This window comes from Prevotella sp. LCP21S3_D2 (genome assembly GCF_052118345.1).
Lineage (GTDB): Bacteria > Bacteroidota > Bacteroidia > Bacteroidales > Bacteroidaceae > Prevotella.
In genome coordinates this window covers 1-115,343 of sequence record NZ_JBQKHJ010000008.1, presented here as the reverse complement: position 1 = coordinate 115,343, position 115,343 = coordinate 1, and the positions used below count along the sequence as shown (strand labels likewise).

General features: G+C 45.2%; 86 protein-coding genes, 1 tRNA gene, 2 pseudogenes and 1 riboswitch (1 of these 90 running past the window's edge). Of the genes and pseudogenes, 45 read left to right on the top strand and 44 right to left on the bottom strand.

Features of this window, described 5'->3' with window-relative positions:
• Together ACTQ16_RS07525 and ACTQ16_RS07520 are read right to left on the bottom strand one after the other, a co-directional pair.
• A protein-coding gene (locus ACTQ16_RS07525) for an NADH-quinone oxidoreductase subunit B (protein ID WP_006846361.1) crosses the window boundary here: on the bottom strand, positions 1-141 show its 5' portion. 585 nt of this gene lie to the left of the window's left edge; the window shows 141 of its 726 coding nt (coding positions 1-141); the start codon lies at positions 139-141; its stop codon lies beyond the left edge, outside the window.
• Positions 132-482 (bottom strand): NADH-quinone oxidoreductase subunit A, encoded by a 351-nt coding sequence (locus ACTQ16_RS07520; protein ID WP_006846362.1) that lies wholly within the window; start codon positions 480-482, stop codon positions 132-134. The genes ACTQ16_RS07525 and ACTQ16_RS07520 overlap by 10 nt, the downstream gene beginning before the upstream one ends.
• A 462-nt stretch (positions 483-944) precedes the next feature.
• Between ACTQ16_RS07520 and ACTQ16_RS07515 the strand changes: the two genes are divergently transcribed.
• On the top strand, positions 945-1,328 hold the full coding sequence (locus tag ACTQ16_RS07515) for a hypothetical protein (protein ID WP_441936821.1): 384 nt from the start codon (positions 945-947) through the stop codon (positions 1,326-1,328).
• A gap of 312 nt (positions 1,329-1,640) precedes the next feature.
• Here ACTQ16_RS07515 and ACTQ16_RS07510 read toward each other — a convergent pair whose 3' ends face one another.
• The 7 genes from ACTQ16_RS07510 to ACTQ16_RS07480 form a co-directional block, all read right to left on the bottom strand.
• Positions 1,641-2,255 carry a deoxynucleoside kinase gene (locus tag ACTQ16_RS07510; protein ID WP_441933548.1) on the bottom strand — a complete coding sequence of 205 codons (615 nt, stop codon included), beginning with the start codon at positions 2,253-2,255 and terminating at the stop codon, positions 1,641-1,643.
• A gap of 135 nt (positions 2,256-2,390) precedes the next feature.
• Positions 2,391-3,008, bottom strand: coding sequence for a deoxynucleoside kinase (locus tag ACTQ16_RS07505; protein ID WP_294970577.1), 618 nt, complete (start codon positions 3,006-3,008; stop codon positions 2,391-2,393).
• A gap of 218 nt (positions 3,009-3,226) precedes the next feature.
• On the bottom strand, positions 3,227-4,408 hold the full coding sequence (locus tag ACTQ16_RS07500) for an AGE family epimerase/isomerase (RefSeq protein WP_441933546.1): 1,182 nt from the start codon (positions 4,406-4,408) through the stop codon (positions 3,227-3,229).
• 30 nt (positions 4,409-4,438) lie between these two features.
• Positions 4,439-5,782: an MFS transporter gene (locus ACTQ16_RS07495; RefSeq protein ID WP_295346253.1), complete on the bottom strand. Its 1,344-nt coding sequence runs from the start codon at positions 5,780-5,782 to the stop codon at positions 4,439-4,441.
• A 124-nt stretch (positions 5,783-5,906) separates the two neighbouring features.
• Positions 5,907-7,079, bottom strand: coding sequence for a glycoside hydrolase family 130 protein (locus tag ACTQ16_RS07490; RefSeq protein WP_441936819.1), 1,173 nt, complete (start codon positions 7,077-7,079; stop codon positions 5,907-5,909).
• Positions 7,080-7,108: 29 nt separating this feature from the next.
• Complete coding sequence (locus ACTQ16_RS07485) at positions 7,109-8,272, bottom strand: glycoside hydrolase family 26 protein (RefSeq protein ID WP_441936818.1); 1,164 nt, start codon at positions 8,270-8,272, stop codon at positions 7,109-7,111.
• Between the two features lie 101 nt (positions 8,273-8,373).
• The gene (locus tag ACTQ16_RS07480; protein WP_441936817.1) at positions 8,374-9,726 is read right to left on the bottom strand and encodes an acetylxylan esterase; all 1,353 of its coding nucleotides are present in this window, start codon (positions 9,724-9,726) and stop codon (positions 8,374-8,376) included.
• A 722-nt stretch (positions 9,727-10,448) separates the two neighbouring features.
• Between ACTQ16_RS07480 and ACTQ16_RS07475 the strand changes: the two genes are divergently transcribed.
• The 7 genes from ACTQ16_RS07475 to ACTQ16_RS07445 all read left to right on the top strand — a co-directional run bounded on the left by ACTQ16_RS07475 (position 10,449) and on the right by ACTQ16_RS07445 (position 22,935).
• Positions 10,449-13,736 carry a SusC/RagA family TonB-linked outer membrane protein gene (locus tag ACTQ16_RS07475; RefSeq protein ID WP_441936815.1) on the top strand — a complete coding sequence of 1,096 codons (3,288 nt, stop codon included), beginning with the start codon at positions 10,449-10,451 and terminating at the stop codon, positions 13,734-13,736.
• Positions 13,737-13,754: 18 nt separating this feature from the next.
• The gene (locus ACTQ16_RS07470) at positions 13,755-15,515 is read left to right on the top strand and encodes a RagB/SusD family nutrient uptake outer membrane protein (protein ID WP_441936813.1); all 1,761 of its coding nucleotides are present in this window, start codon (positions 13,755-13,757) and stop codon (positions 15,513-15,515) included.
• A gap of 20 nt (positions 15,516-15,535) precedes the next feature.
• Positions 15,536-16,909 (top strand): glycan-binding surface protein, encoded by a 1,374-nt coding sequence (locus ACTQ16_RS07465; protein WP_441936811.1) that lies wholly within the window; start codon positions 15,536-15,538, stop codon positions 16,907-16,909.
• 19 nt (positions 16,910-16,928) lie between these two features.
• Positions 16,929-18,938, top strand: a complete 2,010-nt coding sequence (locus ACTQ16_RS07460; RefSeq protein WP_441936810.1) for an IPT/TIG domain-containing protein — start codon at positions 16,929-16,931, stop codon at positions 18,936-18,938.
• A 113-nt stretch (positions 18,939-19,051) separates the two neighbouring features.
• Positions 19,052-19,507 carry a T9SS type A sorting domain-containing protein gene (locus ACTQ16_RS07455; RefSeq protein ID WP_441936809.1) on the top strand — a complete coding sequence of 152 codons (456 nt, stop codon included), beginning with the start codon at positions 19,052-19,054 and terminating at the stop codon, positions 19,505-19,507.
• The gene (locus tag ACTQ16_RS07450; protein ID WP_441936807.1) at positions 19,504-21,861 is read left to right on the top strand and encodes a cellulase family glycosylhydrolase; all 2,358 of its coding nucleotides are present in this window, start codon (positions 19,504-19,506) and stop codon (positions 21,859-21,861) included. Before ACTQ16_RS07455 ends, ACTQ16_RS07450 begins: the two co-directional genes overlap by 4 nt.
• A gap of 9 nt (positions 21,862-21,870) precedes the next feature.
• Positions 21,871-22,935, top strand: coding sequence for a hypothetical protein (locus tag ACTQ16_RS07445; RefSeq protein ID WP_441936804.1), 1,065 nt, complete (start codon positions 21,871-21,873; stop codon positions 22,933-22,935).
• Positions 22,936-23,181: 246 nt separating this feature from the next.
• Here the strand turns inward: ACTQ16_RS07445 and ACTQ16_RS07440 are convergent, their stop codons facing one another.
• The 4 genes from ACTQ16_RS07440 to ACTQ16_RS07425 form a co-directional block, all read right to left on the bottom strand.
• On the bottom strand, positions 23,182-24,123 hold the full coding sequence (locus tag ACTQ16_RS07440) for a hypothetical protein (protein ID WP_441936803.1): 942 nt from the start codon (positions 24,121-24,123) through the stop codon (positions 23,182-23,184).
• 185 nt (positions 24,124-24,308) lie between these two features.
• On the bottom strand, positions 24,309-25,622 hold the full coding sequence (locus tag ACTQ16_RS07435; protein WP_441936801.1) for a glycoside hydrolase family 5 protein: 1,314 nt from the start codon (positions 25,620-25,622) through the stop codon (positions 24,309-24,311).
• Positions 25,623-25,949: 327 nt separating this feature from the next.
• Entirely contained in the window at positions 25,950-26,087 is a 138-nt protein-coding gene (locus tag ACTQ16_RS07430; RefSeq protein ID WP_294972014.1) for a hypothetical protein, read from the bottom strand.
• Between the two features lie 4 nt (positions 26,088-26,091).
• A complete protein-coding gene (locus ACTQ16_RS07425) occupies positions 26,092-27,045 on the bottom strand; it encodes an ATPase (protein ID WP_217760370.1) in 954 nt (317 codons plus the stop codon).
• Positions 27,046-27,266: 221 nt separating this feature from the next.
• Between ACTQ16_RS07425 and kdsA the strand changes: the two genes are divergently transcribed.
• From kdsA to ACTQ16_RS07405, 4 genes are all read left to right on the top strand, one after another.
• Complete coding sequence (gene kdsA, locus ACTQ16_RS07420; RefSeq protein WP_153125882.1) at positions 27,267-28,019, top strand: 3-deoxy-8-phosphooctulonate synthase; 753 nt, start codon at positions 27,267-27,269, stop codon at positions 28,017-28,019.
• A 223-nt stretch (positions 28,020-28,242) separates the two neighbouring features.
• Entirely contained in the window at positions 28,243-29,223 is a 981-nt protein-coding gene (locus tag ACTQ16_RS07415) for a KpsF/GutQ family sugar-phosphate isomerase (RefSeq protein WP_441936800.1), read from the top strand.
• Between the two features lie 57 nt (positions 29,224-29,280).
• Positions 29,281-30,552 (top strand): cardiolipin synthase, encoded by a 1,272-nt coding sequence (gene cls, locus ACTQ16_RS07410; protein ID WP_441936798.1) that lies wholly within the window; start codon positions 29,281-29,283, stop codon positions 30,550-30,552.
• 21 nt (positions 30,553-30,573) lie between these two features.
• A complete protein-coding gene (locus ACTQ16_RS07405) occupies positions 30,574-31,206 on the top strand; it encodes a response regulator transcription factor (RefSeq protein ID WP_294972027.1) in 633 nt (210 codons plus the stop codon).
• A 144-nt stretch (positions 31,207-31,350) separates the two neighbouring features.
• Here ACTQ16_RS07405 and ACTQ16_RS07400 read toward each other — a convergent pair whose 3' ends face one another.
• Positions 31,351-32,307, bottom strand: a complete 957-nt coding sequence (locus tag ACTQ16_RS07400) for a LuxR C-terminal-related transcriptional regulator (RefSeq protein ID WP_294972030.1) — start codon at positions 32,305-32,307, stop codon at positions 31,351-31,353.
• A gap of 362 nt (positions 32,308-32,669) precedes the next feature.
• Between ACTQ16_RS07400 and ACTQ16_RS07395 the strand changes: the two genes are divergently transcribed.
• The 4 genes and pseudogenes from ACTQ16_RS07395 to ccsA all read left to right on the top strand — a co-directional run bounded on the left by ACTQ16_RS07395 (position 32,670) and on the right by ccsA (position 36,493).
• The gene (locus tag ACTQ16_RS07395) at positions 32,670-32,825 is read left to right on the top strand and encodes a hypothetical protein (protein WP_294972032.1); all 156 of its coding nucleotides are present in this window, start codon (positions 32,670-32,672) and stop codon (positions 32,823-32,825) included.
• The gene (locus ACTQ16_RS07390) at positions 32,822-33,568 is read left to right on the top strand and encodes a hypothetical protein (RefSeq protein ID WP_441936797.1); all 747 of its coding nucleotides are present in this window, start codon (positions 32,822-32,824) and stop codon (positions 33,566-33,568) included. Before ACTQ16_RS07395 ends, ACTQ16_RS07390 begins: the two co-directional genes overlap by 4 nt.
• A gap of 187 nt (positions 33,569-33,755) precedes the next feature.
• Positions 33,756-34,067 (top strand): annotated as a pseudogene (locus tag ACTQ16_RS07385) (di-heme oxidoredictase family protein); the annotation flags it as partial.
• 161 nt (positions 34,068-34,228) lie between these two features.
• The gene (gene ccsA, locus ACTQ16_RS07380; protein WP_441936795.1) at positions 34,229-36,493 is read left to right on the top strand and encodes a cytochrome c biogenesis protein CcsA; all 2,265 of its coding nucleotides are present in this window, start codon (positions 34,229-34,231) and stop codon (positions 36,491-36,493) included.
• A gap of 111 nt (positions 36,494-36,604) precedes the next feature.
• Here ccsA and ACTQ16_RS07375 read toward each other — a convergent pair whose 3' ends face one another.
• The 5 genes from ACTQ16_RS07375 to ACTQ16_RS07355 all read right to left on the bottom strand — a co-directional run bounded on the left by ACTQ16_RS07375 (position 36,605) and on the right by ACTQ16_RS07355 (position 40,336).
• On the bottom strand, positions 36,605-37,303 hold the full coding sequence (locus ACTQ16_RS07375; protein WP_441936794.1) for a tRNA 2-thiocytidine biosynthesis TtcA family protein: 699 nt from the start codon (positions 37,301-37,303) through the stop codon (positions 36,605-36,607).
• Positions 37,304-37,413: 110 nt separating this feature from the next.
• Positions 37,414-38,949 (bottom strand): ribonuclease Y, encoded by a 1,536-nt coding sequence (gene rny / locus ACTQ16_RS07370; protein WP_441936792.1) that lies wholly within the window; start codon positions 38,947-38,949, stop codon positions 37,414-37,416.
• Between the two features lie 46 nt (positions 38,950-38,995).
• On the bottom strand, positions 38,996-39,295 hold the full coding sequence (locus ACTQ16_RS07365) for a cell division protein ZapA (protein ID WP_441936790.1): 300 nt from the start codon (positions 39,293-39,295) through the stop codon (positions 38,996-38,998).
• A gap of 8 nt (positions 39,296-39,303) precedes the next feature.
• Entirely contained in the window at positions 39,304-39,597 is a 294-nt protein-coding gene (locus tag ACTQ16_RS07360) for a hypothetical protein (RefSeq protein ID WP_153125846.1), read from the bottom strand.
• An 88-nt stretch (positions 39,598-39,685) separates the two neighbouring features.
• Positions 39,686-40,336, bottom strand: coding sequence for a hypothetical protein (locus ACTQ16_RS07355; protein WP_217760389.1), 651 nt, complete (start codon positions 40,334-40,336; stop codon positions 39,686-39,688).
• Between the two features lie 210 nt (positions 40,337-40,546).
• On the opposite strand from ACTQ16_RS07355, the gene rfbA reads away from it, so the two are divergent.
• The 3 genes from rfbA to ACTQ16_RS07340 all read left to right on the top strand — a co-directional run bounded on the left by rfbA (position 40,547) and on the right by ACTQ16_RS07340 (position 44,580).
• Positions 40,547-41,422: a glucose-1-phosphate thymidylyltransferase RfbA gene (rfbA, locus tag ACTQ16_RS07350; protein WP_153125842.1), complete on the top strand. Its 876-nt coding sequence runs from the start codon at positions 40,547-40,549 to the stop codon at positions 41,420-41,422.
• 97 nt (positions 41,423-41,519) lie between these two features.
• Positions 41,520-44,060 (top strand): GumC family protein, encoded by a 2,541-nt coding sequence (locus ACTQ16_RS07345; RefSeq protein ID WP_441936788.1) that lies wholly within the window; start codon positions 41,520-41,522, stop codon positions 44,058-44,060.
• A 91-nt stretch (positions 44,061-44,151) separates the two neighbouring features.
• Positions 44,152-44,580: a BT0820 family HAD-type phosphatase gene (locus ACTQ16_RS07340; protein ID WP_153125837.1), complete on the top strand. Its 429-nt coding sequence runs from the start codon at positions 44,152-44,154 to the stop codon at positions 44,578-44,580.
• A 412-nt stretch (positions 44,581-44,992) separates the two neighbouring features.
• Here ACTQ16_RS07340 and ACTQ16_RS07335 read toward each other — a convergent pair whose 3' ends face one another.
• From ACTQ16_RS07335 to ACTQ16_RS07320, 4 genes are all read right to left on the bottom strand, one after another.
• Positions 44,993-47,140, bottom strand: a complete 2,148-nt coding sequence (locus ACTQ16_RS07335) for a peptidylprolyl isomerase (protein ID WP_441936786.1) — start codon at positions 47,138-47,140, stop codon at positions 44,993-44,995.
• Between the two features lie 200 nt (positions 47,141-47,340).
• On the bottom strand, positions 47,341-48,609 hold the full coding sequence (locus ACTQ16_RS07330) for a hemolysin family protein (protein WP_294971474.1): 1,269 nt from the start codon (positions 48,607-48,609) through the stop codon (positions 47,341-47,343).
• A 12-nt stretch (positions 48,610-48,621) separates the two neighbouring features.
• Complete coding sequence (gene lptC, locus ACTQ16_RS07325; protein ID WP_441936785.1) at positions 48,622-49,281, bottom strand: LPS export ABC transporter periplasmic protein LptC; 660 nt, start codon at positions 49,279-49,281, stop codon at positions 48,622-48,624.
• A 62-nt stretch (positions 49,282-49,343) separates the two neighbouring features.
• Entirely contained in the window at positions 49,344-50,639 is a 1,296-nt protein-coding gene (locus ACTQ16_RS07320; RefSeq protein WP_441936783.1) for a hypothetical protein, read from the bottom strand.
• 166 nt (positions 50,640-50,805) lie between these two features.
• On the opposite strand from ACTQ16_RS07320, the gene ACTQ16_RS07315 reads away from it, so the two are divergent.
• The 5 genes from ACTQ16_RS07315 (at position 50,806) to ACTQ16_RS07295 (ending at position 61,203) form a co-directional block, all read left to right on the top strand.
• Positions 50,806-52,101, top strand: coding sequence for an Lnb N-terminal periplasmic domain-containing protein (locus ACTQ16_RS07315; protein ID WP_441936782.1), 1,296 nt, complete (start codon positions 50,806-50,808; stop codon positions 52,099-52,101).
• Positions 52,098-52,457: a hypothetical protein gene (locus ACTQ16_RS07310; RefSeq protein ID WP_295346291.1), complete on the top strand. Its 360-nt coding sequence runs from the start codon at positions 52,098-52,100 to the stop codon at positions 52,455-52,457. Before ACTQ16_RS07315 ends, ACTQ16_RS07310 begins: the two co-directional genes overlap by 4 nt.
• A 236-nt stretch (positions 52,458-52,693) precedes the next feature.
• Positions 52,694-56,038: a preprotein translocase subunit SecA gene (secA, locus tag ACTQ16_RS07305; RefSeq protein ID WP_295346293.1), complete on the top strand. Its 3,345-nt coding sequence runs from the start codon at positions 52,694-52,696 to the stop codon at positions 56,036-56,038.
• Between the two features lie 248 nt (positions 56,039-56,286).
• The gene (gene feoB / locus ACTQ16_RS07300) at positions 56,287-58,818 is read left to right on the top strand and encodes a ferrous iron transport protein B (RefSeq protein WP_441936780.1); all 2,532 of its coding nucleotides are present in this window, start codon (positions 56,287-56,289) and stop codon (positions 58,816-58,818) included.
• 225 nt (positions 58,819-59,043) lie between these two features.
• Positions 59,044-61,203, top strand: a complete 2,160-nt coding sequence (locus ACTQ16_RS07295) for a six-hairpin glycosidase (RefSeq protein ID WP_441936779.1) — start codon at positions 59,044-59,046, stop codon at positions 61,201-61,203.
• A gap of 203 nt (positions 61,204-61,406) precedes the next feature.
• Here the strand turns inward: ACTQ16_RS07295 and ACTQ16_RS07290 are convergent, their stop codons facing one another.
• Together ACTQ16_RS07290 and ACTQ16_RS07285 are read right to left on the bottom strand one after the other, a co-directional pair.
• Positions 61,407-61,952, bottom strand: coding sequence for an AAA family ATPase (locus tag ACTQ16_RS07290; protein ID WP_441931870.1), 546 nt, complete (start codon positions 61,950-61,952; stop codon positions 61,407-61,409).
• A gap of 629 nt (positions 61,953-62,581) precedes the next feature.
• Positions 62,582-63,754 carry an MFS transporter gene (locus ACTQ16_RS07285; RefSeq protein ID WP_441936777.1) on the bottom strand — a complete coding sequence of 391 codons (1,173 nt, stop codon included), beginning with the start codon at positions 63,752-63,754 and terminating at the stop codon, positions 62,582-62,584.
• A gap of 159 nt (positions 63,755-63,913) precedes the next feature.
• Between ACTQ16_RS07285 and ACTQ16_RS07280 the strand changes: the two genes are divergently transcribed.
• On the top strand, positions 63,914-64,780 hold the full coding sequence (locus ACTQ16_RS07280) for an SGNH/GDSL hydrolase family protein (RefSeq protein WP_254880947.1): 867 nt from the start codon (positions 63,914-63,916) through the stop codon (positions 64,778-64,780).
• A 1,389-nt stretch (positions 64,781-66,169) separates the two neighbouring features.
• On the opposite strand, the gene ACTQ16_RS07275 is transcribed toward ACTQ16_RS07280, so the two are convergent.
• The 7 genes from ACTQ16_RS07275 to ACTQ16_RS07245 form a co-directional block, all read right to left on the bottom strand.
• A complete protein-coding gene (locus tag ACTQ16_RS07275) occupies positions 66,170-67,090 on the bottom strand; it encodes an Rpn family recombination-promoting nuclease/putative transposase (RefSeq protein ID WP_295345862.1) in 921 nt (306 codons plus the stop codon).
• A gap of 281 nt (positions 67,091-67,371) precedes the next feature.
• On the bottom strand, positions 67,372-70,620 hold the full coding sequence (locus ACTQ16_RS07270) for a DEAD/DEAH box helicase family protein (protein ID WP_441936776.1): 3,249 nt from the start codon (positions 70,618-70,620) through the stop codon (positions 67,372-67,374).
• Positions 70,621-70,628: 8 nt separating this feature from the next.
• Positions 70,629-73,511: a DNA methyltransferase gene (locus tag ACTQ16_RS07265; protein WP_441936775.1), complete on the bottom strand. Its 2,883-nt coding sequence runs from the start codon at positions 73,509-73,511 to the stop codon at positions 70,629-70,631.
• A gap of 41 nt (positions 73,512-73,552) precedes the next feature.
• Positions 73,553-76,453, bottom strand: a complete 2,901-nt coding sequence (locus ACTQ16_RS07260; protein ID WP_441936773.1) for an SNF2-related protein — start codon at positions 76,451-76,453, stop codon at positions 73,553-73,555.
• 587 nt (positions 76,454-77,040) lie between these two features.
• Positions 77,041-77,520: a DUF3990 domain-containing protein gene (locus ACTQ16_RS07255; protein ID WP_349225428.1), complete on the bottom strand. Its 480-nt coding sequence runs from the start codon at positions 77,518-77,520 to the stop codon at positions 77,041-77,043.
• Positions 77,517-77,735, bottom strand: a complete 219-nt coding sequence (locus tag ACTQ16_RS07250; protein ID WP_117586164.1) for a DUF3791 domain-containing protein — start codon at positions 77,733-77,735, stop codon at positions 77,517-77,519. Before ACTQ16_RS07250 ends, ACTQ16_RS07255 begins: the two co-directional genes overlap by 4 nt.
• Before the next feature lie 5 nt (positions 77,736-77,740).
• Positions 77,741-77,983 (bottom strand): hypothetical protein, encoded by a 243-nt coding sequence (locus ACTQ16_RS07245; RefSeq protein WP_117586144.1) that lies wholly within the window; start codon positions 77,981-77,983, stop codon positions 77,741-77,743.
• Positions 77,984-78,138: 155 nt separating this feature from the next.
• Between ACTQ16_RS07245 and ACTQ16_RS07240 the strand changes: the two genes are divergently transcribed.
• Positions 78,139-78,993 (top strand): TIGR02452 family protein, encoded by an 855-nt coding sequence (locus tag ACTQ16_RS07240; protein ID WP_441936771.1) that lies wholly within the window; start codon positions 78,139-78,141, stop codon positions 78,991-78,993.
• A 70-nt stretch (positions 78,994-79,063) separates the two neighbouring features.
• Here ACTQ16_RS07240 and ACTQ16_RS07235 read toward each other — a convergent pair whose 3' ends face one another.
• Complete coding sequence (locus ACTQ16_RS07235; protein WP_441936769.1) at positions 79,064-79,345, bottom strand: hypothetical protein; 282 nt, start codon at positions 79,343-79,345, stop codon at positions 79,064-79,066.
• Positions 79,345-79,456: riboswitch (SAM-I-IV-variant riboswitch) on the bottom strand. Its footprint overlaps the gene before it by 1 nt.
• 294 nt (positions 79,457-79,750) lie before the next feature.
• Here ACTQ16_RS07235 and ACTQ16_RS07230 point away from each other — a divergent pair.
• Positions 79,751-80,164 (top strand): secondary thiamine-phosphate synthase enzyme YjbQ, encoded by a 414-nt coding sequence (locus tag ACTQ16_RS07230; protein ID WP_217764604.1) that lies wholly within the window; start codon positions 79,751-79,753, stop codon positions 80,162-80,164.
• Between the two features lie 29 nt (positions 80,165-80,193).
• On the opposite strand, the gene ACTQ16_RS07225 is transcribed toward ACTQ16_RS07230, so the two are convergent.
• The 5 genes from ACTQ16_RS07225 to ACTQ16_RS07205 form a co-directional block, all read right to left on the bottom strand.
• The gene (locus ACTQ16_RS07225) at positions 80,194-80,949 is read right to left on the bottom strand and encodes a hypothetical protein (protein ID WP_441936767.1); all 756 of its coding nucleotides are present in this window, start codon (positions 80,947-80,949) and stop codon (positions 80,194-80,196) included.
• Positions 80,939-81,181 (bottom strand): DNA-binding protein, encoded by a 243-nt coding sequence (locus ACTQ16_RS07220; protein WP_295345853.1) that lies wholly within the window; start codon positions 81,179-81,181, stop codon positions 80,939-80,941. The genes ACTQ16_RS07225 and ACTQ16_RS07220 overlap by 11 nt, the downstream gene beginning before the upstream one ends.
• Before the next feature lie 6 nt (positions 81,182-81,187).
• Entirely contained in the window at positions 81,188-82,156 is a 969-nt protein-coding gene (locus tag ACTQ16_RS07215; RefSeq protein WP_117662731.1) for an SPFH domain-containing protein, read from the bottom strand.
• A gap of 181 nt (positions 82,157-82,337) precedes the next feature.
• Entirely contained in the window at positions 82,338-83,663 is a 1,326-nt protein-coding gene (locus ACTQ16_RS07210; RefSeq protein WP_294969064.1) for an MFS transporter, read from the bottom strand.
• Positions 83,664-83,672: 9 nt separating this feature from the next.
• Positions 83,673-87,482, bottom strand: a complete 3,810-nt coding sequence (locus tag ACTQ16_RS07205; RefSeq protein WP_441936766.1) for a DUF4922 domain-containing protein — start codon at positions 87,480-87,482, stop codon at positions 83,673-83,675.
• A 136-nt stretch (positions 87,483-87,618) separates the two neighbouring features.
• Here ACTQ16_RS07205 and rlmN point away from each other — a divergent pair, with 136 nt between their 5' ends.
• The 8 genes from rlmN to ACTQ16_RS07165 all read left to right on the top strand — a co-directional run bounded on the left by rlmN (position 87,619) and on the right by ACTQ16_RS07165 (position 94,498).
• The gene (gene rlmN / locus ACTQ16_RS07200; protein ID WP_218415707.1) at positions 87,619-88,683 is read left to right on the top strand and encodes a 23S rRNA (adenine(2503)-C(2))-methyltransferase RlmN; all 1,065 of its coding nucleotides are present in this window, start codon (positions 87,619-87,621) and stop codon (positions 88,681-88,683) included.
• A gap of 19 nt (positions 88,684-88,702) precedes the next feature.
• Positions 88,703-89,650, top strand: a complete 948-nt coding sequence (locus ACTQ16_RS07195) for a DUF4837 family protein (RefSeq protein ID WP_441931856.1) — start codon at positions 88,703-88,705, stop codon at positions 89,648-89,650.
• Between the two features lie 9 nt (positions 89,651-89,659).
• Positions 89,660-90,868, top strand: coding sequence for a PdxA family dehydrogenase (locus ACTQ16_RS07190; protein ID WP_441936764.1), 1,209 nt, complete (start codon positions 89,660-89,662; stop codon positions 90,866-90,868).
• Positions 90,869-90,974: 106 nt separating this feature from the next.
• On the top strand, positions 90,975-92,315 hold the full coding sequence (locus ACTQ16_RS07185) for a sigma-54 interaction domain-containing protein (protein ID WP_441931855.1): 1,341 nt from the start codon (positions 90,975-90,977) through the stop codon (positions 92,313-92,315).
• Positions 92,312-92,833 (top strand): LptE family protein, encoded by a 522-nt coding sequence (gene lptE, locus ACTQ16_RS07180; protein ID WP_294969079.1) that lies wholly within the window; start codon positions 92,312-92,314, stop codon positions 92,831-92,833. The genes ACTQ16_RS07185 and lptE overlap by 4 nt, the downstream gene beginning before the upstream one ends.
• Positions 92,834-92,999: 166 nt before the next feature.
• Positions 93,000-93,806: a tetratricopeptide repeat protein gene (locus ACTQ16_RS07175; RefSeq protein ID WP_441936763.1), complete on the top strand. Its 807-nt coding sequence runs from the start codon at positions 93,000-93,002 to the stop codon at positions 93,804-93,806.
• Positions 93,807-93,834: 28 nt separating this feature from the next.
• Positions 93,835-94,239 carry a preprotein translocase subunit SecG gene (secG, locus tag ACTQ16_RS07170; protein WP_153125770.1) on the top strand — a complete coding sequence of 135 codons (405 nt, stop codon included), beginning with the start codon at positions 93,835-93,837 and terminating at the stop codon, positions 94,237-94,239.
• Positions 94,240-94,422: 183 nt separating this feature from the next.
• Positions 94,423-94,498, top strand: a tRNA-His gene (locus ACTQ16_RS07165).
• A gap of 198 nt (positions 94,499-94,696) precedes the next feature.
• On the opposite strand, the gene menB is transcribed toward ACTQ16_RS07165, so the two are convergent.
• The 4 genes from menB to ACTQ16_RS07145 all read right to left on the bottom strand — a co-directional run bounded on the left by menB (position 94,697) and on the right by ACTQ16_RS07145 (position 99,053).
• On the bottom strand, positions 94,697-95,518 hold the full coding sequence (gene menB, locus ACTQ16_RS07160) for a 1,4-dihydroxy-2-naphthoyl-CoA synthase (protein WP_441936761.1): 822 nt from the start codon (positions 95,516-95,518) through the stop codon (positions 94,697-94,699).
• A gap of 70 nt (positions 95,519-95,588) precedes the next feature.
• A complete protein-coding gene (menD, locus tag ACTQ16_RS07155; protein ID WP_441936759.1) occupies positions 95,589-97,367 on the bottom strand; it encodes a 2-succinyl-5-enolpyruvyl-6-hydroxy-3-cyclohexene-1-carboxylic-acid synthase in 1,779 nt (592 codons plus the stop codon).
• A gap of 57 nt (positions 97,368-97,424) precedes the next feature.
• A complete protein-coding gene (locus ACTQ16_RS07150) occupies positions 97,425-98,597 on the bottom strand; it encodes an isochorismate synthase (RefSeq protein ID WP_441931851.1) in 1,173 nt (390 codons plus the stop codon).
• A 3-nt stretch (positions 98,598-98,600) separates the two neighbouring features.
• Positions 98,601-99,053: a PaaI family thioesterase gene (locus ACTQ16_RS07145; protein ID WP_218415700.1), complete on the bottom strand. Its 453-nt coding sequence runs from the start codon at positions 99,051-99,053 to the stop codon at positions 98,601-98,603.
• Between the two features lie 211 nt (positions 99,054-99,264).
• On the opposite strand from ACTQ16_RS07145, the gene ACTQ16_RS07140 reads away from it, so the two are divergent.
• The 7 genes and pseudogenes from ACTQ16_RS07140 to ACTQ16_RS07110 form a co-directional block, all read left to right on the top strand.
• Positions 99,265-101,568: an alpha-N-acetylglucosaminidase gene (locus ACTQ16_RS07140; protein WP_441936758.1), complete on the top strand. Its 2,304-nt coding sequence runs from the start codon at positions 99,265-99,267 to the stop codon at positions 101,566-101,568.
• 24 nt (positions 101,569-101,592) lie between these two features.
• Positions 101,593-102,675, top strand: coding sequence for an acyltransferase family protein (locus ACTQ16_RS07135; protein ID WP_217760425.1), 1,083 nt, complete (start codon positions 101,593-101,595; stop codon positions 102,673-102,675).
• 131 nt (positions 102,676-102,806) lie between these two features.
• Positions 102,807-104,537, top strand: a complete 1,731-nt coding sequence (lysS, locus tag ACTQ16_RS07130; RefSeq protein ID WP_441936757.1) for a lysine--tRNA ligase — start codon at positions 102,807-102,809, stop codon at positions 104,535-104,537.
• A gap of 139 nt (positions 104,538-104,676) precedes the next feature.
• Entirely contained in the window at positions 104,677-105,675 is a 999-nt protein-coding gene (locus tag ACTQ16_RS07125) for an NAD(P)H-dependent glycerol-3-phosphate dehydrogenase (protein ID WP_441936755.1), read from the top strand.
• Between the two features lie 8 nt (positions 105,676-105,683).
• Positions 105,684-107,042 (top strand): glucose-6-phosphate isomerase, encoded by a 1,359-nt coding sequence (locus ACTQ16_RS07120; RefSeq protein WP_295345841.1) that lies wholly within the window; start codon positions 105,684-105,686, stop codon positions 107,040-107,042.
• A gap of 139 nt (positions 107,043-107,181) precedes the next feature.
• The gene (locus ACTQ16_RS07115; RefSeq protein WP_295345839.1) at positions 107,182-107,940 is read left to right on the top strand and encodes an HAD hydrolase-like protein; all 759 of its coding nucleotides are present in this window, start codon (positions 107,182-107,184) and stop codon (positions 107,938-107,940) included.
• Between the two features lie 144 nt (positions 107,941-108,084).
• A pseudogene (locus ACTQ16_RS07110) lies at positions 108,085-108,252 on the top strand (L-fucose:H+ symporter permease); the annotation flags it as partial.
• A 92-nt stretch (positions 108,253-108,344) separates the two neighbouring features.
• Here the strand turns inward: ACTQ16_RS07110 and mnmA are convergent.
• Positions 108,345-109,481: a tRNA 2-thiouridine(34) synthase MnmA gene (gene mnmA, locus ACTQ16_RS07105; RefSeq protein WP_441936754.1), complete on the bottom strand. Its 1,137-nt coding sequence runs from the start codon at positions 109,479-109,481 to the stop codon at positions 108,345-108,347.
• 347 nt (positions 109,482-109,828) lie between these two features.
• Between mnmA and ACTQ16_RS07100 the strand changes: the two genes are divergently transcribed.
• The 3 genes from ACTQ16_RS07100 (at position 109,829) to ACTQ16_RS07090 (ending at position 114,034) form a co-directional block, all read left to right on the top strand.
• Positions 109,829-111,517 (top strand): putative transporter, encoded by a 1,689-nt coding sequence (locus tag ACTQ16_RS07100; RefSeq protein WP_441936753.1) that lies wholly within the window; start codon positions 109,829-109,831, stop codon positions 111,515-111,517.
• Positions 111,518-111,526: 9 nt separating this feature from the next.
• Positions 111,527-112,987, top strand: a complete 1,461-nt coding sequence (locus tag ACTQ16_RS07095) for a threonine/serine exporter family protein (RefSeq protein ID WP_295345837.1) — start codon at positions 111,527-111,529, stop codon at positions 112,985-112,987.
• Positions 112,988-113,122: 135 nt separating this feature from the next.
• Complete coding sequence (locus ACTQ16_RS07090) at positions 113,123-114,034, top strand: LysR family transcriptional regulator (RefSeq protein ID WP_294969115.1); 912 nt, start codon at positions 113,123-113,125, stop codon at positions 114,032-114,034.
• A gap of 111 nt (positions 114,035-114,145) precedes the next feature.
• On the opposite strand, the gene ACTQ16_RS07085 is transcribed toward ACTQ16_RS07090, so the two are convergent.
• Positions 114,146-115,024 (bottom strand): EamA family transporter, encoded by an 879-nt coding sequence (locus tag ACTQ16_RS07085; protein ID WP_295345835.1) that lies wholly within the window; start codon positions 115,022-115,024, stop codon positions 114,146-114,148.
• Positions 115,025-115,343 lie beyond the last annotated feature (319 nt).

The window sequence follows — 115,343 nt, the reverse complement described above, 5'->3', positions numbered from 1 at the left end:
GTTGATGGCAGCATCGAGCGAACCGACTACCACGTTAGCACCACCCTCATTGAGCTCCTGCGCAATTTTTTCGAGGGTGTCATTGTCCTTAAACTCGTCGTAAGGAATACTCTTGATAGAGGCTCTTTTGTTTACTTCCATTCCAATGCTCCTTTCCGCCAAGCGTATGCAAGGCCAAATACCAATACCAACAGGAAGAACCCGATGCTCACAAGAGCCATAGGTCCAAACTGCTTAACGACAACTGCCCATGGGTAAAGCAATACTGTCTCGATGTCAAACATCAGGAAAAGGATGGCGAAGAGGTAGTAGCCGATGTGTGATGGCAACCATGAGCTGCCACGAGTCGGAATACCGCACTCAAAAGGTTCACCCTTTACCGGATTGTATGAACGAGGACCGATCAACTTCGCGATGACATAAGCAGCCACCACCAAGGTTACAGCCGTCAGCAAAACGGTGATAAATAGTGTAAAGTTCATAAAAATTGTTATAACGTTATTTATTTAATTGCTTCTAAGCGGTTGCAAAGGTAACAAATAATTCTGAAAGAAAAGAAATTAAAAGTGTTAAATGTTAAATTCAGGGCAAAATTTATACCGAAGGTATGTCTTGCAGCTTAAAAACCACGCCCAAAAGGCATTTGTCTCTTAACTTGTCTCTAACTTCCCTAACTTGTCTCTAACTTCCCTAACTTCCCTTAACTCCCTTAACTCCCCTAACTTCCCTTAACTCCCTTAACTCCCCTAACTTCCCTTAACTCCCCTAACTTCCCTTAACTCCCCTAACTTCCCTTAACTCCCCTAACTTCCCTTAACTCCCCTAACTTCCCCACATGCGAAAGTTAAGTATAATACATTTAGGCACGCACGTGTTCTATATTTTCCATACGCACACTGCATCCTGCATAGTTAAAGATTCTTAAATAAAAAAAACGATATTCTTTGAAAAGACAGCCGAAACTGCTACCAACTATATCGTGGTCTACTGGCAGGATGGTGAGGAAAGCCAAAATGTGGGATGACTTCGCCAGAAAGGTAAGCGCTCAAACCGTGAATATCGGCAAGAACAAGCAGATGTTCTGGACCTCAAAAGTATGGGTGAAAGTGCGTGAAAACAGAGTAGATTCGGAACACTGGAGAGATGCTGCCCTCTGGTGCGATATAGGCAAGAAGGGATATATCAGGAACGAACAGTTTGATAACAGGTGCGCCTTCGGACAGGGTACAACCTTCTGGTTTCCAGCAGGTACAGGAACTAAGGTTTCCCTCATGTCGTCTTTCAAGATTACCACAAGCCGGAAGAAAGGAAAGTTTATCAAGAGATAAATCAATTCTTTAGCTTATTGCTCCAATAAGCTATTGGGAAACAGACAAAGAGGGTGTGTCATAAAATTATGACACACCCTCTTTGTCTGTTGTATACTATTGATATGTTGTTGGAAAAGATAGTATATGTTTTTAAGATATATAGCTTCTCTGGCCGCACAACAGCTGTTGTGCGCTTGCATATCAGCTGTTGTGCGCTCGTACATCAGGTGATGTGCATGCGGTGGCCAACAGTTATGCACCAACTGTATCTAAGCTTATGACACGGTCTTTTTTACGACCATTGTTGAACCACCGGCTAAGGTTAAGTTCTTATTTGAAGAGCCCGAAGAGTTCAGCATCTATCAGATCGGTCACCTTACGGAAGTCTTCAGGATTCTCACCAAACTCCAGATTGTCACCATCAACGATGATGAGGCGACCCTTGTAACTCTTGATCCATTCTTCGTAACGGTTGTTCAAGCCCTGGAGATAGTCGATGCGGATACTCTTCTCGAAGTCTCTGCCTCGCTTCTCAATGTGCTTGACAAGCGTTGGAATACTACTCTTGATGTAAATCATCAGGTCTGGGAGCTTCACCAGACTAATCATCAGATCAAAGAGATCGGTATAATTATCGAAATCCCTATCGCTCATCTTACCGAGGTCATGAAGATTAGGAACGAAGATGCGGGCATCCTCGAAGATAGTACGGTCCTGTACGATGGTCTGTTCTGAACGGGCGATTTCCACGACATCATGGAATCGCTTGTTCAAGAAATAGATTTGAAGATTGAACGCCCAGCGTTCCATATCCTGATAAAAATCAGCCAGATACGGATTATTATCTACCGGTTCGAAGTTTGCCTTCCAACCATATCTTTTGGCAAGCATCTTGGTTAATGTAGTCTTGCCGCTTCCTATATTTCCTGCTATTGCTATATGCATCTTTTTTTACTTTTTTACTTTTAGTTTTGGCTTGGGGACCAGCGATGGAATCGCTGGGAATGGGGGCACAAAAGGGGGATGGCGCTTTTTACCCTTTTTACCCTTTTACTTTTTTACCCTTTTACTTTTTTACCTTTAAGAAAAGAGGCCGAAGAGCTTGGCATCAATCTTATCGATGATGTCACCAAACTGCTTGGGGTTGTGCTCGAAGTCGAGATTGTCTACTTCCACAATGAGCACATTGCCGGTATATTTGTTCATGATGAAATCTTCGTAGAGATTGTTGATACCTTCCAGATAATCCAGAGGCATCTTCTGCTCATAATCACGACCGCGCTTCTGGATATTCTTCACGAGGTGAGGAACTGAAGAACGGAGATAAATCATCAGTTCAGGCATCTCTACCACTTCCATCATCGACTCGAAAAGCTCCATATAAGTCTCGTAGTCGCGCTGGTCCATGTTGCCCATCTTCCGGTTGTTGGCTGCAAAGACATATACACCTTCGAAGATGGTACGGTCCTGGATGACCGTCTCCGTACTGTGCTGGATTTCGAGCAGATTCTTGAATCGCTGCTTGAGATAGAACACTTCCATGTTGAGTGCCCATCGGGGGATGTCCTTGTAATAGTCATCGATATAGGGGTTATCAGCCACGGGCTCCAAATACTTCTTCCAGCCATAGTGTTTGGCGAGCATCTTGGTCAACGTGGTCTTACCGCTACCGATGTTTCCTGCTATTGCTATATACATTTATTTTGAAAGAATAATTTACATTTAATATTTAATCATGGGGCTAGCGCCCTGCATTGACTGCAAAATTACAACAAATATTTGGGATAAACAAAAAAAGTCCCGCAGATTTCGCAAATTACGCCAATTATTATCCATATAGAATAAAAAACAGCAAAATCTGCAAACTGCGGGATCAACTTATAAAATCAACTATTCATTCAGATGTGTGTTTCTGTCTAATAGTCTCGTTCGATGAGTTCGAGACACATGCGGGAGTTATGGTAAGGACATTTCCAGAAACCAGCCTTATCATCCTCCTTGTTCACCGTACCATCTTCCAGTATAGCCCAGTGCCACTCACCGTTCTTGGCGTCCAGGAGATGCTTGGCTACATAGTTCCAGCAGGAGATGGCAACCAGAAGATTCTCTTCGGTGCAGAAATACTGGTAGAGGTCGATATGGCCGATGATGTTCTCGCACTGCACCCACCACTGGCGCTGGAGATCATACTTATCTCCATCTTTCCAATGCTCGTAAACCATACTGCCATCCGGACGTAAGCCTTCATCTGCAGCATCGGCTATACGACGGATGATGTGCTCTATCTTATGCAGCAATACCTTATCGCCCAGAACAAGAGCGGTTTCGTGGAGCAGCCAGGAAGCCTCGATATCATGACCATAACTCTCGATGTTGCGCTTGCCCTCCCACTCATCATTGAAGAAGAGGTCGAGATGATAAGTCTCCTTGTTCAGAAGCTTATCGGTGAAGATATCGAGCAGATTACGGATGCTCTTCTCCAGTTCCGGAGTCTTCCAAACACGATAGAGGTTGGTGTAAGGCTCGATGATATGGAGATGGGTATTCATGGTGCGGGAACCATTCTCGTCCTTATCCGAGAGACGCATGTCGGCAATCGGATTCCACTCACGGGTCAAGGCTTCGATATAACCATTGTTCTCGGCATCAAAGGCATGCTTCTCGATGTCATGATACAAGGAGATAGCGATATCCAGTGCCTCCTTGTCGCCTGTTGCACGGGCATACTCTGAGAAACCATAGATGGCAAAGCCAATGGCATAAGTCTGCTTCTTGGTATCGAGCGGATTGCCCTGATAGTCAACGCTCCAGTAGATGCCGCCATATTCCTTGTCCAGGAAATGATCACGGACATACTCCTTGGCACGGGTGGCAGCCTCCAGATACTCCGGTTTCTTCAACACACGGTAGGCAGCAGAGAACGCCCAAAGGATGCGGGCATTCATCACAGCACCTTTCTCTGCTTCAGGGTGTACCTGGTCATTACCATCTACACGACCATAAAAGCCGCCGTTTTCCTCATCTTTCACCTTGTCAATCCAATACTTGAGGATGTTGTTCTCCAGGACATCCTTCATTGTTTCTTTCAAGTTTTCCATTTTTCAAGTGATTATCAGTTGTACATCATTCTACTTCTTGATAGGGAACTTCCATGACAATACCATCAACAGGAAGGCAATGACAGCAGGGAAGAGTGAGAACAATGACCATACCATCGTGAGCACAGAGTCGGTGACACTGGCTGGGTCGATCATCGTATTACCCATATCGTCTGTAATCATGTTGGCACCTGCCCAACCCAGGAAAAGGGCGATAAGAGAACCGGAAATGGCGGTACCAAACTTCTGACTCATCGTACCGGAAGAGAAGATAAGACCCGTAGCTGATGTTCCGAAATGCTCGGTATGATAGTCGGCTACATCGGCATACATTGACCACATCAATGGAGAATAGATACCGATACCCATAGAGGTAAGGATAACGATAACTATCATCACCCAGATATACGACGGATTCATCGGGATGAAGAAGAAGACAACAGAGAGAACCAGACAGAGAGCTGCAGCCCAGAAGAATGCCATGCGCTTGCTGCCTACCAGACGGGTGAACCAAGGAGATACACCACCGAAAATCATACAGGTTACTTCACCGAATGCCATGAATACGGTATAGTTGATGATCAATCCCTCGATGGTTACATTGCCATGTAGACAGTAATCAAACATATAGCCAGCTACGGCATAGCGGAATCCGTTGAAGAAGTTGGTGCACACGGCGATGGCTGTCATATAGAGCCAAGCCTTGTTGTGAACGAGGTCGGCAAACTGCTGAAAAGAGAACTTCTCTGCACGCTTTGGCTTGAGACGTTCCTTGGTGAGGAGTCCACAAGCTAAGGTCATCACAGCAGCAATGATACCGAGTACGGCACCAATGACTGCATACTGATGAGCAGCATTTCCACCTACCATCTTCTGGAGATATGGGAAGGAAAGCAAGGTAGCAAAACCCATCGCATAAGCTCCCACCATACGGAAAGAAGAGAACTGGTTCTTCTCATCATCATCTTCGGTCATCACACCAAGCAATGAACCGTAAGGAACATTCACCATAGTATATACCGCCATCATCAGGAGATAGAGGGCATAAGCATAGATTCGCTTGCCTACAGGACCGAAGTCTGGCGTGTAGAGCAAGAGGGCGAATATCAATCCGAAAGGAATGGCACCATAGATGAGCCAAGGACGATAGGTGCCGAAACGGCTCTGGGTACGGTCAGCAAGACTACCCATCAACGGGTCGGTAACCACATCGAACATACGAGCCACAAGCATCAGCACCGCAGCATCGGCAAAAGAGAGTCCGAAGACGTTGGTAAAAAACAGAGGAAATGCAATAGACATCACCTTCCATACGATACCACCGGCAGCAGCATCACCGAGTGCATAAGCAATTTTTTCTTTTATACTAGCCATTGTTTTACTTTGAACTTTTAATTTTGAACTTTGAACTGTACGAAAAAGGGATTCGCCCCTCGTACATATTTATAATACGTACGAGGGTAAAGAATCCCTACAATCTTAATACCTATGAAAAAAATTACTTATTTAATGTTTCCTTATTCTTTGCAACCAAAGCCTTGATCTTCTCTACTGAGAACTGAGTGCGATAGTCGTCCTTTGGTGTATTCATGCAGTAATCAACCAGACGGTCGATGGTAGAAGTAGCTACATGCATACGTGTATCAGAAGAAGCATAGTAGATGAATACCTTGCCATCCTCATCTGCAATCCAACCATTGGTGAAAACAACATTCATCACATCACCGATATACTCAGGACCTTCCGGTACGAGAAGGTATCCACCTGGCTCTGCAATCACCTCTGTAGGATCCTCAAGAGATGTCATATACATATAGAGCACATAACGGAGACCGCTGGCACAGCCACGAACACCGTGAGCCAGGTGCAACCAACCCTTATCTGTCTTGATAGGATGAGGACCCTCACCGTTCTTCACCTCCTGAATGGTATGATAGTGACGGGCATTGATGATCTTCTCTTCCTTGATTTCAGCATGGGTGATATCATCAACCAATGCCCAGCCGATACCACCGCCTGAACCTGTATCGATGAAACCATCCTGTGGACGGGTGTAGAAAGCATACTTGCCATCAACGAACTCTGGGTGGAGAACCACATTGCGCTGCTGACTCTTGGTCTTCAAATCAGGAAGACGCTCCCAGTTTACCAAGTCCTTGGTACGTGCGATAGCAGCTGTTGCTGTTGCAGCACTGAGGTCACCTGGCTGGTCATCATCATGACGCTCTGCACAGAACACGCCATAGATGTAACCATCCTCATGAGCGGTGAGTCGCATATCATAGATATTGGTAGCAGGAACCACATCCTCTGGCATGGTGATAGGCTCATCCCAGAAGCGGAAATTGTCGATACCGTTAGGACTCTCGGCTACAGCAAAGAAGCTCTTGCGGTCGGCTCCTTCTACACGAACAACGAGGAGATACTTTCCGTTCCACTTGATGGCACCGGAATTGAGGGTAGCATGCATCATGATGCGCTGCATCAGATATGGGTTACTCTTCTCATCGAAGTCGTAGCGCCACTCCAATGGTGTATGTTCTGCGGTAAGGATAGGGTTCTTATACTTCTCGTAGATACCGTTTCCCCACTCTACCGGTTCATTCTTACGGCTCAGCAATTCCTCATGATGAGCACGGAGAGCCTTCACTTGTTCTTGAAATGTTGTCATAATATATCTTTTTTTACTTTTTTACCTTTTTATTTTTTTACCTTTACAATGTCTTTGACAAAAAGGACTTTCTTTTCGTTCTTGAATGCCTTGAAGTCTTTGACGATGGCTCCATCACCTACTCCAGGGAGATAAGCTTCCTCCTGAGGTTTGTCCCAAGCATTGCGCCAGAAGAGAACGTAGCTCAACTGATACTTCTGAAGTACTGGCCAAAGAGTCTGGGTGAACCAGTTCTGCTTCTGCGAAATGCCTCGGCATCCTGTCTCGGAGAGCGCAGGAATCTTGTTGATTTTCTGGGCAGCCTGCATCAGCACATCCAATGTCTCGGTAAGATTCTTCTGATAGGTGGCATCATTGTTGTCAAACTCATAGATGTCAACGCCTACCAGATCAACGAACTCATTACCCGGATAACGCTCCAAGAAAGCATCAACGTTCTTCTCGTCTCCCAAGTTTGGCGACCAAGCCCATACGATGTTGTTACACCCTGCTTCAGTAAGTCTGTGATAGGTTTTTGCGTAAAGTTGGTTGTATTGCGCAGGTGTACAACTATTGGCTCCCCACCAGAACCATCCGCCATTCATCTCATGCCACGGACGGAAGATAACGGGAACGAGTTGTCCTTTCTCATTCTTCAACGAGAGGATGAAATCTGATACTTTCTTGAGCCATGCATCAAACTTCTGCTGCTGAGCACCTCCGTCAAGAACAGCAGCTACGGCATCCCCCTTCGGATCCCATGCATTCTCTCCTGTTGCCGGATTCCATGGATGCCAACTCAAGGTTACGATACCGCCACGCTTGTGCTGTGCCAGAATCTCCTTTCTCATACGGTCGAAAGGAACGCCGTCGAGATTTTCCTTGCTGTCGAGTTCTATCTTACCGAGGTCGAATCCCATCACTGCAGGATAGTCGCCCGTAGTGAGGAGCACGTCGCTCTTTCCTTCATCCCATTTCCAGGTGGTACCATACACCGGGTCATCCTGATGACCCAACATGATACCTTTGCTTAATAATTTCTGCAACCGAGTCTTCAGCTGTCCTGCAGGTGTTTTGCTGCAATCTTTCTTGCCTTTGCAGCAGGATGTATTAGCAGCCTGGACTGATGTACCAATGACACCGTCCACCTGAGCCATTGCTCCCTGCATCGCCAGCAGACAAGCTGCACTCAATAAATATTTCTTCAATACCATATCTTTATAATATTAAGTGTTAAATGTGAAGTTATTAGCATTTGAATTGGCTTTCCCTTCTGACGCCGAACGTTGTTTCTTCACTCTTCGTTCTTCACTCTTCACTTTCGAAGCTGCGCTTCGATGAATCGCTGCCATTCATCCCACTGCTCCTGATACCAGAAATGTCCAGTCATCTGATAGAGACTCAAGGTCTTAGGAGCCTTTACGCTATTGTAAAGTCCGTAAGATGATGTAGGAGGAACCACCTCGTCATTATATCCGAAGCTATACCAACCCGGACAAGTGATGCGACGGGCGAAGTTGGCACCATCATAATAGCGGGCTCCTTCGAGGCGCGCCTTCTCCAAATCAGTCAGCTTCTGCTCTTTCCAGGCAGCACCCTGTGCCTTGTCTTCCTTATAGAAGTAGTGTGGCCAACCGCCAGCAACTCCGTGAATCTCAGCCTCATAATCGCACATAGCATCATGAACAGGAGCCAGGAAAGTGATGCGCTTATCGAGAGCTGCCACAGCGATAGAAAGGAATCCACCCTGTGAAGAACCAGTCACACCGATGGTCTTGCCATTCCATTCTGGAAGGGAAGCGATATAATCCACACCACGGACAGCACCGGTTACGACTCTCTTATAAGAGTTGCGGTTCGGATTTTCGAGATTGGTATCCCAGTAACCATTCAGTTCACCATTGGCAAGATCATCATATACCTTCTGCTCCATGGTAACAGGAACACCGTGAATACCGATTTCGAGCACGATGCACTCAGCAGGAGCTGTATAGGTATCGCCAGCATAAGGGCGGACACCGGCACCAGGAACACGGAGAAGAGCAGGATATTTACCTTCCTTGACCGGAACACTCAGGATGCCATACATCTTAGAGCCCCAGCGGTTGTTGTTATAGCTGATTTCATATACATTCTTATCCTTGGTACAACGCTCTGGAAGGAGCACCTTGGTAGGATTCAGATCATTCTGTCTTGCCTCATCCAATGCCTTCTTCCAGAAAGCATCAAAGTCTTTCGGTTCCTTGGCAAACGGCTGGATCTTTTCTGGAGAGAAACCTGCAGTACAAAGTCCCTCATAATTCTTGCCATCTACATGAGCTATCACCTTGAAGCGATAGAAGCCCGGCTGCTTGAGCGCCCCACTCCATTTCATGGTTCCGTCTTTCAGCACAGCACTCTTCTTCACTTCCGGAAACATTGCCGGACCAGCTTCGTAGTCTATCTTGACGTTATCGAGAAGCGTTCCGCTTTTTCTCACATTGACGGTGAAGTTAGCTTTCTCACCTACCTTGTAGTTCCAATTCTGATGATCAGGAGTAACCGAAACCACAATGTTGTTGCCTCTGATTTGTGCGCGAAGGTTCAAAGAACCCAGCGCACTTATCAGAACACTTATAATTATTAACTTAAAAACCTTTGCATCACTATTCTTCATTTTTATGTCCATATTGTTAGTTACACTGTCAAGTTTTACGGTTGCAAAGTTAAGGATATTTTTCGACAAACCCATGTACTATTTTGCCGAATAAACGTACTTTCATTTCAAAGAATAAAAAAAATGCAAAAAAAGCACAGGTAACTACATGAACGGTATTCTTTTGCAAATCTATTTCCTACATTTTAAAAGATATATCTACACCTATTTCCTGATATATATAATATAATGTACGCGAACCTTATAATATATAGAGATTTTATACGTTGTTACAACAAGATTGGCACAGAAAAACCTCTTTTCTTAACACAAGTCAAGCAAACCGTAAATAAAATATAAAACATACACTCTACAGCATGCAGAGACAAGAAAAAATGCATCATATCTGCCATAAAGCAGAAAAGTATCAGTAATCAGCAAAATAGGTGCAAGGTTTTCAGCAAAAAACTGTTATCTTTGCACCGGAATACGAAAGTAGCCTAAAAGATAAGAAATTACAAGAATAAACAATATAAAAACAATCACAACAATGAAACAAGAAAAGGCAACCTAGAGCAAGCCTCTTGCTTTCCTCCCCATCAAGATGTATGGGCAAAGGATGAACCAGAGAGCGATTATCCGTTTGGGATCTCCTCCAAATGACGAGAGCATCTTCGAAAAAGAAGTGTTTGAAGATGAACTGCTCGACAGTCAGAGGAAACGCCAAACTGTTTTAACCAACTAACAAAAAGTTTATGAACATCAAAAGTAGAGAAAAGTTGCTTGCTGGCGTAGCTGCCCTGAGTTTTCTCGGCATCTCTCCTCAGCAAACTTTCGCAGCCCAGATCACAACGAGCCAGGCTGTTCAACAAGCAAAGAAGATTACAGGTAATGTTACCGATGCAATGGGTCCTATCATCGGTGCTACCGTAAAAGTTAAGGGCACCAAAAATGCCGTTGTCACAGATATGGACGGTAACTACACGCTGAATGTAGCTGCCGGACAGACCGTTGAAGTATCCTACGTAGGATACATCGCCAAATCATTCAAGGTGGGCGGTCAGAACAAATACAACATTACTTTGACCGAAGACAACAACAGTCTTCAGGAAGTAGTGGTTGTAGGTTATGGTACCATGAAGAAGAGCGACCTCGCCGGTGCTTCCGCTTCTATGGACGAAAAGACATTGAAACAGACTCCTATCACCAACGTTGACCAGGCTTTCCAGGGAAAGATTTCAGGTGTGAACGCTGTCCAGACTTCCGGTCAGCCTGGTTCTGCCGTAGCCGTTAGCGTGCGTGGTATCGCTACTATCAACGCCAACTCAGAGCCATTGTACGTTGTAGATGGTGTCATCTTCAATTCTCAGAGCAACAGCGGTTCATCACTCGGTTTGGGTGACAAGCTCGGTAATGGTTCTCACTCAGCCGTATCTCCATTGTCTTTGATCAACCCTAGCGATATCGTGAGCATGGAGGTATTGAAGGATGCTTCTGCCACCGCTATCTATGGTGCCCAGGGTGCTAATGGCGTCGTTTTGATTACTACCAAGAAGGGTAAGGCTGGCGAAGCTAAGTTTACCTATACCGGTAGCGTAGCTGCAAGCCGTCAGAACAAGCGTCTGGATATCATGAACTTGCGCGAGTTTGCAGAATATTACAACGACCTCGCCAACCAGGGAGAAATCTCCAAGCCAGACCCAGTATATAGCGACCCTTCTATCCTCGGTATCGGTACCAACTGGCAGGATGCTATCTTCCAGACCGCTTGGCAGCAGTCACACCAGATTGCCGCAGAGGGTGGTACTGATAAGGTAAACTACTATATCTCAGGCAACTGGACAGACCAGGACGGTACCATCATCGGTTCTGAATTCCAGCGCTACTCTATGCGCGTAAACCTCTCTGCACAGTTGAAGAAATGGTTCAAGCTCGGACTGAATGCTACCTATTCAAAGACATCAGAGAGCTTGAAACTGGCTGACGGTGAAGAAGGTTTGATCAACTACTCATTGACTACACCTCCAGATATCCAGATTTACAATATTGATGGCGGATACTCAAGCGTATCTAAGGAAGGATTCACCAATCCTAACCCTATCGCTTTGGCAATGGAAGATGATATCCTGCTCGACCGTCAGAGCCTGAACGGTAGTGTCTTTGCAGATATCACCCTGATGAAGGGCTTGACCTGGCACAGCCAGTTAGGTTTCGACATAGGTGCATCCAAGGCTGACACCTACAGTCCTATGATAGACCTCGGAACCTGGAAGCGTCAGAGCAACCAGAGCCGTCTGCAGAAGAACAGCAATACCTTCTGGTCATTGAACAACTATCTGCAATATTCTACCAATATCGGCAAACATAGTATCACTGCCATGCTCGGTCAGGAATGCTGGGAATCAAAATATGACTATCTGGCATTTCTCAACACCCAGCTTCCTAACGATGTAGTTCACAACCCAGCATTGGGACAGGGTGACCCTAAGCCTAACGCAGGATGGGGTAGTTCATCTATGGCTTCCTTCTTCACCCGTGAGACTTACAACTACGACGACCGTTATCTCGCTACCTATACCTATCGTTATGATGGTAGCTCAAACTTCGGTCCTAACAACCGTTGGGCAGGTTTCCACTCATTGGCTTTGGGTTGGCGTTTCACCAACGAGCAGTTCATGAAGGGCATCAAGTGGTTGAGCAACGGTAAGTTGCGTCTCGGTTGGGGTCAGACAGGTAACTCCAACATCGGTGGTTACAAGTGGGGTTCTGCCATGAGTACCATGGATACAGCCCTGGGTACCAGCTTCCGTCCTGCCAACCTGAAGAACCTCGACATCAAGTGGGAGACTCAGGAGCAGTGGAACGTAGGTCTTGACCTCGGTTTCTTCAACAGCCGTGTGAACCTGACCGTAGACTGGTACAAGAAGATGAGCAAGGACATGCTGATGCAGCTCAACCTGCCTTCTATCATGGGTACCAGCGGTAATGCATCTTCAGCCCTCGCTGCACCATACGGAAACTATGGCGACATCGAGAATACCGGTCTTGAGATTGCCCTCAACACCCACCCTATAGTCACCAAGGACTTCGACTGGAGTTCAGACGTCACCATCTCTATCAACAAGAACAAGTTGAAGAGTCTTTCCGGCAGTACCGCATTGCTCGGTAAGGGACAGTGGAGCGACGTTGTTTCCCGTTCTGCACCAGGTGAATCACTCTACAACTTCTACGGTTACGTAGTAGAGGGAGTATATAAGGATTACAACGATATCATCAGTTCTCCAGTGCAGACCCTGCAGAAGAACAACCCAATCTCTGTAACACCAGATGCAGATGGCACCAAGCACTATGCATGGATTGACGATCCATCTAAGTTCAGCCGCAGCAACACCACCTATGTAGGTGACTTGAAGTACAAGGATATCAACGGCGATGGCATCATCGACGAGAATGATAAGACCAACATCGGTTCTCCACTCCCTAAGTGGACCTTCGGATGGAACAACACCTTCCGCTACAAGAACTTCGACCTGAATATCTTCATCAACGGTTCTGTAGGCGCCAAGGTAGCCAACTATCTGAACATGAAGATGACTCACATGAACTCTCCATGGAGCAACCAGTTGAAGGATGTAAACAAGCGAGTTCACCTCGTAGCCAAGGATGGTAACCAGACTGGTAACTGGTATGACAACATCTCTAATCTGACCGTTGACAATCCAAACTCGATGTACCCACGTGCATCCATCAACGACCCTAACGATAACGACGCATTCAGCGACCGTTATATCGAGGATGGTTCATACCTCCGCTTGAAGAGCATGGCTCTGGGATACACATTCGACCAGAAGCTTATCCAGAAGATTGGTCTGACCAATCTCCGACTGACTCTCACAGCGTCTAACCTCTTTACCATCACCGGTTACAGCGGTTACGACCCAGAGGTAGGTCTCTCTACTCAGAGTGCGAATGTATATGGTCTGGACTTCGGTCGCTACCCTTCTCCAACCACCGTTACATTTGGTTTGAACTTATCATTCTAATATCCAAAACGAACAGTTATGAAATTTAAGAATATTAAATATACAGCATTTGTAATGCTCCTCGGTATGGGAATGACCTCTTGCAGTGACTTCCTTGACAAGCCAGTGGAGGACAATTACAACACAGAGAACTTTTACAACGGTGATGCAGCCTGCATCTCTGGCGTAAACTATCTCTCCAACTCACCTTGGTATGATTTCCAGCGTGGTTTCATCAAGATTGGTGAGGTTATGTCGGGTAATATGTATTGGGGTTCAAGCCCTTACATGAACTTCAGTACCAATGGTACCGATGAGGACCTGGTAAACATGTCTTACTCTCTCTGGGCAGAGATTGGTCACTGCAGCACTGTTTACGAGTCATTGCAGAAGGCAATCAACACCACAGAGAAGGTGAAGAACCAGTGTATGGGCGAATGTCTTGCCTGGAAGGCGATGGCATACTTCTATCTGGTACGTACCTTCGGTGATGTGCCTATCATCCACAGCAACTCAGAGACGCTTGGCAAGGGTGACTACAACCAGTTGAGCAAGGTAGAAAAGGCTGATGTATATGAGTATATCATCATGACCCTGGAAAAGGCGATGGAGCTTCTTCCTAAGGAAAAGAGCACTTCGGGTCGCATCGACTACTACTGTGCAGAAGGTCTGCTCAGTAAGGTTTATCTGACCAAGGCTGGTGTTTCAGGCTCCTTGAATCGGGACGATTTGAAGAAGGCAGCCGAATATGCCAAGGATGTCATCGAGAACTCAGGCAGAGGACTGATGGAGCACTACGAGGACATCTTCCGTGGCTCTAACCAGTTCTGCGACGAAATTCTGATTGCATGGCGCTGGACAGTAGGTACTCAGTGGACTTCTCAGAACACCCTCCAGAGCGACTTGGCTCCAGAAGGTTTCGATGAGAATGGTGACTGCTGGGGCGGTTGGGGCGGTCCATCGGTTGATTTGATGGAAGCCTTCGGTGTATCTCCTAAGGATGATCCAGCAAGCCGTGTAGATCCAGACCACCGTCGTAAGGCAACCATCATGATGCCAGGCGATGTATATTCTTACTTCTGGAGAGACCACGATCTTCCTGCCAATGCACAGAAGGACGGTCTGAAGAAGGGATTCTCTTACCTGGATTTCTGGTATAACAAGGGTTACAATGCAGCTGCAACTGGTCAGTGCCAGGGTCCTTGCGGTGGTAGCAACGTGAAGAACCTCTATGGTGACAACTATGACCACAAGGAAGAACTGGGCATCACTCCAACCCGTATGTCTAATGCTCTCCCTACTCCACTCCTCCGTCTTTCAGACATCTATCTGATTTATGCAGAGGCACAGGTACAGATGGGTAACAATACCGATGCACTTGCCCTGGATTGCTTCAACAAGGTTCGTGGCCGTGCATACGAGTGGCAGGGATTCGTAAGAAAGACCTCTCTTACATTCGATGACATCTGGAAGGAGCGCCGCCTGGAGTTTGCAGGTGAGGGTGACCGCTGGTATGATTTCGTACGCCGTGCATACTATGATGTAGACAGCTGCATCAAGGAATTGAAGGCACAGCACCGCAATGCGATGTGGAACTGCGATGCAGTTTACAAGGCATACTACAACAGTGGTACATGGGACAACTCAGAAATGCAGTATGATGAGAATACCCCAGCACCTAATGTAACAGCCAGCAGCTTTACTTTGCCATTCCCTACAGAGGACGTAGCCCTGAACCCTAACCTGGGTAGCAATGCTACTCCAATCCATGTAGATGTACGTAACACATATAGTTATTAATCAATTAAGAGAATTTCATTATGAATATCAAGAATATAAATGGGGCTTTATTCGCCATGGCACTTGTTGCAGCCAGCGCAGGATTCACTTCTTGCGAGGACGAGCCAGACAAGTATGAAGTTGCAGGCGGAACTCCTACCATCGATTATGTTCGCCCTGTGGATGCTGCCAGCAAGGACTCACTGCTTACTGGTGCATCCCTCAACAATACCATCTGTATTGTGGGTAGAAACCTGAGAAGTGTGACCAAGATCAACTTCAACGACCAGTCAGCAGTCCTGAACACCAGTTACATGACGGACAACACCATCATCGTAACCGTGCCAAAGGCTATCCCTAACGAGGTAAGTGATAAGATCTACTTCATCACCAGCAAGCAGGACACCGTGGCATACGATTTCAAGACCATCGTGCCAGCTCCAACCATCCACAGCATGAGCAACGAGTGGGCAGCTCCAGGCGAGGAAGTAACTATCAAGGGAGACTACTTCCTGGATTACGACAACAGTCATCTGACTATCAAGGTGGGTGATAACTACACCATTCCTTACGAGGACCTGAAGATCACCCAGAACAGCATCCGCTTCAACATGCCAGAGGATATGCCTAAGCACGAGCCTATTACCATCACAACCATCAACGGTACTACCAAGGCTGGCTTCCGCTATATGGACAACCGCGGTATGCTCTTCGACTTCGATACTCCTTGGAAGGAAGGTGGAGAAGTGTTGGGCAACAATGGTTGGCACAATCGTACCATTACATCTGATGGCACATCACTTTCTGGCAACTACATGGTACTCGGTGAGACAGCCATGGGCGCAGACGGAGGCTGGAACGACGGTAACTTCTCGTTCGAGTACTGGCCAGGAAGCTGGCAGGACCCAGAGACCTACTCCAGCCGTCCACGTATGCAGGATCTTGCAGACTTCAGCGATTGGAAGAACATGAGCCTGAAGTTTGAGATGTGCATCCCTAAGGACAACGGTTGGTCGGCTGCACCTATGCAGATTTACTTTGGTAGCGTAAGCCAGGTTTCCAATGGTGGTGCAGGTGTACAGGATATCTATGGCAACGTATTGGCAGGAGCCAACAACACCTTCTTCCGCGAGCAGGGTAAGTTGGCACGTGCCCTCTACATGCCATGGCAGAATACAGACGACAAGACATATAACACCGAAGGTAAGTGGGTAACCGTAACCATTCCATTGGCAGACTTCGTCTATGACTACGATGGCAACAAGGGATTGAGCTATACAGGTGTGAACGACTTCAGTGCCTTCAACATCTTTGTTGTCAAGGGTGCATACAATGATGCCAGCGTATTGCCTACCGGTGTAGACTGTAACCCAATCATCAAGATTGACAACATCCGTGTGGTTCCAAACAAATAAACTTATAATCTGAATTGATATGAAAAAGATAAGCAAAATATTCGCCATGTTGGTGGTAGCCCTCGTAGGGCTATCGCTGACAGCGTGCAGCGACGGAGATGACCTCTCTACCGACCAGTATGGTAACGAGATTTCTCTCCAGTCATTCGGTCCATGCCCAGTGCTCCGTGGCGGTACCTTATATCTCTATGGTACCAATCTGGACCAGATTGAGTCTGTCAACCTTCCAGGTGCAGATCCTATCACCGCATACGAGACTCTCCAAAGCGGTTACAACAGCAAGATTTCCATCCAGGTTCCTGCCGAGAAATGCGAGCCGGGTCAGATTGTACTGAAGACCAAGAAGGGCGGCGAGATTACATCCGTATCTCCTATCACCTATCGTGAGGACATCGAAATCACCAAGTTCTTCGTAGGTAGCGAAGGTACTATGGTAGGTAATGTAGGCGATGTAGTAACCATCAAGGGTGATTACCTCAACCTGATGCACGGCGTTATCTTCGCAGGTAGCGATACCATCAAGGAGGCAGAGTTCGTAGGTCACGACCGCTATACCATCCAGGTGAAGATTCCGGCTGAGGCTCATACAGGTGTCATCACATTGACAGATACCATCAAGGATGGTACCTCTCTGGAGACCAAGGAAGAGTTGACCATCAATACTCCTGAGGCGACTCCTATCAAGGACCGCAACATCAAGGCTGGCGAAATTCTCAGCATCAAGGGGACTTCATTCGACCAGATTGTCAGCGTGAAGTTTGAGGGCGCTACTGTAAATGCTGCCGACTTCAAGTCACAGAGCGTAGCAGAGATTACTGTTGCTGTTCCAGCCAAGGCTACAGACGGTACCTTCTATGTAGTAACCAAGAGCGGTATCGAGGTTCCTGTAGGCAACATCATCACCGTGGTTCCTACCCAGCTCGTTGCAACACCTAACCCAGTGAAGAATGGTGCCGAACTCACCATCACCGGTAAGGATATGGATCTGATTACAGGCATTGCATTCCCTAATGCAGCAGCATCTCAGCTCAACAAGGTAGAGACAACCAAGGTAACTGCCACTGTTCCTGAGGATGCACAGGAAGGCGATATCACATTGAGTCTCGCCAACGGCAAGACTGTAACAGTAGCCTATACTTTGGTGAAGCCAACCGTAGCTTCTTGCACACCAGCAGCTATCACAGCTGGCGATAAGACCATCATCAAGGGTACAAATCTCGACCTCGTAGCAAGCATCACCTTCCCTGGCGATGTAGAGCAGACCGTTGAGAAATTTGCAGCTCAGAATGCCAATGCCATAGCAGTAACAGTTCCTGCAGCATGCGCCGGTACAGGCTTCAAGCTCAACCTGAAGAATGGTACAACCATAGAGGTGAAGGATGCATTGAGCATCAAGGCAGCTACCGATCCAGCTATCGCTTCTATCACTCCTGGAGAAGCTACAGCAGGTTCAACCATCACCATCACTGGCAAGAACTTCCAGAACATCCAGAACCTCTATATCGGTTCTTACAAGGTAAACCGCTATACCTCTCGTACCAATACTGAGATTGTATGCCAGGTTCCTGCCAATGCAGAAGTTGGTACCTACAAGATCGTGATGGAAGACCCAGACGGCAACAAGATTGAAGGTCCAGAGTTCAAGGTGGTTCCTGCAGAAAAGGATATCGCTACTATCACAACCAACATGGACAACAGCGCCATCAAGTATCCATACAACTTCACTTGGGATGACACCGGTCGTTTCCGTATCATGAAGGCAGACCTCATCAAGTTGGGTGTCAAGGTAGGTTCCAAGATGCTCTTCTATAAAGAAGCAGGAGCTACCGGTCAGGTTCAGATCAACAACGCCAACTGGGGCGGTATTGATACTGTAGCCGACTGGAATGGTGATCAGAGCTGCATTGTAAAGGTATTCGATGCAGCCATGATGGAAGCTGTGAACAGCATCTCTGACGGTTGGAGTGATACTGCATTCATCCTCCAGGGCGACCTGAAGAATGTAACCAAGATTGCTGTCCTTCCATAAGATAGAAATATTTAACATAAAAAACGCATTTATGTGAAATATAATTTGTAAATTTGTGGCGTAGTTAATTAACTGCGCCACATTTTTGATTTTAACCAAAACATTAACCCGATATGAAGAAAATAGCATTATCCTTACTGGTAGCTCTGAGCTGCATCTCAGCCAAAGCTGCCGATGGCAAGTCGCTGTTTGTTTCATTCAACGATGGAAGCAGGATAGAGTTTGCACTGAGCACTCTACCGGAAGTGACCTTCGGAAATGACAAGATGACCGTGACTTCAACTGCCACTACTGCCAGTTACGAACTGTGGAAGGTTTCTACCTTCACCTATGGAACAACCACCGGTATCAAACAAGTAGAAACGAACAACAAGTTTGCCTTCGAAGGTGACCGCATCATCGTAGACGGCACCCGCAACCAGGTGAGTGCCTTTGCTCTCGACGGAAAGGCAGTAAATCTCTCTCCGGTCATCGCAGGCGACAAGACCATCATTTCTCTTGATGGTTTAACCCACGGTGTATACATCATCAAAATAAACAACAAATCCATTAAAATAGCAAGACAATGAAAAAGATATTACTCTCACTTCTGGCAGTAATGATTTCATTCACTGCCTTGGCACAAACTGATGGTGACAAGATTACTATCAACAATTCGGAAGGAAAGCAAGCTGAATGGAATCTGACAGGCGAAAGCAATACCATCAGCAGCATGAAGCATAATGCCAACAACCAACTGGAAATTTATCTGAAAGGCCTGGAAGACTTCGGTGCTTTCGAAACCTACGACATCAACAAGATTAACAATGTTGTCTTCTCTATCTATCACGAAAGCGAAGTGAAAGATGTAAATCTCGCTGACCCCGCTGCTACAGAAAAGACCAAGCGTCTCTACAAATATCTGCAGCTGAATTATGGCAGCAAGACCATCTCTTCGGTCATCGCCAACGTCAACTGGAACACCCAGGAAGCAGACAAGATCTATAAGGCAACAGGCAAATATCCTGCCATGAACTGCTATGACTTCATCCATATCTATGTTCCTAAGCAGGGTTCCAACGGATGGATCAACTATAACGACATCACTCCTGTCACCAACTGGGCAGATCAGGGCGGACTGGTATCGCTGATGTGGCACTTCAACGTGCCTAAGACTGAAAGCACAGTTCCGGGAACAGATGGCAGTGGCGTGACCTGCACCCCATCCGAAACCACCTTCAAGGCTGCCAACGCATTGACGGCAGGCACTTGGGAGAACAAATGGTTCTATCAGGAAATGGATAAGGTGGTAGAAGTCTTACAGAAGTTGCAGGATGCAGGCGTTGTTGCCATTTGGCGTCCTTTCCATGAGGCAGCCGGCAATGCCTGTCTGAAATCAGGAGCCAGCTGGGGCAAGTCCTGGTTCTGGTGGGGATATGATGGTGCTGAAACCTACAAGAAACTTTGGCAGACCATGTTCGACTACTTCCAGAGCAAGGGAATCCACAACCTGATTTGGACTTGGACCACACAGAATTACAATGGCGATGCCAATACCTATGACAATGATGCCGACTGGTATCCAGGCAATAAGTATGTAGATATCATCGGTCGAGATCTCTATGGTTATGATGCTGCCAAGCAGGCTCAGGAGTTCAAGGAGATTCAGGCACGCTATCCTGGCAAGCTCGTAGCCCTGGCAGAATGTGGTACTGATGCCAACAGCAACACAGCTACCGCCGGCATCGATGAGGCATGGAACGCCGATGCAAAATGGAGCTTCTTCATGCCTTGGTATGGAAGCAGCATGCCATCCAACGACTGGTGGAAGGCAGCATTGAGCAGCAAGAACGTGATTACCCGTGACCAGGTAAACCTGAATGCCAACTACGTAGAGGAAAGCGCAGTAGATGCTGTGAAGAACATGGGCATCGGTACCAATTTCGGCAACTGCACAGATGTGGTTGCCATGTGGATGAACATGAACAGCAACTCGGTTACTGATTTCGAGAAAGCTTGGGGACAGGTTCCTACCACCAAACCGATGGTAGATTTTCTGAAGAAGAACGGTTTTAATTCTGTCCGCATCCCAGTTACCTGGTTCCAGCACATGAAGGAAGACGGAACCGTGGATGAAGCCTGGATGAACAGAATACAGGAAATCGTAGATTACGTCATTGATAACGGAATGTACTGCATCCTGAATGTTCACCATGATACAGGTGCAGACGATGAGGATGTGAAGCACTGGATCAAGGCTGATGAAGCCAACTATAACGAGAACAAGGAGAAGTTTGAATATCTCTGGACTCAGATTGCCACCCGTTTCAAGAACTACGACCAGCACCTGATGTTCGAAGGTTACAACGAGATGCTTGATGCCGACAACACCTGGAATGCACCAAAGAGCGCAAGCAGCTATAAGGGTTTGAACGGATATGCCCAGAGTTTCGTGAATGCAGTACGTGCTACCGGTGGCAACAACGAGACCCGCAACCTCATCATCAATACCTATGCTGCAGCTAATGGTGACGACGTATTGAACAACCTCGCCATCCCTACCGACAAGGTGGATGGCCATATCGCAGTAGAAGTTCACACCTACTCACCTTGGGACTGGTTTGCCAAAGGCAAGTGGGATGCTTCCTGCAGCAAGGAAATCGCTGATATGTTCACCCGTCTGAACAGAAAGTTCATCAGCAAGGGCATTCCTTGCATCATCGGTGAATACGGTACTCATGGAAGCAAGAGCGTCAGCAAGAACAGTTCTGCCAGCGAGATTCAGGCTGCTGCCGACCAGGCTGCTGACATCGTGAAGCAGGCAAAGGCTTACGGAGTAGCCACCTTCTACTGGATGAGCATCTTCGACGGAACAGACAGAAGTGTGCCACAGTGGACCTTGCCTACCGTGGTAGAAGCCATGAAGAAGGCTTATAACGAATAAAAAAAGAAGATGAGAATCAAATATTTATTATTGATTTTTGCAGCACTCATGGCTCTCTCATCCTGCGGTGAAAAGAAAAAGAAATCGTATGATGAGATTGCCATGAGCGGTCTTACTACCCGCACAGAGAATCTGAAAACCAACCTCAAGGCTTTCGCCAACAAGGGAACCCTCATCGGACAGATGTACGGCACCCTAAGCGGAATGGGTTGGAACAGATGGGAATGCGATAGCGACCGCTGCGACATGAAGGCACTCTGCGGTTACCGACCAGCAGCCAACGGTTATGAACTGGGCGGCATCGAAAGCGGAAAGCAGCATAATGCAGACGGAGTTCCATTCAAGGCAATCCGGGAAGATGTGCTCAATCACTTCCGCAAGGGAGGCTTGCTCATCATGAACTGGACGATGCCAAACTACAACGGAGATGAAGACAAACTGGAAGAATACACCCAGCAAGTGGCAAAATATCTTGATACCTTGAAAGATGGTTACGGCATCAAGGCTCCGGTGATTCTCAATCTCCTTCCGATAGACGGCAAAGCATGGTACTGTCAGTTGAGTGCGGAAGATTACAGTAAGCTTTATCAGAAGATACAGGACTGCTTATCAGATGAGGAAGTAACGAATGTGGTTTACGGTTATTCGGAGACCTACCAGCCAGGCAAGAAACTGATGGAACGTTATCCAGACCACAATATTGATGTCATCAACATCACTTATCTCCAGTCTAAGGATGCCATTAATCTCCCCCTATATCAGAAGAGTATCAAGGACATCGTGGCTCAGGCTTTGCCTTTTGCACAAGAGCACAACAATGCGTTTGGTATGACAACGGGCATCGAATCCATCGGTGATTCCAGCCTCTTCGCTGTTATACTCCTGCCGGAACTTAAACAGCATCATATCGCTTACCTGATGTTCGGCAGAAACGCAGGAGAACCTATCAATGAGCATTACTACACTCCTTATCCTGGAGTTTCCAATAGTAAGACCCATGGTTTCATGGAGTTGGTAAACGATGAAGTGAGTGTGTTCCGGGAAAAGCTGAACGGCTTGTATCTGGAACATTAAGACGTAAAACAACTGAAAAACAAACGCAGGCAAAGTGGATTTGCCTGCGTTTATTTTTTCCTCACGATGGGTCTGAAAATGCGTCCCGACGCAGCAGTTACTACGTCGAGGACGTAGGTTTTCCTACATCGGGACGTAAGAAGCGCTACGTCGGGACGCAATTAAAAGGGCCAGATTGCCTCACGCAACCTAGCCCCTTGTACTTAAACCAATTATAAAACTAAGAGTAAATAAAAACACTCCCTATTACTGAACAAACTTGTTTCCATTCTTAATAACAACGCCCTTATAAGAAGCGTCAACCTGCTGACCAGCAAGATTATATATCTTTGTAGACTTAGCAGGAGTAAGGATCGTAACGTTGGAAATGCCGGTAGAAGGATCCTTCTCAAGAAGAATATAGACACCCACTAACTTACACTGGTTATAGATATTGAAGGTGACACCTGCCTTGTGATACTGACCATCTACATAAGAATCAGTACCGTTCTTGGCAGCCTTCTTGAAATCACCTACTGTTACCATCACATCAAATGCCTTACCATCACCTGCACTGATACTGTATGTTGGAGTCCAATTGTCAGAATTAGCAAATCCACCAATTCCCCAACCTTTGCGAGACTCATAAGGATCAGTCTGATTTTCGAAGCTAAGCTTAATCTTTGTATCATCAGCATACTTGTCAAACTCTGTAGCCAAAATAGTATGACCTTCTACCAAAGTCAATTCTACCTCAGACTGCTCTACTGCATTCTGGAAATAAGCACTCTTAAAAGTTACAGACTTAGGAGCGCCATCAGCACACTGCAAATAAATCTGACGGACAACATTCTTATAATCTGCATTCAGAGGAACGGTAACCTGACCATCACTACCCTGAGCTGTTGAACAAATTTCCTTACCAGCTTCATCCTTAGCATCATATTCTACTACTACCTGAACGGTTACTTTATCAGGATTCTCAATTTCCAGAACGAAATCATCATAAGCAGAGCAATCCTTAGAACCCAACCACCAACCAGGACGATAGCTCCAGTTCTCAAAGAATGTGATGGTCTTTGTTGCAGCATCATACCACACATTATCACCATCCTTCACATTGTTGCTAGGTTCTCCAATTTCAAGAGTAGCAGCATTAGCACACATAGCGAACAATACGCCGAATACTAAAGTAAAAAACTTTTTCATAAGCTTAAAAATTAAATAGGTTTATAATATTATTGTTAATTGTTATCTGATGCAAAGATAGGACATTTCCGGCAAAAAGCATGATACTATCATTGCAGATGCTGATACTTTTTTACCAATGTTTCATCAGGTAAGTTTTTAGTTGCTTTCCCCCTGCCAATCCGAGGCTCTGAGAGCCCCGGATATCATGGTTTAGGATAGATTTTGTGATAGGTTTCCATACCTATCTCAGCTCCATCCATTACACCTTTAAATATATAAGAATCGGAAACTACTTCCTTGGCACGGTTGAAGAGCGTCATGTGAGGAAGAGGCTGCACGTTGATGTCCCAAACGTAGGGAATGAGACCAGCCTTCAGCATCTCGGCAGTAACGGAACTGTACCATGCCATCATACTTTCATCATGCAGTTTCTGATTACCCCCATAGAGAGAAGCATCCTTGCGGTTGGCACCATATTCACCGATGACAACAGGATAACCCTTGTCCACGAACTTCTTCTTCATCTTCATCACCAGGTTGGTAATATGCTGATAGGCATCCACATTCTTATTGTTATACGAGATGGTGTTGACGGTGCGTCCCTGATCGTCAGCAGGCGCATGTCCCTTCCAGTAGAGTGCCACCTTGCCCCAATCGGCATCCTTGTCCATCAGGGTGAAGATATATGGATCATAGAAATGTACCTCTGCCATCAACCGGTTCTTTGCCGAATCCTTGAGACGGGCAATATCATAGGTATCCTTCTCAGCCAGATCTATCTCCGTCTTCGGACTCTGCATGATGAGTACACGTTTGGCATTCTTGCCACCGGTAGAACGAACGGCATCCAGGAACACCTGCTCATATTCCAGGAGTCTGTCGGCAAACTCCTTGCTGTCGGGAGCCAGCATTTCTCCCTTTGCCTGCGGACTTGCTCCACCTACTCCAGGTTCATTCAATGCCGCAAAGAGTAGGCGCTGATCATAGTCCTTAAACTGTTTGGCAATATTGACCCACAATTTGCGATACATCTCCTTATGTTCTGAAACATTCGTCTGATTGGTAAAAGCATCATGCTCCATCCAACCACCATCCCAATGTTCGTTGATGATGACACAGAGTCCGGCATTGAGACCGTAATTCACAATCTCCTTGATACGAAGCATCCAAGCAGGGTCTATCGTCATCTTCTCCTTGTCTACAATATGACCAGCCACCCAAGAGGTGGGAATGCGAAGGCTGTTAAATCCCTGCTTCTTCAAGCTCTGGATATAACTTTCAGTTGTCTTGTCATTCTGCCATGAAGTCTCCGACTTCAAGCCGGCGTTGTTGGTAAAGATATCATTCCAATCGCAAGCTTCCATCGTATTACCAAGGTTGACGCCTGGCGCCATATAATGCGCCAACTGGGCTGCAGTAAGTCCCATCTTCGTCATACGTCTATCAGCAGGTGCCACTTGTGCACTAGCCCATGCAAACTGGGCAGCTGCCGCCAAAATCATAACTATCTTTCTCATGTTAATTATATAAATTGTTATAGTTCTATGTAGTTATGGTGCAAAGATAAAGAAAAAACGGCTACACCTATGTAGTAATTTGTTAAACAGATACGTACAGAATGATACAAGGGCATATTTTTGTCTTTTTTGGAAAAGAAATTGGTACACAAAAAGGGCGTACACCAGAAAATAACACTCTGGCATGCGCCGTAACACTTATGCTAAATCCAAAAACTTCACATAACTTTCTTTATTTAACAGGCCAAGCGGCTACCTTCACAGCCTCCTGAATACCCTCCAACATATTGGCATTGCTGACTGATGCACTGGCACGGTTGAAGATGGTCATACTTGGGAATCTACCCAGTCGGTATCAAGCAAATCGCCATTGGTATCATAGATACTCTTGTACTTACTCCAGTCGTAGGCGTTCTTACCCGAGTTGATGGCAGCACCCGTCACCAGCTTTTTCTTCACAGCCATTCTTTTACCCTTTCCGAAGAGAATGAAAGGCAATCAGCCCCTTCATTGGGGCTCTTAATATGAGAGCAATCTTCAGGTGATGTTCATCTTCCATCACGTTTCTGAGAGGCGATTCGAAATAGTGGGCAATGCTTCCCACAAACCCTACTTCCTGATTTTCGCCCAAAGAAGCATCCCAAGCTTTCACTCCCGACGTCAATCTGCTGATGTCCTCAACGCTGGCCTTCACATAATCAATATAAGGAACTAGATTGTTACGGTAAAACAAGTCAAAGCTACTTAATATCATCCGGTAGAGCGCCATGGCTTCGTTCAGCTCATCGCTACCGTTTTCATGTTTCTCTCCCTCGGCTATCTGCTGGGAAATGAAAGGACAGATAGAAGCCAGAAAGCGATTGGCTAAAGGCTCTTTATATACCTTATTAATAATAGTAGGGTAATCAAGTCCTGACCATGCCAGATATTTCTCCTTGAGAGAAGCAGGAAGTGTTCCCTTGAAGATACCATTCAGAAACAGCTTACCCAATACAGCTCCACTACCCTCATCCCCCAGGATGTAACCCAGCGGCGGAGTATTCATAACGATGTTCTTTCCATCATAAAGACAACTGTTGGCACCTGTACCCAAGATACAGGCAATACCCGGTTTATCACCAAACAGAGCACGAGCAGCACCCAACATATCACCTTCCACTTCTACCCTAGCTTCCGGGAAAGACTGCTGCAACAAGGACTGCATACGAGGTTTCATCGCCTCAGTTACACCACTGCCATAAAAGAACACTTCCTGAGGCTGCTCGTTCAACACTAGTTTATCACAGAGAATCTGCAATATATCAGCATCACTCTGATGAATCGGATTGATGCCTTGAGTATTACAAGTCATCAACACATCCCCCTGGTCACTTATCAATGCCCAATCGGTCTTGGTACTACCACTATCTGCTATCAGTTTCATCTTCGACTATTCTATTAATCAATACTATTTCTTCCTTAGAACATTCATCCAAGTAACGTCTAAGACACTGCAAATTTACAGAATTTCATTGAAATATCATCATAATAAATTGAAAAAGATACGCCCCAAAAGATAATATCTCAAAAAAGGTTCATGAATCTTTGCTTTTCTCTTCTTTTTTTAATAACTTTGCAGTCAATAACAATAAAACATGTATAATTATGGCAACATTCATAGCAGGACCATGCGTCATCGAGTCGATGGAACTACTGGACACAGTAGCTCAGGAACTCGTTCGCATCAACCAGAAGTTAGGAACCGATATTATATTCAAAGCATCATTTGACAAGGCAAACCGAACCAGCATCCACTCTTTCCGTGGTCCTGGTATGGAAAAGGGTCTACAGATGCTCAGCGATATCAAGTCAAAGTATGGACTTCGCATCACCACAGATATTCATGAAAGTTATCAGGCTGAGGCTGTAGGCAAAGTATGCGATATTCTCCAGATACCAGCCTTCCTCTGCCGACAGACCGATCTTTTGGTTTCAGCTGCTAAAACGGGTAAGATTGTCAACATCAAGAAGGCACAGTTCCTGAGCGGAAGAGATATGAAATATCCTGTAGAAAAAGCCTTGGACAGCGGTGCCAAGGAAGTATGGCTCACCGAGCGCGGCAACTGCTTCGGCTACAACAATCTCGTGGTTGATTTCCGTAATATCCCTGATATGAAGGAGATTGTTCCTAATGTCATCATGGACTGCACTCACAGTGTGCAGCGACCAAGCGCTGGCGATGGCAAAACCGTGGGCGACCGCAAGTTCGTACCAGCCATGGCCATGGCAGCAAAGGCATTCGGCGCAACCGGTTACTTCTTTGAGGTACACCCAGACCCTGATCAGGGAAAAAGTGACGCTGCCAATATGCTGGAATTAGACAAGCTGGAGGCTCTCATAGCTGATTTGCTCGCTTAACAAAGTATATTAATTAACTTGTCTAAGTATATTAGTTTACTTGTCTAAGTATATTAGTTTACTTGTCTAAGTATATTAATTAACTTGTCCAAGTATATTAGTTTACTTGTCTAAGTATATTAGTTTACTTGTCTAAGTATATTAATTAACTTGTCTAAGTATATTAGTTTGCTTGTCTAATATATTAGTTCCATTCAATAAAGAACATTTATTTTAGAAAATAATGAATCACAAGATAAACGATATTGACTACATGACAGTCCGCTCGTATGGAGAGCAAGCCCTTCGTGACGAAGCTCAAGCCATACTCGATCAAATTTCCTATATGGATAGTAATTTTGAGAAGGCAGTAGATATGATGTATCATTGCGAAGGAAAGATTATCGTAACCGGTGTAGGCAAAAGTGGACACATAGGTGCCAAGATTGCAGCTACTCTGGCATCAACAGGTACACCTGCTTTCTATATCAATCCTCTGGATGTATATCACGGTGATTTAGGCGTAATGACAGATAAAGACGTAGTTCTGGCACTGAGCAACAGTGGCCAGACCGATGAGTTGCTTCGCTTCATTCCAATGGTACTCCACATGAATGTGCCTATTATTTCGATTACGGGAAATCCCAATTCCCTGTTGGCGAAATATTCCAATCACCATATCACAGTAAAGGTAAAGAAGGAAGCTTGTCCGCTGAACCTTGCTCCAACCAGCAGTACCACTGCGGCTTTGGCGATGGGAGATGCCTTGGCAATAGCACTGATGCAGGTACGCCACTTCAAGCCGCGCGACTTTGCACAGTTCCATCCTGGTGGCGAATTAGGTAAGCGCCTCCTGACTACCGCAGAAGATGTGATGCGCAGCGACGATATGCCAATCATCCCTAAGGAGATGCACCTGGGCGAGGCTATCATCCACGTCAGCAAGGGCAAACTGGGATTGGGAATCTCGCTTGATGAAGACAATCGTGTCATCGGATTGATTACTGATGGCGATATCCGCCGTGCCATGGAGAAATGGCAGGCTGAGTTCTTCAACAAGACGGTGAACGACATCATGACCACCACTCCTAAGATGGTGACTCCGAAGACCAAGATTTCGGAAATTCAGCGCATTATGCATAAGTACAAGGTACATACAGTACTCGTAGTAGATAAGGATAATCATTTGAAAGGCATCGTTGATCACTATGCCTGCATGGTGTGATTTTAATTAATAATTTATAATTAATAATTTATAGCAAATAGATTATTAGGAGTTGACATGAGACTCAGAGAGATAATAACAACGATAACACTGATGCTTGTCTGTTCGCTGTGCAGCGCACAGACAAGCGATTCATTGATAGTTAATCAGCTTCGTGGGAAAGGTGTGAGTTTTTCTCACGATAATTCTGTTACGCTCCTGATGAGCGGACAGGAGAAATTTGATGATATGTTTCAGGCAATCCGTCAAGCCAAACACAGCATTCATCTGGAATACTTCAACTTCCGCAACGACAGCATCGCCTCCCTACTCTTCGACCTCCTGGCTGAGAAGGCAAAGGAGGGTGTAAAGGTAAGAGCCTTGTATGACGGATTCGGAAACTCATCCAACAACAAGCCATTGCGCAAACGGCATCTCAAGAGAATACGTGCCAATGGCATTGAAATATATGAATACAAGCCGGTTAAGTTTCCATGGGTACATGCCATCTTCAACCGTGATCACCGTAAAATCGTGGTCATTGATGGACAGATTGCATATACAGGAGGTATGAACGTTGCCGACTATTATATCAATGGGACAGAAGTAGTAGGCGAATGGCATGACATGCACTGCCGCATTGATGGTAGCGAGGTGAATACCCTGCAAAAGATATTCCTCAAGATGTGGAACAAGGTTAGCGGTCAGCATATTGACGGCGAAGAGTATTACCGCAAGGAGAAAAAAGATTATCTGGCAGAGAATCTCAAACCCGACACCACTGCTACCGCCTATCATAAAACGGTAGGCATCATTAACCGTGAGCCCCATATCACCAAGGATATCATCCGTTATTTCTATGTGAACGCCATCAACGACGCACAGGACAGCATCAAGCTCATCAGTCCTTACTTCACCCTAAGCCACAAACTGAAGAAAGCACTGAAGAATGCAGTAAAAAGAGGCGTAAAGGTAGAAATCATGCTCTCTACCAAGAGCGATATTCCATTGACTCCAGATTGCGGTTTCTATAATGCCCATAAGCTGATGAAGGCTGGTTGCCATGTATGGATGTACACACCAGGCTTCCATCATACCAAGATTATCATGGTAGATGGAAAGTTCTGTACGGTGGGCAGCGCCAATCTCAATGCCAGAAGCCTTAGATGGGATTACGAAGAGAATGCTGTAATTGTAGACCCTTACACTACAGACCAGCTGGTAAAGCTCTTCGATGGAGAGAAGAAAGACAGTTTCCTGCTCAACGAAAAGAACTGGAGAGAATGGCGCACGGGGTGGCAGAGATTCAAGGGATGGTTTGCAGCCACCTTCCTGACCCCTTTCCTATAAATATATAAAAAAGAAGATATAATGAATGAAGAAATGATGAAAGCAATGGCAGGGAAATCAATGCCCGAACTAGCCATTGTAGATAATAATACGCTGGCAGCATTGGGACTGAAAAGTCTGCTGGAAAGCGCTATTCCGATGGTAAGAATCAAAACCTTCGGTACATTCGGTGAATTTGAATCGAGTGTACCCGAGCGATTCATGCACTATTTTGTAGCAATGCCTATCGTATTGGCGCATCGCTACTTCTTCATTGACGAAAAGCATCGCCATCATACCATCGTACTGACTCCCAGTTTCGATCCCAACTCGCAACTGCAAGGTTTCCACTGTATCTGTACCAACGTACCAGAAACGCAACTGATCAAGGAACTGATGAGTCTGCAACATTCAGGTCACCCCCATGGTGAACATATTCCGATGATGGGCGACTCATCTCCAAAAGAAAAAGTGTTGACTGATAGAGAAATCGAAGTTCTGTCCCTGATAGCACAAGGCAAAATCAACAAAGAAATTGCCGATCAACTATGTATCGGACTCACTACCGTGATTACTCATCGCAAGAATATCCAGGAAAAATTAGGAATTAAAAACGTTTCTTCACTCACTATCTATGCCGTGATGCATGGATATGTGGACATCAACAAAATCTAAACGAGCAAAATTATCCTCTTAAATGGTGACGACAAGATTTCACATACCTAAATATAATGATAGTGCCTTCCTCACAGCTTGTGGGGAAGGCACTATCATTTTATAAAAAATAACATTTCAATGATGACTGTTCCTAAGGAAAAACTAGAGTTTCACAGTAGAAATGTCAACCAGATTGTTCACGATGGCATAAATTGTCAAGCCTGCAGGAGAATGAATCTGAAGCTTTCGGGCGATATTTCTGCGGTGAGTGATTACCGTGTTGATAGATATAAAAAGATGATCCGCAATCTCCTTATTGGTCATACCCTGAACCAAGGCTACAATCACATCTTTCTCACGATCGCTCAACTGTTCATCGCTCATCGGTGTCTGGTTAATCATGTTCGAAATCTTTGCACTCACATCATTCTGCTTCAATTTAAGTTCAGCATTTCTCACGGCAGGAATAAAGATTTCTTCCTCCACCTCAGAGTGATGCTTCAACCATACCTCATTGTTATATATATCATAGAGGGTAGCACTCAGCTGGTTGTTATGCAGTCCATCCGAAGGCAGATACTTGATGATGATGCTCTTCAACTCCTTCAACTTTAAGTCCACCTGAGCATGATGCTTCGAGAAGGTCTCTATATCGAAGTTCGCACTGGCATTACCATCGATAAGTGTCTGAACATAAGGAAATACCATCTTTTCCTCATACTTCATGTGATTGGTGATGCTATGGGCATAATCATCATAAAGCTTGAGGATAAGGCGTGCCAGATTATCCTTTTCATCCAGCGCTTCAACCAGTTCCTTACGGATCAACGGCAACTGGAAATCTATGTAATAGGCATGCGATGCTTTGAGATAATGCAAGAGGGTCGGCAGCGACAGGCGGTCGGCATTGTCATACTCCTTGTAACCATTAATCGTCAGGTTTACCACGGACAGGAAAGTATAGGTATCCACCTTCTGCTCGTCGCAAACTTCACGCACAGTCTTGTCGCCAAAGCCCAGGTTGATGCCGAAGCTACCGAGGCTCTGCAAGATATTGTAATTGTCTCTAATGATGCTGATCATCTTGTCGTCAGCTTCATACATCTTCTGATTTTTCATCTTCTTTTATCCTTAAATGAAAACATCCTTGTATCAAGAACATTCATAATGTTTCTATTTCGGCTGCAAATATACTAAAAAGTTTTGAAACTCGCAATACCTAGAAATGGGGATGCCACTGTTTACCGATTTTTAGGTATTGCAAGATTTTTTAAAACTCCGTACCTTTGCACCCGAAATCGAGAAAGAACGCAGTGATGATTGCCACTCCCGAGCGGCAGAGCTGCGTAATTCCTTATTAAGCTATAGGGCTTTAAGGAGATACTAGGCCTCTAAAGTGTCGAGACCGCAAACAGACATCTGCGCTCTTTTCTTTATTATACTAAGGATTATACGATAACAATAAATTCAAAATAATAAAGATGAACAGTTTAAGAATTGGATTGATGTCCGCTGCCCTGGTTGCCGGTTTGGCAACGGCAAGTGCACAAACTGTGGCTGCCGATAGTGTGATGCAGCATGTAAACGGCAAGCGCCTCAGCGTAGGTGGTTATGGCGAGGTTGCCATGAGCCATTGAATTTCTTCACTGTTTATCGTCCTGAAGGTGAGAATACGGTTCTTCCAAGCACCTGGCATCAGACAGGTGTCAGTTTTTGGGGACGTACCAAGGGTTGGAGATATGAATTGCAATTCCTGGCAGGCTTGAACTCAGATAACTTTACCAACACAGGTTGGATCAATAAGGGACCAGGCACTCCTACCGAAGGTGAAATTGCAATAAAATATGGTACAGCCCTCCGTATCGACAACTACTGCATCAAGGGCTTACGCATCGGTCTGAGCGGATACTATGGTCATGCCATCGGCAACTCTTATCCAAACAACAAGGATGGAGCAGAATCTAAGTACAAAGGTGTGGTAGCTATCGGAGCCATCGACTTCACATACAATAATTATAACTGGATTGTACGCGGTCAGGCAGACTATGGTTACCTGAGTGATGCAAAACAGTTGAAGTACTTTACTAATCGTCTAAATGGTCTCTCTCCATTCCATCACTCAGCATTTGTCAGCAAGAATGCTTTTGCATACGGAATCGAGGCTGGCTACAATGTTTTCTCACAAATTGAAAAACTCCGTCAGTCCAACCAGAAGATGTATCTCTTTGGCCGTTATGAGCACTATAATCCATACGCTTCCAAAACCAAAAATACATCATACGACTACACAAACGTACAGCGTATGGCAGTTGGTATCAATTACTATCCAGTAAAACAGATTGTAGTAAAGGCAGAATACCATCACAGAGGCTCCACGTAAGGGTCTTGGCCCAGCATGGGTTCGCAGCAGTTGTATCCACTGCCATCCTAACTATGGTCATGGTAAGTTCCAGAACCAGTATCAGGCAGACCAGTTCGGCAACGGCTATCTGCTCGTAATTTATCACCCTACAGCAGGTACTACCGCTGACGGAAAGGCTTACGCTAAGAGCATTGGTCAGGATCCTAACACCATGTTGCCAAAGTATCCAAACCAGACTATTTATCCATACACCGATTTGGTACAGCACCGTCTGTTCATGGCTAACGACATCCGCACAGGATGGTGCCGCACTACTCCACTCTGGGGACGTGGTTTGTCAAGCATGCTAACTGGTCGCAGCGACCGTTTGCACGACTGCCGTGCCCGCAACGTAGTAGAGTCTATCATGTGGCACTGCTATGACAAACGCAGTGATGCTTACAACTCAGCACTCAACTTCTATAATGCAACCAAGGAAGAGCGTGATGCTGTAGTGGCATTCATCAATGCTATCTGAGCCTTTACATGAAGAAACAAAAATAAGAAAAGCTGCCAGGCTATCAAAAGCATTTGGCAGCTTTTTTTATCAGAATCTACAAATATACGGATTATCTCTTGCTCGTCTCCGAATAATATCGTATTTTTGCAACGGAAATTCTATCAAGATTCCAACAAAGTATGGTTAAAAAGATTATATTCATTCTTTACATCCTTGTGCTCGTATGCATGGCAGCCGCCACCATCGTGGAGAAAAGCCAGGGCACGGATTATGCCCATGCCCACTACTATGGGGCATGGTGGTTCATTCTTATCTGGGCAGTACTTGCTGCCCTCGGTGCTTTCTACATCATCAAAAGAAAAGTGAAGTGCGCTTCTACATTGGCACTCCATCTCTCCTTCATCATCATCCTTGCCGGGGCTTTGCTCACACATATATCGGCTAAACGGGGCATGATTCATCTGCGCATCGGTCAGCCTACAGATACTTATATGGCTCAGGATGAAGAGCAGGGTATGAAGGAAGAGAAACTCCCTTTCTTGCTATGCCTGCAGAAGTTTGAAGCGAAGATGCACGATGGAAGCAACGCCGTGGCTGACTATTCTTCAAAATTCACTGTAATAGACGGAGATGAAAAGAGCGAAGGCGAAGTTTCGATGAACAACATCTATTCCCACCGGTCTTACCGTCTTTATCAGTCATCTTACGATGAAGACGGCAAGGGAAGCGTGCTCGCCATCAATGCCGATCCATACGGCATACCAGTCACCTATACTGGCTATGCGCTGCTCTTCATCTCTCTGGTATGGATGCTCATCGACCCTAAGGGCGGTTATCGCAAACTACTGAAGAGTCCTTTGCTCAAGAAGGGAGCCTTGATGACAGCACTCATCCTCAGCATGGGCAATATACAGACACTGCATGCAGAATCTGCAACAGGCAATCTCCAAAATGCTGTATTGCCAAAGGAAACTGCAGAGAAGTTTGGCGAGCTTCATATTCTCTACAACGACCGCATCTGTCCGGTACAGACCTTTGCCCTCGATTTCTGCAAGAAGATATATGGAGCCAGAAGCTATCAGGGATTGACTGCAGAACAAGTTCTCTCCGGATGGATATTCTATGGAAACGTCTGGACAAACGAGCCTTTCATCAAGATCAAGAGCGGAGAAATGAAAACGGCGATGAATCTGCCCGACTATGCTTCACTCAATACTTTCTTCAATCGTGAGATGGGGGGCTACACCATCGGACTTTATGTGCAGGAATACTACAATGGCCAGCAGGACAAATTCCACCAGCAAGCCGCTGATATCGACAGCAAAATACAAATCATCATGGAATTGCGGGAAGGTATCTCATTAAAGGTTCTTCCCTATACCTTTACCAAGAACGTGAAGGCTACCAAGGATCATCCTTTCATCAAGGCTGGTACCACCACTTGGTTCGCTCCTGTAGATAAGTTGCCACTTGCAGTAGAGTATCAACATGCACTCTATATCAAGAATGTATTCTCATTGCTTTATGGCGATGTGCAAAAAGGTAACATGGACCGTGTGAACATCTTCTTCGACAAGATGCTGCAATACCAAGAGGTAAGTAGTGGAAGTTCTTTGCCGTCAAAGATTCAATACCAGGCAGAACGAATCAACAATGACTTTCCTTTCGCTACCATTCTATTTATGGTGAACCTTACATTGGGTTTCATCGCCCTCTTCTACACCATCTATCGCATGACAAAAAATCGCCAATTAAAGGCTTTGGATATTACCTTACCGATATTGCTCTGCATATCCTTCCTTGCCTTGACATTCGGTTTGGCTTTGAGATGGATTATCAGCGGAAACGTACCATTATCCAATGGCTATGAGAGCATGCTCAGCGTGGCATGGCTTGTGTTGCTAATCTCCATCTTCATGCAGTTCCGCATCCGCATCGTGATGGTATTCGGATTCATGCTATCAGGTTTCTTCCTGCTCGTAAGCCATATCAACCAGATGGATCCTGCCATCGGACAGATGATGCCCGTACTGAACAGCCCGCTGCTCAGCATTCATGTAAGCATCATCATGATGAGCTACGCCCTTCTGTCGCTAACCTTCATCTGTGGCATTATGGGCATCTGCATGCAATCTCATGCAGAGGAACTACAGACTTTGAGTCGCATATTCCTCTACCCTGCCCTTACGGCCATGGGATTCGGCATTTTCATCGGTGCCATCTGGGCGAATGTCAGCTGGGGAAACTATTGGAGTTGGGATAGCAAGGAGACATGGGCACTCATCACCTTCATGATTTATGCTGTGGTGGTACATACACAAAGCTTGCCGGTCTTCCGCAAGCCGCTGGTGTATCACATCTATATCACCCTGGCTTTCATGAGCATTGCCATGACATACTTCGGAGTAAATTACTTCCTTACGGGTATGCACTCATATGCATAAAAAAATGCAATAGGCTTCAATGGCAAATGAAGCCTAATGCATTGTCCAATGAAAGTAGTTGCATGAGTACATGCAACTACTTTCGTTTTTGATTGCTTCTTCTACCATATTTTATTCCACAAAAACAGATCGCCAAAGACTGTAGCGGGCTTCGGGATTCAACTGCTCCAACTGCTGGAAGATGGCTTGCATATCCGAACGGCGGGTAGTCTCTTCGTAAGGACACAACGTCTTCTGCTTAGTGAAATGCAACTCTTCTGCTACCTGCCGGATATCTGCCTCATGCACCAGACAAAGGGGGCGGATGATGGTGAGCGGATAATGTTTTAAAGGAAGACTGGGCTGCATGGTGGAATGAGAACCCTCGAAGGTGATATTCATCAGCAGGGTGACGAGGATATCATCCATGTGATGGCCCAAGGCTATCTTGTTAAAACCATTATTTACAGCAAACTCGAAGAGCGTCTTGCGTCGGTTCCAGGCACAGAGGAAGCAACGGGTCTTGCGGGGATCGGTGGATTCATCGAAAGAACTGTGCAGAATATGGAGCCGGATGCCATTCTCAGCACAGAAATCCTGAAGATAAGAGCGGTAAGTCTCGTAAGGAATATTATCCATGATGATATGAGCTGCTTCCACTTCTATATGCGGTTTGAAGATACGGGCACGCTGAGCCAGCAGCCTAACCAGTTCCAGGGAATCCTTACCGCCACTCAAAGCAATGAGAATGCGATCACCATCTTCCAGAAGATGATAATCCACACAGCCCTTGTTGAAACGCTTTAATACTTTCTGTTCTGCCTTTATCATATTATTTAGAAAAAAAAGCCGTACCCTATAAAAAGAGCACGGCTTTATCAAGATACATTCCCCAACCAAAGGTAAGGAAACGACAATTTAAACTTCAATATTCTCAAAAATTACTTAGCGTAAGCTACGCTACGTGTCTCACGAATGACGGTAATCTTAACCTGACCAGGATAAGTCATCTCATTCTGAATCTTGGTAGCAATCTCGTCTGAGAGCTTGATACTCTGCTCATCAGTCATCTTGTCTGCACCAACGATAACACGAAGCTCACGACCAGCCTGGATAGCATAAGTCTTGGTTACACCAGGATAACTCATGGCAATTGCCTCCAGATCGTTCAAACGCTTGATGTAAGCCTCAACAATCTCACGACGTGCACCAGGACGGGCACCAGAGATAGCATCACATACCTGAACGATAGGAGCCAACAAGGTGTTCATCTCCATCTCATCATGGTGAGCACCAATGGCATTACAGATATCTGGCTTTTCCTTATACTTCTCAGCTATCTTGGCACCATACAATGCGTGTGGCAACTCGCTCTCCTCATCAGGTACCTTGCCAATATCGTGCAAAAGACCGGCACGCTTAGCCTTCTTAGGATTCAAGCCCAACTCAGAAGCCATGACAGCACAGAGATTAGCAGTTTCACGAGCATGCTGCAAAAGGTTCTGACCATAAGAAGAACGATACTTCATCTTACCTACGATGCGAATCAACTCAGGATGCAAGCCATGGATGCCGAGGTCAATAGCAGTACGCTTACCAGTCTCGATAATCTCATTCTCCAACTGCTTCTTCACCTTGGCAACTACCTCCTCGATACGGGCTGGGTGAATACGACCGTCAGCAACCAACTGATGGAGAGCCAGACGGCAAACCTCACGACGCACTGGATCGAAAGCAGAAATAACGATAGCCTCAGGAGTATCATCCACTACGATTTCTACACCGGTAGCAGCCTCCAATGCACGGATATTACGACCTTCACGACCGATGATACGGCCCTTCACCTCATCGTTATCAATATGGAATACACTGACAGAGTTCTCGATAGCAGTCTCCGTAGCCACGCGCTGGATAGTCTGGATAACGATTTTCTTAGCCTGCTGGTTAGCATTCAGCTTAGCATCATCAATAATTTCATTGATATAGCTGGCAGCATCAAGACGCGCCTGATCCTTCAAACTCTCCACGAGACGATTCTTAGCTTCCTCAGCGCTCAATCCGGAAAGTTCTTCTAGCTTAGCCTGCTCCTGCTTCTGCATCTTCTCAAGTTCCTGCTGCTTGACAGTGAGAAGTTTCTTTTCATTATCAACACGCTGCTGATACTGATCAACCTCCTGCTTGCGACGACCGAGATCCTCCTGACGCTGGTTGAGAGAGATTTCTCGCTGTTTAAGTTTATTCTCACTCTGCTGAATACGGGAATTGCGCTGCTGCACTTCCTTCTCCAACTCAGCTTTCTTATTGAGGAACTTCTCTTTCACTTCGAGAAGTTTTTTCTCCTTTAATACTTCTGCCTCTTTATTGGCAGTATCAATCATTTCATTATATTTTCCCTTGATAACATAACGGAAAATGAAAAAGCCCACCGCTCCACCAAGGCAGAGACCGACTAAGGCTGCTATAATTATTACCATCATTATTTATATATATATTTATTAAAATTCACTCAAAGTTAGCTGCTTATTATTTCAGAGCGTCTTCTATCTCGGCAGTCAACTTCTCAAGAATCTCATTATAAGGCTGGGTATCATTCTTACCCTCTTCCTTTTCATATCTCAGCGCCACATCAAGTAGTGACATATACAAAATCTCCTTGTCGCTCTTACGGCCTTTATAGATTTTTGTATATGAATTCACTATATCGTCAATCAATTTTGCAGATTTACGATAATACTCCTCATCCTCTCTAGGTATTCTTACCGAGAGGTCAGTATCATAGACATGTAACCTAATCTGTAACTTGTCTTGTGTTTGATCTACCATCGGTCCGATTATTTATCGCTCAGTAGCGTAATACATTTATTGACATCTCGGATAAGCTTGGCGATACGTTTCTGAGTAGTTTCAATATCTGCATCAGAAATCGTCATCATCTTCGCCATCTTCAAACTGTCGTAATCATGCTGCGCCTGAGTCAACTTATCCTCCAATTCCTTTATTTTGGCATCACGCTCATCCACCATGGCATAAAGCTCCGTATTCTCCTGCTTGACCTCGTCAAACTTGAGAATCATCTGCCTTACTCTCGTGGCAAACGTATTGATTGTTTTCTCATTTGCACTCATGCTTTTTTGTTTTTGGCTACAAATTTAAGAGAATAATTTGAAAAAAACAAATTTTCTACTATATTTTTTAAAATTTAAAGGGATTTACTTACTTTCCCATCTTTTGCTTTGCCTTTTCAACATCTTCATCAGATGGACGTGGCTCCTTCTTTGCAAGCATCAATACCTGGAAAGCAAAATCTGTCACCCACTGCTGGCTGAAAGCTAATCGCTTGTTGAATTGGCGCAACTGGAACACAGTCTTCAATGTGCTGGCATCGCTGTAATCATTCTTGTTGAAGATATCATCTACAGTCTTTGCTGTCAACTTGTATAAAGAATTTTTCATAAAGCTAGGCAAGCGCAGCTTGAACTTCATCAAGTTGCCCATCAGCATCATCAAATCCTGGGTGAAGTTCTGGAACTGGATGAGATACACATTCACATCCTGCAGTTTCTGACAGTTCTTACGGATACTAGAATCAATCTCCTTGAAGAAAGAATCATCAGTATCATAGATATTCTTCATCATTTTCTTAACCTGCGCCTTCTCGCCGATACCAAGACGATTGTTTACAGTTGGAACATGCAAACTGGTCTTGAACACTCGCAAGTCTGGCAACATTGCCAGATTAGTAATACCTAATTGAGAAGCCAATGCAGCCTGGAAGTATACACGGACCAGCGTCATGTAATCTTCCATTCCACCTACTTTCTTATCGTCATTTTTATGACTGAATAGTTTTGAAAATATTCCCATTCTTATTTCGTTTTATACTTTAATGTTTTCAATTGTTCTGCAAAAATACAATAAAATCACTAAATATCAAAATCAAAGGGGCGTTTTTTCTTCATAAATATGTTTTTTCTTGGAAAAACAACGATTTTATCGATTTTTCTATTCAAGTTTCAATTATTTTTAGTACCTTTGCCACGTTAATTAATATTTGTGTTCCAACAGAGAAGATATATGAAGGGAATAGTTTTAGCAGGCGGGTCTGGCACCAGACTTTATCCAATCACTAAAGGAATCAGCAAACAGTTGATTCCCATATTCGACAAACCGATGATATACTATCCGGTATCAGTTTTGATGCTGGCTGGAATCAAGGATATTCTTATTATTTCAACACCATTCGACTTACCTGGTTTTAAACGTCTCCTTGGAGACGGAAGCGATTTAGGAGTACATTTCGAATACGCAGAACAACCATCTCCAGATGGATTGGCACAGGCTTTTATTATCGGTGAGAAATTCATCGGCAATGATAATGTCTGCCTGGTATTAGGCGACAACATATTTTACGGTGCCGGATTTACCGGACTTCTCAAAGCCAGCGTAAAAGCTACAGAAGAAGGATTGGCAAGTGTCTTCGGCTATTATGTCAATGATCCGGAAAGATACGGTGTTGCTGAGTTTGACAAAGAAGGCAATTGCCTCAGTATTGAGGAAAAACCCAAACATCCAAAAAGCAATTATGCGGTTGTAGGACTCTACTTCTACCCAAACAGTGTGGTAGATGTTGCCAAGCATATCAAGCCAAGTGCACGTGGCGAGCTGGAGATTACTACAGTCAACCAACATTACTTGTCAGACAACACACTTAAAGTAAGAACTCTCCAAAGAGGTTTCGCCTGGTTGGACACCGGTACTCACGACAGTTTGTCAGAAGCAAGTACGTTCATTGAAGTGATCGAAAAGAGACAGGGACTGAAAGTAGCATGTCTGGAAGAAATTGCATTTAAACAAGGTTGGATTAACAAAGAACAGCTGTTGAAACTTGCAGAACCTATGCAAAAGAACGGATATGGAAAATATTTGCAGGAACTAGCTTTGGGCAAATAATAAAAATGAATCTATCAGTATTCTTGCCACTTTCATAGAAGTGGTTGGGATAATATATATAATAAGGTATAATTCAAATAACAACATTAAAAGAATAATGGAAGAGAACAAGAACTTACAATTAGAAGGCGCAGTTCAGGAACAGGAAGAGAAATCTGCCATTGACTTTCAGTTGATTTATACAAATCTGATTCTCAACTGGAAATGGTTCGTACTCTCTCTTATCGTTTGCCTGGGCTTAGGCTATCTTTACCTGAGATATGCTACTCCAGCCTATCAAGCATCTACCAAGGTACTCATTAAAGACGATGATGACAGCAAACGCAGAGGTAGTTTGGGTAGTAGCATGATTCAAAGTGCTGCCAACCTCGGCTTTATGTCAAACTCTAATGGTATTGACAATGAGATTGAGATCCTGTCGGCTCATGACTTGGCTCAACGCGCAGTTAACGACATGAAAATATACGTAAACTACTATCATGAAAGCGTTTTCAAGGACCCTCTAGTATATAAAGAACAGGAAGTAACAGTAGACCTGGATCTGCCACATCTCAAGAAGCTAAATGCTCCAATCAAACTCAGCATCGAAAAGGATGGTACAAAGTATCACGTCAAGGGTACATACAATTTACCTATTGATGCTTTCACTTTCGAAGATGAGACCAGTGAATTTGAGAAGACTTTCGACCGTCTGCCAGCAACTATCAGCACAAGAGTAGGTACGCTGACCTTTACTCCTAGCAAGATTTACAAACTGGAAGATGGAGAAGTACTGAAAGCTGTCATTGTCTCTCCGGAAATGGCTGCCAAGGAGTATACAAAGAACCTGACTATCAGTCAGACATCTAAGACTACAACGATTGCAGAACTCGTATTGAACGACGAAAACCCTCAGAGAGCTTTAGACTATCTGAATACACTTCTCAAGGTTTACAACCGTCAGGCAAACGAAGACAAGAACGAAATTGCCTACCGCACAGAGCAATTCATCAACAACCGTTTGCAAAAGATCAATGCGGAGCTGGGCAATACTGAAGGACAGCTCGAAAGCTACAAGAAGCGCAACAAGGTGGTTGAGATGAAGCTGAACGCTACAGCTACCATCGCAAACTCTGACGCTTATGCTCAAAAGCTTCAAGATGCTAATACCCAGGTAGAATTGCTGAACGAGCTTGGTAAGTACATGAACGAGCCAGGTAACAAATACCAGCCTATCCCATCCAACGTAGGTTTGTCTGATGAAAGTTCAACAGAACTCATCAACCAGTACAACAAAATAGCCCTGGATCGCAACAACGCCTTGCATGCAGCCAGCGAGACTTCTCCTACAGTAACTCCTCTGACCGCACAGTTGGATGCACTCACAACATCTATCAAACGTGCCATGAGACAAGCAAAGCTGGGCATGGAGATACAGCGCAACAGCATCGCTAAGCAGGCTGCAGAATATGCAGGACAAATCGACAACTCACCAGAGCAGGAAAGAGTTCTGACACAGATTGGCCGCCAACAGGAAGTAAAGTCTGGTCTTTACCTCATGCTGCTTGAGAAACGAGAAGAGAACTCTATCTCCCTGGCTGCAACTGCAGATAAGGGCAAGATTATCGATGCACCTTCCTTTATCGGCAAGGTGAGCCCAAAGAGCTCAATCATCATGCTCATAGCATTGGTTCTCGGCTTGGCAATTCCTGCAGGCATCCTCTTCCTTATTGAGTTCTTCAAGTACAAGATTGAAGGTCATGAAGATGTCATTAAGTTGACACAGATTCCAGTCATAGCAGACATCCCTGTTGCCAGTGATGCAGCCAAGAAGGAAGGAAAGGCTGATATTGTGGTTCACCAGAATGTCAACAACCTGATGGAGGAAATCTTCCGAAGTTTGCGTACTAATATTCAATTTATGTTGAAGAGCGGTGAAAAGGTAATGATGTTTACCTCTTCTACCTCAGGTGAAGGAAAGACATTCGTAGCTTCAAACATCGGTATCTCCCTCGCCTTATTAGGCAAGAAGGTCATCATGGTGGGTCTTGACATCCGTAAGCCGCGTCTAGCTGAGTTGTTCCAGATAGACAACCACCATAATGGTATCACCAACCTGATTATACGAGACCACAACTCTTGGGAAGACATCCAGAACCAGATTCTTTCATCTGGCGTAAACAGCAAGCTCGACCTTCTGATGGCTGGTCCTGTACCTCCTAACCCAGGTGAGTTGGTAACAAGAGCAAGTCTTGACGACATCATCAACCAGCTGAAGCAGCATTACGACTATGTCATTCTCGATACAGCTCCTGTTGGATTGGTTAATGACAGTTTGCACTTGGGACGTCTGGCAGATCTCTGTATATACGTTTGCCGTGCAGACTACACTCAAAAGGCAAGCTTCGGCATGATCAACGGTCTGAAAGCCGAAAACAAATTGCCTAACATGTGCTTAGTACTCAACGGTGTCGACCTCTCTAAGAAGAAGCACAGCTTCTATTACGGAGTTGGTAAGTACGGAAAGTACGGAAAGTATGGAAATTACGGCAACTATGGAAACTATGGCAAGTATGGTTCATACGGACAGTATGGTAGCTACGGCAACTATAGCAACAGCCATTACGGCAATGCCAACGACACAAGTATCAAGAAGTAATTGAATATTGAATCATTAAACTATTTATATAAAGAGAGTCTTTCTATATTTTTTATAGGAAGACTCTTTTAGATTAAAAGATATAAAGACTATGGCAACAATAGCAGTAGATTTTGACGGTACTATCGTAACCCATGAGTACCCAAAGATTGGTACAGAGTTACCTTTCGCAACAGAAACATTGAAGATGTTGATAAAAGACCACCACAAACTCATTCTCTGGAGCGTACGCGAAGGCAAGCTCCTGGATGAGGCTGTAGAATGGTGCAGAGAGCGTGGAGTTGAATTCTGGGCTGTCAACAAGGACTATCCGGAAGAAAGTCTCGAGAACAACAATCACTTCTCTAGAAAACTGAAGGCAGACTGGTTTATCGACGACCGTGGTATAGGTGGACTGCCAGACTGGGGAGAGATTTATCAGATTATCACCAACCATACCAGCTACCGCAGAGTATTAAAGCAGAAATACTGCGCAGAGCAGGAGACTCCTAAAAAGAAACACTGGTGGAGTCGCGGATAATCCAACAGTTCCAACCAAGTCCAAAATATGACAGCGGGTGTATCACTCTTAAAGTTGATACACCCGCTTTCTTTTTATCTCACAACAGATGGAAGACAAGCGCACATCAGCTGTCAGACGACCGCACAACAGCTGTTGTGCGGGTGCATAACAGCTGATGTGCGGACGAGAGAGCTAGCTTCTAGAAGAACTATACCTATATAAAACGACAACTTTTCCTATCTAACCGAAAGACTATCTCTGTATAAAAGGAAAGCCATTCTGAGAGAAAAGAAACTGTTACTCAGAAAGAACAAAGTCCTATACGGTATAAGGAAAGCCATCAACGTCAAAGACCAGTCAAAAGAAAAAGGGATATACCTGATGAATGGTATATCCCCTATTATTGATTTACTAAATGATTTTTTATTCTTTAGAAGAACAAGTAGCGGTTGTCCACTACGTGAGCCTTCATATAAAGCTCGTTCATGAAGTTACCAGCATACTGCATAGACTTCTGACGACACTTCTGCTCGTATGTCTTCTCATCGAACTTAACAGGACGGTTAGACTTGTTAGTAACCTGGAAGAGGTAAACACCAGCATTACCCTTAACAGCATGTGCAGAGAAAGCACCCTTCTTTGTTGCAGAAACAGCACCAGAAAGAGCAGGCTCGCTAGCACCAGTTGCTGCAATGAATGTAGGAGCAGCGAAAGTAATCTGGTTTACAGAAGAAATCTTACCACCCTTAGCCTTAGCAGCTGCGATGCTCTTTACGCCGTTTACCTTAGCCATCAACTGTTCAGCCTTCTTGTCCTTGATAACCTCAGCCTTTACCATCTCCTTTACATCAGGATCGCTCAAGTCGCGGTAACCAATGCGATGAATCTTGTTAAGTACTACAACCAAAAGGTGGTTGTTGTCGCCACACTCATAGAGAGGAGAAACTTCACCTTCCTTAGCCTCGAAGATCCACTTCAATGCCTCACGGGTTGAATGGATATTAGCTACATAATGAGAAGCTGTTGTCATATCCTTCAACTCCTGAACCTTGTAACCATTGCCAGCAGCATTCTTCAACAAATCAGCAGAAGCCTGGTTGCCGCTAACGAAGCTAGAGAACTTGTTGTAAGCTGTACGATATGTGCCCTGTGAGAAATCAATAGTCTTCTTGATGACTGCAGCAACATACTTGTTAACCATTGCCTTGCGGTCAAGAACCTGAAGAACTACGTAACCCTGACCCAACTGGAGCTGGTTAAGAGAGTTGACAGAAGCTGTATTCAATGTATTGATGAACGCCTTGTTGTCCTTGTCCATAGTCTGAGCATACTCATACTGCTTTGTTGTCATCCAAGCCTTCTCACCAGTCTGACCGTACTTCTTGGCGATAACCTCGAAATCAGCACCGCCAGCGATAGCACCCTGGATAGAGTCTGCCTTGGTCTTAGCCTCAGCTACAGAATTAGCAGCTACCTGGATTACGCGATACTGTACTGAGTCTGGCAACTGCTGCTTGCTAACCAACTTAACGATGTTCAAAGTATTATCAGCAGTATTAGCCTTTACAGCAGAAGTTGAACCTACTGCCATAGAATCCAAAACAGCTGCGATATCAGAAGGATAAGCCTCCTTGCTGACAGGAATACCAAGATAAGATACAGTAGAAGCAGCCTTACGAACAACCTCTGCAGGATCAGCTGCAGCAGCGAGCTGTGTCTGGAAACCAGCGAAATCCTTGTTGAGAGCTGCACGGTCAGCAGCAGAAGCCATCACCTCGATGTCTACATACTTGATGTCACGAGTCTCAACAGGCTGCTTGAAACGAGCCTTCAACTCATCATACTTAGCCTTCAAATCACTCTCCTCAACCTTTACCTTATCGTCCTGGATATCAGAATAAGGGAAAGCAGCCAACTGAATCTGGCTCTCCTCATTCTCCTCCTTGAAAGCCATCTTAGCCTCTACAGGATTTGAAATGAAGCAGTGAGCAAGAAGAGCCTGATACTTCTGAGCCAAAGTTTGCTGGCGAAGAGTCTTCTCGATGAATGACCAGTAGTTGTAAATCTTGGTATACTGATCCATCAACTGAGCGTTGGCTGGGTTAGCCTTCTGAGTCTTATAATCAGCCAAGAACTTCTGGAGAGCAGATACATCGAAACGACCAGTCTGCTGGTTAACGAAAGGAGTCTGCTGAAGCATTGGGTTGGTACCAGTCTTCAAGATGTCCTGAAGCTCAGCGTCAGTAACTGTCAAGCCGAGCTTGCCTGCTTCCTTAGCAATCATCTGATTCTGAACATAAGTGTTCCACACCATGTCCTTAATCTGATTCATCTGCTGCTCAGGAAGATTCTCCTGACCCTGTTGCATTTTAATAACTTCTGTGTACTCATCAACGAGCTTCTGGAATTCCTGCACGCTGATTTTCTCGCCATATACCTCACCAATCTGCTGACGCTCATTGTTCTTTGCAGAATCACATGAACGGAAAGCTTCTTCGGCAATGAAGGCGAAAAGGCCAAAACTGATAATACATACCAGAATGACGCCTCTTTTTCTAATTGTTCCTAATGCTGCCATTACGTTTTTAATTTTTATTTTATTTTTATTTTCTTATTATTAAGTTAGCATCGCCATAAGAATGATGAGGATTCTCAAATCCTTAAAACTAGCCAATTGTCTGCAAAATTACAAAAAATAAACGAGAATAGGGAATTTTTCATTAGCTTTTTTAAAACTGATAACGAAAAACATAAAAAAAACTGAGCCGAAGCTCAGTTTTAACCTAAAATATGAAGTTTAACCAACTCTATTTTACGAGAAGTAGACTTGATTATCTTAAACTCAAAGTGATTGAACTTAATGACTTCGTTCAACTTAGGAAAACTCTGATACTCATGAAGTATCAAGCCACCCACGGTCATATAGTCATCACTCTCAGGCAAATCGAGATTAAACTTCTCGTTCACCTTATCAATTTCCAGTCGAGCTGACAACAGGTAATCCCCATCATCCGTCTGCTTGGCAACATACTTTTCTGCATCATGCTCATCCTCAATATCGCCAAAGATTTCCTCTACGATATCCTCCAGACTCACCAGACCGCTGGTACCGCCGAACTCATCTACTACCACACCGAGTGACTTCTTCTGCTGAAGGAAAGTCTGCATCAGCTTCTGCGCCTGCATCGTTTCAGGAACAAAAGGCAAAGTGCGCACATGATCCTGCCATTTCACAGGATTATGGAAGAGTTCCGAGCTATGGATATAGCCGATGATATGATCTATATCCTCCTCATATACAATGATTTTCGAGTTACCGCTTTCTATGAATTTCTGACGCAATTCCTCCAAAGACGTATTCTTCTCTACTGCCTGGATTTCTGTACGTGGAACCATACAGTCACGTACTTTGGTATCGCTGAAGTCGAGCGCATTCTGAAATATCTTGACTTCATCATTAATTTCATCTTCATTGGTAGCATTATCAATGCTCGACTGAACCAAATAGTCAAGATCCACCTTGGAAAAGCCCTCATCTCCCGATTCAGTATCCATCTTCATGCCCACCAGGCGAAGCAGAACCTTACTCAAGAAGGTACTGAACTTGCTTATCGGCCACAAAACCACATAGCATAGATAGGCTATGGGACTGAAGATGGCAAGCAGGCGGTTAGGATTGGCCTTGAAAAGAGTCTTGGGCAAGAACTCGCCAGTAAACAAGACGATCAAGGTAGAAAGAATGGTATCAGCCGGCACCGTAAAGGCCGCATCCATCCCGCTGAAGATAGTATTATCAAACAGTCTGGCTATCAGAATACCATACACGACGAGGGCAATATTATTGCCCACCAGCATCGTGCTGACGAAGCCGTTAGGATGGTTATAAAATAAAGAAATCAAACGTTGCGTAAGACCGTTTTTCTCCTTATCCATTTCCGCCAACATACGGTTGGAGGAAACAAAGGCAATCTCCATACCACTGAAGAAAGCAGAGAAAACCATCGTAATGATTATACCAACGATAAGACTTAAATCAACCTGTTCCATTTATTCTATAATTTAATGCATGATAGGGATAGTCGTCGCCCTAACAGGTGTAGCCTGCTGGCGGATAGGTGCAGCAGTAGAATCACTTGGAGCAGGAGCAGCTCCAGAATCATTTCCGCCAAAGTCACCCTTTTCAAAACTACCTTTCGAATTGCTGACAAAATAGCGAGTCATCTTCTCATCACTCCAGAAATGGGTACCCTGAAGGGTACGCTCCGGTGTGATTAACTTACTGAATACATTGCTGGAAATCTCGTGTCTGTTCTCGTCCCAGGTAAGCTGTTCGCTGCTGAAGCGCAAGCCATCCTTGGTCAGAATTCTCACTCGACCATATAATTTCCAAACACGCTGCTGATCAAAATAATAGGCTGTATCACACTGGATATAGCTATTGATATGAAACTTCTCGTCAAACTGTTCGAGCAGAAGTCCCTTATTGAAAATCCAACGGGAAGGATTGCGATTGGTATTTACTTCCCATCGCTCAGTCACAATACGATATTTGATCACTCCGGAATCACTGATAAGGGTATTGACACCATACGACGTCATCATGGCAACCGAATCCTTGGCATGGATAGCAGCTGCCGTATGCTCCACCTGCTCCTGACAACCTGCCAGAATCATGGACATCAATATTCCTATCAGAAAAGAGTTTCTTAGCTTATACATTATTATATATACGTGCGAGATATGTATTATCTATATGAACGCAGAAGAGATGCAGCAAAGAATTACTGCATCTTCCACTTCTTAAACCAGCCTTCATTGAATGTCAGACCGATATTGATTCGAAAAACATTCTCCTTAATCAAGCCATCAGCTGAGTTCTTGACCCACTGACCACTGATGTTCAGGAGAGAACGACTATTATAGCTGTTCATGATAGGAATGCCGAAACCGGCACTCACTGATATTTCCTTTGGACCATCCACCCCATTCATCTTATAATAAGGAGTAGCATAGCTGGCACCCAAGCGATACTGAACACGCTTCAGGAAAGCACGGTCACGCTCATTGTAGCAATACTGAGCACCGAAATTGAACTTACTTCTATCTTTGTAAACACCGTCTTTCAGGCTATAAGTAGCTTCATTGTTCTTCATTTCGAAAGTAGGATAACCTTCTGCACCCCACTTCTGAAGCGTATAATCAAGACCTACCTTCCACTGGTTGCTATGATTCCACATCAAACCAACACCATACATGGTTGGCAGACTATGAGCCTTGCTTATAGAGAACGGAATGGTATCCGAAGTATTGGTCTGAGCATTACTAGAAATAATGTTCATATCAGCAGAACCTCCCAGATTATGTCCAGGAGTAAAGGTTGCACCCACTGTCACCCAGTCTTTCTTGGTAACCTGCTGAGTATACTGAGCACCAAAATCCAGACGGTAGCTGTTTATCTTCGAATTATAAGTTCTGGTCAAAGTCTTATAATATGCATTGCTGTAGCTATTGGTGATATACTTGGTATAATCACCCCAAAGATAGGAAATATTGGCACCAACCGAGAGTCCCTTGATTGGTTCCCAACCAGCACCGACATAAGCCTGATGCAAACCACCCTCACCATGGAAGGTATTGGTATAATAGACATCCTTATCAGATGCATTTACCCAATCAGAAGAAGAATAATCATATCCAATATTAGTGAAAGGAACCACACCGAAACTCATTCCGAGATGACGGAAAAGACGGAAACCGGCTACCACATACTCGAAATTGGAATTATTGGCATTCTTCTTCACTCCGTTCTCCTCAAAGTTAGTAATCTGACCTGAGATACCAGCATCAAAGATGAAGGTCATGGAATCGAGAGATGCATAGGAAGCAGGGTTCAGATAATTCACCTGATTATGCTCATGAAAACCAAGGCCCACACCATTCATACCACGATTGAAGCCGGAAGTCTGGTCAGACAACACGCCTAAACCATACTGGCTGTATGGAGAATTGGTACCACTCTGGGCATTTGCTAAAAGAGTCGCCCCCAACATGAGGACTGCCATAAAAATCTTTCTCATTTATATATAAAACCGTCAAATTTATATTCAGAGTGCAAAAGTATTAAAAAAAATCTAGAAAAAAGAAGGATAATTGAAAATAATAAGGTATTTTTGCATCGTGAAACGTTTTAAGCATATTTTCGGAGTCATTTTAGCCGTTATTTTAACCAATTTAACTTCTAAGATGATTGCACAGGATTTTTCAGGCAATTATACGTCTGATATTTCTGTGCAGAACTGTCGTGCCTTTGAAAACGCCACGAATTGGCTCGACTCAGTAGATATATCACTTCTTACTTGTGGCCCTGGTCAGGAAGTGTGGTCGTACTATGGACATACCGCTTTGCGCATCCAAGATAAAGTTCATGACAGCGATGTTGCCGTCAACTGGGGTATGTTCAGTTTCAAACAGCCTTTCTTTGTGCTCAGATTCGTCTTCGGACTTACCGACTACCAGATTGGCATATTCCCAATGAGCGACTTCATTGCGGAATATTCAGCAGAAGGCAGATGGGTAAGACAACAACGTCTCCAGCTCTCAAGACAGGAGAAGCTGAAGATTCTGCGTGCCATTGAAGAAAATGCCAAGCCAGAGAACCGCACGTACAGATACAATTTCTTCTATGACAACTGTACCACCCGTGCCCGAGAGATGATACTCACCAACATAGGCTACAGCAACACCAACTTCAAAGACAACAATGTCCGTACTTCATACAGAGAAGAGATACATAAGCTCAATGGGCAAGACCATTGGGCGAGATTTGGAAACGACCTTCTTTTAGGTGTATACGCAGACTCTGATTTAGAGAGAAGAAACTGGGAATTCCTGCCTGATAACCTGAGCAAGGATTTTGCAACGGAGGGAAGAAAAGACTTTGTCAACGAATCTTCGGTAGAAGACGGTGTCAGTCCTGTCACATCAAACGGTTTTATCACCTTGGTAGACAGTACCTTTTATGTAATACCACCAGTCAGTCAGGAGAATGTAGAGCAAGCTAGTGGAATCACCCCACAAGAAGTCGCAATAGGCTTTGCGCTTGTCATAGCTGTTCTTACTATCCTGGAGATTTATCGCAAGAAGAATCTATGGTGGCTAGACACCACCCTACTGGTACTCACCGGATTACCGGGTCTTATCCTCCTGGCGATGGTATTTTCCCAGCACCCTACAGTACAGCTTAATTTCCAGATACTCATCCTCAACCCATTGAACCTCATCTTCGTATGGAAAGTAACGAAAAAGATGAGAAGGGGCAAGCAGTATTGGTATTTCGAGCTTTATGGCTGGCTGCTTCTGCTGTCGCTGTTCCTGCAAATCTGGCAGACTTATGCAGAGGGCATGAGCATTTTGGCATGTACTTTGCTGATTAGAAACGGTATCAAGTCAACCATGCTAGAACTTAACAGCTACGGATTGCACAAATACGTACACAATAAATTTTATAGAAACAAAAGAAAACAAGAAACAACAAAATGATGGTAAACAGATATATCACAGCCCTTTTGGTTGTCCTTGCGGCAACTGGCATGGAGGCGCAGACTTATCAGCAGGCGCTGAAGTTTGCGCTTACGGATATATCCTACGATGAATTCATCCAACAACCGGAAGCGAAGGCATTGGAGGAGGACATCCTCTATGTCCTGAAAGCCATCAAGCAGGCTTCCGAGTATGAAAGCAGCACAGAATATCACTACCATCAGCCGGCTATCATTATAGCGGCAAATACTGACATTCTGACAGATTCACATTCACATATTTATTTTTATCCCGTTATTGCACATAAGTATATGGCACCATACGGGAGCATCGTTATTCGAGGGCCAAACTGCTGATTATTTGCTTTCTGACAGCAAAACAAGCAAGAAATGCTACCAGAAAGGGCAATAATCGGAAAAATATTGCAGATTTACAGATATTTTTTGTATTTTTGCAAGCTAGTAAACAAAGAACAGGAAAAAGCAGAAGAAGAAAAAGGACTGACAGAGCACATTTGCCAGAACTCCTTTAACTCCTTAACTTCTCCTATTCATATATCATACATCGAATAATAATAAAAAATAAATATACAATGAACTTTAACAAAATTCTTCAGTCATTGTTTGGCAACAAGTCAACTCGCGATATGAAGTTGATCCAGCCAATCGTAGAGAAAGTCAAGGCAGAATATCCTAAGATGAATGCCTTGAGCAATGACGAACTCCGTGCAAAAACAAAAGAAATCCAGAAGTACGTACAAGAGTACGCTAAGGAAGAGAAGGCTAAGATTGCCGAACTCAAAGCTAAGATTGAAGACACTCCTATCGATGAGCGTGAAGGTATCTTCAACCAGATTGACAAGTTGGAGCAGGAAGCTCTCGACAAGTATGAAATCGCCCTCAACGAGGTATTGCCTCAGGTGTTCGCTATCGTAAAGGATACCGCCCGCCGTTTCGCAGAGAACGAGGAGACAGTAGTTACTGCTACTGACTTCGACCGCGAACTGGCTTCTGATCCAAAGAACGACTTCGTTACCATCGATGGCGACAAGGCTATCTATCACAACCACTGGACAGCCGGTGGCAACGATATGAAGTGGGAAATGATCCACTACGACGTTCAGCTCTTCGGTGGTGTCGTTCTCCACCAGGGTAAGATTGCCGAGATGGCTACCGGTGAGGGTAAGACTCTCGTAGGTACAACTCCTATCTTCCTGAATGCCCTGACTGGTAATGGTGTTCACGTCGTTACCGTGAACGACTACTTGGCTAAGCGTGACTCTGAGTGGATGGGCCCTCTCTATATGTTCCACGGTCTCTCTGTAGATTGCATCGACAAGCATCGTCCTAACTCTGACGCTCGTCGCAAGGCATATATGGCTGATATCACCTTCGGTACCAACAACGAGTTCGGTTTCGACTACTTGCGTGACAACATGGCTACCAACCCTAGCGATTTGGTACAGCGCCAGCACAACTACGCTATCGTCGATGAGGTTGACTCCGTGTTGATTGATGATGCCCGTACTCCATTGATTATCTCCGGTCCAATTCCAAAGGGCGACGACCAGATGTTCGAGCAGTATCAGCCACTGGTAGAGAAGCTCTACGAGGTACAGCGCAAGCAGGCTACCGAGTTGCTCGCTGAGGCTAAGCAGAAGATTACTGAGGGAACAAAGAACAAGAACCAGCAGATGCTTGAGGAAGGTTTCCTCTCACTCTACCGTTCTTACAAGGCTTTGCCTAAGAACAAGCCATTGATCAAGTACCTCTCTGAAGAAGGTATCAAGGCTGGCTTGCTGAAGACTGAGGAGTACTACATGGCCAACAACAACCGTGAGATGCCTAAGGCTGTAGAACCATTGTACTTCGTTGTTGATGAGAAGTTAAATTCAGCCGACCTTACCGACAAGGGTACAGACTGGCTGGCTAAGCAGGTTAACGACAAGGAACTGTTCGTTTTGCCTGATATCACATCCCAATTGAGTGAATTGGAAGCACGTACAGACCTGGACGACCAGACTCGCCTCGACAAGAAGGATGAGTATCTGGCATACTATGGTGTACAGAGCGAGCGTGTTCACACCTTGCAGCAGCTGCTGAAGGCTTACACCATGTTTAATAAGGACGACGAGTATGTTGTCATGGACGGTCAGGTAAAGATCGTTGACGAGCAGACAGGTCGTATCATGGAAGGTCGCCGTTGGAGCGATGGCTTACACCAGGCTGTTGAGGCTAAGGAACATGTAAAGGTGGAGGCTGCTACCCAGACCTTCGCTACCATCACTCTTCAGAACTACTTCCGTATGTATCACAAGCTCGCCGGTATGACAGGTACGGCAAGCACAGAGGCAGGTGAGTTCTGGGACATCTACAAACTGGATGTAGTGGAGATTCCTACCAACCGTCCTATCCTGCGTAAGGACTTGGATGACCGTGTATACAAGACAGCCCGCGAGAAGTATCGTGCCGTTATCGACGAAATCGAGGAGACACGTAATGCCGGCCGCCCAGTATTGGTAGGTACCACATCTGTGGAGATTTCAGAGTTGTTGAGCAAGATGTTGAAGATGCGCAACATTCCTCATAATGTATTGAACGCCAAGTTGCACCAGCAGGAGGCTCAGATCGTAGCCGAGGCAGGTCGCTCAGTAAATGGTAAGGGTGCCGTAACCATCGCTACCAACATGGCAGGTCGTGGTACCGATATCAAGCTGACTCCTGAGGTAAAGGCTGCTGGTGGTCTTGCCATCATCGGTACAGAGCGTCATGAGAGCCGTCGTGTTGACCGTCAGCTCCGTGGTCGTGCCGGTCGTCAGGGTGACCCAGGTTCTTCAGTATTCTACGTATCATTGGAGGATAAGCTGATGCGTCTGTTCGCTTCAGAGCGTATCGCCAAAGTAATGGACCGTCTCGGTTTCGAGGATGGTGAGCGTATCGAAAGCCCAATGATCAGCAAGAGCATCGAGCGTGCTCAGCGCAAGGTTGAGGAGAATAACTTCGGTATCCGTAAGCACCTCCTGGAGTATGATGACGTGATGAACCGTCAGCGTACCGTTATCTACGAGAAGCGTCGCCATGCCTTGATGGGTGAGCGTATCGGTATGGATATCGCCAACATCATCTGGGACCGTGTATTGAACATCGTCAACAACAACGACTTCACCGGTGCTAAGGAAGAGTTCCTGAAGATTCTTGCTATGGAGATTCCATTCACAGAGGATGAATACGAGAACGGCAGACGCGACGAGCTGGCTGAGCGTGCTTTCCAGGAGGCTATGGCAGTATTCAAGCGCAAGACTGAGCGCATTCAGGCTACAGCCATGCCTATCATCAAGCAGGTTTATGAGAACCAGGGTACTATGTATGAGCGCATCATGGTGCCTATCACAGACGGCAAGCGCATGTACAACATCGCATGCAACCTGAAGGAGGCTTACGAGAGCGAGGCAAAGAGCGTTGTGAAGGAATTCGAGAAGAACGTTGTCCTCCAGATGATTGATGACGACTGGAAGGAGAACCTCCGCAAGCTCGATGAACTCCGCCACTCTGTACAGAACGCAAGCTACGAGCAGAAGGATCCATTGCTGATCTTCAAGTTGGAGAGTGCCAAGATCTGGGACGGCATGATCAACGACATGTACGACCGCATCAGCAGCATCCTGATGCGTGGACAGATTCCAGTAATGGAACAGGAGCAGCAGGTTCAGGAGGCAGCACCAGAGCAGCACACCCAGCAGAACTACGTAGAGAGCAAGGTTGACATCGATGCAGAGCGTGCAGCTCAGGAGGCAGCAGCCAACCAGGATACTCGCGAGAACGCAGAAGTAAACCGCACTCCATACCGTGCAGAGCGCATGCCTCGTCCTAACGATCCATGCCCATGCGGTAGCGGTAAGAAGTTCAAGAACTGCCATGGCAGAAACATGCAGGCATAAAGAATGATTCATAAGAAATGATGATGTTCTCTATATATAATTAAGGTATAGGAACATCCATCATCATAAATAATGATAAGAATACCTAGATTTGATGATACTCTCATCATTTCTAGGTATTTTTATTTTAAATAACACCATTGCTACCGAGTTGCAAATAATTATTAGTATTTTTGCAGTCGAAAAGATAAAAAGCTGGCAATAAAGCCAGTTTTAAAAGAAAACAAAGTTAATTCAAGGAAAGATATATGAAATTATCAGAACTTAAAACAGGTGAAAGCGGCGTCATCGTCAAGGTATCCGGTCACGGTGGATTCCGCAAGAGAGTCATCGAGATGGGATTCATCAAGGGCAAGAAGGTAGATGTCCTGCTCAATGCCCCACTCCAGGACCCTGTGAAATACAAGATTATGGGTTACGAGGTGTCACTCCGCCACAGCGAAGCTGACCATATCGAGGTGGTTTCCATTGATGAAGCCAAGAACGATGCAAAGCTCAGCAAGACGGAAGAAGAAGACCGCCAACAGGTAATTGACTCTAAAGTAGTAGATTCCAACGATAGCGACGAGCCGGCGCTCGGCGACAAGATGCTCGTGGCTGAAAGAAAAGACAATGCCAGCAACGAAGCCTTGGCAGAACAGGAAGCAGAAAGACTCCACCGCGTCATCAACGTGGCACTGGTGGGAAATCCAAACTGCGGAAAGACTTCATTGTTCAACTTCGCATCGGGTGCTCACGAACGTGTGGGCAACTACAGCGGCGTAACCGTGGATGCCAAGGTGGGCGAAGCCGAATACAACGGCTATCACTTCAACCTGGTAGATTTGCCGGGCACCTATTCCCTTTCTGCCTATTCACCGGAAGAGCTTTATGTGCGCAAGCAGCTCATCGAGCATACACCGGATATCGTCATCAACGTTATCGACACCAGCAACCTGGAACGCAACCTCTATCTCACCACCCAGTTGATAGACATGCACATCCGCATGGTCTGTGCCCTCAACATGTTTGATGAAACCGAAAAACGTGGCGATAACATCGACTACGACAAGCTGGGCGAACTCTTCGGTATCTCGATGATTCCTACCGTCTTCACCAACGGTCGAGGCGTGGATAAGCTCTTCGAGACCATCATCGAACTCTACGAAGGCAAGGAAGATTCCAGCGCTCACTATCGCCATATCCACATCAACCACGGACATGAGATAGAGCACGGCATCGAGCATATCCAGAAATATCTGAAGGCAGATGATTCCATCCGCCAGCGCTACTCTACACGTTACCTCTCCATCAAGTTGTTGGAGAATGATAAGCACGCAGAGGAATATGTAAGTCATCTGAAATCGGCCAAGGAAATCTTCTCAGCCCGTGATGAGGCAGCCAAGCGCGTGAAGGAAGAGACCCTGGAGGATAGCGAAACCGCCATCATGGATGCTAAATACGGATTTATCCATGGCGCATTGCAGGAGGCAGGCTACGAACCGGGCAAGGCAAAGGATACCTATCAGGTAACCCACCTCATCGACAGCATCCTGACCAATAAATATGTAGGATTCCCTATCTTCATTCTCCTGCTGTTCATCATGTTCTCAGCCACCTTCGTACTGGGCGAAATCCCTAAGGGATGGATTGAGGACGGCGTGGCATGGCTGGGAGAATTCATCAGCAATACAATGCCGGATGGCCCTGTAAAGGATATGCTGGTAGATGGTGTGATTGGTGGTGTTGGTGCGGTCATCGTATTCCTGCCACAGATTCTGATTCTGTATTTCTTCATCTCTTATATGGAGGATTCGGGATATATGGCTCGTGCCGCCTTCATCATGGACAAGCTGATGCACAAGATGGGCCTGCATGGCAAGTCATTCATTCCGCTGATTATGGGATTCGGATGTAACGTACCTGCGGTAATGGCAACGAGAACCATCGAGAGTCAGCGTTCCCGTCTGATTACGATGCTGATATTGCCATTGATGAGCTGTTCGGCTCGTCTGCCAATCTACATCATGGTCATCGGAACGTTCTTTGCCATCCAATACCGTTCGCTCATCATGGTATCGCTCTATCTCATCGGCATCTTCCTAGCCGTGATATTGAGCCGCATCTTTGCCAGTTTCGTGGTGAAGGGCGAAGATACCCCATTCGTAATGGAGCTGCCTCCTTACCGCTTCCCTACCTGGAAGGCGATAGGCCGCCATACCTGGGAAAAGGGTAAGCAGTACTTGAAGAAGATGGGAGGTATCATCCTAGTGGCAAGTATCATCGTCTGGGCTTTGGGTTACTTCCCTCACAATGAGGAACTTGACAACCAGGCTCAGCAGGAGCAGAGCTATATCGGCAGAATCGGTAAGACCATCGAGCCTATCTTTACCCCACAGGGTTTCGACTGGAAACTGGATGTGGGCTTGGTATCCGGTGTAGGTGCCAAGGAGATTGTAGCCTCAACGATGGGCGTGCTCTACAGCAACAACGACAGTTTCTCTGACGATCAGGATTACAACGATGAAGACGGAAAATATGAGGTTTTGAAGAAGCAGATGACTTCTGACCTGAAGAAGACCTACGGTTATAGCGATGCCGAGGCAGCAGCGAAGGCAACGCTCACCGCCTATTGCTTCCTCCTCTTCGTATTGCTCTACTTCCCTTGCATCGCCACGATAGCCGCCATCAAGGGCGAAACGGGCAGTTGGAAATGGACAGGCTTTGCCGCCGGCTACACCACGCTATTGGCATGGGTAGTATCAGCCCTGGTCTTCCAGATAGGAAGCTTGTTTATATAACAGAACAACATGAAATCAGAAAAAGGGTGTGACTAGTTGATTAGTCACACCCTTTTTATCTGTTGCTCATAAGGATGAAGACCGTTCTTGCCTTCTGGAAAAAGCAGAAGATGCAGAATAGCAGACGATGAATGAAATTAGGCGATAATTGAATGATAATACAGACACAAATCCACAAAAAAGAGTTATTTTTGCAGTCGAATAACATCAAAAGACAAAAGCTATATGAACAAACGAACAGCAACAAACATTTTGAGTTTAAGAACCTCAGCCATCTCATGCCTGATGGCACTGAGTCTCGGCAACAGCTTTGCCCAAGGTATCACATTCCAAACCGATGCAAGCACCGGTGCCATCGCACAACTTGCCATCGACAACGATGCACAGAAGATGAACTGGGTGCTCACGCCAGACGGCAAGCAGTATAAATGGGTAACCGGCAAATACGGCTGGGGCCTCGGTTTTATGACCGTCAACGGACAAAAGCTGGAATGGCAGACTCCTATCAGCCAGAAGGGAGAACCCGTTTATCAGGCAGGCGACATCCGCATCTCCGTAAATAGAACCCTGAAGAATGGTGAACTCTTCGAGGAATACACCTTCAAGAATACAGGTAAGACAGCAGCACAGATTTCTGATTGGGGAATCTATACCCCATGGAATGATAACTATCCTGATGCTGCCACCTGCATGACCAACCGTTGCAATGCTCATATCTGGGCTGGCGATAACGCAGCATATACCTGCGCCATCCGTATGGGTGCTAATGGTATCTTAACAGAGAAAGCCAAGAACAAAAAGGAAAAGGACAAGAATATCACCATAGAAGGCAGCAACGTGGGCTTGATGCTCACCCAAGGTTCCCTGCCAGATTACGAGGAATGGGAGCGCAAGAAAGAGAATGCCAACTCCAACTTCCGTGGTGTCATCGCCATGGATCTGCCTGACATGACCCTGAAAGCAGGAAAATCATACACCATCGCATGGAAGATTTTCGAGCACAAAGGCAAGGAAGATTTCTATCAGAAACTCCTGGCTGCCGGTGGAGCCATCGCCCAAAGCGACAAATATGTATATCAACAGGGCGAAGAGGTGAAGATTTATCTGGAGAAGAACAAGCTGAGATCGCTCTCTGCTACCATCACGGGCAAGGATATGCGCAACGGCAAGATTACTTCTGAGCCAAAAGCCATCAAAACCAGAAAGGATGCCAAGGGTTATTATGCTTATTTCAAGGCAGAAGAACTGGGCGAGCAGCGCATAGACCTTATATATAATAAGGTAGAAAGAACGCATGCCACCATTCTCGTGGTAAGTAGCTATGAGACGTTGATAGATAAGCGTGTGAATTTCATCATCGATCATCAGCAAATGAATGACCCGCAGGATGCCCGATATGGCGCCTACATGGTATATGACAACGAAAAACAAGCCATCTACAAGAATGATGACAAAAGAAAGAGCTACGACTGCGATGAAGGTAGAGAACGTGTGGGTATGGGCATTCTTATTGCCAAATGGTATATGAAACATCCTAGTGAAAAGTTGAAACAATCACTCATCCGCTATGCCAAATTCTATCATGAAAAGTTGCAGACAGAAGATTTCACCACCTATTCCAGAGTAACAAAAGATGGCTGGAACCGCGGTTACAACTATGCGTGGGCAGCCGACTTCTTCTTCCACATGTATGAGATTACTCAAGATAAGCAGTATGCACTCTGGGGATACAAGACGATGCAGGCCCTGTATCATCATACGGGATACGGTTTCTATTGCATTGACATTCCTGTGACCACAGGATTGAAGGCATTAAAAAAAGCAGGAATGATGGCAGAATATAACGATCTCTTGATAGATTTCTCCAAGACAGCAGATGTTTTTATGAGAAACGGCTTGCACTTCCCTAAATCGGAGGTTAATTATGAGCAATCCATCGTTGCCCCAGCCACCCAGTTTCTCTTAGAGATGTACCTTCAGACCAAGGACACTCAATACTTGGAAGGTGCAGAAAAGATGATGCCCCTGGTGGAGAATCTCTGTGGTAACCAACCTGACTATCGTCTCAACGAGATTCCTATCCGTCACTGGGATTGCTACTGGTTTGGCAAGCGCCAGGTATTTGGCGATACCTTCCCACATTACTGGACCTGCATCAATGCCAACGCCTACTACTATTATGCCAAGGCAACAGGCAAAGAACAGTATATGAAGATGGCGAAAGAAATCGTAAGAAACAACCTCTGCAATGTCTTCGAAGACGGAACAGGAAGCTGTGCCTTTGTTTATCCAAAGCGCATCAATGGCGAAAAGGCTCACTTTGCCGATGCCTTTGCCAACGATCAGGATTGGGCACTCGCTTACTATCTGTTAATCAATGAATAGCTTTCTATCTGATAGTAATCGAACAAATGTTCCATCAGATAGTTTAAAGATAAATAATAAAAGACTCTATAAAGAAAAAGTCCGATAAGAGCTACGTCATCATACTCTTATCGGACTTTTGTTTTTTTATAACCAAAGATCAGAACACATAAGCTTTATCTATTCTGACAAAGCAATCATCCGTACCAAACTGGCGTTTCGATTTATCCGACCAATTCGTACGTTCGCCTGTTACCATCACTGTCAAAAAGTATTTTCCTAATGGCATCAAATCCCTTCTGCGCAGCCTCATCATGAATAAAAGCCAACTTATCCATGGCATACTCAGCCTTGCGCACCTTCTCTCTCGTCTCCTCGGAATAAGCCTCACCATAGCGGCGCATGAAACCATCCAGTTTAACGGAACAATAGAAGTCGAAATTGCGCTCCAATGAATCGATATTACCGCTTACCTGCGAGAAGTCGAGAAAAAGCACCTGATACTTGCCCTGCAACTCCGTAGGATGCTGTCCTATCCAGAGATTGCCAAAAAGTGATTGGAACTTAGCGCTTTGATTACAGTCATAGTAAGAGTGGAGCATACTCAAAAATGTGCTCTTGCCAAAGCGACGAGGACGGATGAAGAAGAGATTACGGGGCTGCTTCTCCAACTCGGGTATAAACATCGTCTTATCGACATAATACAAATTCTGCTCCATCACCGTGACAAAATCAGCCACTCCGTATGGTACTTCCTTAACTTTTTCCATATTTTGTTACCTTTCCAAGTGCAAAGATACAACTATTTTTCAAGATACCAAGCTTTTTAAGAAGAAAAAGGCAAATGCCAGTTTACTATCCAGCATTTGCCTCATTACTCGAACTATATCTCGCCTTATATTTACATTACATTATCTTCCTTACTTCCTCTCTCCACTCATCCTGAGGGATACGTGAATAATGCACCTCACCCATCACCGGCACCACTCGCTTGCCATCGAAGATAAGACTATGCTTATCCCATCAGATGCTCTGCTGCGGAATTTGCGCCTGGGCATCCATCGAGCAAATTGTCAGGAACGACATCGCTGCAAATAATGTTTTAGTCTTCATTTCCATTTATAGTGTTTTTGTTATTTTATAGAGTTTTTGTTATTTATGGCAAAATTACAAATTTTAAAGCAATATTTACCTATAATTTTGTACAATAAACATAGATTATCTTCTTATTCATTGTTTTTCGTTGTTTTTTCGGTCACAATAGAATCCATACCAATTATTATCAGCAATATTCCTTGCTTATTTTATTGATAACAAAAAACCGTGGATGCATGGAGCATCCACGGTTTTTTGTATTTTTATTCAGATATTCATCTTGTTTTCAAGATATTCATCTCATTCAAGATATTCTCTTTCCTACCTTTGCGGAAACAAACGCTATCATCAGCCCCAGGCAGGCTGCGATGCTGATGGCAATGCGGAGACCGGTAGCCTCAGCAAGCCATCCGATAACCGGAGGTCCTACCAGGAAACCGAAGAAACTGATGCTCGAAACGATGGTAATGGCGATGCTCGCCTTGATGGTTCCCAATTTTCCGGCGATACTGTAACAGATAGGAACCGACGAAGAGATGCCGAAACCTACCAGCAGGAAACCCAAGGTGGCAGGAATGAGATAAGGCAAGGCAGCAGCCAGCCACAAACCGCCCAATATCAGACCACCACAAACCTTCAATACTCTGGCTGGGCCGTATTTCGTAACAAACCCATCAGCCATGAATCTACCCAACGTCATCGCACCCATACCAGCCACATAGCCCGCACGGATAAAAGCCTCATCGGGTTTTACTACTGATGAAAAATATACACCACTCCAATCGTAAACAGTTCCTTCACAGAACATGCCGGCAAATCCCATCAATCCCAGGAGAAACAGAATCGGGTCAATGGTCTTGAACGAGAACTTAGGAACATCCTCCTCTTCAGCCTTTGCCGTAGCATCATCTACCAGATATCTGAATCCGATAGCGATAATGAGAAGACTCATCACCAAGACTGCTCCAAAGTGAGCCTCTATCGGAAGCAGAGTGTTGGCAAAGACGGCTCCGATGATACCACCCGAAAATCCACCCAAACTCCACAGACCATGAAAAGAAGACATGATGTTGCGCCCATACATCTTCTCCACCAGACAAGCCTGCGTATTGGTAGCGATGTTCATCAGATTTGCCATCATTCCGAAAGCCACCAGAGAAAGAATCAGCTGGAATACCGTACTACTGCTTCCCATACAGAACAACACGAAAGCATAGAGCACCTCAGCAAGCAGAATCATCTTCCTGCTGCCAAACTTGCTCACCAAAACGCCCGAAAAAGCCATCATCAGAAGCTGACCGATGGGAATGGCGAAAAGCACCGTTCCCAGCTGTCCGTTGCTCAAGTGCAACATCTGTTTTACATCAGGAATACGGCTTGCCCAACTGGCAAACACCACTCCCGGCACAAAATAATAAGCCGCAACAGCCACTCGCTTACGGACCAAATCTCCCAAGTGATTCAAACTTACAGTCATCCCTATTAATACCTTTATTTATATATACCTATTTTATTTGCGGCTGCAAAATTACAAAAAAAAGCAGAAAAAAAGCGATATTTGAACAAAAAACATAGCTCGGTATGAGATTTTTGACGTACCTTTGCACTCAGAAAAAGAATTAAAAACAAACTAGCAATGAAGAAACAGACAATGATTACCCTGGCACTCGCCTTGACTTTGGCGATGCCAGCCATGCCCGCCTTCGCCCAGAAGGCTATGAGCAAGAAAGAAATCGCAGAAAAAGAAAAGGCTTTCAAAAACCTTCAGCATCCTTGGAAGGGAAAGAAGGTGGCTTATTTCGGTGATTCCATCACCGATCCAAGAATCAAGGCATCGAAGGTGAAATACTGGGGATTCCTGCAGGATTGGCTCGGCATTACCCCCTACGTTTATGGCGTGAGCGGCAGACAGTGGAACGACATTCCCCGACAGGCTGATCTACTCCAGAAAGAGCATGGCGATGATTTTGATGCCATTCTCATCTTTATGGGAACCAACGATTACAACAACGGTGTGCCTATCGGTGAATGGTACACGGAGACTTTCGACAGCGTAAGAGTAGCCCTTCACAAGCCAAGCGAAATGGTTCAGCGCCGCCACCGCCACTTCTGTATGGACAAGAATACCCTGAAAGGTCGCATCAACATTGCCATGTCGAAGTTGAAGCAGATGTATCCTACCAAGCAAATTGTGGTGATGACTCCTATCCATCGTGCTTACTTTGGAAGCAGCGACAAGAACATCCAGCCCGATGAGATGTACGAGAACGTACGTGGCATCTTCTTCGACGAATATGTGAAGGCAATTAAGGAAGTGGGCAATGTCTGGGCAGTGCCTGTCATCGACCTCAACTCCCTTTCCGGTCTCTTCCCAATCTATGATGCTGGTGCCCAGATGTTCAACAAGCCAGATACCGACCGTCTTCATCCTAATGATGCCGGCCACTCCCGCATGGCGAAGACCATCATGCAGCAGCTCTCTGCATTGCCTTGCGATTTCTAAATATATCGTAAATAATTGCGGGAAGCATCACAAGTACTTGCCCGACTCTACGGGTAAATATGCCCCAAACTACGAGGAAATGTCCCCGTAACTACGAGGAAATATAACCGTAACTACGAGGAAATATAACCGTAACTACGAGGAAATTTGCCCGTAACTATGAGGAAATATAACCGAAGCCTTCGGGCAAAAGTACCCAACGTCTCGGGCACAATTGGGCAATACTTCGGGGCACATTCCTCTAGCTTTGGGGACAGAATCAAGAACGCTTCTGAATGACTTTTCCTGATTTCAGTAGACACTTTTTTACTTTATAAACAAGAAAGGTAGACACTCTCAATTTTATAAAACTGAAATAGTAGACACTCAGAATCAAACGCTTCTGAGTGGCAATAAGTGATATAAATAAGACGTGGCAATAGGTGGCAATAGGTGGCAATAAAAATATGCCTTATTGCCACGCCTTTCTTTCTATATATCAACCACTTATATCAAAGTGTGGCAGAAGTGGCATTATTTTAGGAAAACTTTTTCCTATATATACGATGAAACATAGCCATTAATAACACTGAAAACAACGATAATTTTCCGATTTTGTCTTTTGATTGTGCAGGTCAATGAAATGATATTTATGTCATCTCTGTGTTAGTAGTAACTCGAAAATCTCCAAAATAACCATTTTCAATAAATATCAGAAAAACGCATAATAAAAGGGAATAAATCGTTAAAATGGGTGTCTACTTCCTACGAAGTAGACACCTAAAACATAGGAAGTAGACACTTTGACAGGGGAATGCGCCACCTTTTTTTGATGAAAAACACTATCTTTGTGCCATGAAAGAAATAATAGAAACTATACCAAGGATAGAATTAGCCCTGATCATTATCGGGGTGTTTGTAATCATATTATGTATTATCTTCGGATATGCCATGATACATGAGTACAGGATGTATCTTGAGAATCATTGGAAGGCTCGCTATAGCTTTCGTGACTTCATCAAGAGAGAACGCTTTTATTTCTTTTTGCTGTTGGCATCCATATTTATCTTCCTGACAAACCTCTTGTATTTCCTGGAGTGAGTTTCGGTTAGAATGGATGAATTAGCTTTATGGTGGATACCTGTCTTGTAATTGGAGACAGATTCTTACCTTTACGATAAAAAACAAATGAATGATATGGTAAATTATTTGACAACAAAAAATCGGTTGCTGGTAGCAATACTTGCATTTATTCTTCCTTTTTCTTTTGCGAAAGCAGAAGTAAAAGAAGTATATTCACCCGCACTTCACGGGAAACGACAAGGGTCTATATGCCACGATGAAAAGGTGGCGTATAGACCCTTGATTATATGGTGACATTCGTAATCTACATCTCCGCTTTCTGTTTTTTTATGAATTGCTCAGATTCTTAATGATTTCCAAAGACAGCTGGGTAGCTTTGGCAACCTGTTCGGCAGAAAGTCCCATTGCCAGCAACCGTTGTGCTGTTTCTGTGTTTGCCTCATGTTTGCCTTCTGCTCTACCTTTTTCCATACCTTTCGCCATACCTATTTCTATACCCTCCGTTAGCCCTTCTTGTTTTGCCGTATCAATAGAATTCTTGATATCCCGATATGCCTTCTTACTAGCTTCATACTCCCTCATTTCCTGAGGAGTAAACTTGGCTATCTCGGCTTCCTCGAAGAGGCGGTCGAAGACTTTATCGCACAGTTCTTTAGGGCGCTGGGTAAGCTTGTAGAGGTTCTTCAGTGCATAAAGCCACTTCTCGTAGAGCGTATCCAGTTGTTCCAGCGTTTTGTTGAACTTGGCTATCTCTACATAGATAAACTCCAGCTTATCGTAGAAAATCTTATGGGTAGCAGTATCGCACAACTGCACATGATGGCGGATTTTCTCCTTGTCGAATGCATCCTCGTTCATGCTGAAGTTAAGCAGTGCAACAGTATAGACATGATTGAGCTTGAAATCCCAGTCATTCCCCTTTGGTGCCTGTTCACGGATAGGGAAGGTTGAGTAGAAGAGGGAACGGTCCTTGAAATGCGCCTGGTAGGCATTCTGCATTTCTACGATGAACTTCTCGCCGTTTTCGCCCTCGCAATATACATCAAAGATGGCTCTGCGGTCGGTATAGACATCTCCTACGTGCTCTGGATTCAGATACGATACGTCCTTCACAACCTGTCTGCCATTAAACAAGCTGTTGAGGAAGCAAATTAGCAAATCCTTGTTCATTGCTGTTCCGAAAATTCGCTTGAAACCGAAGTCGGTCAGCAAACTGATATATCTTTCTTCTACCTGCTTCATAATCATCTGTTTTAAATATCCATGCCGCAAAGTTACGACTTTATTTTCATATCTGCAAGGGATTTCTGGGAAAAGTTACGGAAAAAGTTAGGAACCCACATATTTTATGTTATAAGGTAAATATCTGTGTAAATCTGTGACAAGGGTCTATATGCCACGATAAACAGGTGGCGTATAGCCCCTTGACCATGTCTTGATACCCGTTCGGTGGATGACATGGCTGTATGGTGGTTATAAACCCAAGCTAGGCGTGGCAATAGGTGACAATAAAATAGAAAAACTTTTTCCTACATATACTGCAAAATCATATCAACCATCGTTTCCAGATAGCCTTTATCATCCTTAAACAGCACATGATTCTTTTGGAATTCACCTTTTTCAAATGGATTCATCAACCAAAACTCAACCTGCTCCATTGGCGTATTGCTGATAATGAAACTGTTCAACATCAGATGAACGTTGCCCAACTGAGAAGCCACTTCTGTCTGTAAATACTTGAAGAGTTGAATCTTATCATCCTCCAATCCTTTAAGATTGCGAATACCTTTCGGGTCGATGAAGGTGATATATTGCTTCTCTCCATCCAATATCCATAAGATAAAATCAGGATAGAAGTTGTTTGCTTCAAAGAAACCCAACCCCCTCTTACTCTCATTGCGAAGCAGATAAACCTGCTTACCAGCCAGCACATCGTCTTGATGAGCCTTACAATATTCATGGAAAGAAGTAACAAAGTTCTGTTCTCCCAAGTTTAATGCCACAGGAGACACCTTCAACTTTGGCTCACCAGTTACAACATCTACATAAGGACGATTACCATTGACATCTTTCTCTGCAAGGAAAACCAAAGGCTTATACAGATGTTCCTCCACATTCAAAGCCTTGAAATAAGGAGGATCAAGAACTAAGTCTTTACCAAATTCATTGGCCTCCACCTGCTCCTGCAATGTTTTCAAATGATCCACCACATTAAGCAGGTCGTTACGAACCTCTATTTCATATTCATCAGGCATACCTATATTATAATAGGTAACGCGCGTCTCCTTCAGATGCTTTTGCTCTTCCTTCGACTTAGCCTTCTTGTAAGCCATATCCATATAGCCACGGAGCAGACTGATTGTAACATCCTGCCACAACTCCACATTCTTTCCGAAATCATGAAAGTTCAAACGGTCTTCAGGAATTGACAATTCGTACCAGGAAGGATTTGCCATCAGATACTTCAAGTCTTCCAATCGCAATTCCAGATTATACCATCCTCGCTCTGCCTTCATACCCTGCAAGGCAAAAAACACTTCCGTCCAGTCTATCCAATTCAGATGCTCCTGTCCCAAAACACCTATATAGCGACTTGCAGCATTAGCAGTTTGAACATTCTTGCTTCTCAGCAAATCCACCTTTGGATATTTGTCCAGTTTTACATTCACCTTTTTCATCAGGCTTTCATCGGCCGGTTCCACCACGGCAGACTTCTTGAAGTTATAGCCATCCACGACTTTCGGCAATGAAAGATGAAGAGCGTCTAAATCTACTGACTTAATGGTTTTGATAACAATCTTCTCATAGTCTATCTCATTGGTTGGCAAACCTTCATCCTCCAAATATGCCTTGAAGGCTTCCATATAATCAGCCCGCACGCCAAAGATATTCAGAGTCTCTATGGTTGACAAATTCTTTGGAATCATCTCGTCCTGATAGCAGGCATCCAGCATCTTGCTTCGCTTCAGGGAATATCTGTATCCCTTCAGACGAACGCCACGACCAAAAAGCTGAATAATCTCAGAACCTTCGCTGCGTCCCACATTCATCAGACCCATCACGGAAACTCGCCAACTGCTCCATCCCTCAGTAAACTTCTTGGATCCAATCAGGATGTTAACGGTTGAATCTTGAGAATTGATATTATTGAAGAGGCTGGAAGTTCCGAATGCTTTCGTTTCGCAAAGGAATCCTTTATCCTGCAAGAGTTTCAGCAATTCCTTACCATCACCCACATTGATGACGCCGAAATAATCCTTAGCACTTCCTACTCTCAAACCAATCTCCTCAAAACCTCCTTTTTGAAGGTCGATATGAAGTTGGGCACCATGGATATTGGAGTGGAAAAGATTCCGCAGGATAGCATCGTATATGTTCTCGGCAAACTTCTGTTTGTCATCTTCTACGAGATAACCACCTTTAAGCGCCAGGAAAGAGTTGCCAAATACAGAATAACCATTCTTTGTTTTCAATCCATCTTCCGAACTGAGCAAGCGACGGATATAACCTGAAAACTCTGTACGATTCCGGATAAAATCCTGCAAGAACAAGAGAATCTGAGTTACATCCGATACCTGATTTTTATTTTCCTTGCTCACAGCCTTTACGCTACTTCCCACAAATATTCCCAAAGGCTTCTCCACCAGAAACCTGTTATGAATCCGCACATCACTCTGATAGATTTTAGTCTGTTCATAAAGACATAGCAAATATGCCGTAAGATACATATTGAGCAGATCATCATCATTCCAGTCGTTCATATTCATGATACGGTAATCCTTGCCATATCCATCGGCATAGAAATAACGATAGGAATAATCAAAAAGTGTTGCCTTACCATATTGGTCGAACATCGCCTTCCGGTCTTTGGCATTACTTTTTGCAGAAATGGCTTGACCAAAGGTAGCGGAATACTCAAAGGAGAAGCCTTCCTCGGTCAACTTCTGGCGATACCCCATCCAGACATCGCCACTGGAACCTTTGTGACCTTCATCAACCAATACCAGGTTGTTGCCCTCGAAAGCCTCAACTGCTACCGTTTTATCTCCATCCTTATCTGCCAATTTATTGATGTCGATGATTTCTACAGCCTTGCCTTGAAACAAACCACCAACACCCTGCTTACTGAACATAGCAACATCCATATTAGAAGCCTTCAACTCTTCATAATGCTGACGGCTCAATCCTTCATTCGGAGTCAATACGATGATGCGGTTGAGTTTTTTGGCATGATGAATCCTGGCATACTCCTGATATTGCTTGATGTTGACATGCATCAGCAGAGTCTTGCCCGAACCTGTTGCATTCCAATAAGCCAACTTATTCAAGTCATCAACCGTAAAGTCGGGCAACTCATGCCAAGTCTCTGCACGATGATTGAAGTCATCATGCAGAAAACGATTCAGGTTGTCGCAAAGTGCCTGCGAATTACTGAAATACTGGTCGAGATAGATTTCCGTGAACAAGAGGGATAGATACTGGAAGTACTTCCACTTGATAGGTCCACTTCGCTTCTCGTTAATCTCATCAGTAAACTTCACGATATGCTGGTCGTAAAAGTACAACTGTTCTATGGACAAAGGACCTGTTGCATAGAGCTTATGACAAAGCTCATGATAGAGTTTTGACTCGTGGTCATCATTCAATCCTTCGTATGCAGGATCCTTGAGGTCACGAGACAAAGCCTCCAAGTCCTTACAGCCAAACAGCTGCAAGATATAATGAAACAGGACCAGTGCCTGCTGCAGTTTTCCTTTCTTCTGTATTTTCTTAGCCATAATAAGACCTATTCAAACATTCTTTTCTTAAATTCTTCCTCAATGAGTACTACTTTCCAATGCTCCTCATCCGTCTTGATATTCGGTAATGTATTATCACCATTTACATAAATCTTATCGAACTCTGAGTCTGTGGTGCAGTAGGCTTGCTTACGGAAGAATTCATTCAAGTCTTCGTTGCTCACCTTGTTGCAGTTTCTCCAAATCACGAGAGTTCGCTCATTGCCGATATGAGTAGTTCCTTCCACCACACAGTAGCCATCCTTAGGATAACGGAGCGTCTCTACATTCAGACCGATAAGGTAGTTGAAGGTTTCCACCATATCAACATGGGTATCTACCAACTCATTATCCTTGGTTGTCTTGATAGACATGGCAAACGGATTCTTAAACCATTCCAGGTTGAAGAGATCTCCCTTGGTTTCTGTATCGAGCATATAACGGAGGAAATAGGTTTCCTCGAAATCTCCCTTGCCATTCTCGTTATCGAAATCGATTCGCTGGTTCTTCGGCTGCAAGTTATTTAGGGTATCCTCGTATTGCTCCAGGCGGATGTACTTGAAGCATTGAGAAATGCCTTTACGGGAAACAGGCTTGTCTAATTTCCATTCAGAAGAATAGATAACATTTTCTGCTCGTCGTAACGTCTTCTCATTAAAATATGAATAGTCACTTTGAATAGCTATATACTTATGGCTAGACTTTGAATTTAAACAAGCATGAACAATAGTAGCAGATCCCGCAAAAATATCAAGAATATAATCGCCATCATTAGAAAGCATTTTAATTAATCTTTCAAATAACTTAACTGGCTTTTTTCCATTAGGAAGTTGAACTCCACCCTCATTATGCACATTGTTAATACCTATGTCGGTCCAAATATCTCCTTTAGGTTGGACTGGCATAAGATGCTCTTCAAAAGGTTTCATATAAGATGAGGCAAACAACACATCTTCACCATTTAGAATATATTTTTGCAGTCCTTGCGCTGTTGTAATTCTTCTAACTAAACCATCTTTGGGGGTATTTGCAACAGCATCATCTACAGCGGTTCTAAAGATACAAGAAGCATTATCTATTCTAAATTTGTCAAAACTAGCTTTATCATTACAGTCCACTCCAAACTCTTTAGCTTTTGCACGGACTGTAGTTTTTGTCCAATCTTTAGGATTATCAGAATTATTAAATTCCATCCAAGATACATAACGACTAAAAACATCATCCCAACTACAAGGTTCATATATAGGATTCAATGTAGATTCACTCCCTTTTGTTGCAGTAACTATTTGTTCTTTTATCTTTGGTATTTTTTTGTCAATATGTGACATCTTCATTCCACTAAGATGCGACATCTTTACGCAAATTTGGTTAATATTGCTCCAATCTTGCATTGACATCATATTCACTAAATTATATAATTCAATATCATTTATGTTAAGAGAAATCCATGCGTTATCTCGCATCAAAGAGTATGAAAGTTTTAATCTTTCTGACATTAAAGACAACCAAGAGGAATCGGCGTAATTGTCTTTATACAAGAAATCGTCACCACCTGTATTGTATGGAGGATCGGTAATAACTGCACCTATTTTTCCTCTATACTTCTCCTGCAACAATTCCAAAGCCTGGAAGTTCTCACTATTAATCAGCAATCCATTACACTCCTCATCTACTTTCTCCATACTTCCCACAAGTTTATGCTTGAACTCGCTACTAAAGAACTTAGTGTCAAGCACAAGGAACGGATTGTCGTCCAGGAACTTTTCTATTAATGGCTCACTATAGCCCTCGGTCATCATATCCCCTTTGATTTCATCGATGGCAAAGAGGCGAACCCATTCTTTACGCTGCTCATCATTAGCAATAATCTCTGGGTAAAGGGTACGAGGAATTCGGTCGAGTGTGATACAATAATCACAACCGACTACAAACTTTTTCTTGAGCCACAACTTCTTTTGGAAATCTTCGAGCTGGGCAAGGAAGGTGATAATCTTCTCTCCTACCTGCTTGATGGCTTTCACTTGTGCCAAATGCTCCATGATATGAGTGGCATCCAAATCATCCAAGAACATCACCTCGTTTTTGATATAGAAATCAAGTTCTCTACGAAGGAAACCGCCCAAGTCTTTGTGGATGAAATAATCAAAGTTGTTCTTTGCCGTATAGTCTTGCAGATGCTTCATCAGCAAAGTGCGTTCCTTATTCTTTTCTGTTGGCACCTTTTCATTGACCAACCCTGCAAAGTCGGCATATTTTTCTTCTGCAAACGAAGAAATAATCTTAGCCTCAGCATCCTTGATAAGTGCATCCTGCTTGGTAGTCTTCGGCATCAGCTCATAAGTAAAGAAGATGTTTAGCTCACCATCTTCCTCTGCGATACAGTCCTCTTCACAAAGTTGGAAACGGCGCTCCATATTGTTGGCTGCCTTGTTGTTGTTCTGCTCTGTATCCGCATCACGAAGAACAAAGTGTACCTTACGACGGCTGGTCGGCAACACGAACGAGTAATTCTTGAAATACTCAGAAGTCTTGATGTAATACTGGTCGGCATTTGCCCAATACAATTTCACTTCCTCACCGCTATAAGGAATGGCATAGGCATCGTCCTTATAGCGACGTTTAGAGATAAAATCGCCACCCTCATAATAACGGCTAAAGAATTTAGCCAAATGAGAAAACACCTCATTCTCCATGGCAGAAATATCAGTTCCTGCAGCAGTTTGAGCCTTCAATATCTTTGTAACTTCAGGAACAAGGCGATTGTTCAAGAACGCCTCGATATCCTTACGCTTCTGATTCATAATGCGATATATACCAAAGTCGAGTTCGGCTTGGTCGAGTTGCAGTATTTCTGCAAGTATATCTCTAAATTTCTGTTCGTATTGTGTCATTGTTTATTTCTTAGTTATATTATTTTTGCTTTGATTCCGTTTCATTTCTTTAAAATCCAATGCACGCAGAAGAGTTCTTCTTCCGTAATATGCTGCTGGATAAAAGCCTTCACTTTGTCTATCATTCCGTCTCGCTTCTCCTCTATCTCATCTTCAAGTTCAAAGATTTCGGCTCGCTTACGCTTCTGCTGACGAGTAAGGGTATTCAAATCCTTTTCCAGGGTCAATGTTTGCTGTGCATTCTCCGAACGACTCAACAATCTTTTCTTCTCCTTGATTTTAGCCTTGATGTCTTTCAGTTCATTCTCCAAAGTGAGCTGCTGGTCTTCTGCCCATTTCTCGATATGCTGAATTTCAGCATCAAGCAAAGCCTTGTTTCGTTCTTCTATCTGAACGGTCAAGGCTGCTCGCCGGTTATCATACAGGGAAGCCAACTTCTGGCTTGCTTCCTCCTGCACAAGAACATTTCCGGTACTTATCGTTGGAACATTCAATAGTTTTTCAGCAAACTCCTGACCCAAAGCCGTTCCATCTTCCGCAAGTGCCGTCAGCACAATGTGCTGTTCCTGTTGTCCTTCGGATATAAAAGAAACAAGATGAGCCTGAAGCCATCCACTTTCATAAGCACATTGTTCTATATCTGCCACCTTATAACGATATCGGCTATAATCGAAGAGGAGATTCTGCTGGCTTTGCTCATTCTGCTTACACAAGGCAATGACCTTTTGAGCCAAAGGATGCGACAAACGATAATTGATGTATTGCGATTGGAGCGTCGTTATCTGATACATGCCACATTCTGCTGCCACATCAGGACAAGGATTGTGCTTCAAGCGAAAGACGAGATTAGTTTCATCTACTACTTCTACATTCTCCTTACCAAGCGTAGCAATGGTTATCGTCCAAAGCCAGCGATGGAACTTATTCAGATTTCCCATATCCTTGCCTTGGCGAATCTTCAGCAGTCCCACCACATCCTCATCAAAGTTTTCAAGCAGTTGCTTGCGCGTATCTTGCATCGTTGCCTTGATACTTGCATCCATCTCTTGCTGAATCTGGTCGAAGGCTGCATTGATTTCTTCAGGAGTACGGCACTGCTGATAGATGTTGAGCATCCGCTTCTCGAAGTCAACCCCCGACTCGATGCTACCCAACACCTCATCACTCGAACCGAAGACACCATCAAAGAGATGGAATTTCTCAGAAAGCAGTTGGAACACACGCACATCAGCTGCATTTGCCTTGTTAATGAAGTTGAAAACCACCACATCATTCTTCTGTCCATAACGATGGCATCTACCTATGCGCTGTTCCACCCTCTGAGGATTCCACGGCAAATCGTAATTCACGATAAGCGAACAAAACTGAAGGTTGATACCTTCGGATGCCGCCTCGGTAGCAATCATGATTTCGGCTTCGTCTCTGAAATAATCTACAATAGCCTGGCGCTTGTTTGCCGACAAAGAAGGGGTAAAGGCTGATGTGCCTATATTCCGCTCTTTCCAAGCCTTATATATCTTCCGGGAAGTTTCATCATTGTTGGAACCATTGAAGAGGACTATCTTGCCCATATAACCATTCTCCTCTAAAAGCTGTTTCAGATAGAGCTGGGTACGGGTACTTTCCGTGAATATCAATGCTTTGCGGTTGGCTCCCAACTCTTCCATCTTCTGAAAGCCGGTATGGAGTGCCGACAAGAGGCAATCACCTTTCTTATTGCTACTGATACTATTGGCTAGATCATATAGACGTTGGAGTTCCTTGATTTCATCCTTGATACCTTCTATCTCATCGGAAGTAAGGATTTCTCCTTCCTGTTCGTTCTCATCCTGCTCATTCCATTCATCCCAATCATCACCCAACATATCTTCGGCAACCATAGCTATTTTTCCATCTTCCCCATACAAGCCTTGCGGTTTATCGGCAGAATATGGAGCAATCTTGGTCTGCAAACGGTCGATAAGCGTTTTGAGCGTATAGCCGATGGCAAAGGTAGATGAAGACATGAGTTTGCGGAATATCAGCGTAATCAACTGACGTTGACTGGTTGGTAATCCGTAAGTATCATCCCGGCGAAGATATTCGCTGATTTGATTATAGAGTTTCTGCTCTTCAACGGCAGGATAATATTCCTGCGCCATCGGGATACGGGAAGTATATTTTACATACTCCGTAACCTGTTTGCGAAGCGTGCGATGCACGATGGGGCGAAGACGCCTGCGAAGATCACCAAAAGCAATATCATCGTTTTTCTTACTATAGCAATACTGAGCCTTGAAACTCTTCAAGTCACCAAAGTAATGGTCATCGATGATACTTACCAGACCATATAATTCCTCAATGTTATTCTGAAGCGGAGTGGCGGTAAGGAGGAGTTTATGACTATCAGAAAAAGCGGATTTCAGACGGGAAGCCATCGAAGGGGTTGACTTATAAACATTGCGCAGTTTATGAGCCTCATCATAAACCACCAGGTCCCAATGAGTGCGCGACAAGATTTCGGCTTGTCTGGAAGCAAACTGATAAGAGCAGATATAGATTTGCTTGCCATCGGAAAGATGGTCTAAAGAAATCCCCTTTTTCTTTTCGAGAATAAAAGAATCCAGAAAGAACTTTTCCTCCAGCTCCATGCTCCACTGTCGGCGAAGGGTAGCTGGAGCAACGATGAGGATACGACGCTTACGTTCAGCCCAAAACTGGCTGATAACAATACCAGCCTCTATCGTTTTTCCCAATCCCACCTCATCGGCAAGGATAACACCTTTGGAGAAAGGAGACTGGAATGCAAAAAGAGCCGCCATCACCTGATGGGGGTTCAGATCGACACGTGCCTCCGACAAGACACCCGTCAACTTATCATCATCTGCACCGCCCCTATTGCGTGACAACTGCCAGGCATAATACAAGAGCTGCGCAGATGAATAAGGGATTTCCTGTTTCATCGTCGCTTATAAGGGATTATGAACGTAAACTTTATCGGAATTAGCAGGTCACATTTTTGCTATGCTTGGGCAAACTTCCAGGCTTACTAAAACAATGCAGAAGAGACAAATACCTTGTTGGCGAAACTATATAAGAAAGGCGTAAGCCTCACTTATCAGTCTCTAAGGTATTTGGCGTGACCTGTCCACATAGATAAGTTTAGCTCACGCCTTATGAGCGTGAGCATTCACTTTTATCTATTACGTGGACTCAATTATCAATCGCCAAATTTCAAGAGACTCCAAATAATCGTAAACGCTTGTATATTATTATATTATATGTCTAAAGTTTTATTCTTTCTGTTTCTTATTTTTCTATTTTATTTGTTCAACTTATGTTACAAGGGAGCAGCCCCCTAGGGCAACCTCTCCCCCTTTCGAGGGCAAAGTTACAAAAAATAAATGAAATATGCAACTTAATACCTCAAAATATCTTTTATAGAGTAAATTTTACTTGAAGCATCAAAAGAGAAATACTGGTCGTCCATAATCATATAATCCTCTCTCTGCTTCTTACTCAGACTCTTAATGAATCTATACGACACATATCAAATCTGCTGAAGATAACTTATAGCCTTCTCTGTACCGAAAAAATACTGGCGATTCAGCTTTCTGTAGGTCAACTCTTTTGCAAGTTGCTCTAAAGTCAGTCCTCCATACAAATATCTTTCCAATTGAAAAGCGACACCATCATCAGCAACGGGACCGACCACAACATCATAGTCATGAATAAATTTATCCTTACTTCTTTTACGGTTAGCTAAGATAAATTTTGCCCATTCTATTGATGGACTATCAAAAGTCAACACTTTCAGACTTCCATCAATCAACAGTTTCTCGTCAAACAAGAATTTTGTTACGACAGGAGAACCTGAGCCAACAATACGAGTTCGCTTGATTGCCATCTCCATTGCCTGCGGAAAAATATCCGTCAGATAAAAACCTTGCCCAAAATCCTTATAAGGCTTACACTTAGTAAAATCAATCTTGTCTATAAACAGATTGGATCCATGATACAACTCTATCATACCAAAGCCCCTCCATGCCTATGACAAATAACAGCCAAATCATCCACTGCATCATCTAAAGAAAGAAGATGCTCCGCTCCATAACATTCATACAAAAAATCCAATCCCTTATGCCTTTTCAGATAAGCATAGGATTGCTTCAAAGATATGCCAAACCGCTGTGCAAATTGGCTCACACAATATATAATGTAATAAGTCTTACTTTCTAATTCCATAATTCTCAACCTACCTTTCCATATTTAATTTCCTCCTTCAGCAACTCATAGTTGTAGCCAGAACTCTGATAATATAGCCCTGTCTCTAAATCCTGAAGTTTCTCGAATAACTCTGAATTATAAACACAATCTAAAGCTTCTTCAAGAGAATACTTGAAGTCTTCCATCAGCCACATTGCCATATCTTTGATACGGGCATTAATCAATATGCCTATCTGTCCGGCAGAAAGTTTTGTTTGTCCTTCCATAATTATATATTTTTCTTTTGTGGGCAAATTTACAAAGAAATATCGAGAATACCACATATTTTATATATAAAAGTTTGGAGAATACAAAGAAAACTTATAATTTTGCCAAAAAGAACGGATTTTTAGTGACACAAACAAAATAAACAGAAGAAATCATGATAAACGACAGAAGACAACTGGCTGACGTGTATCAGCAAACTATAGATATTGTACTGAAGGGACATTACACATCTGAGAATGGGGAGGAAGTGAAACTGCCCGACAACACGAAGATGCTGAGGGGAAGCAGATTCTATACCAAACCACTGGATGCTTCTAATATACCTAGTCTTGCAGAAGGTTCCACCAAGATTATAGTGAAGAATGACGACAGCATCCATTGCGGTCATCAGTTGCAACAGGAAGGATACAATCCCGTGGTTCTCAACCTGGCAAGCCGGCGCAACCCGGGTGGTGGCGTGAAGAACGGAAGCCGGGCACAGGAGGAAAGCCTCTTCCGCAGCACCAACCTCTTTCTCTCTATGTATCGCTATGCGGAATATGCCGAGGATTACGGTCTGGAGAAAAGCAAGTTCCAATATCCGATGCCTGTGAGATTCGGAGGTATCTATGTGCCAGACGCTACCGTATTCAGGGCTGGAGCCAAGGATAACTTTGCCTTGCTCGATACTCCTTACTATATGTCGTTCGTGGCAGTAGCCGCCATCAATCATCCTGATTTAGATAGAGATGGGAACATCTGTGAAGAAGATGCCGCATTGACAAAGAACAAAATGAGGACGATGCTGCGTATCGGTCTGCTGAACGGACACGACAGCATCGTGCTCGGTGCATTCGGTTGCGGTGCCTTCCACAATCCTCCGAAACATATCGCAAGACTGTTTCACGAAGTCATCGACGAGAAGGAGTTCATGGACAAGTACAAGCTCATCGCCTTCGCCATCCTTGAAGACCATAACTCGCCAAGAGGTGGAAACCTGCAACCCTTCATCGAGGAATTCAAGTCATAAACTCCCACAGATTTGGCTTTCCCTTCGGCCACCGATTTTCAATTCACAGATTTCCACAGATGGGGCTTGATTAGCAGTAATCAATGCCTCGTTTCTCACACTCTCCTCGCAGGGCGGCGAGGAAGTAGCTGCGTTCGCTGCCCCAACCACGAACCTTGCGCTCATGATCTATGGTCTGCTTCAAACGCTCATCGCTGTATGCAGCAAAGCGGGCTGCATACTCTGAAATTCTTGACTCGGCATAGTCTGCACCAACAGTTGATGACTCAGCATTAGCTGCCTTAATTGTTGATGACTCGGCATTCGCTGCCATTACACTCTCATTGTTCTTTAAATCTGAATTTGGATTCATAAAGATAATTATTTTAAGTTGTTAAACACTTACACATTCTTTTACCACCGTGGTTATCTCTATGCGAAACTCGGTTGGTGTGCCGCAACTGGGCAACTCTTAATGCTTGATTTCGGGTGCAAAAGTACATCATTATTCTGAAACCACCAAATTTTTTCGGGATTATTTTTTCCTGTTTTTTTCCTTCTTCTAAAGAAGAAGTTTTTTCGGGGTAGCAGATAGCAAGAGAAATACCCGAATTGATTAAAAGAGATATACTCGACTTGATTGAAGGAGATTCCCTTAAATGGTTAAACTTTCCTATATTTGCATTATAATAGTATTATAATAATAAAATTATAATTACCTTTGTAAATTGACAATCAGAAAGATACAAACAGTAGAAATATAAAAACAAAGAATGATATGATACAGCAAGTTGAATTTTCTTTGCGCCCGCTTCCTCGCGGCTTTCACCTCGTAACCAACGAGGTGATGAGGAACATGCCGGCACTGCCTAAGACAGGGATACTGAATCTCTTCGTAAGACATACCAGTTGCGGATTGTCGCTGAACGAGAACTTCGACCCTGATGTGAGACATGATTTAAAGGGTATCTTCGAAAGACTGGTTCCGGATGGTGACCCAAGATATCTGCACCAGGATGAAGGGCCTACGGATATGTCGGCTCATGCCAAATCGAGCATGGTGGGGGTATCGCTCACCATTCCTATTACCAACGGAAGACTGAACCTTGGTACCTGGCAGGGAATTTACCTCTGTGAATTCAGAGAAGGAGGCGGAAGCCGACACCTCATCGCAACGATTATCGGGGAATAAAGAATCGTTGCAATAAATCGAAGTCGCCTCTATTTCCTGGATGAATCGGAGGCGTCTTTATCTATTTCACGGAAAAGGCCGAAGTATCTATTGCATACCCAGACGATGCCGACAACAATTGCTATGACGAGGATTCCTCTTAAAAAACTACTTAATATACTTGGCATACCATCCCAAATAGGCAGGCAATGCATCGCAAAACCTAAAACCACCGTCAATACCAACACACCGATAGTCAAGAGTTTCTCGTTTTTGATAGCTGGCTCAGGATTCTCTACTTCTACCAAGTTTCTCAACTGGTATATCTTATAGATAAAGAATACACAGTTCAGACATAAAAGAACACAGCAAGCTATCATTCCTCCCAAAAACAAATCGTCGCTATCTACCAAATCAACACAACTAATCCATAGAAAGAAGAGAGATAATCCTACAGAAGCAAAGCGACTGCTGAGAGAAAGATAATATACCTGTCGGGCATTAACTATCTTGACGAAAGGCAAATCAATGGCTGTGGGATGATAGCTATGACGCAAGTTTTGAACTGAAACAAGTGTACCTACCGCAGCTATGACAATATACAGAAACCAATCATCAGATGTGGCATGAATGATGTTTCTGATGGTGAGCAGCCATATGCCAAGAACCAGGATTCCTACAATAAATTCAAAGACCCTAGCACTTGTAGAACGATAGATCTTGACTTGCGCAAAGATGCCAGCCTGCTCTTCCTTATCGCCATTTTTGAATAAATCAAGCACAAAACAAAATAATTTATTCTTCATCTTTCTTTTCCCCTCCTATTTGATTTAAATCGACTTCTTCCTTCGTTTTCTTTGATGCAGCCTTCTTTTTCTTAGGCAGTCTGCCAGCCTTGCGCAGCGCTTCGGCGATGATCCATTGCAGCTGGCCGTTGGTTGAGCGGAACTCATCCTCAGCCCACGCCTCAATGGCACTCATCGTTTCCGAATCGATGCGCAATATAAAACTTTTTATATTTGTTTCCTTTTTAGCCATACTTTTTTAATGATTCAATGTTCCCGTATTTACTACAGGCTGAGCAGTATCATCACCACAGAGCACTACGAGCAGATTGCTGACCATGGCTGCTTTCTTGTCGTCATCAAGCTCTACCACATCTTCATCGCTCAACTTCTGCAATGCCATCTTCACCATCGACACGGCTCCTTCTACAATCTTCTCTCTGGCAGAGATGATGGCTGAAGCCTGCTGGCGACGAAGCATCACGGCTGCTATCTCCGGTGCATAAGCCAGATAGTTGATGCGAGCCTCTACAACCTCGATACCTGCCATTGCCAATCGCTCATCGATGCGAGCCTCCAACTCCTTATTGATTTCATCACTTCCATCTCGAAGCGTAATCTGATTCGACTTTCCACCCTCGTCATCATCGTAGGCATACTGTCCAGCTACCTGTCGGAGAGCGGCATCGGCCTGAATCTGAACAAAGCGGCCCAGCATATTCATGATCTGTGCAGCAGAAGCACCGATGCCTGCCTGACCCGTAGAACCCTCAGCCATCGTCTGGGTATCAATCTCGAAGATAGCCTTGTAGGTATCCTTCAGTTTCCATACCAGCACCATACCAATCATAATCGGATTACCCGTCTTGTCATTCACCTTGATAGGTTCGGCATCGAGGTTGCGCACACGAAGCGAAAGCTTTTTCTGACTGATGAACGGATTCAGCCAATAGTAACCAGGCTCTGTAAAAGTGCCACGATACTTACCGAAGAAAAGCAATACGCGAGCCTGACCCGGCTCCACCAGGATGAAACCGCAGACGCAGATGATGCTCAGGATGAGAAGCAGTACGCCACAAACACCACAGACATTTGCCAGCCAGCCCTCTTGCGAAACGCAGGCAAATATAAACAAGCCAACTCCAGCCAGAAAGCCGATGATGTTTAACACTAACATCAGGATGCCATTCAAGGTCTTTCCCTGATACGTAAATTCCTTATTCTCCATAATTTTACTTTATTTATTACGTTATTGATATTGATATCATTTTAATATCACAAATATACGATATTAAAATGATATCACAAGAGAAGGAACCCAAAATTTTAATTAGTTTAACGTAAAAAGGTCGTTGAGACGAATCCCAACGACCTTTTCCTGTATTTTCACCTATTTATATATAGGATTACTATTCTATCACTTCCATTTCTTCCTCCTCGATTTCCTCTTTCTCTTTCTTTCCGAAATTAGGATCAATCTTCAGGAAAGCAGTAACCAGGAAGGTAATGGCGCAACATGCCATCACGATGATGAAGAACATGCGGTAGCCTACCATATCTTTCAGATATCCCGAAACCATACCAGGCAACATCAAACCTAAATAAGAGATACCTGTACAGATGGAATAATGGGATGTCTTGAACTTGCCCTGACTATAGAACAACATGTAAAGGGTAAGAACCGTGAAGCCCAGACCGTAACCCAACTGCTCGACGAAAAGACAGCTGGAAACCACGATGAGGTTGCTGTTGAGCGAGTAACTCAGATAGATGTAAACCACATCAGGCAAGGTGATGGCGCAAACCAGAGGCCAGAGCCATTTCTTCATTCCATCCCTGCTCACCAGAATACCACCAAGAATTCCACCCAGCAGCAAACCTATCAATCCCACAGTACCATTGGCAAAGCCATATTCCTGAGGTGACAGTCCCAGTCCGCCCTGCGAATTAGGACGGAGGATGAAGGTCTTGGTCATGGTGTTCAGAAGCGCTTCTGGGAATCGGTAGAGCAAGAGGAAGAGCATCACACAGATGGTTTCTCCCAATCCGAACTTCACGAAGAAGGTGCGGAACATATTCTTCAGTTCGTGAGCCACTTCACCCACCGTTCTGTCCGTCTGCACATCCTCCTTAGGACGTGGCATGAATCGGCTATGATAGAGCCATAATCCGATGAAGATACCTGCCAGACCGTAGAAGATGAGCGCCCATGAGAAGCTAATCTGGTTGCGGAACATCACCTGGAGAACACCAGCCAGCATCACCAGGAATCCATTCACAAAGATGATGGCAAGGCGATAAAAGGTATTTCTCAAACCCACGAACTTGGTCTGCGTATGCTCATCCAACTCTATCATATAGAAACCATCCGCCGAAATATCGTGGGTGGCACTACAGAAGGCGATGAGGAAGAAGAAACACATCGTTGCCTGGAACCAGAAGGCAGTAGGCAGCGAGAAAGCAATGCCGGCAAGGGCGGCTCCGATGAGTGCCTGCATGGTCAATACCCACCAGCGCTTGGTCTTCAGCAAGTCGATGAAAGGACTCCACAAGGGTTTGATAACCCATGGCAAAGCCAGCCATCCGGTATAGAGACCCACCTGGGCATCGGTCAAGCCCAACTGCATATACATCACGACAGAGAGGGCTGTCACGATGACATTAGGCAGTCCTTCTGCAAAATAGAGGGTCGGAATCCAAGCCCATGGATTCCGACTATTTTTCTTTGTTACCATTTTACATCACTATTTATAGAGTTTCTTGATTTCAGCTCCCTGATAGTAGCGCAGAAGGATGGCATCATACAGATAGCCTTCCTCGCCCATCACGGCTGCACCAATCTGACAGAGACCTACTCCGTGTCCCCATCCAGCGCCGACCAGTTCGAAACGCTGAGGAACTCCCTGCTCATCTATATCATATTTATCCACGATAAAGGCAGAACTGAGGAGATGACTGTCACTCAGCGTGCGGCGGATTTCGAGTTCCTTACCGATGGTGAAGGTTTTCTCCGTACCGATAATCTGGAGCTTACTGATTCTTCCACTCGTTCCCCGTTCTACGGATTTCATATCAAGGATAGAACCCAAGTCCATCTTCAGTCTGTCAGCAATGAGCTGCTGCAGTTTCTCCTGAGTAAGGGTTACCTTCCAGCGATAGAAGTCTACCGTTTCCTGGTCGTAATCGTTCAACACCTGTGAGAGGATTCTCTTGTCCTGCGTGTTGCAGAAAGCAGGAGGGTTGAAGCGAATCCACTTCTCAGCCTCTTCCTCATTTGTCAGATTAGGCAAAGTAGATTCTATTCCTAATGCAATATCCCTCACCGCAGTGAGATAATTCTTCGGTGTATCTTCCCAACAGTACTGGAACTCCTCTGTGACTCCACCGCAACATTTAGAGAATCGGGCATCGCATATCTCATCACCATCCAGGAGCACCTGTCCCTTGGTCTGACGAATAGCCTCAGCAACATGTGGAGAAGTTTCCTTCGTGATTCCCTGGTAACGCTGGCAATGGTCATCTGCACAAACATCAAAGATGGTATGGTCTTCGCGATCGTACCAGCGGATGAGCATATCTTCCTTCTTGGTGAAAGAGAAGAAATTATTACCACTTTCTGCAACATCCCTATGCTTCTTCATCTGCGCCAAAAGCCAGGAACGGGAGATAACGGCATGTGCCTTCAAGAGTTCGAGACTGGAAGTGGCACTCATCTCACTACTGATTACACTCTCCAGATACTTCTCTACAGGCAGTTCGTTGATGGCACAAATCTTATCCGACTCGACCACGAAACGCAATGTTCCGAGGAAAGTCTGGGTTTCCTTGCGCTCCCAATGGAAGTTGACACCAATCGTAACATCGCTCAGCGAGAAGGAAGCGTCCGCACTCTGTGGATGGAAAGTCAAGGAACTATACTGATTACCGTTCCAGAGTACACCACCTTCTGAGAATTCCACCTCCTGTTCGCCGATTACTGTCTCGCCCTTAGCCAGATAAGGTTTATTGAGAGAGAAATGAATCTTCTGTCCGCTCACAATACCCACCTTCACCTCAGGTTCCTTGTCATAACTGTATAAGGCAGAAGTACCGACCTGCAGTTCAGCTTCCTTTGAAGCCTTGAGTTTGGTAACGATGCTGTTCATCTTATCCGTAGAGACACCACATTCCTGCAGAATGGCAGTAGCACTCTCTTCGGTCAACTTACGGAAGTCTTCCTCACGGGGAGTAATGATGAGTCCCGACATATCCAAGGCTCCAGGAGAAACCATCATCTGTGCATCGCCTTCTGCAAAATAAGCCTCAGGGCGGTGTTTCTCTCTAGGAATAACCACAGAGATATACTCATCCCCCTTGCGCCATGCGATGATATTCATCATTGGTTCAGTCTCATCACCACGAACAGGCATCGACTTATAGAGACGTTGGAAAAGAGCCTCATCGCTGTCCTCACTCTTGGAGATGATGACAAAGGCTGGAACAACAAAGTCATGAATCAAGGCAATCTTTTCGTCATCATTCAGAGAAATGATATCAGTAAGGTTGCGAGAAAGTCGCTGCCAATTAGCCTGCAAAGGCAAGATGCCACTGGTACCTGCCTGGAAATGAAGATGATCAGGAGCTGAGGCTCCACACTTCGGACCGTTATAGAACACCATCAACTCGCTATGCAAGCTCAGGAACCGGTGCATCTCACCATAATTCTTATAGATAGACTGTGGCTGATGCTTTCTTGCAGGAATCGTGAAATGAACAGGCAGAATCGGGAACGGATTCACCAAGAGAAGGAAGCGTTCATCTATCTGTTTTGAAATCTGCTCCTTAGGACGGTTCTTGTCGCAAAGGAAACATGGACGATCACCCAATGTCTTCTTATCAATCTTGGCTCCGGTGCTCACGATGCGTGCCGGATTCCACTGCACTTTCAACTGGTCGGAGAGCTGATGGGTCTCCACATGCTTGAGATCGCGGAAGCGGTGACGGGCATCAGCCCATTTCTCCATCTGGCGATTGAAGAAACGGGAGATACTGCTATCTTCCATTATATCAGCCTTGCCCTGCAACATCTGCTGGCGCGCCTTCAACTCCATGGTGCGAAGACGGTCCTTATAAAGATTATTGGCATTTACCTTATCGATACTCAAGGCAGCATCACTATTTCCTCCCCAACGACGGCAGAGGTAAAGTTCATCGTAGATTCTGCCAATACGGTAGCGACGAGAAAACACCAATCCCAAGGCATAGTCCTCACCATAACTGGTATTAGGAAATTGAATCTGACGGACCAATGGGGTAAAGAAGGCACGAGGAGCACCCAATCCATTGATACGCAGAGCATTATTACAGCCATTATCTTCGGTCCACTCCTTATGGTCTATCAATCCAGGAGGCAGTGTATTGAGATCGAAATCGCACATGCGATAAGAGCCGATCATCATGGCAGCCTTCTGCTTATGGAAGGCATCTACTATCTTTTGCAGCGTCTTAGGGGAAGAATAGAGGTCATCACTATCCAGCTGGACGGCAAACTTACCACAATGGTCGCTGTTGATAGCCATATTCCAGCAGCCACCAATGCCAAGGTCGTTGCGATCAGGCACAATCTGGACAAGGCGTCCTGCCTGCTTATCATTCCGTTCCTCCATCTCATGGGCAATCTCTGAAAGGATTTCGCCCGTACGGTCGGTAGAATGATTATTTACCACGATAACATTAAACTTGAAGCTGGTCTTCTGACTGAGTGCGCTTTTCACTGCGTCAGCTATCGTCTTTTCACGGTTGAATACCGGAATAATGACAGAAGCCTCGTATTCAAACTCCTGCTCATCAAAATCAGGCTGTCGATAGTAATTGGTATCAACCAAGGCTCCCACCTTTTCGAGATGATGGGTGCAAGCCTTCTCCATCTCTATCTGTACCTCCCGGTTGCGAGGGTTCACATAGTCGAACTGCTTTTCTCCACTCTTTCTGGTATCGAGCTCATCTTCCGTATAGAGGAATTCATTGATATGGAAAATCTCTCCCACTCTACTCAGATAAAGACGAAGGTCATAGAGTCCTGCAAACTGATATTCCTGTCTGTCCTGCTGTGCTGCATAGTCGAGCAGATTCTGTGCCTTGACAAGCCAGAGACTTCCGAAATCGAAGTCATCACGAAGTGAACCAGCCTGATAGTCGATGACCGGATGCTTCTCCAGTTTACCCTCCTGAACAGAGTAATGATCGGAGTATACCATGACCGCTCCCGTATCATCAGCGGTACGGAGGAAACGTTCCAAGGCATACAATCCCCAACGGATAGGAGTGGCTTTGGTACAAATGATTACATAGTCGGCATCGGTGTTCTCAGCAATACTACTAACAGTATTGGAACTCTCCAATCGGTCGACAACGATAAATGTACAACCATCAGGCACTTGATGAGAAGCAGCGAAATCAGCACTCACCAAGAGATTGATATGTTGAACTGTCTTGTTGTCATGAAGTTCCAAGAGTGCTTCCTGGGCAACATCCAGGTCTTCACAAGGCAAGAAAAGGTCTATTTTTTGTCTCATTTCTTTGTTTCTATTTTCTCGTTTTTGGTCCCATTTGGGGGCATCAAACTATGTTTTTTATCTTTATTTCAACTTATTATCTTAAAATATGTGGCAAAGATAACAATTTTTCGGCAAAAAACACTATCTTTGCAGTATGAATAATGAAAAAAAATATCTTTTAGGCCTTACACTTGCCGAATTGAAGCAGGTGGCAAAGGATCTCGGCATGCCTGCCTTCACCGGCGGACAGATGGCGAAATGGCTCTATGAGCAGCATGTAAAGAGCATTGATGAGATGACCAATATCTCGAAAGCCAACCGTGCAAAACTCGCTGCCGAATACGAAATAGGATGCTTCGGATATTCCGACGCACAACATTCTGTGGATGGTACCATCAAGTATCTCTTTCCTACCCGAAGTGGCAAGTTTGTGGAAACGGTTTATATTCCAGATAAGGACCGTGCCACGCTCTGTGTTTCTTCGCAGGTGGGTTGCAAGATGAACTGTCTCTTCTGCCAAACAGGTAAGCAGGGATTCGAGGGAAGTCTGCCTGCCGGCGACATCCTGAACCAGATTTACTCATTGCCAGAGGTAGACAAGCTCACCAACATCGTATTCATGGGACAGGGCGAGCCAATGGACAACCTCGACAACGTGCTTCGTGCTACGGAAATTCTGACTGCCGACTATGGCTGGGCATGGAGTCCGAAGCGTATCACGGTAAGTTCTGTTGGCGTGAAGAACAAACTGAAGCGATTCCTGGAAGAGAGCGAATGCCATGTGGCTATTTCCATGCACGATCCTATTCCTTCAGAGCGCGCAGAACTGATGCCTGCAGAAAGAGGTATGGGTATTGAGCAGGTGGTAGAGCTTTTGAAGAACTACGACTTCTCCCACCAGCGTCGCCTCTCGTTCGAATACATCGTATTCAAGGGAGTGAATGACAGCATGCAGCATGCCAAAGCTATCATCAAGTTGGTAAAGGGACTCGATTGCCGTTTCAACCTGATCCGCTTCCACCAGATTCCAGACATCCCACTGCAGGGCGTGAATGACGAAAAGATGGAGCAGTTCCGCGATTACCTTACCTCGCACGGCGTGTTTACAACCATCCGTGCCAGCCGTGGACAAGACATCTATGCAGCCTGCGGCTTGCTGAGTACCTCGAAGAAGATTGGCGAAATACGCCAGCATGAGGACGAAGAGAAAAAAGAGTAGACGAAAAGAACATAGCATAATGGTGAGAAATACGATAACGTTTCTTTTCCCGTTCTGCCTGATATTTCTCCTCTTGACAAGTTGCGGTTTAACGGGGAAGAACAGGAAAAAGCCAGCCAGTACAGGGCAACCTTACGAGATTGTACTGGAAGGAGATACCGACAGCATCGTTACCAGGATACTGACGGAAGACGTTCCAGCCCTTCCCCAACCCGAGCCTCTCTGCAAACTGATTCAGGTGAAGAAGGGGAAGACAAAAGGCAGCTACCTGCTCGTCAGAACCCGCATCATCGTCAATATCACAGATAAAGACTTCGCTGTCAAGTTGAGCCACGATGAGAATGCTGAACCGCAAAACATCATCCGCATCAATGCCCATTCCGTACAGCAGCTGCGAGAAAGACTCAATGGCGAAAAGCTCCGCCAAATTGTAGATGAAGCTGAACTGAAGCATCTGGCAGAGATGATCTCCAACAATCCCAGCAAGCAGAACAAGGAGATGCAGGAAGAGGTAAAGAAGACATTCGGACTTGACATGAAAATCCCGGTATCGATGAATGCCAGCAAGAAGGCAAAAAACTTCATCTGGATTTCGAACAACGCAAGTACGGGAATGCAGAACCTGCTCGTGATGAAAGTGAAGAGTGAAGAACGAAGAGCAGGAAAAGAGAAGAGTGAAGAACGAAGAATGAAGAATTCAAATGCTTTTCATGTAAATGTAAATGACAAGGCTCAGATTGATAGCATTCTTCGAACCAACATGCCGGGCGAAACCGACAGCATGTATATGACCATTCCTGTTCTTTTAGAAAGAGGACTCTGGGAGATGAAAGGGGATGCCATGGGAGGACCTTACGTGATGCATCGCATCCATAACCTCTATGTCATCGGCTTCGTCTATGCACCCGAAATGAAAAAGAAAATATTAATCAAGCAGCTCGAAGCTGCGATTTCCACAATAAAATAAAATACATCAATGGACAATAAGAAAATCAGAGTGGCTATCACTCACGGAGATACCAACGGTATCGGATATGAACTCATCTTTAAGACATTTGCTGAATCTGAGATGCTGGATTTCTGTACACCAATCATCTACGGTTCACCAAAGGTGGCAGCCTATTATCGCAAGGCGATGAACCTGCCAGCACAGTTTTCTATCATCCAGAAAGCAGAAGACGCAGAAGAAGGACGCATCAACCTGCTTGCAGCTGTAGATGAAGAGGTAAAGGTAGACATGGGTATGCCTACCACCGAATCGGGAGCAGCAGCTATCAAAGCGCTCGACAGAGCAATGACTGATTTCAGAGACAATCTCTATGATGTGCTAATCACAGCCCCTATCAATAACCAGAATGCCCAGATAGAAGGTTTCCCATTCAAGGGGCACAAGCATTATATCGAAACATGTCTTGGCGAAGGACAGGAAGCCCTTTCCATCCTCGTAGGTGGCAACCTTCGCATAGCATCAGTTACAGAGAAGACTCCATTCAAAAATGTAATAGCCGGAATCACCGAGGAACGCATTATTGAAAGAATAAAGCTCATGCAACAAACCATCAAAAGAGATTTCCTCATCACCAACCCACGCATAGCAGTGCTTGCCCTCAATCCTCGCAGCAACGAAGAGGAAAGTTGCGGTAAGGAGGAGAGCGAAATCATCATTCCTGCTATTGACAAATTAGCAGAACAAGGCATTCAGGCTTTTGGTCCATACGCAGCAGATGAGTTCTTCGGTAAGGGATATTTCAGCGACTTTGACGGAATCATGGCCATGTATCATGACCAAGCCACTACCCCATTCCATTCTCTCTATACAGAGGATGGCGTCATCTACACTGCAGGTTTGCCTATCATCCATACAGCAGCCAACATGGCACCAAGTTACAGCATTGCAGGCTGCAATGAAGCTGACGAGTCATCGTTCCGCCAGGCAGTATTCCTGGCTATTGATGCTTTCCAGAACAGAAACAGCTATGATGAGGCAATAGAAAATCCACTTCCAAAACTCTATCACGAGAAGCGTGACGAGAGCGAAAAGGTAAGATTCTCTATCCCAAAGAAGGGCGGCAAGCCATTCCCTCCAAAGAATGAAAAGAACTTTACACCTCGTCCAAAGAATGAAGGTCAGGAAGCTCCACAAGCTACAACTGAACCAGCTCAGCAAGTAGCTCCAGAAGCTTAATTTAAAGCAAAATATGATGCCCAAGAATAGGTAAACGTTAAAAAAGACCTATTTTTGGGCAATATATGCTGATATTTCAAAAAAAATGTGTAATTTTGGCAGCTAAATGGATACATCTGAACTACAGAAAATAAAACAACGCTACAATATCGTCGGAAATAGCGACGGATTGAATCATGCTCTCGATGTCGCCTTACAGGTGGCACCGACAGATCTTTCTGTGCTTATTATCGGAGAAAGTGGAGTTGGTAAGGAAATCATTCCGAGGGTGATCCATGACAACTCACCAAGAAGAAGAGAAAAGTATTTTGCCATCAACTGCGGAAGCATTCCTGAGGGCACTATAGACAGTGAGCTCTTTGGACATGAGAAGGGTTCCTTTACCGGAGCCATAGGAGAAAGCGAAGGCTACTTCGGAATAGCCAACAAGGGTACTATATTTCTTGACGAGGTGGGCGAACTGCCCATACAGACTCAGGCAAGACTGCTGAGAGTGCTGGAAACGGGCGAATATATCCGCGTAGGTGGAACAGAGATTCGCAAGACCAACGTACGAATCGTTGCTGCCACCAACGTCAACATGAGAAAGGCAATCAGCGAAGGAAGATTCCGCGAAGACTTGTATTACCGACTGAATACAATTCCTATCCAGATGCCTCCACTTCGCGAACGAGGAAATGACATCTTACTGTTGTTCCGCCTTTTCGCCATGCAAATGGCAGAGAAATACAATCTGCCAAAGATCAGCCTGACAGAAGATGCCAAGAAACTCATGCTGAAATATAAGTGGCCAGGCAACGTGAGACAGCTCAAGAACATTACCGAGCAAATGTCGGTATTAAGTCGTGAACGGGAAATTAACATGGAGACACTCATGCATTTTATCCCACGCGATGAAGAGACTACTCAACTTGCCACCATTCCACAGAGCAACAACACCTCGCACAGTTATGAAAACGAACGAGAATTTCTCTATAAGATTCTTTACGAACTAAGAGGAAACGTGAGTGACCTGCGAAGAGAGGTGGGATCATTGCGCAAGCAACTGGATGAAGCCCGTCAACTAAGAGGAGCAGAAGGTTTCAGTAGTCCTACCTCTGTATCGAACATGAGTCCAACAACCTATCCGGCAGAGTTTGAAAAAACACAGTCTATCACACCAGCAGAAGGAATGATGCGGCATGACACAGGAATCATCCAGCATGACACAGGAATCATCCGACATGAACCGGGAATCATCCGAGCTGACAAAATGGGACAATCGGAACCAGAAGAAATCGAGGCAGAAGAAATCAAAGAGAACGACTCACTGAATCTCGATGACTTGAGCAAACAAATGATAGAAAAGGCTCTGGAACGCAACAATGGCAATCGAAAGAAAGCCGCTGAGGAATTGGGTATATCAGACAGAACACTTTACCGGAAAATAAAGAAATATAAATTATGAAGCAATTACGCGCGTACATATATATATTAGGGATTTCATTGGTCATAGGCATCATGACTGCATGTTCCGTTAGCTACGGCTTCAACGGCGCCAGCATTGACTATACCCAGACCAAGACTATCCAAATAGCAGACTTCCCTATCAGAAGTTCATACGTTTGGGGACCAATGGGACCAATGTTCAACAACGAGCTGAAAGACAAATTTGCCAACAATACCCAGTTGCGACAGGTTTCCCGTAATGGCGACCTGAAGATTGAGGGTGAAATTACCCAATATTCACAGCGCAACAAGTCGGTATCTGCTGAAGGTTATTCTGCACAGACAGAATTGAGTATCACCGTCAATGTCCGTTTCACGAATAACAAGAAACATACCGAGGACTTCGAAAAGTCATTCACCTCTGCAAAGACCTACGATACCACACAAAGTTTAGCTTCTGTTCAGGAAGAACTGGTCACCCAGATGGTAAAAGACTTGGTAGACCAGATATTCAACGCTACAGTAGCTAACTGGTAAGGAAATAGTAAGTGAAGAACGAAGAGTGAAGAGTGAAGAATTCAACAGCTATACAAATCATAAAGTTCAAAGCTCAAAGTTCAAAGCTCAAAGTTCATAGCTCAAAGTTCAAAGCTCAAAGTTCATAGCTCAAAGTTCATAGTAACCAAACATTAAATAGAAAAAAGTGGAATTAAGCAGATTGATACAACACCCAGAGGAGATGAACCGGGAGACGCTCTACGACTTGCGCGCCCTCTTGGCTCTATATCCCTATTATCAAACGGCTCGCCTCTTGATGTTGAAAAACCTGTACCTACTCCACGACCCTAGTTTCGACGAAGAGCTACGCCGTGCAGCCATCTACATAACAGACCGCAAGGTCATCTTCGAAATGGTTGAAGCAGCGCACTATCAGTTCAAGAAAGTAAACTATGGGGAAAAGAGCAAGGCTTATCCTACTCAAGGAGAAGCACCAAAAAGCAACTTGCACAATACATCTAAGGCAGACCGCACAAGCGACCTTATCGACAGTTTCCTAGGTTCTATACCAACAGATGCAGAAGAAAAAGAAGCTAAGAAAGAAAAGCGGAAGCCAACACCTGCAGATGCAGCTGTTGATTATGTAGCTTATCTGATGGAGACTGAAGATCAAGAAGAAGACGAGAAACCTTCAAGAACCATCAGTCTGATTGATGACTTCATGGAAGATGGAGGATTCAAATTGCCAAAGATACAGCAAGGAGAGGAATACAAGCCAGAATACACGCCTCAACTGGAAGATGACAAAGACAACGAGGAACAAACTGAAAATAGTGGTGTATTTACAGAAACCCTCGCCCGCATCTACATCAAACAGGGCAAGTATGAACGAGCTTATCAAATTATCGAGCGACTCTACAAGCAGCATCCACACAAGAGTGCCTACTATGTGGACCAGCTAAGATTTCTCGAGAAACTGATATTAAACGGAAATAATAAAAATAACAAATAAAAATAATAAATAAAACTAGTTTTAAAAAATGGCTTACACATTATTTGTAGTATTAATCGTCCTGGTAGCAATCATGATGATTTTCATCGTGCTCATCCAGGAATCAAAGGGAGGTGGACTTGCAAGTAACTTCTCTTCAACAAACTCTATCATGGGCGTTCGTAAGACAACCGACATTATAGAGAAATTAACATGGGGTCTCGCTGGTGCCATGGTAGTTATCAGCATAGTTTGTGCTTATGTAGCACCTCAGGCAGCTGGTGAAAGCAGCGTTATGGAAGGTGCAACTCAGGAGCAGACTGCTCTTCCTGCTATGCCAGGTGCTAGCAAGGATGCTGCAGCAGGTGCTCAGAAAGCAGCCCCAGCAGCTAATGGTGCAGCAGATGCACAGAAAGCAGCAACTCCAACTGTACCAGCTAGCCCTGCTAAGTAATAGCTTGTAAACTTATAAATAGCATTTTCCCATCAAAAAAACTGCAGTTTTAAGGGAAAATGCTATTTTTTTACAGGAAAATGAAGTTTTTCAGAAAAAAGTTTAGAAAAAATTTGGTGGATTCAAAAAAATGTAGTACCTTTGCATTCGCTTAAAAGAAATAACAATTAAGCAAGCTAACATGGTGGACGTAGTTCAGTTGGTTAGAGCGTCAGATTGTGGTTCTGAATGTCGTGGGTTCGAGTCCCACCTTCCACCCATAAAGCATTAAGATTGCCAATCTCTAGTATTAGAGGTTGGCTTTTTTATTTTCATCCATTTCTCATTTATCTTCATCTTCCCCCTATTGGTTTTCATCCAGCATCCATAGTGAAGGAAAAAAAATAAACCATACAAGATGACCGAAGGCATCCTATATGGTTTATATATCCTTATATTCGATTACTCACTCTGCCATTTACGGGAACAGAGGATAATCCTCAAAACGAGGCTTGCGCTTCTCCAGGAAAGCCTTGCCACCCTCCTGAGCCTCATCCATGGTATAATAGAGCATCGTTGCATCACCAGCCAACTCCTGAATACCAGCCTGACCATCCAACTCAGCATTCAAGCCAGCCTTGATCATACGGAGAGCCAAAGGAGAACGCTCCATCATGATTTCAGCCCATTCTACGCAGGTATCTTCCAACTGGTCGAGAGGAACCACCTTGTTGACCATTCCCATCTCTTCTGCCTCCTTCGCAGAATACTGCTTGCAGAGGAACCAGATTTCACGGGCCTTCTTCTGACCAACCATTCGTGCCAGATAAGAAGAACCGAAACCAGCATCGAAGCTTCCTACCTTAGGACCAGTCTGTCCGAAGATGGCATTCTCTGAAGCGATGGTCAAGTCGCACATCACATGAAGCACATGACCACCACCGATGGCATAACCGTTCACCATGGCGATAACAGGCTTTGGCAAACGACGAATCTGCATCTGTACATCAAGCACGTTGAGACGAGGCACACCATCGTTGCCAACATATCCACCTCTACCCTTCACATGCATATCTCCACCGGCACAGAAAGCCTTGTCGCCAGCACCCGTCAGGATAACCACACGGATATCCAGACAGTCACGACAGTAGTTGAAAGCCTGCGCCATCTCCCAGGTAGTCAATGGAGTGAAGGCGTTGCGATAACGCTCACGATTGATGGTAATCTTAGCAATGTGATTATACTCCTCGAAGATGATTTCCTTGAAATCAAAACCTTCTATCTTTTTCCATTCTCTCATTTACTTTGAACTTTGATTATTGAACTTTGAACTTTATGATTACTTTCAGGTTACTTTCAGAAAGGATGGTTCATCCTTCTTTCTCTGATGATAACTCTAAACTATTATAATATTCATCCAGAACCTGATTATCTGTTTCTATATCCGTAAGAACCTCCAGAAGCATCGGTCTGCTTGACTCGGTATGGATGAGCCAATCGATACCCTCACAGAGCGACTTCATATCATCAGCGTTCTGATAGGCTACATCTTGTGCCAGACAGATGTGATAAGCAGAAGTGCAATGCTCAGCCATCACCAGTTTCTCGCGTGCAGAACTTTCCTTCAATCCCTTGAACTTGGCAAAGATGGCTCCGCCGCCATTATTCAAGAGCAAGATGCGAAGACTGCCATTGAGATTCTGATTCCAGAGGGCATTCTGATCGTAGAAGAAACTCAGGTCGCCCAACACGCAGAAAACCTTCTGCTGGCTCCTGACATCAGGATGATGATATTCCGAAAGATAGATAGACAAGCCCGCAGCTGCAGATAGCGAACCCTCGATACCATTCACCCCCCGATTGCAATGCACATACTGGCGGGCATAAATGCAAGCCAGACGAATAGCCATGCTATTGCCATAAAAGAGACGGCACTCACGAGTATCATCCAGTGAATGAGCCAGAAACTCGGTCTGAAAAGCCTTCACCGCAGCCATACTGCTGAAGGATGGTTCATAATCGAAAGCATGACGCTTAGCCGCCCACAGTGCTTTTTCCCAACGTTCCTTATACGCATCCACTTCATCCCGATAAACCTGATCATAAGAGGTCATGGCATCCGCCAGCAGTGTGGTATCGCATTGGAAGATACGGTCAATACGCATAAAGGTATCGATGTAATCACCATCGGTGCTTGCCCGCCACACCTTAGCACCTTTCTTCACGGCAAGGCGAAGGAACAGCTTGAGGCGCTTGCTCACCAGGGTGCCTCCTACATAGAGAATAAAATCGGGCATATAATCCCCGTTATCTCCCACATTATTCAGCACTTCATCGAAATTGGTAACCAGGAGATTGCTGGAAAATTCCCGGCATGCAGGATCCTCGCTTGACGTGCCTAAAGCCGTCGGTTCGATGAGCGTAACTGCCCACGAATCAATCTGCTTGATACCGTAAAGCTGACTGCATGGATAATCCTGTCCCACCACGATCATCGGCTTTCTGGCATTCAGAAAATCAAGCATATCACCGTAATGGAAACTGCCGCCAAAGAGATTGGTCTTCACGTAATCCACCCAATGAGTTTTCGGCAGCTTGTCTACCGTAAACTGATAGAGAGGTTCAGAAAGCTGGATATTGATATGTACCGGACCTATCTTGCGGTGCACGCAGTCGATGACCGCTTCATGCACCAACCGTTCACAATACCAAGCCTGCTCCTCGTTGGATACGATTGGAAGATTCACACTTCTGTTCACCATCGTACCGAATACATGAGCCTGCGGCAGGGTCTGTCCATCCTGCTGGCCTATCCAAGCCTCCGGTCTATCTGCCGAAATTATGATGATTGGCAACTTCTGATAATAAGCCTCACAGACTGCCGGATAGAGATTGAGCAATGCAGAGCCGGAAGTAACACAGACCGCTACCGGATCCGGACACGGTGACGGATTACCCAAGGCAATACCCATAGCCACAAATCCCGCACTGCGTTCATCGGTGACTGGATAGCAGGTAATGCCATCCATCTCATTAAGATTATGTACGATGGGCGCATTACGACTTCCAGGACAAACCACTACTCTTCTCACACCATGAGATGCGAGAACAGCCGTCAGGATATTGACATTATCGATATTACTAAACACGAAAACTAATTTATAATAATATAATTTACAATTAATAATTAACAATTGCCAATTCTGCTAAAGCAAAACCCGTCTGATTGTCTGCATTTTAGCTTCAGTTTCCTTCCACTCCTTTTCCATCTCGCTCTCCTTGAGCAATCCGCCACCGGCATATAGTTCACAGATGCCATCCTGCAAGATGTTCATGCAGCGGAGAGAAACGAAGAGATGAGTCTTTCCCTGCGAAGAAATCGGACCGACAAAACCGCTATAGTATTTACGGGAATGAAGCTCATGCTGCAATATGAACCGGCGAGCCGCATCCTTTGGGATACCACAGACTGCAGGCGTAGGATACAAAGCATTGATCACATCCCCCAACCTGCCTTTATCCAGCAATCTGAAAGAGATATCGGTACGGAGATGATAAAGATTGGCAGCCATCGTGGTATACGGACCTTTCAGTCTGTAATCCCCAGCAAAGCCCTTGATGCAGTCTTCGATATAATCCGTAACATACTGCTGCTCTTCCCTGTTCTTCTCCGACCATTCCACGCCCTCTACCGGATAATCAGCAATGGTTCGGGAAGGCTCCGCCTTTTGCGTACCTGCCAAAGACATCGTCTGATACTCATCTCCCTCCCCCTTGAGCAAGATTTCCGGAGTTGCCATCAGCCACATACCCGATTGGGAAGTATAAACCAAGGCAACGAAAAGACGAGGATACATACGGCAGGTTTTCAGGAAAAGCGCCTTTAAAGACGCAACATCCTGAGCATCAACACTATCTATTTTTTTTATTCTGATTTTATCACTCACCAGAGAAACTTTTCTTGCCAAAACAATCTTGCTGAATGTCTCTTCGGATAACTGCTGATGAAAGCATTCAAACTCTCTGGCGTAGGCCTCAAAATTACGTCCCGACGTAGCGTTTACTGCGTCCCGATGCAGTTCTGGCTGCGTCCCGACGTATGAAGAGCTACGTCGGGATGCATTTTCAGCCCCATCGGGAGAGGATTGCGGAGCCTTCTCTCCAGGGCCATTTTCGTTCCCCACAGCAATCAGTTTGCTTTCATCAGGATGAATCAAAAGCACAGGACAATCGCTGGATGGCGAGAAAGGAGCTATTACAAACCCCTCCTTACCATTCAGTTCTGCCACAGAAAAGAGAACTTCCGGCTCACCCTCATGCTGCACCACATAATGAGCGTGATGCAGATAAGGCAAACGATAGTATGCAAATGCCGTCATACTTTATTCTTCTGTCTTATTAGATTCCTCCATCTTAGTATCTTTCTTCTTAGGAGTAAACACATAGTTGGTTACCTGTACGGTGCAGATCAACTCATCAGCAGTGTTTTTGATTGCAACTTCCCAAGTATGCAGGGTCCTGCCTTTGTGAACCAGCTTGGCATATGCAGTAACCGTATCTCCCTCGCTCACTGCTAGTACATGAGTGCCACTCACATTGATGCCCACAGCTATCTGACCAGGGCAGAGAGCCAAGGAGCCGATACCAGCCACATTTTCCGCCAGTGCCAGAGAAGCACCCCCACTCAGGAATCCGAATGGCTGGCGATTACGCTCATCCACTTTCATCGTAGCCTGAAGCGTATCAGGCTCAGGAGTTGAGATAAAATGCATGCCGAGGGTTTTAGAAAGTCCATCGGTCTTACTTATTCTTTTTACTACTTCGTCTATGTTCATCCTTATCAAAATTTAAAGTTGGTTGTTTAGGGGGGATAAGAGCAAACGGATGTCCAACTCACTCCTCACCTCATTTTCTTGCAAAATTAATGCAAATAAAAGACAAAACAAAATAAATAAGCCTTTTTTATACTTTTAAACACTTTTACTTGGTATGAACCGCATTTTTTTACTATCTTTGCAGCATATTGAAACAACAACAAACGATTTTATGAAAAAATTACTCCTAGGACTATTATGTACTATTACTTTTGGTGCATACGCAAATCCGGCAGACGATCTTCTGAATCGCATAGACAAGGGAGCTGCTGCCAAGTTCAAGACAATACTTGTCAAGTCTGACAAAGATTTCTTCGAGATAGACCAAGCTAGAAGCGGAAAGAATGCAACAGCATCCCAATCTGCCGGTAGAAACAATCCCATCATCATCCGGGGCAACTCCTGGGTGAATATTGCCGTGGGCATCAACTGGTATCTGAAGCATTATGCCGGCATCCATATCACATGGAACAGCATGAACACCAAACTGCCAGCAGTACTGCCAGCCGTCAAGCAGAAGGAGCGCCACGAGACCGACCTCAAACTGCGCTACGATTTCAACTACTGTACCTTCTCCTACACGATGGCTTTCTGGGACTGGAACCGATGGCAGAAAGAAATAGACTGGATGGCGCTTCACGGCATCAACATGCCACTTGCAGCCGTGGGCACAGAATGCGTGTGGCGCAACATGCTCCTGAAACTGGGATATTCAGAAGAAGAAGTGGGCAAGTTCATCGCCGGACCCGCTTTCCTTGCCTGGTGGGAGATGAACAACCTGGAAGGTTGGGGAGGTCCGCTTCCATTGAGCTGGTATAAGCAGCAGGAAACTCTCCAGAAGAAGATTCTTGCCAGAATGAAGGAGATGGGAATGAAACCTGTCTTGCCTGGCTATTGCGGTATGGTGCCTCACGATGCCAAAGAGAGATTGGGGTTGAACGTGACGGATGCCGGCAAGTGGAACGGTTACCAGCGCCCTGCCAACCTCTCTCCTACCGATAGCAGATTTACAGAAATCGCCGACCTATATTATAAGGAACTGACCAAGCTCTACGGAAAATCAGATTTCTATTCGATGGATCCTTTCCACGAGAGCGGTGACGATGCAGCCGTGGATTATGCCAAAGCAGGAAAGGCACTGATGAGTGCAATGAAGCGTGCTAACCCAAAAGCCATCTGGGTGGTACAGGGATGGAACGAAAATCCTCGCCCTCAGATGATTGAAGACTTAAAGGTAGGCGACATCCTGGTGCTCGACCTCTTCTCCGAATGCCGTCCGATGTTTGGCGGTCCCAGCATTCTGAAGCGCGATGGTGGTTACGGCAAGCACCAGTGGCTCTTCTGTATGCTGGAGAATTTCGGTGGCAATGTGGGTCTGCATGGAAGAATGGACCAGCTGCTGAACAACTTCTATCTGGCAACGGGGAAAAAGGACACCCAAAAACAAGAGAATTCTTCACTCCTCACTCTTCACTCTTCACTTAAGGGATGGGGCTTCACGATGGAAGGTTCAGAAAACAACCCTGTGATGTTTGAACTGATGAGCGAACTGCCTTGGCGTGCCGAGAAGACTACCAAGGAAGACTGGCTCAAGGAATACTGCTATGCCCGATATGGGGTACACGATGCAACCATCGAGAAAGCATGGACAATTCTGGCTCAGAGCATCTACAACTGTCCGATGGGCAACAACCAGCAGGGTCCTCACGAGAGCATCTTCTGCGGACGCCCTTCGTTAAACAACTTCCAGGTTTCCAGCTGGTCGAAGATGCGCAACTATTACGACCCGGAGGATACCCGGCAGGCAGCCATTCTCTTTGCCAGCGTAGCAGACAAATACCGTGGCAACAACAACTATGAGTATGATCTGGTAGATATCTGCCGCCAGGCACTTGCCGACCAGGGGCGCAAACAGTACTGGAAAGCCATTGCAGACTATCATTCCTTCTCCCGTAAGGAGTTTGACAAGGATGCTGACCGTTTCCTGAAGATGATTCTTCTACAGGACCAACTGCTCGGTACCCGTCCAGAATTCCGTCTGGGACATTGGATAGAGGAAGCACGCAACCTGGGCAAGACCGCTGAAGAGAAAGACCTCTACGAATGGAATGCCCGAGTACAGATTACCACCTGGGGCAACCGTGTCTGCGCAGACGACGGCGGGCTACGGGATTATGGACACAAGGAATGGCAAGGTTTGCTGAAGGATTTCTACTACAAGCGATGGAGTACCTATATGAAAGCACTCGCCGACCAGATGGCAGCTTGCACCAACATCGATTACGATGCCTTGGGCAATGGCAAGAATGCAGGAAAAACATCCGCAGAGCTCTTCCAGCTGGCATTGCCTAGCGCACCGAAAATCGACTGGTATGCGCTGGAGGAACCATGGACCCTGCAGAAGAATCCATACTCTTCAAAGCCAGAAGGGAACACTGTGGATGTAGCAAAAGAAGTCATTCATTTCATCAAGTAATTCGTGAAAGTCATCAAGTAATATATGAACAGATTAAAATCACTCGACGTGATGCGAGGACTCACCGTAGCCCTCATGATATTGGTTAACAATGGCGGGGAGCACAACTACAGCTTTCTGGAGCATAGCAAGTGGAATGGTCTCACACCGTGCGACCTTGTCTTCCCGTTCTTCCTCTTCATGGTGGGAATGTCAACCTTCATATCCCTGAAGAAGACAGAGTTCAAGCCCTCAGCCCACGTCTATAGAAAGATAGCCAAGCGAACCATCCTACTCTTCCTCATCGGTTTGGGTATCAACTGGTTTGACATGATATGCAGTGGAGATGCACTAGACTTTGCCCACCTGCGAATATGGGCAGTATTGCAGCGCATAGCCATCTGCTACGGAGTCGTGGCCCTGCTCGCCATCACCCTGAACCATCGCTATTTCATCCATACCATCATCGGATTACTCGTAGTTTATATGGGCATTCTGGTGTTTGGCAATGGCTATGCATACGATGCATCCACCAATATCCTGGCACAGGTAGACCGCAGCATTTTCGGCATCAACCATCTCTATCAAAGAAGTCCGGTAGACCCGGAAGGATTACTGAGCACGATTCCATCCATCGCCCATACGATGATAGGATTCCTCTGCTGCAAGTACATTTCCGTAGCAGGTCAGACCGTAGATTCGAAGATCAAGGTATTGAAGGTGGCAGGTCTCGTGATGGTAGCTCTAGGCTTCGGACTCTCCCTGATTGGTTTCGGCATCAACAAGCGCATCTGGAGTCCCAGCTACGTATTCGTAACCTGCGGATTCGCCTCCTGGATATTGGGCATCCTGTTGCAGTTTATCGACAACAAGCCGAGCAGCAAGGACAACATCCTGACCAAGGGTCTGCTTGCCTTTGGCATGAATCCGCTTTTTCTCTATGTGATGAGCGAGGCACTTGCCATTCTCTTTGGAAGTTTTGACATCAAGGCAGAGATTTTCATTGGCATCCAGAGCGTCATCAGCGATGAGTATGTAGCATCGCTCACCTACGCCCTCTTCTTTGTAGCTATCCACGCAGCAATGGGTATCTGGATGTATCACCGAAAAATCTTCATCAAACTATAGGCTTGCGCAACATTTGCATAGATAAATTACCTTATTGTATTAAAAAGCATAAAAATAGGGCAAGAGTTCGAAAAATTATTTGTATTTTTGCACCAACAAAAAGAAAACAAATAGATTTATCTAAATAAAGTATGAACATTTTAGAGTTAAGCGAACAGGAAATCGTTCGCAGACAAAGTCTTCAGACATTGCGCGAGATGGGCATCGACCCATACCCAGCAGCAGAGTTTCCAACCAATGCATTCAGCACTGACATCAAAGCTGAGTTTAAGGACGAGGACGAGCCACGCCAGGTAGTTATCGCTGGCCGTATGATGGGTCGCCGCGTAATGGGTAAAGCCAGTTTCGCTGAGTTGCAGGACTCAAAGGGAAGAATCCAGGTTTATATCGCCCGCGACGAGATTTGTCCAGACGAGAACAAGGACCTTTACAATACAGTATTCAAGAAGCTTCTCGATATCGGTGACTTCATCGGTGTAAAGGGTTTCGTATTCCGCACACAGACTGGCGAAATTTCAGTTCACGCCAAGGAGTTGTGCCTGCTCTCCAAGAGCTTGAAGCCACTCCCAATCGTGAAGTACAAGGATGGTGTGGCTTACGACAAGTTCGACGACCCAGAGTTGCGTTACCGTCAGCGCTACGTTGACCTCATCGTAAACGATGGTGTGAAGGAAACCTTCCTGCAGCGTGCCACTGTGCTCCGCACTCTCCGCAGCGTACTTGACAACGCTGGTTATACAGAGGTAGAGACTCCTACCCTGCAGAGCATTGCCGGTGGTGCTTCTGCCCGTCCATTCATCACCCACTTCAACGCACTCGATCAGGATATGTACATGCGTATCGCTACCGAGCTTTATCTGAAGCGCCTCATCGTAGGTGGTTTCGAGGGTGTTTATGAAATCGGCAAGAACTTCCGCAACGAGGGTATGGACCGCAACCACAACCCTGAGTTTACCTGTATGGAGCTTTATGTTCAGTACAAGGACTACAACTGGATGATGGCTTTCACAGAGAAGCTGCTCGAAACCATCTGTATCGCCGTAAACGGCAAGCCAGAGCGCGAGATTGATGGCAACATCATCAGCTTCAAGGCTCCATATCGCCGTCTGCCTATCCTCGATGCAATCAAGGAAAAGACCGGTTTCGACTGCAACGGCAAGACCGAGGAAGAGATCCGCTCATTCTGCAAGGAGAAGGGCATGGACGTAGATGAGACCATGGGTAAGGGTAAGTTGATTGATGAGCTCTTCGGTGAGTTCTGCGAGGGTACATTCCTCCAGCCAACCTTCATCACCGACTATCCTGTAGAGATGTCTCCATTGACCAAGATGCACCGTTCAAAGCCAGGCTTGACCGAGCGTTTCGAGTTGATGGTAAACGGTAAGGAGCTTGCCAATGCATACTCTGAGCTCAACGACCCAATCGACCAGGAAGAGCGTTTCATCGACCAGATGAAGCTTGCCGACAAGGGTGATGATGAGGCAATGATCATCGATCAGGACTTTCTCCGTGCCCTCCAGTACGGTATGCCTCCAACATCAGGTATCGGTATCGGTATCGACCGCTTAGTCATGTTGATGACCGGCAAGACCTTCATCCAGGAAGTACTGTTCTTCCCACAGATGAAACCAGAGAAGAAGATGCCACAGAGCACCATCAAGGAATGGGCAGAGATTGGCGTGCCAGAGGATTGGGCATACGTGCTCCGCAAGGCAGGTTTCAACCTCATCTCTGATATCCGTGAAGAGAAAGCACAAGGCTTGCAGCAGAAGATTGGAGAAATCAACAAGAAGTACAAGCTCGGCTACGAGAAGCCTTCTGTTGATGACATCCAGGGCTGGATTGATGCAGCAAATGCTTAATTGATAATGCATAATTAATAATGTATAATTAATAAAGAGTTCCGGCTTTTTATTAGTTATACATTATATCTACAAACAAAGGCGAAAGCCTCATTATACATTATTAATTATTAATTTTTAATTTATAAATTCATTCGAAGTGTATAACTGCGGTAAAATAGCGATTATTGGCGGCGGTAGCTGGGCTACGGCAATAGCCAAGATTGTGGTGGGGCATACTCATCACATAGGCTGGTATATGCGTCGCAATGACCGCATCGAAGACTTCAAGCGCATGGGGCATAACCCAGCCTATCTGATGTCGGCACGATTCAACGTAGATGAGATTTTCTTCTCTTCCGATATCAACAAGATAGTGCAGAACTACGATACGCTCGTATTCGTAACCCCATCGCCATACCTCAAGAATCATCTCAAGAAACTCAAGACTCGCATCAGCGACAAGTTTATTATCACAGCCATCAAGGGTATTGTGCCAGATGAGAACCTCGTTTGCTCAGAATATTTCCATCAGGTATACGATGTTCCTTACGAGAATCTGGCATGTATCGGTGGACCTTCTCATGCCGAAGAGGTAGCGCTGGAACGATTGAGCTATCTCACAGTGGGCTGCAGTGATACAGACAAGGCGCATGCCTTTGCCAACGACTGTCTGGCAAGCGAGTTTATCAAGACCAAGACTTCGAGCGACGTGGTTGGTATCGAATACTCTTCGGTGCTGAAAAACGTATATGCCATTGCTGCAGGTATCTGTGGCGGTTTGAAGTATGGAGACAATTTCCAGGCGGTACTCATGTCAAACGCTGTTCAGGAGATGCATCGCTTCCTTACAGCCGTCCACCCTATCGAACGTAGTATGTACGACTCGGTATATCTGGGCGACCTGCTCGTGACGGGTTACAGCAACTTCTCCCGCAACCGTACCTTCGGAACCATGATAGGTAAAGGCTACAGCGTGAAGAGTGCGCAGATAGAGATGGAGATGATTGCCGAGGGATACTTTGGTACGAAGTGTATGAAGGAAATCAATCGCCACATGCACGTCAACATGCCAATCCTCGATGCCGTATATAATATATTGTATGAACGCATCAGTCCACAAATAGAGATAAAACTTTTAACAGATTCATTTAGATAAATGGTAAAATGAAAAGTATCAGCTTAAACATTACAAAGGCTGCATCATTCCTCGCTGAGGGTGCAGTAAAGGCTTACGAGCCTAAGGTAAAGGCCGCTCAGGAAGCTCTTGAGAACGGCACTTGTGAAGGTAACGATTTCCTGGGATGGTTGCATTTGCCATCTTCTATCACTCCTGAGTTCCTCGATGAGATTCAGTCTGTTGCCAACACATTGCGTGAGAAGTGTGAGGTTGTTGTTGTTGCAGGTATCGGTGGTAGCTACCTCGGTGCTCGCGCCGTTATCGAAGGCCTCGGTAACTCTTTTGCTTGGCTCCTAAACGACAAGAAGAACCCTACTATCCTCTTCGCAGGTAACAATATCGGTGAGGACTACCTCTTCGAGTTGACTTCTTACTTGAAGGACAAGAAGTTTGGTGTCATCAACATCTCTAAGTCTGGTACCACAACTGAGACAGCTCTTGCTTTCCGTCTTTTGAAGAAGCAGTGCGAGGATCAGCGTGGCAAGGACGAGGCTAAGGATGTTATCGTAGCCGTTACCGACGCTAAGAAGGGTGCTGCCCGCACTTGCGCTGACAAGGAGGGTTACAAGAGTTTCATCATCCCAGACAACGTGGGTGGTCGCTTCTCTGTCTTGACTCCAGTAGGTCTGTTGCCTATCGCAGTAGCTGGTTTCGATGTAAAGCAGCTCGTTGCCGGTGCAGCTGAAATGGAGAAGGCTTGCGGCAAGGACGTAGCTTTCGAGGAGAACCCTGCTGCCATCTATGCAGCTACACGTCAGGCTCTCTACACTCAAGCTGGCAAGAAGATTGAGATTGTATGCAACTTCCAGCCAAAGCTTCACTACTTTGCTGAGTGGTGGAAGCAGCTCTATGGTGAGAGCGAGGGTAAGGACCAGAAGGGTATCTTCCCAGCAGCTTGCGACTTCACTACCGACCTTCACTCTATGGGTCAGTGGATTCAGCAGGGCGAGCGCTCTATCTTCGAGACTGTTATCAGCGTTGAGACTCCTAACGAGAAGCTGCTCTTCCCACACGACGATGAGAACCTCGACGGTTTGAACTTCCTCGAGGGCAAGCGTGTTGATGAGGTTAACAAGATGGCTGAGCTCGGTACACGTCTGGCTCACGTTGACGGTGGTGTTCCTAACATCCTGGTTAACGTGCCTGAGTTGAACGCTTACTACCTTGGTCAGCTGATCTACTTCTTCGAGAAGGCTTGCGGTATCAGCGGTCTCTTGGAAGAGGTGAACCCATTCAACCAGCCAGGTGTTGAGGCTTACAAGAAGAACATGTTCGCATTGCTCAACAAGCCAGGTTATGAGGCAGAGAGCAAGGCTATCCAGGAGCGTCTGGCTAACGAGAAATAATATATATTTTAGGATATTTTAGGAGTTAAAGGAGTTAAGACAAATGCTTTTCTCCTAGAAAAACAGAGAGAGGACATAAGATTATAAACTATTGTCTTAACTCCTCAACTTCTTTAACTCCTTAACTCCTTCAAATTTTATGAAAGATATTATTTCAAAATACTTAAAAGACCACGGCTTTGGGGAATTCAACCCTAAAGCCGTTCTTTTTGATATGGATGGCGTATTATATAATAGTATGCCCAATCATGCCGTGGCATGGCAGGAGTCAATGAAACAGTTCGATATCCACATGACTGCCGCCGATGCCTATGCCACCGAGGGAGCCCGAGGCATCGATACCATCCAGATGATGGTGAAGAAGCAGAAAGGTATCGACATCTCCCTGGATGAAGCGCAGAAGATGTATGATGTGAAGACCGACATCTTCCATTCCATGCCAACCGCCGAGATATTCCCTGGCGTGAAGGAAATCATGCAGAAGATCAAGGATGCAGGAATGCAGGTGGGAGTAGTTACCGGTAGCGGTCAGCGCCCACTCATCCAGAGACTCCTCAACGACTTCGGCGAATACCTAGACGAAGCGCATATCGTAACCGCATACGATGTGAAGCGCGGCAAGCCAAATCCTGATCCATACCTGATGGGATTGCAGAAGGCTGGCGACTTGAAACCATGGGAAGGTATCGTGGTAGAGAATGCTCCATTGGGCGTGCGTGCCGGTGTAGCTGCCAACATCTTCACAGTGGCTATCAATAGCGGTCCATTGCCAGATAAGGAACTCGCTGATAAAGGTAGCAACCTGCTCTATCATCAGATGACCGAGTTCTGCGCAGAATTTGAGCAACTCATATCTACAGCCAAACAGATTGCTACAGGCAATACTCCAAACGTGTAAGTAACCCAATTACTTACACGTTTTTCTTTTATGAAAATAAAAACAAATAAACACAAAAAAATATAACGACCATAACAATGATGTTTTTTATCACTATCTTTGAAGGCAACTACCTGGTATCCAGCTAACCGTGACTACTTCCGTGGCGGCGGTGTCCTGACACCTTTGCAGGCATCCATCATCGACATGCATACCGTATTCGGAATACCATCCACCAACGTATCGTTCATCCTCCCATTCATCTGTTTCGTGGTGATTGCCATCTACGGATTCCGCACCAAGTTGCGTAGCATAGGAAAGTTATTGGGTTAATTCTTTCAATAAACAACAAAAAAAGCTGTGTTCATCTACGGATAAACACAGCTTTTTTTGAATTATGTTAAGTGATTTATAACCCATAAAACCTAGATGGTGATTTCTCCCGAACCGTAGCAGCGATGATGATTTTCATCATAAACTACGCAGAATTGGCCAGGAGCTACACCATGAATTGCCTCTTCAGAATGAATCATCCATCTGCCATCATCGAGTTTTTCGATAGTAGCAGGATGATACTCCGGTGTATGTCGAATCTTGAAGGTTACCTTCTGCATCGCCACTTCCCTGGTAAGGAAATGGAAGTCCTGCAATGGGAAATCCTTCTTATAAGCCGTCTGAGGGTCATAACCATGACTTACATACAGAATATTGTTCTCCACATCCTTCTTGATGACGAACCAAGGACCGCCACCAAAGCCCAATCCCTTGCGCTGACCGATGGTATGGAACCACAATCCCTTATGTTCGCCAATGCGCTTTCCGGTCTCCATCTCAATCACATCGCCAGAGTTCTCGCCCAGATATCTGCGGATGTAATCATTATAGTTAATCTGCCCCAGAAAGCAGATTCCTTGACTATCTTTGCGCTTGGCATTGATGAGATGTTCCTCTTCTGCTATTTCACGAATTTCGTTTTTGATGTGATGACCGATAGGGAAAATCGCTTTTTTCAATTGCCAGCTCTCTATCTGAGCCAGAAAATCGGTCTGATCCTTTACGGGGTCAGGACTCGTAACAAGCCATTTATCGCCATTTTCGTCTGTTTCAGTCTGCGCATAATGGCCGGTTGCGATGAGATCATAGTGATGCCCCATCTTCTCATCGAACGCACCGAACTTGATGAGTCTGTTGCACATCACATCAGGATTTGGAGTGAATCCCGCCTTCACCTTGTCCATGGTATAGCGGGTCACCTCGTTCCAGTATTCCTGATGACAGTCAACAACTTCCAGCTTACAGCCATACTTTCGAGCCACGGCAGTAGCCATCTCCAGATCTTCCTCAGAGGAACAGTCCCATTCCTCCTTCTCTTCCGGACCAATCTTGATATAGAAGCAGTCAGGATGCAAGCCCAGTCGGACAAACTCCCAGACCACCACCGAACTATCCACGCCACCCGAAAGCAGCACAGCCACCCGCTTGTCCTTTACCTCGGCAAGGAAGTGCTCATCTCTGGTCTCCAATTCTTTCTCTCTTGGAGTATCTGTCAATATATTATCCATTTTCTATTCACTATTATTCAAAACTGAAGGCAAAGTTACAATAAATTCCGGAAAATATGCCCTAATTCCTCTTAAAAATCCATTATTTCCCCGAAAAGTCCACCATTTTTCACCATTCTCCGCTTCCATTTGCCATTTCTTCTATTGAAATTCCCTATAGCCAAAATCGACTCATTCCAACACCAATGCTTTTCTACTTTCGATTTTATCTATACCTTTGCAATCGAAAATCAGAGAGATGCAAGTATGGTAAAAAACTATAACAAGCATCGAAGACGGAAAAAGTAGTTATGACAAAAGAGCAATAACGAATAATTGTAGAAATAAACATCATATAATATAAGAACATGGATATCTTAAAAAATCTGTTTTACGGCTTCCCTGATCTGTGGGGAGGCGGTGTAGCCCACTCAGTAATGATCTTGGCATTGGTCATTACCCTGGGTTTAAGTTTAGGAAAGTTGAGAGTAAAGGGAGTTTCTCTCGGATTGGCATGGATTCTTTTCATCGGCCTCATCTTCGGTCATTACTCTCTCAATCTCGATGAGCACCTGCTTCACTTCCTTAAGGAGTTTGGCTTGATTCTCTTCGTTTATTCCATCGGTCTGGAAGTGGGTCCAGGTTTCTTCGCTTCCTTCAAGAATGGCGGCAAGAGTCTCAACCTGCTCAGCATCATCGTCATTACACTGAGCATCATCACTACCCTCGCCATCTTCTCCTTCTCAGGAACATCCATCACTTCTATGGCCGGTATTCTCTCAGGTGCTGTTACCAACACCCCAGGACTCGGTGCAGCACAGCAGGCTTTCAGCGACCTCCGTCACATCGATGCTCCTTCTATCGCAGCAGGATATGCCATCGCTTATCCTATGGGTGTACTGGGCGTCATTCTTTCCTTTATTATATTAAGGTATGCGCTGCGTATTGACAAGAGCGAAGAGGAAGCTGCAGCCAAGCGCGGTATGGGACACCTGGAGACGATGACCCTCAACACCTTCTCTATCCAGGTAACCAACCAGATGGTATTCGGCGACAGCATCAAGCAGATTCGCGACATCCTGAAGCGCGACTTCATGGTTTCAAAGATTATCCGCAAGAACAGCGACAAGCGCGATGAGGTAGTGAATGGCCGTACTATCATCGAAGAGGGAGATATCCTTCAGATTGTGGCTCACCCTACCGTAGAAGAGCCTATCACGGCATTGCTCGGCGAGAAAGTACAGGTCAGTGAGGAAAAATACGGCAAAGATCTCATCACCCGCCGCATCCGCATCACCAAGCCTGGCATCAACGGCAAGAGCATCAGCCAGCTTCAAATCCGTTCAAGCCTCGGCACCAACATCACCCGTGTGAACCGTAATGGTGTAGACCTGATCGCTACTCCACAGTTGAAGTTGCAGCTGGGCGACCGTGTTACAGTAGTGGGTACAGAGCTTGCCATCGCGCATACAGAGAAGGTATTGGGTAACCAGATGAAGCGCCTCAACTACCCTAATCTGATTCCTATCTTCCTGGGCATCATGCTGGGTTGTATCGTGGCTAACATTCCATTCTTCATCCCTGGCATCAACGAGAACCTGCGTCTCGGATTGACTGGTGGTCCATTGGTAGTAGCTATCCTGATAGGTTACTTCGGTCCGAAGTACAACCTCGTCACCTACAACACCATTTCAGCCAACCTGATGCTCCGTGAGATTGGTCTCTGCATCTTCCTGGCTTGCGTAGGTCTCGGAACAGGCGAACAGTTCATCCAGACTGTAGCCACAGAAAGCGGAATGACCTGGATTCTCTACGGTATCGCCATCACCATGATTCCTATCATCATCGGCGGCATCATCGGAAGATATGTGTTCCACATCAACTATTACACATTGCTCGGAGTATTGGCAGGTGCCAACACCAACCCATCTGCCCTGGCTTACGTCCGTGAGCAGACTTCGGCAGATGCACCATCTGTGGGCTATGCGAATGTTTATCCATTTGCCATGTTCCTCAGAATCGTTACTATTCAGATTATTATTTTCGTATTCGGATAAATAAAATATATGGAAGAAAAAAACATGAAGACCTGCGACTGCGCAGAGAAAGGCATTGACAACTACAACTGCAAGGAAATAGCAGAAACAGAACTGAGAAGAAAACTCGACCTGTTGTTACGCACTGGCAGCATCCTTATGGAGAGTGCTGCCGACACATCACGCATCATGCGAACGATGAAGCGTGCAGCAGCTTTCCTCGGACTCGACGAGCGCTACATGCACCTCTACATCAATTGGAATGTGCTGATGGTGAACTACAGCGACGAGGAGCATTCCTTCTCCAAGTTCCAGCGCTGCGAGAAACATGGCATCAACCTTACCTCTATCTCTCAGGTAAGCAAGCTCACCTGGCAGGCCATCAAGGAGAACTATTCTCTCGAACAGTATGAGCAGGCCCTGAACGATATCAAGGCCACTCCACGCAGCTTCACCCCTTGGCAGGTAGCCATCGGCGGTGGATTCGCCTGCGGTGGATTCTGCATCCAGTTCGGTTGCGACTGGCCAGCATTCTTCTTCTGTTCCCTGGCAGCTATTCTGGGCTTCCGTCTAAGAATGTTCCTGCCTACCAAGGGCTGCAACAACTATGTGGCTATCGGTATTTCGGCATTCGTTGCAACGCTGATTGCCTGGTTGACTTCGTTCTTGTCGCTCAATCCAGCCATCTCAGCCGCTCTTCCAAGCTTCATGCATTCTGATACCCCTTGGCATCCATTGATGGCTTGTGCCCTCTTCATCGTGCCGGGAGTTCCATTGATAAACTTTGTGAGCGATATGCTCGACGGATATATAGAGGTGGGAATGGTGCGCGCACTCAACACGCTGCTGATGATCTTTGCCATGGCGTTCGGTATCGCCTTCGCCATCCAGGTATGCCACATCGACAACTTCGTGAAGGATCTTACGATGACTCCTCACCACGAATACTGGGAGTTCGCCATCGCGGCAGCCGTATCAGCCATGGGCTTCTCTACCATCTTCAGCATTCCTAGACGCCTGTTGCCAGTTGTGGCTGTGGGCGGCATCATCGCCGTTTGCTTCCGCAACTTCGTCAACCTGGGTCCATCCAATGGCAACATCGGTCTCGACATGGGCCTGAGCATCGGTTCGCTTGCCGGTTCTGCACTCATCAGCGTCATCGTCATCAAGGCACGCCACTGGTTCCACACCCCTCACCAGTGCATCACCATTCCTAGCGTGATCCCAATGGTACCTGGAGTATTGATGTATCGCGCCCTCTTTGCCTTCATCGACATGCACGGTGTGGTAGGCGAGGTAACCGTGGGTATGAACAACCTGATCAAGGCTTCGCTCGCCATCATCTGCATCGCCCTGGGTGTTGCAATTCCAAACGTCTTCTTCCGCCGCTTCATCGCCGACAACCGCAAGCGCAAGCTCCTCAATATGCTGGTGGAGAGAAAGAAGAAGAATGGCGAGTTTGTGGATTTGCACGAAGTGGAAATCAAGTAATGCAGGATTGGAAATTTGAGAATATGGGATATTTTTTATCCCAAATTCTTGGATTTCGAAATAAATACATTATCTTTGCAGCGGAAACAAGCTATCGACTATCTCTGAAACCGATAGCCTTAAAAAAGGAAAATAATGGAAATACGACAACTGAAATACTTCTTGAAGGTAGCCGAGACGCTCAATTTCTCGGAGGCATCGCGCAAGCTCTACATCACGCAGAGCACCCTCTCGCAGCAGATTTCGCATCTGGAGCAGGAGATTGGATTGCCACTCTTCGAGCGAAACTCGCATGAGGTTTATCTTACAGAAGCTGGAAAGGAACTCCTGCCTTACGCTCAGAATGCGGTAAACTGCACCATGGCATGCGTTGACCACATGAACGACCTGAAGGAGATGCTCACCGGCGAACTGAACATCGGCGTTACCTACTCCTTCAGCAACATCATGGCAGAGACGCTCATCGCCTTCCTCCACGCTTATCCTCACGTGAAGCTGAACATCCAGTACCGTTCGATGCAGGAGCTGATGGACGGCTTGAAGAAGCGTGAACTCGACCTGGCGCTTACCTTCAAGCCACTCAAGACAGACAAGGCGATAGACAGCCGTGCCATCTTCAGCAACCGTCTGGCGGCAATCGTGAACGAGAACCATCCCCTGGCGCGTCTTTCATCCATCAAGCTCTCAGAACTGGAACGCTACGACCTCATCCTTCCATGCAAGGGTCTGCAGGCTCGCAACGCCTTCGACTATCTGATAGACGGCAAGGACCTCGATTTCAAGATCATGGTAGAAGTAAATAATGTGAACATCATCTTCGACCTCCTGCATCGCAGCAATCTGGTCAGTGTGCTCTCAGAATCAACCACCATCCTGGAAAAAGGCATGAGAGCGATTCCGATAGATGCTGCCGACAACGAGATGGATGGCTGCATCCACATCCTGAAGGATGCCTACATGAAGAACTCTGCCCAGGAATTTATCCGCATGCTGAGCCAGAGCACCAGTATCCTCGCCAACTTTGCGCTGAAGGATATCTTAAGATAAAACAGAAATTAAAGGGAAAGGTTATAATTCAATCTAAAAAAAGGCTGTCTCCGACATCATTGCGGAGGCAGCCTCGTATTTTATATATACCATTCATTCCGAAAGAAAAGTTTATTTCTTTCTGGCGATAATTATCGTTACACCAGCCAGGATGGCGAGGATGCCGATGGCTAGCTGCAGGGAGAAGCTCTCGCCAAAAATGCAGACACCGATGATGACTGCCGTTACTGGCTCCAGGGCACCCATGATGGCAGCTGGCGTACTGCCGATGAGATTGATGGAGATGGTCATGAAGAAAAGCGACAATACCGTTGGCAGCAACGCTAGCTGCGCAGCATAGATCCAATGCATCGGAGTTTGAAGCATCTGGATTTTCTCGCCCGCAATGAACGAATAGACAAGCATCGTGATGAGTCCGAATACCAGGATATAGAAGGTGAACTTGATGTTCGACATGCCCGGATTCTTCCACTGGTTCACCGAGATGATATAGAGCGCATAAAGCAGGGAAGAACACATCACCAGCGCAAAACCAGCCGTGCTCAACTTGTCGTTGCCGTCACCCTGATAGAGCAAGCCTACACCCGATACAGCCAGCAAAATGGCGAGCGTGGTGGTCCACGTCACCTTCTCATGGAAGAACACCGTCATCAGTATCGCCGTCATGATGGGATAGACGAAGAGGATGGTGCTGGCAATACCTGCCGCCATATAATGGAAACTGACATAAAGCGTAGCTGATGAGAGGGAGAACATACAGCCCAACGTGGCAAGACGGATCAGGTGTCCCCATTTTACCTTAAAGCTCTCCTTGCGGAACAGCATCACCACGGCAAACATCAATACCGCCAGGAGATAGCGATAGATGAGCACCGAACTGGAATTGAATCCGTCGCCATAGAGCTCCAACGTACCCAAAGGATTGGTACCATAACACACGGCGGCAACAACTCCCGCCGCAAAGCCTTTCACTTTATTACTGCTTGTCATTTGAATTAAAACGCTTTTTTACCAAGTTTTTCTTATCCCTTATTAATATTTTTATAAATATCTACTCGTTTCGGGCTGCAAAAGTACTGCAAAAAATCGAAATAAGCTAATAAAATCGCATAAATATCTTGTTACAATCGAGAAAAAATGCCCGATTCTTGCACTTTACGAAAATAAATAGTACCTTTGCAATATCTTTTGTACAAAACCTAAAATCCGCAAGCAATCTCAATGACAATCTCAATTGCAGTAAAGAGCTTGAACACTATGCATCATGATAGTATGAGCGTGAATTTTGTCCGATTTGTGCACACCATCC

Excerpts from the sequence above, each read along its gene's own strand:
- lptE (WP_294969079.1), top strand. The coding sequence starts at position 92,312 with ATGAAGCAATTACGCGCGTACATATATATATTAGGGATTTCATTGGTC.
- ACTQ16_RS07235 (WP_441936769.1), bottom strand. The coding sequence starts at position 79,345 with ATGAATCCAAATTCAGATTTAAAGAACAATGAGAGTGTAATGGCAGCG.
- menB (WP_441936761.1), bottom strand. The coding sequence starts at position 95,518 with ATGAGAGAATGGAAAAAGATAGAAGGTTTTGATTTCAAGGAAATCATC.
- ACTQ16_RS07220 (WP_295345853.1), bottom strand. The coding sequence starts at position 81,181 with ATGGCTAAAAAGGAAACAAATATAAAAAGTTTTATATTGCGCATCGAT.
- ACTQ16_RS07475 (WP_441936815.1), top strand. The coding sequence starts at position 10,449 with ATGAACATCAAAAGTAGAGAAAAGTTGCTTGCTGGCGTAGCTGCCCTG.
- ACTQ16_RS07395 (WP_294972032.1), top strand. The coding sequence starts at position 32,670 with ATGAACAGTTTAAGAATTGGATTGATGTCCGCTGCCCTGGTTGCCGGT.
- ACTQ16_RS07145 (WP_218415700.1), bottom strand. The coding sequence starts at position 99,053 with ATGAACATAGACGAAGTAGTAAAAAGAATAAGTAAGACCGATGGACTT.
- ACTQ16_RS07210 (WP_294969064.1), bottom strand. The coding sequence starts at position 83,663 with ATGGTAACAAAGAAAAATAGTCGGAATCCATGGGCTTGGATTCCGACC.
- ACTQ16_RS07315 (WP_441936782.1), top strand. The coding sequence starts at position 50,806 with ATGATTGCACAGGATTTTTCAGGCAATTATACGTCTGATATTTCTGTG.
- rfbA (WP_153125842.1), top strand. The coding sequence starts at position 40,547 with ATGAAGGGAATAGTTTTAGCAGGCGGGTCTGGCACCAGACTTTATCCA.
- ACTQ16_RS07150 (WP_441931851.1), bottom strand. The coding sequence starts at position 98,597 with ATGACGGCATTTGCATACTATCGTTTGCCTTATCTGCATCACGCTCAT.
- ACTQ16_RS07340 (WP_153125837.1), top strand. The coding sequence starts at position 44,152 with ATGGCAACAATAGCAGTAGATTTTGACGGTACTATCGTAACCCATGAG.
- ACTQ16_RS07245 (WP_117586144.1), bottom strand. The coding sequence starts at position 77,983 with ATGGAAGGACAAACAAAACTTTCTGCCGGACAGATAGGCATATTGATT.
- ACTQ16_RS07185 (WP_441931855.1), top strand. The coding sequence starts at position 90,975 with ATGGATACATCTGAACTACAGAAAATAAAACAACGCTACAATATCGTC.
- ACTQ16_RS07505 (WP_294970577.1), bottom strand. The coding sequence starts at position 3,008 with ATGTATATAGCAATAGCAGGAAACATCGGTAGCGGTAAGACCACGTTG.
- ACTQ16_RS07230 (WP_217764604.1), top strand. The coding sequence starts at position 79,751 with ATGATACAGCAAGTTGAATTTTCTTTGCGCCCGCTTCCTCGCGGCTTT.
- lptC (WP_441936785.1), bottom strand. The coding sequence starts at position 49,281 with ATGTATAAGCTAAGAAACTCTTTTCTGATAGGAATATTGATGTCCATG.
- ACTQ16_RS07265 (WP_441936775.1), bottom strand. The coding sequence starts at position 73,511 with ATGACACAATACGAACAGAAATTTAGAGATATACTTGCAGAAATACTG.
- ACTQ16_RS07495 (WP_295346253.1), bottom strand. The coding sequence starts at position 5,782 with ATGGCTAGTATAAAAGAAAAAATTGCTTATGCACTCGGTGATGCTGCT.
- ACTQ16_RS07465 (WP_441936811.1), top strand. The coding sequence starts at position 15,536 with ATGAATATCAAGAATATAAATGGGGCTTTATTCGCCATGGCACTTGTT.
- ACTQ16_RS07520 (WP_006846362.1), bottom strand. The coding sequence starts at position 482 with ATGAACTTTACACTATTTATCACCGTTTTGCTGACGGCTGTAACCTTG.
- ACTQ16_RS07490 (WP_441936819.1), bottom strand. The coding sequence starts at position 7,079 with ATGACAACATTTCAAGAACAAGTGAAGGCTCTCCGTGCTCATCATGAG.
- ACTQ16_RS07205 (WP_441936766.1), bottom strand. The coding sequence starts at position 87,482 with ATGAGACAAAAAATAGACCTTTTCTTGCCTTGTGAAGACCTGGATGTT.
- ACTQ16_RS07290 (WP_441931870.1), bottom strand. The coding sequence starts at position 61,952 with ATGGAAAAAGTTAAGGAAGTACCATACGGAGTGGCTGATTTTGTCACG.
- ACTQ16_RS07215 (WP_117662731.1), bottom strand. The coding sequence starts at position 82,156 with ATGGAGAATAAGGAATTTACGTATCAGGGAAAGACCTTGAATGGCATC.
- ccsA (WP_441936795.1), top strand. The coding sequence starts at position 34,229 with ATGGTTAAAAAGATTATATTCATTCTTTACATCCTTGTGCTCGTATGC.
- ACTQ16_RS07190 (WP_441936764.1), top strand. The coding sequence starts at position 89,660 with ATGGACAATAAGAAAATCAGAGTGGCTATCACTCACGGAGATACCAAC.
- ACTQ16_RS07310 (WP_295346291.1), top strand. The coding sequence starts at position 52,098 with ATGATGGTAAACAGATATATCACAGCCCTTTTGGTTGTCCTTGCGGCA.
- ACTQ16_RS07360 (WP_153125846.1), bottom strand. The coding sequence starts at position 39,597 with ATGAGTGCAAATGAGAAAACAATCAATACGTTTGCCACGAGAGTAAGG.
- ACTQ16_RS07440 (WP_441936803.1), bottom strand. The coding sequence starts at position 24,123 with ATGAAAAAGTTTTTTACTTTAGTATTCGGCGTATTGTTCGCTATGTGT.
- ACTQ16_RS07240 (WP_441936771.1), top strand. The coding sequence starts at position 78,139 with ATGATAAACGACAGAAGACAACTGGCTGACGTGTATCAGCAAACTATA.
- ACTQ16_RS07400 (WP_294972030.1), bottom strand. The coding sequence starts at position 32,307 with ATGAAAAATCAGAAGATGTATGAAGCTGACGACAAGATGATCAGCATC.
- ACTQ16_RS07430 (WP_294972014.1), bottom strand. The coding sequence starts at position 26,087 with ATGGCTGTGAAGAAAAAGCTGGTGACGGGTGCTGCCATCAACTCGGGT.
- ACTQ16_RS07255 (WP_349225428.1), bottom strand. The coding sequence starts at position 77,520 with ATGATAGAGTTGTATCATGGATCCAATCTGTTTATAGACAAGATTGAT.
- ACTQ16_RS07285 (WP_441936777.1), bottom strand. The coding sequence starts at position 63,754 with ATGACTGTAAGTTTGAATCACTTGGGAGATTTGGTCCGTAAGCGAGTG.
- ACTQ16_RS07225 (WP_441936767.1), bottom strand. The coding sequence starts at position 80,949 with ATGAAGAATAAATTATTTTGTTTTGTGCTTGATTTATTCAAAAATGGC.
- ACTQ16_RS07330 (WP_294971474.1), bottom strand. The coding sequence starts at position 48,609 with ATGGAACAGGTTGATTTAAGTCTTATCGTTGGTATAATCATTACGATG.
- ACTQ16_RS07365 (WP_441936790.1), bottom strand. The coding sequence starts at position 39,295 with ATGGTAGATCAAACACAAGACAAGTTACAGATTAGGTTACATGTCTAT.
- ACTQ16_RS07260 (WP_441936773.1), bottom strand. The coding sequence starts at position 76,453 with ATGAAACAGGAAATCCCTTATTCATCTGCGCAGCTCTTGTATTATGCC.
- ACTQ16_RS07195 (WP_441931856.1), top strand. The coding sequence starts at position 88,703 with ATGGTGAGAAATACGATAACGTTTCTTTTCCCGTTCTGCCTGATATTT.
- ACTQ16_RS07435 (WP_441936801.1), bottom strand. The coding sequence starts at position 25,622 with ATGAGAAAGATAGTTATGATTTTGGCGGCAGCTGCCCAGTTTGCATGG.
- ACTQ16_RS07295 (WP_441936779.1), top strand. The coding sequence starts at position 59,044 with ATGAACAAACGAACAGCAACAAACATTTTGAGTTTAAGAACCTCAGCC.
- secA (WP_295346293.1), top strand. The coding sequence starts at position 52,694 with ATGAACTTTAACAAAATTCTTCAGTCATTGTTTGGCAACAAGTCAACT.
- ACTQ16_RS07140 (WP_441936758.1), top strand. The coding sequence starts at position 99,265 with ATGAAAAAATTACTCCTAGGACTATTATGTACTATTACTTTTGGTGCA.
- ACTQ16_RS07250 (WP_117586164.1), bottom strand. The coding sequence starts at position 77,735 with ATGGAATTAGAAAGTAAGACTTATTACATTATATATTGTGTGAGCCAA.
- mnmA (WP_441936754.1), bottom strand. The coding sequence starts at position 109,481 with ATGGATAATATATTGACAGATACTCCAAGAGAGAAAGAATTGGAGACC.
- ACTQ16_RS07275 (WP_295345862.1), bottom strand. The coding sequence starts at position 67,090 with ATGATTATGAAGCAGGTAGAAGAAAGATATATCAGTTTGCTGACCGAC.
- ACTQ16_RS07120 (WP_295345841.1), top strand. The coding sequence starts at position 105,684 with ATGAAAAGTATCAGCTTAAACATTACAAAGGCTGCATCATTCCTCGCT.
- ACTQ16_RS07485 (WP_441936818.1), bottom strand. The coding sequence starts at position 8,272 with ATGGTATTGAAGAAATATTTATTGAGTGCAGCTTGTCTGCTGGCGATG.
- ACTQ16_RS07100 (WP_441936753.1), top strand. The coding sequence starts at position 109,829 with ATGGATATCTTAAAAAATCTGTTTTACGGCTTCCCTGATCTGTGGGGA.
- ACTQ16_RS07375 (WP_441936794.1), bottom strand. The coding sequence starts at position 37,303 with ATGATAAAGGCAGAACAGAAAGTATTAAAGCGTTTCAACAAGGGCTGT.
- ACTQ16_RS07090 (WP_294969115.1), top strand. The coding sequence starts at position 113,123 with ATGGAAATACGACAACTGAAATACTTCTTGAAGGTAGCCGAGACGCTC.
- ACTQ16_RS07480 (WP_441936817.1), bottom strand. The coding sequence starts at position 9,726 with ATGGACATAAAAATGAAGAATAGTGATGCAAAGGTTTTTAAGTTAATA.
- ACTQ16_RS07135 (WP_217760425.1), top strand. The coding sequence starts at position 101,593 with ATGAACAGATTAAAATCACTCGACGTGATGCGAGGACTCACCGTAGCC.
- ACTQ16_RS07455 (WP_441936809.1), top strand. The coding sequence starts at position 19,052 with ATGAAGAAAATAGCATTATCCTTACTGGTAGCTCTGAGCTGCATCTCA.
- ACTQ16_RS07345 (WP_441936788.1), top strand. The coding sequence starts at position 41,520 with ATGGAAGAGAACAAGAACTTACAATTAGAAGGCGCAGTTCAGGAACAG.
- ACTQ16_RS07095 (WP_295345837.1), top strand. The coding sequence starts at position 111,527 with ATGGAAGAAAAAAACATGAAGACCTGCGACTGCGCAGAGAAAGGCATT.
- lysS (WP_441936757.1), top strand. The coding sequence starts at position 102,807 with ATGAACATTTTAGAGTTAAGCGAACAGGAAATCGTTCGCAGACAAAGT.
- feoB (WP_441936780.1), top strand. The coding sequence starts at position 56,287 with ATGAAATTATCAGAACTTAAAACAGGTGAAAGCGGCGTCATCGTCAAG.
- ACTQ16_RS07450 (WP_441936807.1), top strand. The coding sequence starts at position 19,504 with ATGAAAAAGATATTACTCTCACTTCTGGCAGTAATGATTTCATTCACT.
- ACTQ16_RS07425 (WP_217760370.1), bottom strand. The coding sequence starts at position 27,045 with ATGAAACTGATAGCAGATAGTGGTAGTACCAAGACCGATTGGGCATTG.
- ACTQ16_RS07335 (WP_441936786.1), bottom strand. The coding sequence starts at position 47,140 with ATGGCAGCATTAGGAACAATTAGAAAAAGAGGCGTCATTCTGGTATGT.
- ACTQ16_RS07510 (WP_441933548.1), bottom strand. The coding sequence starts at position 2,255 with ATGCATATAGCAATAGCAGGAAATATAGGAAGCGGCAAGACTACATTA.
- ACTQ16_RS07470 (WP_441936813.1), top strand. The coding sequence starts at position 13,755 with ATGAAATTTAAGAATATTAAATATACAGCATTTGTAATGCTCCTCGGT.
- ACTQ16_RS07115 (WP_295345839.1), top strand. The coding sequence starts at position 107,182 with ATGAAAGATATTATTTCAAAATACTTAAAAGACCACGGCTTTGGGGAA.
- ACTQ16_RS07320 (WP_441936783.1), bottom strand. The coding sequence starts at position 50,639 with ATGAGAAAGATTTTTATGGCAGTCCTCATGTTGGGGGCGACTCTTTTA.
- secG (WP_153125770.1), top strand. The coding sequence starts at position 93,835 with ATGGCTTACACATTATTTGTAGTATTAATCGTCCTGGTAGCAATCATG.
- ACTQ16_RS07355 (WP_217760389.1), bottom strand. The coding sequence starts at position 40,336 with ATGGGAATATTTTCAAAACTATTCAGTCATAAAAATGACGATAAGAAA.
- ACTQ16_RS07415 (WP_441936800.1), top strand. The coding sequence starts at position 28,243 with ATGAATCACAAGATAAACGATATTGACTACATGACAGTCCGCTCGTAT.
- ACTQ16_RS07280 (WP_254880947.1), top strand. The coding sequence starts at position 63,914 with ATGAAGAAACAGACAATGATTACCCTGGCACTCGCCTTGACTTTGGCG.
- kdsA (WP_153125882.1), top strand. The coding sequence starts at position 27,267 with ATGGCAACATTCATAGCAGGACCATGCGTCATCGAGTCGATGGAACTA.
- ACTQ16_RS07405 (WP_294972027.1), top strand. The coding sequence starts at position 30,574 with ATGAATGAAGAAATGATGAAAGCAATGGCAGGGAAATCAATGCCCGAA.
- ACTQ16_RS07445 (WP_441936804.1), top strand. The coding sequence starts at position 21,871 with ATGAGAATCAAATATTTATTATTGATTTTTGCAGCACTCATGGCTCTC.
- ACTQ16_RS07460 (WP_441936810.1), top strand. The coding sequence starts at position 16,929 with ATGAAAAAGATAAGCAAAATATTCGCCATGTTGGTGGTAGCCCTCGTA.
- rlmN (WP_218415707.1), top strand. The coding sequence starts at position 87,619 with ATGAATAATGAAAAAAAATATCTTTTAGGCCTTACACTTGCCGAATTG.
- rny (WP_441936792.1), bottom strand. The coding sequence starts at position 38,949 with ATGATGGTAATAATTATAGCAGCCTTAGTCGGTCTCTGCCTTGGTGGA.
- cls (WP_441936798.1), top strand. The coding sequence starts at position 29,281 with ATGAGACTCAGAGAGATAATAACAACGATAACACTGATGCTTGTCTGT.
- ACTQ16_RS07500 (WP_441933546.1), bottom strand. The coding sequence starts at position 4,408 with ATGGAAAACTTGAAAGAAACAATGAAGGATGTCCTGGAGAACAACATC.
- ACTQ16_RS07085 (WP_295345835.1), bottom strand. The coding sequence starts at position 115,024 with ATGACAAGCAGTAATAAAGTGAAAGGCTTTGCGGCGGGAGTTGTTGCC.
- ACTQ16_RS07270 (WP_441936776.1), bottom strand. The coding sequence starts at position 70,620 with ATGGCTAAGAAAATACAGAAGAAAGGAAAACTGCAGCAGGCACTGGTC.